This window comes from Flavobacterium aquatile LMG 4008 = ATCC 11947 (assembly GCF_000757385.1).
Classification (GTDB): Bacteria; Bacteroidota; Bacteroidia; order Flavobacteriales; family Flavobacteriaceae; genus Flavobacterium; species Flavobacterium aquatile.
Genome location: NZ_JRHH01000003.1, coordinates 173,015 through 288,357 on the forward strand (window position 1 = coordinate 173,015; position 115,343 = coordinate 288,357).

General features: G+C 32.4%; 116 protein-coding genes (2 of these 116 running past the window's edge). 91 read left to right on the forward strand and 25 right to left on the reverse strand.

What is annotated here, in order from left to right:
• The 10 genes from LG45_RS06635 to LG45_RS06680 form a co-directional block, all read left to right on the forward strand.
• Nucleotides 1-410, forward strand: partial view of a YHS domain-containing (seleno)protein gene (locus LG45_RS06635; RefSeq protein WP_035125598.1) — the 3' portion only. It extends 52 nt beyond the left edge of the window; the window shows 410 of its 462 coding nt (coding positions 53-462); its start codon lies beyond the left edge, outside the window; it ends in the stop codon at nucleotides 408-410.
• Nucleotides 411-414: 4 nt separating this feature from the next.
• A complete protein-coding gene (locus tag LG45_RS06640; protein WP_035125599.1) occupies nucleotides 415-804 on the forward strand; it encodes a DoxX family membrane protein in 390 nt (129 codons plus the stop codon).
• A gap of 47 nt (nucleotides 805-851) precedes the next feature.
• Nucleotides 852-1,340, forward strand: coding sequence for a DinB family protein (locus tag LG45_RS06645; protein ID WP_035125600.1), 489 nt, complete (start codon nucleotides 852-854; stop codon nucleotides 1,338-1,340).
• On the forward strand, nucleotides 1,328-2,038 hold the full coding sequence (locus tag LG45_RS06650; protein WP_035125601.1) for an NRDE family protein: 711 nt from the start codon (nucleotides 1,328-1,330) through the stop codon (nucleotides 2,036-2,038). Before LG45_RS06645 ends, LG45_RS06650 begins: the two co-directional genes overlap by 13 nt.
• 156 nt (nucleotides 2,039-2,194) lie before the next feature.
• Complete coding sequence (locus tag LG45_RS06655) at nucleotides 2,195-3,073, forward strand: ATP-grasp domain-containing protein (protein ID WP_307725780.1); 879 nt, start codon at nucleotides 2,195-2,197, stop codon at nucleotides 3,071-3,073.
• Nucleotides 3,073-3,711, forward strand: a complete 639-nt coding sequence (locus LG45_RS06660) for a hypothetical protein (protein ID WP_035125603.1) — start codon at nucleotides 3,073-3,075, stop codon at nucleotides 3,709-3,711. Before LG45_RS06655 ends, LG45_RS06660 begins: the two co-directional genes overlap by 1 nt.
• A gap of 104 nt (nucleotides 3,712-3,815) precedes the next feature.
• A complete protein-coding gene (locus LG45_RS06665; RefSeq protein WP_035125604.1) occupies nucleotides 3,816-4,499 on the forward strand; it encodes an SDR family NAD(P)-dependent oxidoreductase in 684 nt (227 codons plus the stop codon).
• Nucleotides 4,500-4,501: 2 nt separating this feature from the next.
• On the forward strand, nucleotides 4,502-5,104 hold the full coding sequence (locus LG45_RS06670) for a SprT-like domain-containing protein (protein ID WP_035125605.1): 603 nt from the start codon (nucleotides 4,502-4,504) through the stop codon (nucleotides 5,102-5,104).
• A 464-nt stretch (nucleotides 5,105-5,568) separates the two neighbouring features.
• Complete coding sequence (locus tag LG45_RS06675; RefSeq protein WP_035125606.1) at nucleotides 5,569-6,630, forward strand: mannose-1-phosphate guanylyltransferase; 1,062 nt, start codon at nucleotides 5,569-5,571, stop codon at nucleotides 6,628-6,630.
• A 75-nt stretch (nucleotides 6,631-6,705) separates the two neighbouring features.
• Nucleotides 6,706-10,215: a T9SS type B sorting domain-containing protein gene (locus tag LG45_RS06680; RefSeq protein ID WP_035125607.1), complete on the forward strand. Its 3,510-nt coding sequence runs from the start codon at nucleotides 6,706-6,708 to the stop codon at nucleotides 10,213-10,215.
• A gap of 1 nt (nucleotide 10,216) precedes the next feature.
• Here LG45_RS06680 and LG45_RS06685 read toward each other — a convergent pair whose 3' ends face one another.
• The 7 genes from LG45_RS06685 to gcvP form a co-directional block, all read right to left on the reverse strand.
• On the reverse strand, nucleotides 10,217-10,981 hold the full coding sequence (locus LG45_RS06685) for an ABC transporter ATP-binding protein (protein ID WP_035125608.1): 765 nt from the start codon (nucleotides 10,979-10,981) through the stop codon (nucleotides 10,217-10,219).
• Between the two features lie 3 nt (nucleotides 10,982-10,984).
• Entirely contained in the window at nucleotides 10,985-11,734 is a 750-nt protein-coding gene (locus tag LG45_RS06690; RefSeq protein ID WP_035125609.1) for an MlaE family ABC transporter permease, read from the reverse strand.
• A 182-nt stretch (nucleotides 11,735-11,916) separates the two neighbouring features.
• A complete protein-coding gene (locus LG45_RS06695; protein WP_035125610.1) occupies nucleotides 11,917-12,765 on the reverse strand; it encodes a glycosyltransferase family 2 protein in 849 nt (282 codons plus the stop codon).
• A gap of 9 nt (nucleotides 12,766-12,774) precedes the next feature.
• Nucleotides 12,775-13,296, reverse strand: coding sequence for a methyltransferase (locus tag LG45_RS06700; RefSeq protein ID WP_035125611.1), 522 nt, complete (start codon nucleotides 13,294-13,296; stop codon nucleotides 12,775-12,777).
• Nucleotides 13,297-13,364: 68 nt separating this feature from the next.
• Entirely contained in the window at nucleotides 13,365-14,423 is a 1,059-nt protein-coding gene (locus LG45_RS06705; RefSeq protein ID WP_035125612.1) for a 3-oxoacyl-ACP synthase III family protein, read from the reverse strand.
• A gap of 129 nt (nucleotides 14,424-14,552) precedes the next feature.
• Nucleotides 14,553-14,930, reverse strand: a complete 378-nt coding sequence (locus LG45_RS06710; protein ID WP_035125613.1) for a group III truncated hemoglobin — start codon at nucleotides 14,928-14,930, stop codon at nucleotides 14,553-14,555.
• A 138-nt stretch (nucleotides 14,931-15,068) separates the two neighbouring features.
• The gene (gcvP, locus tag LG45_RS06715; protein WP_035125614.1) at nucleotides 15,069-17,912 is read right to left on the reverse strand and encodes an aminomethyl-transferring glycine dehydrogenase; all 2,844 of its coding nucleotides are present in this window, start codon (nucleotides 17,910-17,912) and stop codon (nucleotides 15,069-15,071) included.
• A 170-nt stretch (nucleotides 17,913-18,082) separates the two neighbouring features.
• Between gcvP and LG45_RS06720 the strand changes: the two genes are divergently transcribed.
• Nucleotides 18,083-18,898, forward strand: a complete 816-nt coding sequence (locus LG45_RS06720) for a UbiA prenyltransferase family protein (RefSeq protein WP_035125615.1) — start codon at nucleotides 18,083-18,085, stop codon at nucleotides 18,896-18,898.
• On the opposite strand, the gene LG45_RS06725 is transcribed toward LG45_RS06720, so the two are convergent.
• The 8 genes from LG45_RS06725 to LG45_RS06760 all read right to left on the reverse strand — a co-directional run bounded on the left by LG45_RS06725 (nucleotide 18,881) and on the right by LG45_RS06760 (nucleotide 25,735).
• Nucleotides 18,881-19,333 carry an SRPBCC family protein gene (locus LG45_RS06725; RefSeq protein ID WP_035125616.1) on the reverse strand — a complete coding sequence of 151 codons (453 nt, stop codon included), beginning with the start codon at nucleotides 19,331-19,333 and terminating at the stop codon, nucleotides 18,881-18,883. The genes LG45_RS06720 and LG45_RS06725 overlap by 18 nt on opposite strands.
• A 62-nt stretch (nucleotides 19,334-19,395) precedes the next feature.
• Nucleotides 19,396-19,782, reverse strand: coding sequence for a hypothetical protein (locus LG45_RS06730; RefSeq protein WP_035125617.1), 387 nt, complete (start codon nucleotides 19,780-19,782; stop codon nucleotides 19,396-19,398).
• Nucleotides 19,783-19,794: 12 nt separating this feature from the next.
• Nucleotides 19,795-20,142: a hypothetical protein gene (locus LG45_RS16255; protein WP_081932048.1), complete on the reverse strand. Its 348-nt coding sequence runs from the start codon at nucleotides 20,140-20,142 to the stop codon at nucleotides 19,795-19,797.
• Nucleotides 20,143-20,625: 483 nt separating this feature from the next.
• Nucleotides 20,626-21,129: a GbsR/MarR family transcriptional regulator gene (locus tag LG45_RS06740; RefSeq protein ID WP_035125619.1), complete on the reverse strand. Its 504-nt coding sequence runs from the start codon at nucleotides 21,127-21,129 to the stop codon at nucleotides 20,626-20,628.
• Between the two features lie 139 nt (nucleotides 21,130-21,268).
• Nucleotides 21,269-23,293: a M3 family metallopeptidase gene (locus LG45_RS06745; RefSeq protein WP_035125620.1), complete on the reverse strand. Its 2,025-nt coding sequence runs from the start codon at nucleotides 23,291-23,293 to the stop codon at nucleotides 21,269-21,271.
• Between the two features lie 98 nt (nucleotides 23,294-23,391).
• On the reverse strand, nucleotides 23,392-23,877 hold the full coding sequence (gene purE, locus LG45_RS06750) for a 5-(carboxyamino)imidazole ribonucleotide mutase (protein ID WP_035125621.1): 486 nt from the start codon (nucleotides 23,875-23,877) through the stop codon (nucleotides 23,392-23,394).
• Between the two features lie 76 nt (nucleotides 23,878-23,953).
• Nucleotides 23,954-25,105: a 5-(carboxyamino)imidazole ribonucleotide synthase gene (locus LG45_RS06755; protein ID WP_035126675.1), complete on the reverse strand. Its 1,152-nt coding sequence runs from the start codon at nucleotides 25,103-25,105 to the stop codon at nucleotides 23,954-23,956.
• Nucleotides 25,106-25,195: 90 nt separating this feature from the next.
• Nucleotides 25,196-25,735 (reverse strand): hypothetical protein, encoded by a 540-nt coding sequence (locus LG45_RS06760; protein ID WP_035125622.1) that lies wholly within the window; start codon nucleotides 25,733-25,735, stop codon nucleotides 25,196-25,198.
• A 95-nt stretch (nucleotides 25,736-25,830) separates the two neighbouring features.
• On the opposite strand from LG45_RS06760, the gene hpt reads away from it, so the two are divergent.
• The 12 genes from hpt to LG45_RS06820 all read left to right on the forward strand — a co-directional run bounded on the left by hpt (nucleotide 25,831) and on the right by LG45_RS06820 (nucleotide 38,698).
• Complete coding sequence (gene hpt / locus LG45_RS06765; protein ID WP_035126676.1) at nucleotides 25,831-26,361, forward strand: hypoxanthine phosphoribosyltransferase; 531 nt, start codon at nucleotides 25,831-25,833, stop codon at nucleotides 26,359-26,361.
• Between the two features lie 53 nt (nucleotides 26,362-26,414).
• Nucleotides 26,415-26,987 (forward strand): adenylate kinase, encoded by a 573-nt coding sequence (locus LG45_RS06770; protein ID WP_035125623.1) that lies wholly within the window; start codon nucleotides 26,415-26,417, stop codon nucleotides 26,985-26,987.
• A gap of 120 nt (nucleotides 26,988-27,107) precedes the next feature.
• Nucleotides 27,108-28,385, forward strand: coding sequence for a hemolysin family protein (locus tag LG45_RS06775; protein ID WP_081932049.1), 1,278 nt, complete (start codon nucleotides 27,108-27,110; stop codon nucleotides 28,383-28,385).
• Nucleotides 28,386-28,563: 178 nt separating this feature from the next.
• Entirely contained in the window at nucleotides 28,564-29,598 is a 1,035-nt protein-coding gene (gene obgE / locus LG45_RS06780) for a GTPase ObgE (RefSeq protein WP_035125624.1), read from the forward strand.
• A gap of 504 nt (nucleotides 29,599-30,102) precedes the next feature.
• Nucleotides 30,103-32,253 carry a S46 family peptidase gene (locus LG45_RS06785; RefSeq protein WP_035125625.1) on the forward strand — a complete coding sequence of 717 codons (2,151 nt, stop codon included), beginning with the start codon at nucleotides 30,103-30,105 and terminating at the stop codon, nucleotides 32,251-32,253.
• Between the two features lie 798 nt (nucleotides 32,254-33,051).
• Complete coding sequence (locus tag LG45_RS06790) at nucleotides 33,052-34,008, forward strand: HNH endonuclease (RefSeq protein WP_052087514.1); 957 nt, start codon at nucleotides 33,052-33,054, stop codon at nucleotides 34,006-34,008.
• Nucleotides 34,009-34,186: 178 nt separating this feature from the next.
• A complete protein-coding gene (locus LG45_RS06795; protein WP_035125626.1) occupies nucleotides 34,187-34,972 on the forward strand; it encodes a hypothetical protein in 786 nt (261 codons plus the stop codon).
• A gap of 228 nt (nucleotides 34,973-35,200) precedes the next feature.
• Nucleotides 35,201-36,301 carry a histidinol-phosphate transaminase gene (hisC, locus tag LG45_RS06800; protein ID WP_035125627.1) on the forward strand — a complete coding sequence of 367 codons (1,101 nt, stop codon included), beginning with the start codon at nucleotides 35,201-35,203 and terminating at the stop codon, nucleotides 36,299-36,301.
• A gap of 265 nt (nucleotides 36,302-36,566) precedes the next feature.
• A complete protein-coding gene (locus tag LG45_RS06805; protein WP_035125628.1) occupies nucleotides 36,567-37,103 on the forward strand; it encodes a DUF2975 domain-containing protein in 537 nt (178 codons plus the stop codon).
• A gap of 3 nt (nucleotides 37,104-37,106) precedes the next feature.
• The gene (locus tag LG45_RS06810) at nucleotides 37,107-37,319 is read left to right on the forward strand and encodes a helix-turn-helix domain-containing protein (RefSeq protein ID WP_035125629.1); all 213 of its coding nucleotides are present in this window, start codon (nucleotides 37,107-37,109) and stop codon (nucleotides 37,317-37,319) included.
• A gap of 176 nt (nucleotides 37,320-37,495) precedes the next feature.
• The gene (locus tag LG45_RS06815; protein ID WP_035125630.1) at nucleotides 37,496-38,035 is read left to right on the forward strand and encodes a hypothetical protein; all 540 of its coding nucleotides are present in this window, start codon (nucleotides 37,496-37,498) and stop codon (nucleotides 38,033-38,035) included.
• Nucleotides 38,036-38,104: 69 nt separating this feature from the next.
• Nucleotides 38,105-38,698, forward strand: coding sequence for a hypothetical protein (locus LG45_RS06820; RefSeq protein WP_035125631.1), 594 nt, complete (start codon nucleotides 38,105-38,107; stop codon nucleotides 38,696-38,698).
• Nucleotides 38,699-38,842: 144 nt separating this feature from the next.
• On the opposite strand, the gene LG45_RS16060 is transcribed toward LG45_RS06820, so the two are convergent.
• The gene (locus LG45_RS16060) at nucleotides 38,843-45,334 is read right to left on the reverse strand and encodes an alpha-2-macroglobulin family protein (RefSeq protein ID WP_052087515.1); all 6,492 of its coding nucleotides are present in this window, start codon (nucleotides 45,332-45,334) and stop codon (nucleotides 38,843-38,845) included.
• Between the two features lie 142 nt (nucleotides 45,335-45,476).
• Between LG45_RS16060 and LG45_RS06830 the strand changes: the two genes are divergently transcribed.
• Together LG45_RS06830 and LG45_RS06835 are read left to right on the forward strand one after the other, a co-directional pair.
• Nucleotides 45,477-46,163, forward strand: coding sequence for a tetratricopeptide repeat protein (locus LG45_RS06830; protein WP_035125632.1), 687 nt, complete (start codon nucleotides 45,477-45,479; stop codon nucleotides 46,161-46,163).
• 62 nt (nucleotides 46,164-46,225) lie between these two features.
• The gene (locus LG45_RS06835; protein ID WP_035125633.1) at nucleotides 46,226-47,581 is read left to right on the forward strand and encodes a UDP-N-acetylmuramate--L-alanine ligase; all 1,356 of its coding nucleotides are present in this window, start codon (nucleotides 46,226-46,228) and stop codon (nucleotides 47,579-47,581) included.
• A gap of 473 nt (nucleotides 47,582-48,054) precedes the next feature.
• On the opposite strand, the gene LG45_RS06840 is transcribed toward LG45_RS06835, so the two are convergent.
• Nucleotides 48,055-48,693 (reverse strand): DUF1287 domain-containing protein, encoded by a 639-nt coding sequence (locus LG45_RS06840; protein WP_035125634.1) that lies wholly within the window; start codon nucleotides 48,691-48,693, stop codon nucleotides 48,055-48,057.
• Nucleotides 48,694-48,787: 94 nt separating this feature from the next.
• Here LG45_RS06840 and radC point away from each other — a divergent pair, with 94 nt between their 5' ends.
• From radC to LG45_RS06870, 6 genes are read left to right on the forward strand one after another with little or no spacing between them, the layout of a single operon-like run.
• The gene (gene radC / locus LG45_RS06845) at nucleotides 48,788-49,471 is read left to right on the forward strand and encodes a RadC family protein (RefSeq protein WP_035125635.1); all 684 of its coding nucleotides are present in this window, start codon (nucleotides 48,788-48,790) and stop codon (nucleotides 49,469-49,471) included.
• A gap of 59 nt (nucleotides 49,472-49,530) precedes the next feature.
• A complete protein-coding gene (locus LG45_RS06850) occupies nucleotides 49,531-50,160 on the forward strand; it encodes an ABC transporter ATP-binding protein (RefSeq protein ID WP_035125636.1) in 630 nt (209 codons plus the stop codon).
• 1 nt (nucleotide 50,161) lies between these two features.
• Nucleotides 50,162-51,418 (forward strand): ABC transporter permease, encoded by a 1,257-nt coding sequence (locus tag LG45_RS06855; RefSeq protein ID WP_035125637.1) that lies wholly within the window; start codon nucleotides 50,162-50,164, stop codon nucleotides 51,416-51,418.
• Entirely contained in the window at nucleotides 51,411-51,899 is a 489-nt protein-coding gene (locus LG45_RS06860) for a hypothetical protein (RefSeq protein WP_035125638.1), read from the forward strand. The genes LG45_RS06855 and LG45_RS06860 overlap by 8 nt, the downstream gene beginning before the upstream one ends.
• Complete coding sequence (locus LG45_RS06865; RefSeq protein WP_035125639.1) at nucleotides 51,900-52,589, forward strand: YjjG family noncanonical pyrimidine nucleotidase; 690 nt, start codon at nucleotides 51,900-51,902, stop codon at nucleotides 52,587-52,589.
• Nucleotides 52,590-53,360, forward strand: a complete 771-nt coding sequence (locus LG45_RS06870) for a hypothetical protein (protein ID WP_035125640.1) — start codon at nucleotides 52,590-52,592, stop codon at nucleotides 53,358-53,360.
• Nucleotides 53,361-53,382: 22 nt separating this feature from the next.
• Here the strand turns inward: LG45_RS06870 and LG45_RS06875 are convergent, their stop codons facing one another.
• The gene (locus LG45_RS06875) at nucleotides 53,383-54,660 is read right to left on the reverse strand and encodes a replication-associated recombination protein A (protein ID WP_035125641.1); all 1,278 of its coding nucleotides are present in this window, start codon (nucleotides 54,658-54,660) and stop codon (nucleotides 53,383-53,385) included.
• 225 nt (nucleotides 54,661-54,885) lie between these two features.
• Here LG45_RS06875 and LG45_RS06880 point away from each other — a divergent pair, with 225 nt between their 5' ends.
• Nucleotides 54,886-55,665 (forward strand): rhomboid family intramembrane serine protease, encoded by a 780-nt coding sequence (locus LG45_RS06880; protein WP_035125642.1) that lies wholly within the window; start codon nucleotides 54,886-54,888, stop codon nucleotides 55,663-55,665.
• A gap of 136 nt (nucleotides 55,666-55,801) precedes the next feature.
• Here LG45_RS06880 and rlmB read toward each other — a convergent pair whose 3' ends face one another.
• Together rlmB and LG45_RS06890 are read right to left on the reverse strand one after the other, a co-directional pair.
• Complete coding sequence (gene rlmB, locus LG45_RS06885; protein ID WP_035125643.1) at nucleotides 55,802-56,536, reverse strand: 23S rRNA (guanosine(2251)-2'-O)-methyltransferase RlmB; 735 nt, start codon at nucleotides 56,534-56,536, stop codon at nucleotides 55,802-55,804.
• Between the two features lie 53 nt (nucleotides 56,537-56,589).
• Entirely contained in the window at nucleotides 56,590-58,257 is a 1,668-nt protein-coding gene (locus tag LG45_RS06890) for a BamA/TamA family outer membrane protein (protein WP_035125644.1), read from the reverse strand.
• A 390-nt stretch (nucleotides 58,258-58,647) separates the two neighbouring features.
• On the opposite strand from LG45_RS06890, the gene rpsL reads away from it, so the two are divergent.
• The 40 genes from rpsL to ctlX all read left to right on the forward strand — a co-directional run bounded on the left by rpsL (nucleotide 58,648) and on the right by ctlX (nucleotide 88,702).
• The gene (gene rpsL, locus LG45_RS06895) at nucleotides 58,648-59,031 is read left to right on the forward strand and encodes a 30S ribosomal protein S12 (RefSeq protein ID WP_007136570.1); all 384 of its coding nucleotides are present in this window, start codon (nucleotides 58,648-58,650) and stop codon (nucleotides 59,029-59,031) included.
• Nucleotides 59,032-59,092: 61 nt separating this feature from the next.
• Complete coding sequence (gene rpsG, locus LG45_RS06900) at nucleotides 59,093-59,569, forward strand: 30S ribosomal protein S7 (protein ID WP_035125645.1); 477 nt, start codon at nucleotides 59,093-59,095, stop codon at nucleotides 59,567-59,569.
• Between the two features lie 10 nt (nucleotides 59,570-59,579).
• Nucleotides 59,580-61,736 (forward strand): elongation factor G, encoded by a 2,157-nt coding sequence (fusA, locus tag LG45_RS06905; protein WP_035125646.1) that lies wholly within the window; start codon nucleotides 59,580-59,582, stop codon nucleotides 61,734-61,736.
• An 11-nt stretch (nucleotides 61,737-61,747) separates the two neighbouring features.
• Entirely contained in the window at nucleotides 61,748-62,053 is a 306-nt protein-coding gene (gene rpsJ / locus LG45_RS06910; RefSeq protein ID WP_035125647.1) for a 30S ribosomal protein S10, read from the forward strand.
• A gap of 102 nt (nucleotides 62,054-62,155) precedes the next feature.
• Nucleotides 62,156-62,773 (forward strand): 50S ribosomal protein L3, encoded by a 618-nt coding sequence (gene rplC / locus LG45_RS06915; RefSeq protein WP_035125648.1) that lies wholly within the window; start codon nucleotides 62,156-62,158, stop codon nucleotides 62,771-62,773.
• Entirely contained in the window at nucleotides 62,773-63,402 is a 630-nt protein-coding gene (gene rplD, locus LG45_RS06920; protein ID WP_035125649.1) for a 50S ribosomal protein L4, read from the forward strand. Before rplC ends, rplD begins: the two co-directional genes overlap by 1 nt.
• 6 nt (nucleotides 63,403-63,408) lie before the next feature.
• On the forward strand, nucleotides 63,409-63,699 hold the full coding sequence (rplW, locus tag LG45_RS06925) for a 50S ribosomal protein L23 (RefSeq protein ID WP_035125650.1): 291 nt from the start codon (nucleotides 63,409-63,411) through the stop codon (nucleotides 63,697-63,699).
• Nucleotides 63,700-63,708: 9 nt separating this feature from the next.
• On the forward strand, nucleotides 63,709-64,533 hold the full coding sequence (gene rplB / locus LG45_RS06930; RefSeq protein ID WP_035125651.1) for a 50S ribosomal protein L2: 825 nt from the start codon (nucleotides 63,709-63,711) through the stop codon (nucleotides 64,531-64,533).
• 10 nt (nucleotides 64,534-64,543) lie between these two features.
• Entirely contained in the window at nucleotides 64,544-64,822 is a 279-nt protein-coding gene (gene rpsS, locus LG45_RS06935; protein ID WP_014085019.1) for a 30S ribosomal protein S19, read from the forward strand.
• 6 nt (nucleotides 64,823-64,828) lie between these two features.
• Nucleotides 64,829-65,239: a 50S ribosomal protein L22 gene (rplV, locus tag LG45_RS06940; RefSeq protein ID WP_035125652.1), complete on the forward strand. Its 411-nt coding sequence runs from the start codon at nucleotides 64,829-64,831 to the stop codon at nucleotides 65,237-65,239.
• A gap of 5 nt (nucleotides 65,240-65,244) precedes the next feature.
• Nucleotides 65,245-66,000: a 30S ribosomal protein S3 gene (gene rpsC / locus LG45_RS06945; protein WP_035125653.1), complete on the forward strand. Its 756-nt coding sequence runs from the start codon at nucleotides 65,245-65,247 to the stop codon at nucleotides 65,998-66,000.
• A 19-nt stretch (nucleotides 66,001-66,019) separates the two neighbouring features.
• Nucleotides 66,020-66,445: a 50S ribosomal protein L16 gene (gene rplP / locus LG45_RS06950; RefSeq protein ID WP_035125654.1), complete on the forward strand. Its 426-nt coding sequence runs from the start codon at nucleotides 66,020-66,022 to the stop codon at nucleotides 66,443-66,445.
• Nucleotides 66,446-66,458: 13 nt separating this feature from the next.
• Nucleotides 66,459-66,647 (forward strand): 50S ribosomal protein L29, encoded by a 189-nt coding sequence (rpmC, locus tag LG45_RS06955; protein WP_035125655.1) that lies wholly within the window; start codon nucleotides 66,459-66,461, stop codon nucleotides 66,645-66,647.
• A gap of 11 nt (nucleotides 66,648-66,658) precedes the next feature.
• Entirely contained in the window at nucleotides 66,659-66,919 is a 261-nt protein-coding gene (gene rpsQ, locus LG45_RS06960; RefSeq protein ID WP_035125656.1) for a 30S ribosomal protein S17, read from the forward strand.
• A 2-nt stretch (nucleotides 66,920-66,921) separates the two neighbouring features.
• Nucleotides 66,922-67,290, forward strand: a complete 369-nt coding sequence (gene rplN, locus LG45_RS06965) for a 50S ribosomal protein L14 (RefSeq protein ID WP_007803649.1) — start codon at nucleotides 66,922-66,924, stop codon at nucleotides 67,288-67,290.
• An 11-nt stretch (nucleotides 67,291-67,301) separates the two neighbouring features.
• A complete protein-coding gene (rplX, locus tag LG45_RS06970; protein ID WP_035125657.1) occupies nucleotides 67,302-67,616 on the forward strand; it encodes a 50S ribosomal protein L24 in 315 nt (104 codons plus the stop codon).
• Nucleotides 67,617-67,618: 2 nt separating this feature from the next.
• Nucleotides 67,619-68,170, forward strand: coding sequence for a 50S ribosomal protein L5 (gene rplE / locus LG45_RS06975; protein ID WP_035125658.1), 552 nt, complete (start codon nucleotides 67,619-67,621; stop codon nucleotides 68,168-68,170).
• Between the two features lie 3 nt (nucleotides 68,171-68,173).
• Complete coding sequence (gene rpsN, locus LG45_RS06980) at nucleotides 68,174-68,443, forward strand: 30S ribosomal protein S14 (protein ID WP_035125659.1); 270 nt, start codon at nucleotides 68,174-68,176, stop codon at nucleotides 68,441-68,443.
• Between the two features lie 140 nt (nucleotides 68,444-68,583).
• Nucleotides 68,584-68,982, forward strand: a complete 399-nt coding sequence (gene rpsH, locus LG45_RS06985) for a 30S ribosomal protein S8 (protein ID WP_035125660.1) — start codon at nucleotides 68,584-68,586, stop codon at nucleotides 68,980-68,982.
• Between the two features lie 14 nt (nucleotides 68,983-68,996).
• Nucleotides 68,997-69,539 (forward strand): 50S ribosomal protein L6, encoded by a 543-nt coding sequence (gene rplF, locus LG45_RS06990; protein ID WP_035125661.1) that lies wholly within the window; start codon nucleotides 68,997-68,999, stop codon nucleotides 69,537-69,539.
• An 11-nt stretch (nucleotides 69,540-69,550) separates the two neighbouring features.
• Nucleotides 69,551-69,904, forward strand: coding sequence for a 50S ribosomal protein L18 (gene rplR, locus LG45_RS06995; protein WP_035125662.1), 354 nt, complete (start codon nucleotides 69,551-69,553; stop codon nucleotides 69,902-69,904).
• A gap of 3 nt (nucleotides 69,905-69,907) precedes the next feature.
• Nucleotides 69,908-70,432 (forward strand): 30S ribosomal protein S5, encoded by a 525-nt coding sequence (rpsE, locus tag LG45_RS07000; protein WP_089046918.1) that lies wholly within the window; start codon nucleotides 69,908-69,910, stop codon nucleotides 70,430-70,432.
• A gap of 12 nt (nucleotides 70,433-70,444) precedes the next feature.
• Nucleotides 70,445-70,627 (forward strand): 50S ribosomal protein L30, encoded by a 183-nt coding sequence (gene rpmD, locus LG45_RS07005; protein ID WP_035125664.1) that lies wholly within the window; start codon nucleotides 70,445-70,447, stop codon nucleotides 70,625-70,627.
• Between the two features lie 12 nt (nucleotides 70,628-70,639).
• Complete coding sequence (rplO, locus tag LG45_RS07010; RefSeq protein ID WP_035125665.1) at nucleotides 70,640-71,092, forward strand: 50S ribosomal protein L15; 453 nt, start codon at nucleotides 70,640-70,642, stop codon at nucleotides 71,090-71,092.
• A gap of 12 nt (nucleotides 71,093-71,104) precedes the next feature.
• A complete protein-coding gene (secY, locus tag LG45_RS07015) occupies nucleotides 71,105-72,448 on the forward strand; it encodes a preprotein translocase subunit SecY (RefSeq protein ID WP_035125666.1) in 1,344 nt (447 codons plus the stop codon).
• A gap of 5 nt (nucleotides 72,449-72,453) precedes the next feature.
• On the forward strand, nucleotides 72,454-72,669 hold the full coding sequence (gene infA / locus LG45_RS07020) for a translation initiation factor IF-1 (protein ID WP_007136545.1): 216 nt from the start codon (nucleotides 72,454-72,456) through the stop codon (nucleotides 72,667-72,669).
• A gap of 12 nt (nucleotides 72,670-72,681) precedes the next feature.
• Nucleotides 72,682-72,798 (forward strand): type B 50S ribosomal protein L36, encoded by a 117-nt coding sequence (ykgO, locus tag LG45_RS16265; protein WP_081932050.1) that lies wholly within the window; start codon nucleotides 72,682-72,684, stop codon nucleotides 72,796-72,798.
• A gap of 2 nt (nucleotides 72,799-72,800) precedes the next feature.
• On the forward strand, nucleotides 72,801-73,175 hold the full coding sequence (gene rpsM / locus LG45_RS07025) for a 30S ribosomal protein S13 (RefSeq protein WP_035125667.1): 375 nt from the start codon (nucleotides 72,801-72,803) through the stop codon (nucleotides 73,173-73,175).
• A gap of 8 nt (nucleotides 73,176-73,183) precedes the next feature.
• Nucleotides 73,184-73,567 carry a 30S ribosomal protein S11 gene (gene rpsK, locus LG45_RS07030; RefSeq protein ID WP_035125668.1) on the forward strand — a complete coding sequence of 128 codons (384 nt, stop codon included), beginning with the start codon at nucleotides 73,184-73,186 and terminating at the stop codon, nucleotides 73,565-73,567.
• Nucleotides 73,568-73,687: 120 nt separating this feature from the next.
• On the forward strand, nucleotides 73,688-74,293 hold the full coding sequence (gene rpsD, locus LG45_RS07035; protein ID WP_035125669.1) for a 30S ribosomal protein S4: 606 nt from the start codon (nucleotides 73,688-73,690) through the stop codon (nucleotides 74,291-74,293).
• A gap of 21 nt (nucleotides 74,294-74,314) precedes the next feature.
• On the forward strand, nucleotides 74,315-75,307 hold the full coding sequence (locus LG45_RS07040; protein ID WP_035125671.1) for a DNA-directed RNA polymerase subunit alpha: 993 nt from the start codon (nucleotides 74,315-74,317) through the stop codon (nucleotides 75,305-75,307).
• Nucleotides 75,308-75,336: 29 nt separating this feature from the next.
• Entirely contained in the window at nucleotides 75,337-75,834 is a 498-nt protein-coding gene (rplQ, locus tag LG45_RS07045) for a 50S ribosomal protein L17 (protein WP_035125673.1), read from the forward strand.
• A gap of 370 nt (nucleotides 75,835-76,204) precedes the next feature.
• Nucleotides 76,205-77,323, forward strand: a complete 1,119-nt coding sequence (gene carA / locus LG45_RS07055; RefSeq protein ID WP_035125682.1) for a glutamine-hydrolyzing carbamoyl-phosphate synthase small subunit — start codon at nucleotides 76,205-76,207, stop codon at nucleotides 77,321-77,323.
• A 144-nt stretch (nucleotides 77,324-77,467) separates the two neighbouring features.
• A complete protein-coding gene (eno, locus tag LG45_RS07060) occupies nucleotides 77,468-78,760 on the forward strand; it encodes a phosphopyruvate hydratase (RefSeq protein ID WP_035125684.1) in 1,293 nt (430 codons plus the stop codon).
• Between the two features lie 261 nt (nucleotides 78,761-79,021).
• Nucleotides 79,022-80,908 carry a tetratricopeptide repeat-containing sensor histidine kinase gene (locus tag LG45_RS07065; protein ID WP_035125685.1) on the forward strand — a complete coding sequence of 629 codons (1,887 nt, stop codon included), beginning with the start codon at nucleotides 79,022-79,024 and terminating at the stop codon, nucleotides 80,906-80,908.
• A gap of 66 nt (nucleotides 80,909-80,974) precedes the next feature.
• Nucleotides 80,975-81,736 carry a LytR/AlgR family response regulator transcription factor gene (locus LG45_RS07070; RefSeq protein WP_035125687.1) on the forward strand — a complete coding sequence of 254 codons (762 nt, stop codon included), beginning with the start codon at nucleotides 80,975-80,977 and terminating at the stop codon, nucleotides 81,734-81,736.
• Nucleotides 81,737-81,820: 84 nt separating this feature from the next.
• Nucleotides 81,821-85,132, forward strand: a complete 3,312-nt coding sequence (locus tag LG45_RS07075; RefSeq protein ID WP_081932052.1) for a DUF7619 domain-containing protein — start codon at nucleotides 81,821-81,823, stop codon at nucleotides 85,130-85,132.
• Between the two features lie 205 nt (nucleotides 85,133-85,337).
• Nucleotides 85,338-86,621, forward strand: a complete 1,284-nt coding sequence (locus tag LG45_RS07080; RefSeq protein ID WP_035125694.1) for a citrate synthase — start codon at nucleotides 85,338-85,340, stop codon at nucleotides 86,619-86,621.
• A gap of 190 nt (nucleotides 86,622-86,811) precedes the next feature.
• Nucleotides 86,812-87,726 (forward strand): dimethylarginine dimethylaminohydrolase family protein, encoded by a 915-nt coding sequence (locus LG45_RS07085; protein WP_035125696.1) that lies wholly within the window; start codon nucleotides 86,812-86,814, stop codon nucleotides 87,724-87,726.
• Nucleotides 87,727-87,763: 37 nt separating this feature from the next.
• On the forward strand, nucleotides 87,764-88,702 hold the full coding sequence (gene ctlX / locus LG45_RS07090) for a citrulline utilization hydrolase CtlX (protein WP_035125698.1): 939 nt from the start codon (nucleotides 87,764-87,766) through the stop codon (nucleotides 88,700-88,702).
• A 94-nt stretch (nucleotides 88,703-88,796) separates the two neighbouring features.
• Here ctlX and LG45_RS07095 read toward each other — a convergent pair whose 3' ends face one another.
• Together LG45_RS07095 and LG45_RS07100 are read right to left on the reverse strand one after the other, a co-directional pair.
• On the reverse strand, nucleotides 88,797-90,233 hold the full coding sequence (locus LG45_RS07095; RefSeq protein WP_035125701.1) for an SDR family oxidoreductase: 1,437 nt from the start codon (nucleotides 90,231-90,233) through the stop codon (nucleotides 88,797-88,799).
• A gap of 47 nt (nucleotides 90,234-90,280) precedes the next feature.
• Nucleotides 90,281-90,916, reverse strand: a complete 636-nt coding sequence (locus tag LG45_RS07100) for a MarC family NAAT transporter (protein WP_052087516.1) — start codon at nucleotides 90,914-90,916, stop codon at nucleotides 90,281-90,283.
• A gap of 90 nt (nucleotides 90,917-91,006) precedes the next feature.
• Between LG45_RS07100 and LG45_RS07105 the strand changes: the two genes are divergently transcribed.
• Nucleotides 91,007-91,372, forward strand: a complete 366-nt coding sequence (locus tag LG45_RS07105; protein WP_035125702.1) for a CoA-binding protein — start codon at nucleotides 91,007-91,009, stop codon at nucleotides 91,370-91,372.
• Between the two features lie 274 nt (nucleotides 91,373-91,646).
• Here the strand turns inward: LG45_RS07105 and LG45_RS07110 are convergent, their stop codons facing one another.
• Nucleotides 91,647-92,039, reverse strand: a complete 393-nt coding sequence (locus LG45_RS07110; protein WP_035125704.1) for a hypothetical protein — start codon at nucleotides 92,037-92,039, stop codon at nucleotides 91,647-91,649.
• Nucleotides 92,040-92,054: 15 nt separating this feature from the next.
• Entirely contained in the window at nucleotides 92,055-93,551 is a 1,497-nt protein-coding gene (locus LG45_RS07115) for a sodium:solute symporter (RefSeq protein WP_035125706.1), read from the reverse strand.
• A gap of 134 nt (nucleotides 93,552-93,685) precedes the next feature.
• Here LG45_RS07115 and recR point away from each other — a divergent pair, with 134 nt between their 5' ends.
• The 5 genes from recR (at nucleotide 93,686) to rfbB (ending at nucleotide 100,263) form a co-directional block, all read left to right on the forward strand.
• Nucleotides 93,686-94,306 carry a recombination mediator RecR gene (recR, locus tag LG45_RS07120; protein WP_035125707.1) on the forward strand — a complete coding sequence of 207 codons (621 nt, stop codon included), beginning with the start codon at nucleotides 93,686-93,688 and terminating at the stop codon, nucleotides 94,304-94,306.
• 73 nt (nucleotides 94,307-94,379) lie between these two features.
• Nucleotides 94,380-95,156: a polysaccharide biosynthesis/export family protein gene (locus tag LG45_RS07125; RefSeq protein ID WP_035125709.1), complete on the forward strand. Its 777-nt coding sequence runs from the start codon at nucleotides 94,380-94,382 to the stop codon at nucleotides 95,154-95,156.
• Nucleotides 95,157-95,171: 15 nt separating this feature from the next.
• Nucleotides 95,172-97,637: a polysaccharide biosynthesis tyrosine autokinase gene (locus tag LG45_RS07130; RefSeq protein WP_035125710.1), complete on the forward strand. Its 2,466-nt coding sequence runs from the start codon at nucleotides 95,172-95,174 to the stop codon at nucleotides 97,635-97,637.
• A 125-nt stretch (nucleotides 97,638-97,762) separates the two neighbouring features.
• On the forward strand, nucleotides 97,763-99,154 hold the full coding sequence (locus LG45_RS07135; protein WP_035125712.1) for a UDP-glucose 6-dehydrogenase: 1,392 nt from the start codon (nucleotides 97,763-97,765) through the stop codon (nucleotides 99,152-99,154).
• Nucleotides 99,155-99,216: 62 nt separating this feature from the next.
• Nucleotides 99,217-100,263 carry a dTDP-glucose 4,6-dehydratase gene (rfbB, locus tag LG45_RS07140; protein ID WP_035125713.1) on the forward strand — a complete coding sequence of 349 codons (1,047 nt, stop codon included), beginning with the start codon at nucleotides 99,217-99,219 and terminating at the stop codon, nucleotides 100,261-100,263.
• Between the two features lie 324 nt (nucleotides 100,264-100,587).
• Here the strand turns inward: rfbB and LG45_RS07150 are convergent, their stop codons facing one another.
• On the reverse strand, nucleotides 100,588-101,343 hold the full coding sequence (locus LG45_RS07150) for a hypothetical protein (protein WP_035125714.1): 756 nt from the start codon (nucleotides 101,341-101,343) through the stop codon (nucleotides 100,588-100,590).
• 507 nt (nucleotides 101,344-101,850) lie between these two features.
• Between LG45_RS07150 and LG45_RS07155 the strand changes: the two genes are divergently transcribed.
• The 13 genes from LG45_RS07155 to wecB all read left to right on the forward strand — a co-directional run.
• Complete coding sequence (locus LG45_RS07155; protein WP_035125716.1) at nucleotides 101,851-102,816, forward strand: SDR family oxidoreductase; 966 nt, start codon at nucleotides 101,851-101,853, stop codon at nucleotides 102,814-102,816.
• A gap of 41 nt (nucleotides 102,817-102,857) precedes the next feature.
• Complete coding sequence (locus LG45_RS07160; protein WP_035125717.1) at nucleotides 102,858-104,135, forward strand: nucleotide sugar dehydrogenase; 1,278 nt, start codon at nucleotides 102,858-102,860, stop codon at nucleotides 104,133-104,135.
• 99 nt (nucleotides 104,136-104,234) lie between these two features.
• Nucleotides 104,235-105,641 (forward strand): lipopolysaccharide biosynthesis protein, encoded by a 1,407-nt coding sequence (locus LG45_RS07165; RefSeq protein WP_035125719.1) that lies wholly within the window; start codon nucleotides 104,235-104,237, stop codon nucleotides 105,639-105,641.
• A 41-nt stretch (nucleotides 105,642-105,682) separates the two neighbouring features.
• Complete coding sequence (locus tag LG45_RS07170; protein WP_035125724.1) at nucleotides 105,683-107,041, forward strand: hypothetical protein; 1,359 nt, start codon at nucleotides 105,683-105,685, stop codon at nucleotides 107,039-107,041.
• A 13-nt stretch (nucleotides 107,042-107,054) separates the two neighbouring features.
• A complete protein-coding gene (locus LG45_RS07175; RefSeq protein WP_081932053.1) occupies nucleotides 107,055-108,191 on the forward strand; it encodes a glycosyltransferase family 4 protein in 1,137 nt (378 codons plus the stop codon).
• A gap of 9 nt (nucleotides 108,192-108,200) precedes the next feature.
• Complete coding sequence (locus tag LG45_RS07180) at nucleotides 108,201-108,722, forward strand: acyltransferase (protein ID WP_035125728.1); 522 nt, start codon at nucleotides 108,201-108,203, stop codon at nucleotides 108,720-108,722.
• A 63-nt stretch (nucleotides 108,723-108,785) separates the two neighbouring features.
• The gene (locus tag LG45_RS07185; RefSeq protein ID WP_035125729.1) at nucleotides 108,786-109,865 is read left to right on the forward strand and encodes a glycosyltransferase; all 1,080 of its coding nucleotides are present in this window, start codon (nucleotides 108,786-108,788) and stop codon (nucleotides 109,863-109,865) included.
• Between the two features lie 90 nt (nucleotides 109,866-109,955).
• On the forward strand, nucleotides 109,956-111,092 hold the full coding sequence (locus tag LG45_RS07190) for a glycosyltransferase family 4 protein (RefSeq protein WP_035125730.1): 1,137 nt from the start codon (nucleotides 109,956-109,958) through the stop codon (nucleotides 111,090-111,092).
• Nucleotides 111,089-112,129 carry a polysaccharide biosynthesis protein gene (locus tag LG45_RS07195; RefSeq protein ID WP_035125732.1) on the forward strand — a complete coding sequence of 347 codons (1,041 nt, stop codon included), beginning with the start codon at nucleotides 111,089-111,091 and terminating at the stop codon, nucleotides 112,127-112,129. Before LG45_RS07190 ends, LG45_RS07195 begins: the two co-directional genes overlap by 4 nt.
• A gap of 191 nt (nucleotides 112,130-112,320) precedes the next feature.
• Nucleotides 112,321-112,743, forward strand: a complete 423-nt coding sequence (locus tag LG45_RS07200; RefSeq protein WP_035126683.1) for a WxcM-like domain-containing protein — start codon at nucleotides 112,321-112,323, stop codon at nucleotides 112,741-112,743.
• Between the two features lie 30 nt (nucleotides 112,744-112,773).
• Nucleotides 112,774-113,892: a polysaccharide biosynthesis C-terminal domain-containing protein gene (locus LG45_RS07205; RefSeq protein ID WP_035125733.1), complete on the forward strand. Its 1,119-nt coding sequence runs from the start codon at nucleotides 112,774-112,776 to the stop codon at nucleotides 113,890-113,892.
• A gap of 192 nt (nucleotides 113,893-114,084) precedes the next feature.
• Nucleotides 114,085-114,468: a GxxExxY protein gene (locus tag LG45_RS07210; protein ID WP_035125734.1), complete on the forward strand. Its 384-nt coding sequence runs from the start codon at nucleotides 114,085-114,087 to the stop codon at nucleotides 114,466-114,468.
• A 113-nt stretch (nucleotides 114,469-114,581) separates the two neighbouring features.
• Nucleotides 114,582-115,343 carry the 5' portion of a non-hydrolyzing UDP-N-acetylglucosamine 2-epimerase gene (wecB, locus tag LG45_RS07215; RefSeq protein WP_035125736.1) on the forward strand. The gene runs 378 nt beyond the window's last position, so only the first 762 of its 1,140 coding nucleotides appear in the window; its start codon is at nucleotides 114,582-114,584; its stop codon lies off the right edge, out of view.

Genomic DNA, 115,343 nt, shown 5'->3' on the forward strand with positions numbered 1-115,343 from the left:
TTGCTCAAAACGCAGCGAAAAGAAGTAAAGAATTCAATTTAGATAAAAAAGCGGCGATTCAAGGATATGATCCAGTTTCTTATTTTACACAGAAAAAAGCCGTGAAAGGGAAATCAAATTTTGTAACTACTCATGAAGGAGTAACTTATAACTTTTCATCGCAAGCAAACAAAGATGTATTTCTTAAAAATCCTGCTAGTTACGAACCGCAATATGGAGGTTGGTGTGCTTTTGCAATGGGTGATTATGGCGAAAAAGTAGAGATTAATCCAGAGACCTTTAAAATTGTAGACGGAAAATTGTATTTATTTTATAATGCGTACTTCAATAATACCTTAAAAAGTTGGAATAAAGATGAAACCAATTTGAAGAAAAAAGCAGATGCAAATTGGAAAAAACTCTTAAATTAATCCGATGAAAAAGTCAATAATTCTTTGGATAATTAGGCTCACAGCAGTTGTGATTTTGTTACAAACTTTATACTTCAAATTCAGTGGTGCCGAGGAATCGGTCTATATTTTTACCACTTTAGGAATTGAACCTTATGGCAGAATCGGCTCAGGAATTGTCGAATTAATTGCATCCATTTTAATACTAATTCCACGTGCTTCTTTTTTCGGCGCATTGCTTGGAATGAGCACAATGATAGGCGCTATTTTATCTCATTTATTTTTTTTAGGAATCGAAATAAAAAACGATGGTGGAACACTTTTTATTTTGGCAATAATTACGTTTCTTTGTTGCTTACTATTAGTTTACAATCAAAAAGATAGATTTTTAGATTTATTGAAATTTAAATTTTAATCTAAATTGTATTCTATAACGTAAATACTTAAAAAGATTCAAGAAATATGCTGATTCCATCTATTCAAAAAACATTAAGCGAGTTGAGTGATTTACTATCTCAATTATCTAAAGATGATTATACTTGTCCATGTTTTGGATTAAGTAATGCCACAATTGGTGAGCATACACGTCACATTATAGAAATGTTTCAATGTCTTGAAAATCAATATGAAGGTGGGATTGTGAATTATGATGACAGAAAGAGAGATTATCAAATTCAAACCGATACAGAATTTGCTAAGCAAACAATAGTTTCAGTAATCAATCAACTTGACCGACCTAATAAATCTTTAAAATTACAACAAATCGTCGATGGCGAAGAATTGCTAATTGATACCAATTACGACCGTGAGTTGTTATATAATCTTGAGCATTGCATTCATCATCAAGCACTTATAAAGGTTGCTGTTTTACAAAATGACGCTATAACTATTGATGCAAACTTTGGAGTTGCTCGTTCTACAATCGAATATAGAAAGCAATGTGCACAGTAAGTTTTGTTTTTTCTAACGGAAAAGCAATTTTAACACACAATCGTGATGAAAAGACTGCTCGTCCAAATGCAATTGAGCCCAAAAGTTATTTGGTGAATAATAAAAATATCATTTTTCCAAAAGATCCGAAAGCTGGAGGAACTTGGTATGCCATTACCGAAGATGCAACTGTTTTGGTTTTGTTAAATGGTGCCGATGAAAAACATCAGTTAAAACCATCATACAGAAAAAGTCGCGGATTAATTGTTTTGGATGTTATCAGTTCCGATTCGCCAATTGAAGCATGGAAATCTATTGATTTGTCAAATATTGAACCGTTTACCTTAGTGCTTTTTCAAGATTCCAAATTATACCAATTGCGATGGAATGAAATTGAAAAATCAACTATCAGTTTAGACGTTACTCAAAATCATATTTGGTCATCTTCAACTTTGTATCCAAAAGATGTTCGTGACAAAAGAGCCAATTGGTTTCATACATTTTTAGATACAAAACCGGAAGTTGATGCAACAGAAATGTTCAATTTTCATCGTTATACAGAAGGAGAAAATCTAGAAAATGGCTTAGTAATCAATAGAAATGACTTTATGAAAACCTTGAGCATTACCCAAACGGTTATCGAAAAAAATAAAGTCGTACTTTCGCATTACGATTTGCAGCAACAAAAAGATTTTACAAATACATTTATCACCATATAATTGAGATTATTTCTTCATAAACTTTTCAACTGGGAATATTGGCCGTTTCAAATTGTCTATATTCCTATTTATTTTTTGTGGGCATTTTATGCTCTTAAATCACGAACAATTTTCTTTTTTAATGCCAGCAATCCAACAATGAAAAATGGCGGATTTATGGCGGAAAGTAAAAAGGAAATTTATGATATTATTCCGCAAAAATATTATCCAAAAACTAATTTGGTTTTAGAAAAAAGCAACTTTGATGTTGTTCTTTCCGAAATTGAAAAGGCACAAATCAAACTTCCATTCATTGCAAAACCTGATATTGGGTTGCGTGGTTCAGCTGTTAAAAAAATTGAATCTGTTGAGGATTTAAAAGTCTATCACGACAAAGCCAATTTTGATTATTTAGTTCAAAATTTAATCCCTTTTCCAAACGAAGTTGGCATTTTCTATGTTCGATTTCCAAGTGAAAAGAAAGGAAGAATTACCGGAATTGTTTCTAAAGAATTTCTAATCGTAGAAGGCGATGGAATTTCCACAATGGAAGATTTGCTGATTAAAAATCCGAGATATGCTTTGCAGTTGCCAATTCTAAAAAAAGAATACGGACAACAATTAAAAACCGTTTTAGGTGTCGGCGAAAAACGAAATCTAGTTCCTTACGGAAATCATGCTCGTGGTGCAAAATTTATAGATTCAAGTCATTTGATTTCAGATAAACTAACGAAAGTTATTGACGATATGTGTCAAGAAATCCCAGAATTTTATTTCGGTCGATTAGACGTAATGTACGATTCTTGGGAAGACTTAGAAAATGGAGAAAGCTTTTCAATTGTTGAAATAAATGGTGCCGCAAGTGAACCGACGCATATTTATGACCCGAAACATTCTATCTTTTTTGCTTGGAAAGAATTGGCGCGACACATTACATACATGTACAAAATTAGTGTAGAAAACCATAAAAAAGGATTTCCTTATCTTGCTCACAAAGAAGGAATGAAAGAATATAAATTACATTTGGAGCAAAGTAGTAAGATTGTAAATTTTTAATGCAAAAACTCAAAAACATATTCGTTGGATTTTTAATAAGTTTTATAGGGTCAATTCCTTTAGGATATTTAAATGTTGTAGGATATGAAGTGTATAAAAGTTCAGGTATAAATGATACAATTTTCTATTTAATAGGTGTAATTTCAATTGAATTTATTGTAATTTATTGCACGTTACTTTTTGCAAATCAATTAATTGCAAATAAAAAACTGATTAAATTTATTGAAGCATTTTCTATTATTTTCATGTTTCTGTTAGCTTATGTTTTTTATTCAAGTGCATCAAAAGAAACCTCTAATCAATCTGTTTTAGATAAATACGTCAATTATTCTCCTTTTGTTGTTGGATTAATTTTAAGCTGTTTGAACTTTATTCAAATTCCGTTTTGGACCAGTTGGAATCTTTATTTGTTGAATGGGAACTATATAGAAATTTCAAAATCAAGAAAATATTTTTACGTTTTGGGAACCATTTTAGGTACTTTTTCGGGGATGTTGGTTTTAATTTTATCTCTTAATTACGTAACTAACGAAACCGATTTTCTGTCTAAATATTTAATGAAAATCATTATCCCAATGGTTTTTGCAGGTTTGGGAATTTTTCAAGCTTTTAAGTTTTATAAAAAATATTATAAGTAGATTTCATTTCTTATTTTTACAAAAAAAATAGATTTTGAAATCGGAGATTATTTCATCTATTCGCCTTTTAGGCTCGGGTCACGAACACAAAAAAACAATATAAAATTGTGAGTAAAAACATAATTATCACAGGAACTTCTCGCGGAATTGGATACGAATTGGCATTACAATTTGCCAATGCTGGGCATCAAGTTTTGGCAATTTCCAGAAAAACACCACATGAATTAATCGAAAATCCGAATATTACTTGCTTATCAATTGATATTTCTGTGGAAGAAGAAATGAATCAAGTAGAACAATTTCTATCTTCAACTTGGAAAAAGGTTGATGTAATTATCCACAATGCAGGAAGCTTAGTTTTAAAACCATTTGCTGAAACTACACAGTCGGATTTTGAAAAAGTGTATAAAGTCAATGTTTTTGGAGTTGCCAATTTAACTCGAATTTGTATTCCATTTCTTCAAAAAGGAAGTCATGTAGTTTCAATTAGTTCGATGGGTGGCATTCAAGGAAGTATGAAATTTGCTGGACTTTCTGCTTATTCTTCTAGTAAAGGTGCGATTATAACATTATCTGAATTATTAGCCGAAGAATATAAAGAACAAGGAATTGCGTTTAATGTTTTGGCTTTAGGTTCCGTCAATACACAAATGTTGCAAGAAGCATTTCCTGGTTATGAAGCGCCAATTTCTGCAACTGAAATGGCAAATTATATTTATGATTTTGCTCTCACAGGAAATAAATTTTACAACGGAAAAGTGTTGCAAGTTTCTTCTACAACTCCATAAGCTTGAGCGAAGTCTTATCAAAATATTTACCTGAACACGCGGTTCAAAGTTGTTTTGAGTTAATCAAAGCCAATTCGGTGCATTTAAAAATCGTTAACGAACGACAAACACGCCATGGTGATTATCGAAAAGGTCTTTCTGGAAAACACGAAATTACTGTAAATGCAAATCTCAATAAATACCGTTTTTTGATAACATTGGTTCACGAAATTGCGCATTTGGTTGCTTTTGAAAAATTTGGTAGAAAAATTTTGCCGCATGGAGTAGAGTGGAAGATGACGTTTCAACGATTGATGGTTCCATTTATTCGACCAGAGATTTTTCCGCATTCGGTGTTGCCGTTAGTGGCTAATCATTTTAGGAATCCGACGGCGAGTAGTGATACTGATGCTAAATTAGCATTTGCATTAAAACAATTTGATGAAAGAAAACCTGATATTCATTTTATTCATGAAGTGCCAAGTGGAAGTTTATTCAGAATAAAAAATGGAAGAATTTTTCAAAAAAAAGGGCTTCGAGTAAAAAGATATGAATGTGTTGAGGTACAAACAGGAAGAACTTTTTTGTTTAATGCAAACGCTGAGGTTGAAATAATTCCTGGATGATATGAAAAATTTAAATTAAAGAATCACTATTTACTATTGATTACCTCACTGATTCTATTATTTTTAGGCTTTTTATTTAATGAAGAAACATTCGATATAAATGTTCACGACACTTATTATATTATAAGTATCAATCATTTCTATTGGTTAATTTCAATTCTTCTCTTTTTCTTTTTCCTTATTTATTTATTGTTTGATAAAGCTGAAATTAATTTTGGACATAATTTTTCAAAAATTCATATTTTCGGAACTTTAATTTCAGTATTAGGTTTGCTATTTCCTTATTCATTAATTTTTAGCAAAGTTGAGTTTTCTTTAAACGAAAATTTACAATACATAAATTTATGTATGATAATTAGTATTTTAGCCTTTTTAATGATACAAATCCTAATTATTATAAATATATTTGTAATTCTTACAAAGCGATTCTTTAAGAAGATGCTTTATAAATAGAATGCTATCAAATGAATAAAAATTATTACGCAATTATAATGGCTGGTGGTGTAGGCTCAAGATTTTGGCCCGTTTCTACAACCGATTTTCCTAAGCAATTTCACGATATGCTGGGTTCTGGTGATACTTTAATTCAAAAAACTTTTAGTCGGTTAGCAAAATTAATTCCATCAGAAAATATTTTTATACTTACCAACGAAAGATACAATGACTTGGTTTTAGAGCAATTGCCGATGGTTGAACAAGATCAAATTTTGTTGGAACCAGCAATGCGAAATACTGCTCCATGTATTTTATATGCTTCGTTAAAAATAAAAAAGCAAAACCCAGAGGCACTAATGGTTGTTGCTCCTAGCGATCATTGGATTGAAGATGAAGTTGAATTTGGTGAAAATTTAAAACAATGTTTTGATTTTTGTGAGAATGAGGATGCTTTAGTAACTTTAGGAATACAACCAACTTTTCCAAACACTGGATTTGGTTACATTGAATTTGATAAATCAGATGAAAATTCTCTTAAAAAAGTAAATCAATTTCGAGAGAAACCTGATTATGAATCAGCAAAATCGTTTCTTGAAGCAGGAAACTTTCTTTGGAATGCTGGGATTTTCATTTGGAGTGTAAAATCGATTATTTCTTCTTTTGAAAAATTTCAACCTCAAATGATTGCTTTGTTCATGAATGGTTATAACGATTTGAATTCTGCATCTGAAAAAATTTTTATTGAGAAAAATTATGCTATTGCCGAAAATATTTCTATCGATTATGCAGTCATGGAAAAGGCAAATAATGTATATGTTCTTCCAGCAACATTCGATTGGAATGATCTTGGTACATGGGGTTCGCTTCATGAAAAATTGCCAAAAGACCAAAATAATAATGGTGTTATAAATGCTAAAGTTATTCTCGAAAATGCATCCAATAACATCATTCGATCTGATGCCGATAAAATAATTGTAATTCACGGCTTAAGTGATTACATTATTGTTGATAAAGAAGGAGTTTTAATGATATATCCAAAAAGCAAAGAGCAAGATATTAAAAGAATAACAGCATTGGCTAGCGATTTGTAAATTTATTGCAAATGCCAAGCTATTTTTTCAAGAATTTACATAGTAAGAATTAACCAAAATATAAATAAGAAAATTATGAAAAACAGTACTTTCAAAACTTTTAAATTTTTTTTTATAATTTTTTTATTTTTCCAACTTTCTTACAGTCAACTCTCGGCTTTTACATTTAATGTAACGCCAACAAATGAAACTTGTTTAGGAAACGGAGCATTAGCCTTTAGTGTTTCGGGAACATTGCCTGGTTCTACAATGGATTACTCTGTTTATTTGTTACCCAATACTACAACACCTTTGGTAGTTGTTACAACACCCACTTTAACTGGACTAAATGCGGGTAATTATTTAGTAATTGCAACGCAATCTTTGGGTGCAAATTCTGCACAAAAGCAACAAAATGTGACCATAGTAAACCAGATTGAAAATCTAACTTTTACAATAAATAGTATTAAAGTAAAATGTGGCAATGATGGTGTACTATCTGTAAATGTCACGAACGGAAATCCCGTTTCTTACCAAATATTAAGTGGTCCTATAACAACACCTTTACAATCATCTAATACTTTTCAAAACTTGCCAGTTGGTGTGTACCAAATTCGTGTGTATGACTCTTGTGGAGAAGCTGTTGTGCAGACATTCACGTTAACGCAAGCTTTGATTTCTTTAATAATTGACCCTGTAACGTTTCAGAATACTAATTTGCCTTCCTGTAATTCTATTTTAGTATCAAACTTTTTCGGAGTTTTATCTGGTGCTGAAATAGCTTTTCCATTAACTTTTCAATATACAGTTTATCCGCCAACAGGTGCGCCACTTACCTATTCTCAAGTTGTAACTAATGGTGCGACTGCCTCTTTAGTGATTCCTTTTTACCATAATCAGTCCTATTATTATAATTTAAAAGTTATTGATGCCTGCGGAAATAGTTACACTAGAAATAATAATGTAATAAATAAAAGATTTGATTTTACACCTTCTGTTTTAAAGTTGAGTTGTACTGAAGTAGCGTTAAAATTGGTTCCTGAGTATTATGTTAATCCTTATACAGTAAATTTTTTAACTTTTCCTGCAGGTTTTAATCCATCAACTTTTAATGCATCGCATCCAGGACCTTTCTCAGGTATTGATGTGATTTATGGCGGATTAGGAAATAGTTTTCCTATTGGAAGTTATACAATTCAAATGACTGATGCTTGTGGAAGAACTTCTACTAAAGCATTTACAGTGACCAATGATCTTCCAGTTCCTGTGGCAGTTGGTTCAAATAATGGTTGTGGTGATATAAATATTTTGATGAGTGCTGCTCAAATGGTTTCTGTAGTAATCATTAATGCACCGGCATCGTATACTGTTCCTTTGCCAAATAATGTATCGAGTTTGATAAGTCCAGATGGTTTTCAGTTTTTTATTACTGGATTACCGCAAGGAACTTATACTTTTAATGTAACGGATTCTTGTGGAATTGTTCATATTGTTGCAGCTACTGTTGCACCTTATTCTCCAGCACAATTGTCTGTTATTCAACGTCCAGGTTGTAGTCTTGGCTTTGGTTCAGTAATTGTAAATGATGCTAATGGAATTTCTGCTGCTACATTAATCGCTGCACCATCTTCTTATACAGCAACTTTGCCTCAAAATTTATCTGCAAATAGTGTAAATTCTACTTTTTATTTTGGTTCAGTTCCAGAAGGAAGTTATACTTTTCAATTTACCAGTAATTGTGGAGCTCTAAGAACGGCTACCATAAATGTGGTTGGATATCAGGTTACAAATAACGTTTTAAATGTTACAGAAAATTGTGGTTCTTTCAACTTGTTTTTGCAATATACAAGTAATGGAACTTTTATTGAAACTTACTGGTTACAAAAGTTTAATACTGTAAGTGGGCAATGGACGCATCCATCAACCGGATTTGTTTATAACGCTGGAGATCAATTAAGTGGATTGAATTCAGTGCCTTTGTTGAATAATTCTAATAATTTGAATTTAGCTTTCACAGGTCAGTTTAGAATTTTGAAAAGCTTTAGATATTTAGTAAATTCTGAATATACTAGTTGTGTTCAGATTATAAATAATTTTGATTTTTCTGGCGGACCAAAAATTATTAATGTTTATGCCTTTTTATGTTCAAGTACAACAAACGAAGTTATAGTAGAAGCAACAGGATTGCCACCATTAAATTACAGTATTACAACTAAAAACGGACTTCCATTTGTTGTTAATAATGGAACATCAAACTCCTTTACAAATTTAGATCCAGCGATTTATAATTTTCAGGTGCAAGATTTTTGTGGCAACATAGTAAATAGTATTTTTGATATAACAGAATTAGAGCCCTTTGAAATTCAGTCAACAGTAACTTGTAATGGATTTGACGGTTCGCTTTCTGTTCCGCTATTTTCATTTTTAACTTACGAATGGTATAAGGGAAATGAGACTGGAACTATTTTGAGCACTTCAAATGTTTTGAATTTTACACCTTATAATTCTGCAACAGATTCTGGAATCTACCATGTGCTTATAACCAATCCAAGTAATACCACTTCTTGCGTTGACACAATTTTAGATTTTACAATTCAACCAGATCCTACGCCTCCAAATGCAGGTTTGGATGGAACAGTTTCATTCTGTGGTGCTCAAACACAACTTAATTTGTCAAATTATATAGTTGGTGCTTTCGATACTACTGGTGTTTGGACAGAAGTAACCGCAAGTGGTGGCACTTTAACCGGTAATTTATGGGATGCAACTTCAGTAAATTTTGGAACCTATCAATTTAAATATACTGTTAACGGTTCATGTGCAACTTCTGATGAATCTTTTGTAGAAATCACCATTAATCCTATTCCACAAACGCCAGTTGCTTCTGTCGATTCTGTGGTTTGTGATGGTCAGAATTTACAACTATATGCAACAACTATTATAGGCTCAACATACCAATGGAATGGGCCAAACGGATTTACATCTTCAGATCAAAATCCAATAATTGAAAATGCAACTTCAATAAATAACGGAACTTACACCGTGAAAACGTTAGCTAATGATTGTGAATCGCCATTGGCTTCAATTGATGTGGAAATTTCTGCATTACCAGAGTTTGAAATTGTTTTTGAATGTATTGATAATGAAGCAACATTAACCGCAGTTTCATTAAACAATTCATTCGATGAAGGTACGGCAACTTATCAATGGAGTAATGCTGACGGTTATACAAGTTCAACAAACCCGACAATAATTACTGGTGAAGAAAAAGGAATCTACATGTTGACAATTACAAATAGTTTAGGTTGTTCAACCACAAATACCTTTGATGTTTTAAATACACTTTGTAAAATTCCAAAAGGTGTATCTCCAAATGCCGATGGAAATAATGATTCTTTCGATTTATCTGGATTTAGTAATGTAGAAAAAGTAAAGATTTTCAATCGCTACGGAATGGTAGTTTATGAGCTTGACAATTATGTAGATCAATGGAAAGGTCAAGATAAAAAAGGAAATCTCTTGCCATCAGCAACCTATTATTACTTAGTAAATTTTGCTGGAAGCGAAGCAAAAACTGGTTGGGTTTATTTGCTTAGAGAAGAATAATTTATAAATCTTTATTTTGTGCTTTTCTAATTTTTTTGAAAAGATTAGAGGAATAAACAAAATCAACAATTGCTTCATTGTCAGTCTTAAAGATGTCTTTTTTAGTTCCTTCCCAAGCTAGAATTCCGTTTTTTAAGAAGATGATTTTCTCGCCAATTTCCATCACCGAATTCATATCATGTGTATTGATTACCGTGGTGATGTTGTATTCTTGGGTAATTTCCATAATTAAATTATCAATCACAATAGCAGTTTTTGGATCAAGTCCAGAATTGGGCTCATCACAAAATAAATACTTTGGATTGTTTACAATAGCTCTTGCAATGGCAACACGTTTTTGCATTCCGCCCGATATTTCAGAGGGTTTTTTATGATTAGCATCTACTAAATTAACCCTTTGAATAACCACATTCACTCGATCTCTAATTTCTGCCGCCGATTTTGTAGTAAACATTTTCAACGGAAACCCTACATTTTCTTCAACTGTCATACTATCAAATAGAGCACTTCCTTGGAAAACCATTCCTATTTCTGTTCTCAATTCGCGTTTTTCATCGCTAGTTAAATCAGAATATATTCTTCCATCAAATGAAATTGTCCCTACATCTGGAGTGAAAATTCCTAACAATGATTTTAGCAAAACTGTTTTTCCAGAACCACTTTGTCCTATAATTAAATTGGTTTTTCCGGTCTCAAAAGTGGTAGTAATTCCTTTTAAAACTTTAGATTCACCAAACGATTTTTCTACATTTTTTACTTCTATCATCTGTTAATTGGTTAAAAGTAACTGCGTTAAAATATAATTCACCAAAATAATTATCACCGAAGTCCATACAAAGGCAACTGTACTTGCTTTCCCAACTTCGAGTGCGCCGCCTTTCATATAATAGCCATGAAATGATGGAATTGTTGCCAAAATTAAAGCAAACATTATTGTTTTTATAAATGCATAGGCGATATGAAACGGTATGAATTCGGTTTGAATTCCCTGTATAAATTCTACGCTCGACGTAAATCCGCCATAAACTCCAGCCATCCAACCGCCAAGAATACCAAGAAACATTGCGATTCCAATAACAAACGGATACAATAAAAGCGCAATTATTTTAGGGAAAACTAAATAATTTAAAGAATTTACACCCATAACTTCCAAAGCATCAATTTGCTCAGTAACACGCATAGTTCCAATGCTTGACGTTATAAACGATCCCATTTTTCCTGCCATAATTATTGAAATAAAGGTAGGAGCAAACTCTAAAATTACAGATTGTCTAGTTGCAAAACCAATTAAGTACTTAGGAATTAATGGATTGGTTAGGTTTAAAGCAGTTTGTATAGCCACAACACCACCAACGAAAAACGATATAAATGCAACAATTCCGAGAGAATCAATAACTAAATCATCAATTTCTTTAAAAATTAATCCTCGCATAACACTCCATTTTGTGGGTTTATTGAAGACTTCTTTTAGCATTAGAAAATATTTTCCTATTTGCGATAAATAGCGAACTAGCATCATAGTTTTTAAATATGTCCAAAAATAGTTATAAGTTGTGAGTTATGTGTTATCTATTAAGTTTTTTTTGGGCGTTTCCTTGCAGGTCGGGCTGTTCGCTTTATCTTTTATTCCGCTATCGCTCCACAAAAGGATGCCGCTTCCATCCCTAACGCAAACCGTAATAAATAAGAAACTAATTTTTTTTAAAACAACTTCTCTTTCATCTTTTGCAATCGATAACTACGTATAAATTTAGCTTGCTCAGTTGTAACCAAAAGTGGTTTTTTAGCAATTTTGGCTTTCCAAAAACCTTTTAAATAATCAATAAAAAGAAAAGGTTTTTTTTTCATCATCGCCAATTTAGCTGATGCAATTGCAGTTATAAAAAAGCCATATCCTAGTGTGTAGAACGCTTCTCCTTGCTTGTAACGAGCCGTTTTGTCATATCGTGCACCAGTTGGTTTTAAATGTTTTACATGCAAACTTGAATCGGTTACAATTTTCCAATTATAAAATTTACAAAGTAATTCATCAACTGTATCCCAACCCATTGCTGGTTTTAATCCGCCAATTTCTTTAAAAGTTGCTTTTCGATACGCTTTTAATGCACCACGAATATGATCTTTATCGGTCAGGTTTTCTAATATCCAGTCGCCATTTTTTTCAATGTAACAAAAACCACCAACCATTCCAATTCGTTCATCTGATTGGAAATGTTTTATAATTGTTTCAAAATAATTTGATGGAAAAATCAAGTCGGCATCGATTTTGACTAGAATATCATAGTTTTCATCAATGTGTTTCTCACCTTCATGAAACGCCTGTATAACTTTGCTTCCAGGTAAATGAACAGCATCTGAAATCTTATTTACTAACGAAATCCAAGGATATTGTTTGGCAAATTCTTCTATGATTGCTGCAGTTCCATCTGTAGAATTATCATTAACCACAACCACTTTTGAAGGTAAAACTGTCTGCTCAACCAACGATTGCAAGGTTAGCGAAATAAATTTTTCTTCGTTGTAAGTTGGAATTATTAGGTAATATTTCATGAGAAAAGTCTATTTTCTTTCGGCAAAAACAATATAATATCTCGGAGTAAAATATCTAAGCAAAGGACGAAATCCTATTTTTTTTACTGGATGTGTGAATTTTTCTCTAGCAGTGATTTTCCAACCAGTTTTTTCTAAAAGCCAATCCAGTTGCCAATCTTCAAATTCATGATAATGTCTGTCCCACATATCCGTTTTGCTTCTGTAGGCAGGAGAAAACCATAATCGTAACGGAATAGAAATAAGTAATTTATCGCATTTTACGTTTTGTAAAACAGTATAAGGATTTAATAAATGTTCGAAAATTTCAAACGCTGTAAAAACTGTATAAGTTTCAGTTTGCAAAGCCGTTTGATCATTGTCTAAATCTTCACCTTTTGTATTTTTTACAGTATAACCATTTTCCTCCATAATTCTAGAAAACGGATTTGGAACACCTAAATCAAATATAGTTTCTGATGTAGTAATGTGTTTTTGTAAAAATTCTAAAGTATGCTTAAAGCGTTTATTTGGAAATGTTTTTTCGTACATGAAAATGAAAATTTATAGTGCAAATTTACTTTTTTCTTCCGACTTCTAACTTCCAACTTCTAACTTTTTTACATTTTATAAACAATGGCATTTACATTCATTCCAGCGCCAACTGAAGCAAACATTATTACATCACCTTTGTTTAATTCTTGGTTTTCGATTTCACCTTTAACAAGTGAATCATATAACGTGGGAACGGTTGCAACACTAGAATTTCCTAATTTATGAATACTCATTGGCATAATTCCATCTGGCGGAGTTTGTCCGTAAAGCTTATAAAAACGCTGGATAATTGCTTCATCCATTTTTTCATTGGCTTGATGAATCAATATTTTTTTGAGATTTGAAATATCAATTCCGCAACTATCAAGACATTCTTTCATGGCTTTTGGAACATTGCTTAAAGCAAATTCGTAAATTTTTCTACCATGCATTTTTATGTAGCGAACATTAGGATCAAGATTTTTATTGAATGAACCACCAAAGAATAAATAATTGGCTTCGTCATAAGTAAAAGTCGCCGATTCATGTGCTAAAATTCCACCTTCATTTTCTGTAGCTTCAATAATTGTTGCTCCAGCACCATCAGAATAAATCATCGAATCTCTATCGTGTGGATCGGTGACTCTAGATAAAGTTTCGGCACCAATAACTAAACATTTTTTAGCCATTCCAGACTTGATAAAAGCAGTAGCTTGAATTACGCCTTCTACCCAACCAGGACAACCAAAAAGCATGTCATAAGCGACACATTTTGGGTTTTTTATACGTAGATTATATTTTACTTTAGAAGCTAAACTAGGCAACATATCACCTTGAATAGCACCTTTTTTTACATCGCCAAAATTGTGTGCAAAAATAATATAGTCTAATGTTTCAGGATCAATATTGGCATTTTCAATCGCTTTTTGGGAAGCAATAGTTGCAATATCAGAGGTTATTAAATCATCGGCTACATATCTGCGTTCTTCAATTCCAGTGATACCTTGAAATTTTTCGGTAATTATTTCGTTAGGTTGTGCAAACGGCGATCCATCTTCATTTAAAAATTCATGTTTAGAAAAGTCACTATTAGAAACTATCTTCGTTGGAATATAACTTCCAGAACCTGTTATTTTTATATTCATCCTGCTTTTAATGATATATTATAATGTAAATTTAGAGATAATAAATCAATTTGCAATGCAAATGATACTATGCATGCATATATTTATGAAATTATCAATTTTAGAGATTTATTTTATCAAATATATATATTATTGATTTTTTTGTGCAATTTTTATTTGCATAATTGTTGCAATACTTAGTGCTTGGGTCTTCATTTTTTCTGAATTATCACCTTTAAAATGTTCATCAATCGTTGTGTTGAAATGATTTAACCATATTTTGAATAATTCTGGAGATAAATATTCTTTATCATTTATGTCTAAATGTATCTGGGTAAGATTATTGCTGTATCCGCCAGTGCCTAAAATAGCTTGCGACCAAAAAGTAACTAAAATTGGTAAATGTTCTTCGAGATGAATTTTTACAACATCAGTAAAAATATAACTTATACTTTCATCAGACAAAAGTTTTTTATAAAATTCATCTACAATTAGATGCAAATCGTCTTGGTTTTGAATATCATTCATTTCTTAAAAATTTGTATGCAAAGTTACTCGATTCCATTCTCAATACTATGATTTATGTCATTTTATATAAAAGTAAAAAGGTTTCAAAAATTAATTTGAAACCTTTTTACTTCGTATTTCTGACTTCGTACTTACAAATTACATATATGCCTCAATTGGAGCACAGCTGCAAACTAAATTTCTATCACCGTAAGCTTCATCTACACGACGAACACTTGGCCAGAATTTATTTTCGGCAATATAATCCAATGCAAATGCAGCTTGTTCTCTTGTATATGGAAAAGTCCAAGTATCACTTGTAACCATTGCTAAAGTGTGTGGAGCATTTCTTAAAATATTATTTGCATCCTCTTTAGTAGAAACTTCAATTTCTTTTCTAATAGAAATCATGGCATCACAAAAACGATCTAATTCGGCTAAATCTTCACTTTCTGTTGGCTCAATCATTAAAGTTCCAGCTACAGGAAATGAAACTGTTGGCGCGTGAAAACCATAATCCATTAAACGCTTAGCGATATCAGTTACTTTAATTCCTTTTTCTTCAAATGATCTACAATCTAAAATCATTTCGTGTGCAGCTCTTCCCATTTCTCCAGAATATAAAATTGGGTAATGTTCTTCTAAGCGTGCTTTCATGTAATTAGCATTCAAAATAGCAAATTTTGTAGCATTTGTTACACCTTCAGCACCAAGCATTGTAATGTATCCGTAAGAAATTAAACATACTAAAGCAGAACCATAAGGTGCAGCAGAAATTGCTGTAATCGCTTGGTCTCCACCAGTAGGAATAATTGGATTTGTTGGTAAAAACGGCACTAATTTTTCGTTTACACAAATTGGTCCAACACCTGGTCCACCACCACCGTGAGGAATAGCGAAGGTTTTATGTAAATTTAAGTGACATACATCAGCGCCAATTGTTGCCGGATTTGTTAATCCAACTTGAGCGTTCATATTGGCACCATCCATGTAAACTAAACCACCATTTTCGTGAATAAGTTCAGTGATTTCGCAAATAGCACTTTCAAAAACTCCATGAGTTGATGGATAAGTTACCATTAAACAAGAAAGATTGTCTTTATGTTCTATTGCTTTCGCTCTTAAATCTTCTACATCAATGTTACCGTTTTCCATAGTTTTGGTAACGATAATTTGCATTCCTGCCATTGCTGCCGATGCTGGATTGGTTCCGTGAGCCGAAGCTGGAATCAAACATACATTTCTGTGTTGATCACCACGAGATAAATGATAAGCACGAATCGCCATCAAACCTGCATATTCTCCTTGCGCACCAGAATTTGGTTGCAAAGTTGTTCCTGCAAATCCAGTTATCACATTTAATTGATGCTCTAATTTTTTAAGCATTATCTGATAACCTTCTGCTTGTTCAACTGGTGCAAATGGGTGAATGCTGTTCCAGTTGGCCATTGATAATGGTAGCATCTCGGCTGCAGCGTTCAATTTCATTGTGCAAGAACCTAACGAAATCATCGAATGATTTAATGATAAATCTTTACGTTCTAATTTTTTGATATAACGCATCAACTGACTTTCAGAATGATGGTTGTTGAATACATCATGAGTTAAGAAAGTTGAAGTTCTTTCTAATGAAGTAGGTACATTATTTGTCGAACTTAATTCAGAAACTTTAAAACTTTCTTTCCCTGTTGCTTCTGCAAAAATTGAAATGATTTGATTAATATCTGAAACAGAACTAGTTTCGTTTAAAGAAATTGAAATCGTATCGGCATCAACGTAATAAAAATTCACTTCGTTTTTCTCTGCGATTGCTTTTACTTTTTGGGCATCAGCTTTTACTAAAATAGTATCAAAGAAAGAAGTATTTACATTGTAAACGCCTAATTTATTTAAAGAATCAGCCAAAGTAACTGCCGAAGCATGTACTTTATCAGCAATATATTTTAACCCTTTTGGTCCGTGATAAACCGCATACATTCCGGCCATAACTGCTAGTAAAACTTGAGCTGTACAAATATTAGAAGTAGCTTTTTCACGTTTGATATGTTGTTCGCGAGTTCCTAAAGCCATTCTTAAAGCACGATTTCCATTTACGTCAATAGAAACACCAATGATTCTTCCTGGCATGGAACGTTTAAATTCTTCTCTTGTAGCAAAATAAGCAGCATGTGGTCCGCCATAACCCATCGGAATACCGAAACGCTGTGACGTACCAACTACAACATCGGCACCAATTTCTCCTGGAGATTTTAGTTTTACCAATGATAAAATGTCAGCAGCTACAGCTACTTTAATTTCTTTGTCGTGTGCCTTTGCAATGAAACCTGCATAGTCATTTACTTGACCAAATTTTCCTGGATATTGTAAAATTGCACCAAAAAAGTCTGATGAAAAATCAAATGTTTCGTGGTTTCCAACAACCAATTCAACACCAATTGGAGTAGAACGCGTCTGTAAAACGGATAAAGTTTGAGGTAAAATTTCTTCAGAAACGAAGAATTTACAAATATTATTTTTCTTTTGGTCACGAGAACGAACATCATATAATAATGACATTGCTTCGGCAGCTGCAGTTCCTTCATCAAGAAGTGAAGCATTTGCAATTTCCATTCCAGTTAATTCTATAATAGTAGTTTGAAAATTCAAAATAGCTTCAAGACGACCTTGAGCAATTTCGGCTTGATATGGCGTGTAAGCCGTGTACCAACCTGGGTTTTCAAAAATATTTCTCTGAATTACCGCAGGAACAATCGCTGGATGATAGCCCAAACCTATATACGATTTGTAGACTTTGTTTTTATTTCCTAATTCTTGAATATGCGTTAGGTATTCGTATTCAGTCATTGGAGCGTCCAAATCTAAGTCTTTTGCTAGACGAATATTGTCTGGCACAGTTTCATAAATCAACTGATCCATATTTTCAACTCCAATAGTTTTAAACATATATTGTAGGTCGTTCTCACGCGGACCTATGTGGCGTAATGCAAAAGCGTCTGTTTTCATTTAATAAATAAATATAAAATTTGTGTGTTGTTTTTAGAATCTGAAAATATTCAAATTGAAGCCACAAAAGTAATTATTAAACTTTTATTTTTTAGTTAAACAAAGGGTAATATTTTGAGAAATTGTTAACTAAAAACAATGTTTATTAACATATTGATTAGTTTTGTAATATGCAATTTTTCAAGAAACTTCTCGACTTCTATATCAATGCAAGTATTCATGTGGCTTTGTCTGTTTATGCCTTAGTACAATTGACTCAAATTTTGTTTACCATTACTACTGATTTTACTACTCCTTACTTCGCTTTTTTTGGAACAATTGTAGGATATAATTTTGTAAAATACGATGCATTAGCAAGAGCTAAAAGATTGAAAATGACACTTCAACTAAAAGCTATTGCGTTCTTGAGTTTTTTATCTTTGATTGCAACGGGATATTATTTTTTGCAACTACAAAAATCCACACAAATTATTGGTTTTGTATTTCTTGCAATAACATTATTATATACTTTGCCGTTCTTTCCCAACAAAAAAAATGCTCGAAATTGGGCTGGAATTAAAATTTACATTGTGGCATTATGTTGGGTTGGAGTGACGCTGTTTCTACCAATAATTAATGCAGATTTACCTTTCTCAAGTTATGTTTTTTTGGTAGCAGCGCAACGATTTATTCTGATTTTTGTAATGGTATTAATTTTTGAAATTATCGATTTGAAGTGGGACGATCCGCATTTGAAAACAGTTCCTCAGCAAATTGGAGTTCAAAAAACGAAGCGAGTTGGAATTATATTAATGTTTTTATTTGTCCTATTAGAATTTTTATCGACTGATTTTAGAATCGAATTTTTAGCTTTAAAGTTAGCGTTGGCAATCACAACGATTGTGTTTTTATTGTTTTCAAATGAACATCGTTCAAGATATTATGCTTCATTTTGGGTTGAAAGTATTCCTATATTTTGGTGGTTATTTTTAGTGCTTTTCGGCTAATTCTTTTAAAATAGTATTGCGTTCCAAGATGAAATTAGTTAAATATTTTTTCAGAATAAGTACATCAAATAATTTTCCAAAAATGCCATATGGCGTTTGATATTGAATTTTATCAATCATCATTACAAATCCGTTTCCATCGATAAATGAATGTTCGTGTTTGAAGGATTTAAACTTACCTTCTACCATTTCATCCACAAAATAATCATAAAGGTTCATCGCTGAAATGATGCTTTTGTGCGTTAAATAAAATCCGAAATGTTTGCCACGCCAAGTAACAGTTTCGTTTTTATTTATCAAACCCGAAGTTACTCCGTCAATAGCAGTTTCGTTAGATTTTACTGTAGATAATTTGTGAATATCAATATTTCTTGATAAGTCGAATATTACTTGTTTGGATGCTTTAATTTTTGTGGAAAGGTTTATTGTTGTCATTTTATCTTTTTAATTTAAATTATAAACCTGACAGATTTTCAAAACCTGTCAGGTTTATTGGTTTATCCATTGATAACTATTCGTTCTTCTACTTTTGTTTCACTTGCTTTTCTTTTACCTCTGAAGAAGAAATATAAGTTAAAGAACAGCATAATTCCTAGATAGATTGAAAAACCACCAATTTTGTAGCTCAAGGCTTCGATTAGTGTTTGATAATCATTATTGTATTCGCTTATTTTAAGAATCATCAAGGCAAATCCAATGTTTAAAAGATAGAATCCTGTTTCAAATAATTTATTAGTCGCATTGGCAATTTCTTCACGACTTTTAAAAATATCCATCATATATACTTTACTGTTTTTAAAAAGAGTTCTTGAAACATAATAAGTTAAAAACAAAGCAATTGGTAAATAAACTGCATAACCGATTAAAATTTTTGTTGTGTCCATAATGTAAACTATTTAATGAATTAATTTTTGAATGTATTTAGTAAGAATAAAAATATTGAAATAATGTAAAATCGAAATACTACAAATAATGATAGCCGATTTTACCGATATGACTTCAATCAATTGATTGATGGAAAGGATTCTCTCCCAAGAAATCAAAGTCATAGCACAATAACCAATGTTTAAAAGATAATAGCCCACGAGCAGAATTTGATTCGTTTTCTGACACAAATCTTCGTGTTCAGGTATAAATTGAGCTACATAAATATTTCCATTTCTGTAGCAAATTTTGCCAACTTTTATTATGATGAATGTGGTTATCAATAAGTATATTGTGTAGCCAATGATGTTGAGGTTCATTTGTTTGGGATTTTATAAATCATACTTGATAAATATATTGCTAATATTGGAGGTATATAAATCAGTGTATAAGTGAAATAATAGATTTTGTTAATAATTGGATTCCAAATCCAAAGAGCAAAGAATATTATAACATTTGCAAAATATATTTTATAATGAATATTGTCTTTGAACTTGAAAAGAAGAATTATTGCTAATATGATTTGTATTAAACCAGTAAGTATTGTTGAAAAGAGAGCATATCCATAATAATTTCCTGAGGGGTCATTAATTATGTAACTAATTGTTGCCAATATTATTGGTATTCCAATTGCTATTGTATTTAAAAATTTTATCGTTTTCATAATCATCTATTATTTTAAACTTTCAGAAAAAAATGAAAGTTTTGATTAAATTTTTTTACTTAATTCGTTCTTTGTTGTTGTTTTTAATTGGTCTCATTGAATAGTTTTTTATAATATTATTTTTAAGATGTTTAAAAAACTATTTCATAATTTTCACGACCAATTTTGCCAACCAATTGTCTTTGTATTCCGTCATTTTGTCCAACATATTATCTGCTTTTAGAACAAAATCATACAACTTAGTAGTTTGATCTACAAAATGTTTTTCTTCGGCAGTATTGTCTGATGTAATAGATGAAACTTCTTTTAAAACTTTCAAAGCAGGCTTGATTTCGCGTTTGCTACGTTCTCTCGAAATTTTTACAGCTAATTCATCCAGATCTTTTTCTGCTGTAAAATATTCGCGTCGTTCGCCGGCTTTGTATTCTTTGTACACAATTCCCCAATCCATTAATGCTCTTAAATTCATTGAAGCATTTCCTCGAGAAATTTGCAATTCTTCCATAATGTCTTCCATCGAAACTGCTTCGTGCGAAACCATCAAAAGCGCATGAATTTGCGCCATAGTCTTGTTGATTCCCCATTGGCTACCTAATGCACCCCAAGTTTGAACGAATTTATTTTTGGCTTCTTTGAATTCCATTTTGATGGTTATTTCATTTTGATAGTACAAAGATATATAAAAGTTTTTAAAGTTTCAAAAAAAAATGAAAGTTTATTTTAAAAATGAAACCGAAGCATTAAACTTCGGTTGTTTTTTTTCGCACTTCGTAATTTGTACTTTAAATCAATCCAGCTCGTTTCAACAAAGCATCAGCTTTCGGTTCTTGACCGCGAAACTTTTTATACAATTCCATTGGTAATTCGGTACCGCCTTTTGAAAGTACATTTTCTTTAAATTTAGTTGCTACTTCTTTATTGAAAATTCCCTTTTCTTGGAAATAGGCAAACGCATCAGCATCTAAAACTTCGGCCCATTTATAACTATAATATCCAGAAGAATAGCCACCTTGAAAAATATGTGAAAATGAAGTACTCATACAATTATCTTCCACATCAGGATATAAACTTGTGCCAGCCATGGCTTGTTTTTCAAATGCTTTTACATCTTCAATAGTTTGCGATTTTCCGTGATAGGTCATGTCTAAAATTCCGAAACTCAATTGTCTTAAAGTTGCCATTCCTTCTAAGAAACTCGCACTTTCTTTAATTTTTTCTACATATATCTGCGGAATGATTTCTCCAGTTTCATAATGTTTAGCAAACAATGCCAATGCTTCCGGCTCGTAACACCAATTTTCCATAACTTGACTAGGTAATTCCACAAAATCCCAATAAACAGAAGTTCCAGACAAACTTTGATAAGTTGTATTGGCTAACATTCCGTGTAATGCGTGACCAAATTCGTGAAATAATGTGGTTACTTCATTGAAGGTTAAGAGTGAAGGTTTAGTTTCTGTTGGCGGAGTAAAATTACAAACGATAGAAACATGAGGTCGTTCGTTAATTCCGTCCTTTATATATTGTGGTTTGTAAGATGTCATCCAAGCACCATTTCGCTTTCCTTTTCTTGGGAAAAAATCAGAGTAGAAAATGGCAACCAATTTTCCTTCAAAGTCCAAAACTTCAAAAGTTTGAACATCTTCATGGTATTTGTCTATATCAAAAACTTCTTTAAAAGTAATTCCGAATAGTTTTTCAGCAACTGTAAATGCTCCATTTAAAACATTTTCCAATTTGAAATAAGGTTTTAAAATTTCATCATCAAAGTTGAATAGTTTTTGTTTTAATTTCTCAGAATAGTAAGCTCCATCCCATTTTTCTAATTGGTCAATTCCGTCTAGTTCTTTTGCGAACGCAGTTAATTGTGCAAATTCTTTTTGAGCGGCAGGTTTTGCTTTTTCCAACAAATCATTCAAAAACGATTGCACTTTTTCAGGATTTTGAGCCATTCGTTCTTCCAAAACAAAATCAGAATGTGATTTGTAACCTAATAAATTAGCACGTTTATGACGTAATTCTACAATTCGTTTTACGTTCTCTTTATTATCAAACTCGTTATCTTGAAATGATTTTTTTCCAGCAGCGATAGCAATTTCTTTACGTAATTCACGATTATCTACATATGTCACAAAAGGTAAATAACTTGGGAAATCCAATGTAAAAACCCAACCTTCCAAATTTTTAGATTTTGCCAAACTTGCTGCCATTTCTTTAGCACCATCAGGCAAACCTTTTAAATCTTCTTCGTTGGTTATCTGTAGTTGATAGTTGTTGGTTTCAGCCAAAACATTTTCACCATACGTCAGTTTTGTTTTTGCTAATTCGGTATCAATTTCGCGTAATTTTAATTTGTCTTCTTCATTAAGTAAAGCTCCATTTCTTGAAAATCCTTTGAATTTTTTATCTAATAAAGTGGCTTGTTCGGTAGTTAAAGTCAACGAATTTTTTTGATCATAAACTGCTTTTACTCGTTTGAATAAATTTTCATTTAATGAAATATCATTACTGAATTCGGTTAATAACGGAGAAACTTCTTGCGCTATTTTTTGCATTTCGTCACAAGTTTCTGCCGAATTCAAATTGAAGAAAATCGATGATAATCTATTTAAAGGTGCACCAGCAAAATCTAAAGCAACAATGGTATTTTCAAATGTTGGAGCATCAGAATTTGTAATTATGGCATCAATTTCGGCTTTTGCTTGCGCTATGTTTTCGATAAAAGCAGGTTTGTAATCATCTAATTTTATTTGCGAAAAAGGCGCAGTATCGTATTTTGTTTCGAATTTTTGAGTGAGTGTTTTCATTTTTTTTAGTTTCACAAAGTTTCGCAAATTAATTCACAAAGTATCACAAAGGTTTTGCGTATCTCTGTGCTAATACTTTGTGTGTCTTTGTGTAATTTTTACCTTTTTAAATTTTCTGAAGATTTATTTACAGCTTCTTTTAGACTTTCCTTGTAAGAAATAATTTTATCCAAAACATTTTTGTCTGATGAACCGATGATTTGAGCTGCTAGAATTCCGGCGTTTTTTGCTCCGTTAAGAGCAACAGTTGCGACAGGAACGCCACCAGGCATTTGCAAAATCGATAGAACCGAATCCCAACCATCGATAGAATTACTAGATTTTACTGGAACGCCAATTACAGGAAGTGGCGACATAGATGCAACCATTCCAGGTAAATGAGCAGCGCCACCAGCACCAGCAATAATTACCGAAATACCGCGAGTGTGCGCGTTTTTACTAAAATCAAATAATTTTTCAGGTGTTCTGTGTGCCGAAACAATATCTACTTCGGTTTCGATGTCAAATCCTTTTAAGATGTCGATGGCTTCTTGCATTACTGGCATATCTGAAATGCTTCCCATTATTATGGCTACTTTGCTCATGTTTTTATTTTGAATTTTGAATTATAAATTTTAAATTATTTTGATTTCATTCAAAATTTAAAATTCATAATAATTTCTAACTAATTACTCTAATACTATTCTTAACTTCCTCTGCAACCTTTCTCGCTTCATCCATATTCTCATTTACAATCGTAACATGCCCCATTTTTCGGAAAGGTCGCGTTTCTCTTTTGCCGTAAATGTGTGGCGTTACTCCATCAATTGCCATTATTTTTTCGATGTTTTCGTAAATTACCTGTCCCGAAAAGCCTTCTTCACCTACCAAATTTACCATAATTCCGGCAACTTTACTGTCGCAATTTCCTAACGGAAGATTTAAAATGGCGCGTAAATGATTTTCAAATTGTGATGTATAACTTGCTTCAATGGTGTGATGTCCAGAATTGTGTGGTCTTGGAGCAACTTCGTTTACCAATATTTCATCGGTAACTGTTTGAAACATTTCTACGGCCAATAAGCCAACGTGATTGAATTTTTCAGAAACTTTTAAAGCAACTTCCTGTGCTTTTTGTGCAACTTTATTATCAATTCTTGCTGGACAAATTACATATTCTACCTGATTAGCTTCGGGATGAAATTCCATTTCTACCACAGGATAGGTTTTTATTTCGCCAGAAACATTTCTAACAACAATTACTGCCAATTCATTTTTAAACGGAATAATTTCTTCAGCAATGCATTCAACATCAGGAAGATTTTCGATGTCTGTTGCTGAACGAACGATTTTTACACCGTTTCCATCATATCCGAATTCGGTACACTTCCATACGAATGGTAGCGGAAGTTTGGTTTCTATAAACTCGATAAGTAATTCTTTTTTACTGGCAAATTTTTTAAAATTCGCAGTTGGAATTCCATTTGCTTCGTAAAATTCTTTCTGAATTCCTTTATTCTGAATTAATTTCAACGTTTTTGGTGATGGAAAAACTTTTACGCCTTCATTTTCTAATTTTTCAAGTGCATCAAGATTTACCAATTCGATTTCGAAAGTCAAAACATCCACTTGTTTTCCAAAGTTGTAAACGGTTTCAAAATCCATTAAACTTCCTTGGAAAAATTTATTGCAGGCAATTTTGCATGGTGCTTCATCACTCGGGTCAAGAACGTAAGTTTGAATATCGAATTTTCTAGTTTCGGAAAGTAGCATTTTGCCTAATTGTCCGCCGCCGAGAATTCCTAATTTAAAATTGGAAGAAAAATAATTCATTTCGTCGTAGTTATTTTTGTTATTGGTCTCATGCAGTCGCTTCGCTCGTGTCATTGTGTTGTTGTAGTTGTTTGTGCAAAGATAAAGTATTCAATTTATTTTCTTCAAAATTTTCTTTGCAATCGATTTGTATCCTGGAGTGTTTTCAATTGAGTCTTTTACAAGAATTAATTGCAATTCGGGATAAATCCAATCTTGTGTTTTTCCTAGTTCGTATAGGGTTAAAATGGCATGGTATTTTCCAGCCGTTTTAGTATCTGAAATTAACCAGTCAAAACAAGCTTCTGTAATTTTTTCTATCTGATAATCAGATAAATAATTTTTTTTAGAATGTTTTTGAACCAATAACATAATAGTACGAGACATAGATCTAATTGCGCTGTCATTTTTTAATTTATATAAATTTCTGCAAATAAAATCTAAGAAATTAAAGGATAAATCTAGTTGTAAATCAAAAACTTTTTCGAGAATACAACAAGCTCTAATGTGAAGTTTGTCATCAGTTTTAAAAGAAAAATGTATTAATTCTTCTAATAAATTTAAATTCTGAATAATGAAATTTCCATTCTCAATTCGGTTTTGAGTGTGTGCCGTGCTTTTCTCTATTCGATGTAATAATTCTAAATTCATTTGGTAAATATATCAAATTTGCAAAAAAGTAGAAATACTTGCAACGTAATAGTTTTTACTTCTTTAAATTTGCAACACAACCTAAACCAAAAAAAATGATACACCTTCACGACAAAACTTTCGAGCCATTTATATCTTCAGAAGAAATAGATTTTGCAATTAAAAATATGGCGAAGCAAATGGACGATGATTTCTTTGATGAAGTTCCGGTTTTTATTGGCGTTTTGAACGGTTCGTTTATGGTGATGGGCGATTTAATGAAACAATACCGAGGTATGTGTGAAGTTAGTTTCGTAAAAATGTCATCTTATGACGGAACAGAATCTACAAACTATGTAAAACAACTTATTGGTCTTAATGAAAACCTTGAAGGTAGAACGGTTATTATTGTTGAAGATATTGTAGATACTGGAAATACTGTTGAAGTATTAAAAGAGGTTTTTAAAGGAAAAGGAGTAAAGCATTTAAAAATTGCAACATTATTTTTCAAACCAGAAGCTTACAAGAAAGATATAAAAATTGATTACATCGGAATTAGAATTCCAAATAAATTCATCGTTGGATACGGTTTAGACTACGATGGATTAGGAAGAAATTTACCAGACGTATATCAACTAGCACAATAATAAAATGTGGGTTTGCCACTAAACTTTTAAACAACATTTAACTAAATAATAAAATGATTAATATCGTTCTTTTCGGAAAACCTGGCGCAGGTAAAGGCACACAAGCTGAATTTTTAAAAGAAAAATACAATTTAACCCATCTTTCTACAGGAGATATTTTTAGATTTAACATTAAAAATGACACCGATTTAGGCAGACTTGCAAAAACTTTCATGGACAAAGGCGATTTGGTACCAGACGAAGTAACTATCCAAATGTTGCAAAGTGAAGTAGATAAAAACCCGCATTCGGCAGGATTTTTATTCGATGGTTTTCCTAGAACTTTAGCGCAGGCTGAAGCTTTAGATGCATTTTTAGAATCAAAAGAGCAATCGATTACTGCAACAGTTGCATTAGAAGCAGACGATAATATCTTGGTAGCACGACTTCTAGAAAGAGGAAAAACATCGGGTAGACCAGACGATCAAGACGAAGAAAAAATTAGAAATCGTTACGACGAATACAACCAGAAGACCGCACCACTAATGGATTATTACAAATCTCAAGGTAAATTTCATGCGGTAAATGGTATAGGAACAATTCTTGAAGTTAACGAACGATTGAATCAAATTTTCGACAAATTATAATCTAATGAATTGGTCTCGAGATAAATTTCGAGCATTCAATTTTTTTTCAGATATTTGCAAACAGAAAAGGAGCTATTTCCGATATTATGGATTTAAGCTCTTTTTTTGTAATTTTAAATTATGGAAATTTTAATAATTCTTTTTCTGATAATCCTAAACGGAGTTTTCTCAATGTCGGAAATCGCATTGATTTCAGCTCGTAAAAGCCGATTGGAAACTGCTGCCAAAAAAGGAAATACCAATGCTAAAGCAGCTTTAGATTTGGCAAACTCACCAAACGAATTTTTATCAACTGTACAAATCGGTATCACTCTTATAGGTATTCTGACGGGTATTTACTCAGGAGATAAAATAACGACAGATGTCAAATTATTCATAGAAAGTTTTGAGTCTTTAAAACCTTACGCACAAAGTATTGCTGTTGGTATTGTGGTAGTTACATTAACATTTTTCTCTTTAGTTTTAGGAGAATTATTACCAAAAAGAATCGGACTAAATTATCCCGAAGCTATTGCTAAAGCTGTTGCTCTTCCAATGAAAGTGGTTTCTAAAGTTACCATGCCATTCATTTGGTTACTTACAACTTCAACAGATTTTTTATTGAGAGTTTTTCAAATTAAACCAACTGCCGACGGAAAAGTAACTGAAGAAGAAATTAAAGCAATCATCAAGGAAGGAACAGAAGGTGGAGAAATTCAAGAAATTGAACATGATATCGTAGAGCGCGTTTTTCACATTGGTGATAGAAAAGTAAACTCGTTGATGACGCATAGAAACTCAATTGTTTATCTGTCTCACGAAGATTCTGTTCAAGAAATAAAAAATAAAGTTCTAGACGAGTTACACTCTGTTTATCCAGTTTGTGATGATAATCTAGACGATGTAAACGGAGTAGTTTTATTAAAAGATTTATTCGCAAGTTTTGAAAAAGGTGATTTCAATTTGAAGCAAATAACCAAAGATCCAGTTTATTTCATAGAACACTCTTCGGCCTATAAAGCGCTAGAAAACTTTAAATTGACTAAAGTTCATTATGCTCTAGTAACCGATGAACATGGAGTTTTTCAAGGAATCATTACCTTAAACGACATCTTAGAAGCGCTAGTTGGTGATGCTGCCGATTTCTACGAAGACGAATTTAAAATCGTCGCTCGTGAAGACGGAAGTTGGTTGGTTGACGGTCATTATTCGTTACATGACTTTCTAACGTATTTCGATATGGACGATTTGATTGGCGATTACGAAGTGACAACCGTAAGCGGATTAATAGTAACCGAACTAGGAATCATCCCAAAACAAGGACAAAAATTGATCTGGAACAAACTAGAATTCGAAGTTCTAGACATGGACGGCGTAAAAATTGACAAAATTCTAGTAAAAAATATTAAAATTAATTAGGAGCGAATGGCTCGGGCATTTTAGCAAACCATATTCCTGCTTTTCGTTACAATCTTTTTTTTACAAAAAAGATTTTCTCTTCAATCAGGGCTAGATAGCCAACCATTTACATAAAATAATAGTTTTAGAAAAGGATTTATCTGAAATCTGAAATCTGAAATCTGAAATCTAAAAAACAATGACAGAAGGAAATTTTGTAGACTACGTAAAAATATATGTTACTTCCGGTAAAGGAGGAAAAGGTTCTACGCATTTACACAGAGAAAAATTTATTGAAAAAGGCGGTCCAGATGGTGGTGATGGTGGTCGTGGTGGACACGTTTACATAAAAGGAAATAAAAATCTTTGGACATTATTTCACCTAAAATTTGTAAAACACATGCGTGCCGGTCACGGTGGCGATGGTGGAAGTTCAAGAAGTACAGGTCACGATGGCGACGATAAATATGTAGAAGTTCCACTTGGAACCGTGGTAAAAGATATTGAAACAGGAGAAATTCTTTTCGAAATTACAGAACACGGTGAAGAACGAATTTTAGCTCAAGGAGGAAAAGGTGGTTTAGGAAACTGGCATTTTAGAAGTTCAACTAATCAAACGCCACGTTACTCACAACCTGGAATGCCATCAACAGAGTTGGATGTTATTCTAGAATTAAAAGTTCTAGCAGATGTAGGTTTAGTAGGTTTTCCAAATGCAGGAAAGTCAACTCTATTGTCTGTTCTAACTTCAGCAAAGCCAAAAATTGCAGATTATCCGTTTACAACATTAAAACCCAATTTAGGAATTGTTTCTTACAGAGAGTTTCAATCGTTTGTAATTGCAGATATTCCTGGAATTATAGAAGGTGCAGCCGAAGGTAAAGGTTTAGGACATTATTTCTTGCGTCATATAGAACGAAATTCAACCTTATTGTTTTTAGTTCCTGCTGATGCCGATGATATTAAAAAAGAATATGAAATTCTTTTAGACGAATTACGTCGTTACAATCCAGAAATGCTAGATAAAGACAGACTTCTAGTAATTTCCAAATGTGATATGCTTGATGATGAACTTAAAGCCGAAATGAAACAACTTTTGGATAAATCAAAACTCGGAATACCGTATCTGTTTATTTCGTCTGTTGCACAACAAGGTTTAACAGAGTTAAAAGACAAACTTTGGGAGATGCTTAATGTAGAAGACGACAAGCCAGAAAATAGTCACGGTTTATAAAATAGAAAAAGGGTTTCAATTAAGAGACCCTTTTTCATTACCAATCATCATTTACCAAATTAATAATTAGTGTAAGTGTGTAATCCTAGGTAGTAAACCTGGAGATATATTTTTATATAATCTGTTTTTTTACTTGAAATATTAAATTAAATAGTATAAGTATAATAACCTTTCTAATAGGGAATAATCATCCTATGTTGTCTAATTGTAAATTTTCGGCAAAGTAAATAATATATTTGAAACAATAGGTTTAAATTGTGTAGAAAGATATCTACATATACGTAGAATTTGTACGACAGGATTAGTTTCGTAAAACACTTTTTTCCTAATTAAAAGTTAAAATGAAATAGTTCAGATTAGTTTTAAGCTTCTATTTTTTATTAAATCCTCAAAATTTAGTATTTTCGCACCACTAAAATTTCGCAATATTCAATTTAAACTGTAACATATTACATTTTAAGTAGACTATTAGCTAACAACAATTAACCTTTTTATATTTTCATTATGAAAAAAATTATTTTCTCCTTAATTGCTGCAATTATGCTTGTTCCAACAAGTGTAAAAGCTGACGAAGGAATGTGGTTTTTAATGTTCATCGAACGTTTAAATCACCGCGATATGCAAAAACTAGGCTTGCAATTAACAGCCGAAGAAATTTACAGCATCAACAACCACAGTTTGAAAGATGCTATTGTTCAATTCAATGGTGGATGTACTGCCGAAATCATTTCTAAAGACGGACTAGTATTAACAAACCACCACTGTGGTTATGATGCTATTGCCGAATTATCATCTGCAGAGAAAAACTATCTTAAAGATGGTTACTGGGCTAAAGATAGAAAATCAGAAATGAAACCTTCTAGCTTATACGTTCGTTTCTTTGTTCGTATGGACGATTGTACAAAACGTATTTTAGCCGTTGTAAATCCTTCAATGAGCGAAGCAGATAGAGAAAAAGCAATCAATCAAGAAATTGCTAAAATCGAAAAAGAAAACAACGATGGCGGAAAATATACTGTTTCTGTTCGTCCATTTTTCCAAGGAAATGAGTACTACTATTTTGTGTACCAAGATTACAAAGACGTTCGTTTAGTAGGAACTCCTCCAGAAAGTTTAGGAAAATTTGGTGGTGATACAGACAACTGGGAATGGCCACGTCACACTGCCGATTTCTCTATGTTTAGAGTGTATGCAAATGCAGATGGTTCTCCAGCAGAATATTCTGAGAACAACGTTCCATTAAAACCAAAACATTACTTACCAGTAAATTTAAGTGGTGTAAAAGAAAACGACTTTGCTATGATTCTTGGATATCCAGGAAGAACCAACCGTTGGATGCCAGCTGGTGGAATTGAGCAAAACGTAAAATTTGCTTATCCTGCTTGGGTTGAAGGTGCTAAAACTGGTATGGACGGAATGAAGAAATACATGAACCAAAGCGATGCTTTAAATTTAGTGTATGCTTCTAAATTCGCTTCAACTGCCAACTACTGGAAAAACCGTCAAGGTATGATTGATGCGTTAACTAAATTTGGAACAGCCAAATCTAAAGCAGCACAAGAAGCTAAATTCAATACATGGGCTAACAAACCAGCAAACAAAGCTAAATACGGAAACGTAGTTTCTAACATCAATAAATTCTACGCTTTAACTAACGAGAAATCACGTCACGATAATTACCTACAACAATTATTTAGAACGACTTCTTTTGGAACAATCGGTAGAACTCTAGGTCGTCAATTAGACATGTATGTAAAAGCCGATGCTGCTAAACGTACTACAATGGCGCCACAAATTGTTGAAATGGCAACAGAAATGTTCAAAGAATTACACATTCCTGCAGAGAAAGAAATTTTAGCGGCACAATTAAAAGTATATGCTACTAAATCTACTGGATATGCAATTGCACCAATGGTTAAGAAAATCGGAGACGAAAACAACAACGACTTCACTAAATATGTAAATGCTGCTTTCGATTTAAGTATCCTTACTTCAGTTGATAGAATCAAAGCATTCTTAGATTTACCAAGCGAAGCAATGCTTACAAACGATCCTTTGTATGCAATTTCTAACGACATGGTTGCGCATTTTGGTGCAAAATCTGACGAAATTACTAAAGCTCAAAACGATTATGCTTCTTCTTTCCGTCTATTGGTAGAAGGTTTAAGAGAATCTAAAATTGGAGCTATTAAATATCCAGATGCAAACTCAACGTTGCGTTTAACTTACGGAAAAGTACGTTCATTGCCAGCAGACAAACGTAATGATGCAGCAGTAAACAACTACACAACACTTGCAGGTCAAGTTAAGAAATACAAAAAAGGAGATCAAGAATTTGATTTGCCAACACGTATTATCGAAATGAATAAAAACAAAGATTTCGGCCGTTATGCAGACAAAGACGGTTCACTTCACGTGAATTTCTTAACAGATAATGATATCACAGGAGGGAACTCAGGTTCGCCAGTTCTTAACGGAAAAGGAGAATTAATCGGTCTAGCTTTCGACGGAAACATCGAAGCTATGGCAGGTGACGTAATCTTCGACAACAAATTACAAAGAACCATCAACGTAGATATTCGTTACGTTCTTTGGGTAATCGAAAACTACTCTGGTGCTAAACACATCGTAGACGAAATGACTTTGGTGAAATAAACCCATTTTGTCATTCCGTAGGAATCCCAACTCCGACTTAAGCAATTAAGTCGGAGTTTTTTTATGCATTATTTTGTCATTCCGTAGGAATCTCAACTCCGACTTAAGCAATTAGGTCGGAGTTTTTTTATACATCATTTTGTCATTCCGTAGGAATCTCAACTCCGACTTAAGCAATTAGGTCGGAGTTTTTTTATACACCATTTTGTCATTCCGCAGGAATCTCATCCTATTATTTTGGAGCGAACGGTTCGCGAATTCTTGGTTTTCCTATTCCTGCTTTTCGCACTGCACGGCAGTTGCTACAATCAGGGCTAGATAGTATTTGTATTGAAGCGATGTCAGATAAGTCGGAGTTTTTTTATGCATTATTTTGTCATTCCGTCGGAATCCCAACTCCGACTTAAGCAATTAAGTCGGAGTTTTTTATACACCATTTTGTCATTCCGCAGGAATCCCAACTCCGACTTAAGCAATTAAGTCGGAGTTTTTTTATACACCATTTTGTCATTCCGCAGGAATCTCATCCAATTATTTTGGAGCGAATGGTTCGGGAATTCTTGGTTTCCCTATTCCTGCTTTCCGCACTGCACGGCAGTTGCTGCAATCAGGGCTAGATAGTATTTGTATTGAATAGATGTCAGTGTTCCTTAAAACATTTGATGAAAGAAATGCTTTTATTTAATATATTTGGAAATAAATTGGCTAATAAGTAGCGCTTATCACACCAAAATTGGGTGTATAGGCGCTGTGACGTAGCGACTATATACAAGTTAGTGGCAATTAAACAAAGAACATATGACGCCTGAAGAAAGATTCTTAAAAATAGATAATAATTATTCTCTGTACAAATCAATACAACTAAACATTGACAAAAATATTTATCTTGGAGATAAGGAAAATAAACAATGTAGATTTTGTAAAAAACAACAACCTGAAGTTACATTTAATACAATTGCTCACGCGATACCTGAATTCGTAAATAATCATAGGTTAATTAGCTATTACGAATGTGATTCATGTAATTCTAAATTTGCAAGAACAATTGAAACCCACATGGGTGATTACATGAATGTTTATCATACTCTATCACAAGTTAAAGGGAAGAGAGGTGTTCCATCTTTTAGTCGAGGAGGAGAAAAATCTCGTGTTGACCATACTTCTGAAGGATTAAAAATTGACTCATTTGAAGGAGAAAGAGAAAATTTTGTTATAAATGAAGAAAATAATACTGTTACATTTAAAGCGATTCGAGCAACTTATATACCAATAGCAATCTATAAATGCTTGACAAAAATGGCCTTATCAATAATGGGCGATGAAGAATTGGTGAACTTTGAAAATGCTTTAAAATGGATAAATGAAGAGAAACACGATGAAAGTGAATTCAATATTGCCAGTTTAAGATGTATTTTTTCAATTACTCCAGGTCCATTACCTCATGATTTTACTACTTGCATGTTATTTAGAAGAAAAGATAATAACGTAGATAATGTACCATATATGCAATTTTTGTTGGCTTATGGAAATTATACATTCCAGATTTTTTTGGTAATGTCTAATAAAGATTCAAACTCAGGCACATCTATTATGACACCGATACCTACTCCATTTGATATTGAAAATAAATATGGGAAACCAGACTACAAAATACTGGATTTTTATTCGAAAGAAAAATGTAAAGATGATGAAGTAAGTTTGACAATGAGTTATGAAAGAATGGTAAAAAAGGATGTTGATAATGAAGATGAATAAATTAACAGCCACTAACAAATGCTAAAACTCATGGCTAGGTTTTCGGTAAATTGTTCGTTTCTTTTTCCTAAATTCGTTCTCTATTAGTGGAGAAAACTCGGTCGCTTAGTCGCCACGAGCTCTAGCATCGACCGTTAAGCGCAAATTTTCAGAACGCATAATCCAGAAAATACATCTTATGGAGATTGACATTAAACTAAAAAATCTTCGAGTTAAATTGAGACAGAATTCCAAAGAAATTATGGATGATGTTTTGAAAAGGCATGTGCCAAGAATTAGTTCAAAAGACAAATCAAAAAAAGAGATTTGTGTATTTTGTGCAAGTAAAGATAATTTAACAAAAGAACATGTTTTACCGAAATGGACATTCGAAAATTGTACCAAGAAATTCTTTGTTACAGACATAAATGGTAGCGAACAGACATATAACAAAACTACGATCCCAGTTTGTGCAAATTGTAATAATAATTTATTAGGAAGTGTTGAAAGCTATATCATTTCTATTTTTAATGATACTGATTTATCAAACTCATTTTTTAGTAATGATCAATTACACAACATAATTCGTTGGTTAGAAATTATTGAATATAAATTTCAATTATTAGAGATTCGGAGAAAATTTATAAAATCAAAATCTTCTCAATATATTGAATACTTAAGAGATATTCCTGTTTCGATAATGAGAGCGAATATTGATTATTCACCGAGTAAAGCAGTAACTCAAATTAGAACTGCACAGAAAAGAGTAACTGAAAAATCTAAAGTTAGTAATGGAAACTCTTTAGTAATATTTAAAACTAAAAATGAAAGCTTCTACTTTTTTCATCATTTAAATGAGTTCATATTTTTAGAACTACCAAAGTTTGGAATAGCATTGTTTTACTTTTATTCCCAGAAATTTGAGAAAGCGGAGGTTGCCAAAGATGAAGCATTGAAAGTCATAAAGGAAGTTTACAATAGCTAAAGAAATCTGTACTCATAGTCATTGATGTAATAGTTTGTTTGCTTTTTAAGAAAGTATTCTGAACTTAAGATTTCTCATTACATTTTGCTTTAGATTTCTCCAACCTCGACAAGCTAGGGAATTCAAGTTGCAAACTATTCCAATCAACCAAAACCCAAAACCCAAAACTGTAACAAATTCCAAAACAACAGACCAATTAAGTTATCGTAAAACTTTAAAAAATGTACTATGAGCAATAGAAGAAATTGGTTAAAGCAAACAAGTTTGGGTATTGTAGGTTTAGGCATTATTCCTTTAGAGGGTTTTACAATTCCTACGAAAGACAATAGCATTGAAGAAGAGGAGGTAAACCCAATTCGGTTAAGGTCAAACGAAAATCCTTATGGACCATCTGCATCAGCAAGAAATGCAATGAGTACTAGTATAAACGCCAGCAATCGCTATAACTGGGAATTGCTAGACGAACTAATTGGAAAAATTGCACAAAAACATAATGTAACGTACCAAAACATACTATTAGGTGCAGGTTCATCAGAAATTTTAAATTTAGTGGCTTTATATTGTTCCAAAAAGCCAGGAAATCTAATTATTGCCGAAACTACGTTTGATTATTGGACAATAACTGCGGAAAATGCAGGCCTCAAAAAAAATGCAATCCCATTAACAACAGATAAAAAGCATGATTTAGCAACAATGTTAAACGCAATTGATGCTGATACCAAATTGGTTTATATATGCAATCCCAATAACCCAACAGGAACAATTTGTGATAATGAAGCACTTCTAAATTTCATAAAAGAAGCCACAAAAAGAACCAAAGTTTTAGTCGATGAGGCTTACTTAGATTTTACAAATCAACCATCACTTGCAAATCTTGTAACAGAAAATAAAAACCTAATTATTGCCAAAACTTTTTCAAAAATATACGGTTTAGCAGGTGCACGTATCGGATATGCACTAGCGCATCCAGAAATCATAAACGAGATGAGCCAATTGCAATTTGCTACAAATGGAAGCGTAAGTACAACAGCTGCTTCCGGAGCTTTAGCATCGCTCAATGACAATAAATTTGTAGCAGAAACCATTTTACTCAATGCAGAAGCAAGAAAATATACTATGGAACAATTGGAGAATTTAAAAATTCCGTGTATTCCATCGCATACAAACTTTATCTATTTTTCTTTAGAAAATTATAAAAAGGACTTTTTTGCACAATTAGAAAAGAACAATATTCTGGGAACAAAGATTTACGAAGAAAAAGGAAAATGGTCAAGAATTACAATTGGTACAATGAAAGAAATGAAGCAATTCATTAAAGCATTGAAGTAAATTTAAAGCTGCAAACATTAGCCGTTTGGTTTAATGGCTGGTTTTATTTTTCTATACCAAAATTACTCAAATGAGATTTACATTTCTTTAATTCATATTGCTTAATTACCACAACTTCGCCAAACTAAAAAAAACCTTACCAACCATTGTAAATTAATAATTAGCTAAATTCTAGTTTGTTACTATTTATTGTTAAAAAATCTATTTTTATTGTTTATCAATAAATATTTATTATATTTGTGACATAATTTTAAACTTAATAATTATGTCAAAAACAAACAACTTCGTTTTTTGGGGCTTATACGTTATAGCCTGGATCATTTTTGTAGGCTTGTCTATTGAAGCTGGCGGCCTAATAGTAAACTTCTTTTTCAGTCTTTACAATCCAGAGTTTGTTCAAAATTTATATCAAAAGTTAGACTTAATTCAAATGTATAAAGAAAGTAAACTAGCTTTTTTTGGTGTGTATAGCTTTATTTTAATCATTTCAATTTTAAAAGCATGCCTATTTTATGCTGTGATCAGTCTAATGCACAAAATGGATTTGTCCAAACCGTTCCACACTTTTGTAGCCAAAAAAATTACACAAGTTAGCTACTTTACGCTTTCCATCGGATTCTTAAGTTACATTGCCAAGGAGTTAGTGACTGACTTAAAGCATTACGGCTTTGTTCCCGATAACCTAAACCAATTTTGGGCAGACAGTCAAGCCTTTATTTTAATGGGTGCTGTAATCTACATTATTGCGATTATCTTTAAAAAAGGAGTAGATATTCAAAACGAAAATGATTTAACCGTTTAAACCATGGCAATAATTGTAAACTTAGACGTGATGATGGCAAAGCGAAAAATGTCGCTAAACGAACTTTCTGAAAAAGTAGATTTGACGTTGTCCAACCTTTCCATACTTAAGACAGGAAAGGCAAAAGCAATTCGCTTCAGTACTTTAGATTCAATTTGCAAAGCATTAGACTGTCAGCCAGGAGATATTTTAGAATATTCTAATGATGAAAAATAGTTTTTTCTCAATCATTTAGTAAGTGAAAATACTAAAATAGTATGGTGATAAAAATCTCCATTATATAAGTGTGGAAAATTATAAAATTTGTCACTCAATAATAGTCAAGGATTGTTGAGTTAAACCTTTGTAGAACGAAAATTATAGAAAAGAGAATTTAGCATCCGCAAGTAGAAATGTACCATCAGCATAAAGATTTGAAGCATGTCAATTTAGATTTGGAGCATGTCAATTTAGATTTGGAGCATGTCAATTTAGATTTGGAGCAAGTCAATTTAGATTTGAAGCATATCAATTTAGATTTGGAGCATATCAATTTAGATTTGGAGCATGTCAATTTAGATTTGGAGCATGTCAATTTAGATTTGGAGCAAGTCAATTTAGATTTGGAGCATATCAATTTAGATTTGAAGCATGTCAATTTAGATTTGGAGTATATCTATTTAGATTTGGAGCATGTCAATTTAGATTTGGAGTATGTCAATTTAGATTTGGAGCATGTCAATTTAGATTTGGAGTATGTCAATTTAGATTTGGAGCATGTCAATTTAGATTTGGAGCACATCAATTTAGATTTGGAGTATGTCAATTTAGATTTGGAGCAAGTCAATTTAGATTTGGAGCAAGTCAATTTAGATTTGGAGCAAGTCAATTTAGATTTGGAGCAAGTCAATTTAGATTTTTTGCAGGAAGATTCTTTACTATTGGTACTATAATGTACTATCTCTCAAAGAAATTTTGTAGGTTTGTTTTATTCAGTTTACAGCAATAAATTACATTTTTAAATGAAAAAAATAATTGTTCTTTTATTAATAAATTTTTCAGTGACCGTTTTCAGTCAAGAAAGAGAAGCTACTATTCTCTTTAACGACAGCACGTCTGTAAAAGGTTTGGGTGAAATTAAAAAAGAAAAAATATATTTCAGAGTAAGCTCCTCTGATGAAGTGTCTGTATGGAATTATGATATGGCTTATGGCTTAATTTTCTCTGGATATGGATTCTCCGAAAAATACGTTTACGTAAAACCCAATAAATACTCCAAACCAAAATTAATGGAGGTAATTGAAGAAGGAAAAGTGAATCTATATAAAGAATCTAGTTTTGGTGCACAAGTTGGTATCGGTGTTAGTGTAAGTAATTCAAACGTCGGAGCTGGACCAAACTTATATCATGATTATTCGACTGTTTATTACGTTAAAAGAAAAACGGAAGAATATGCTACCGATATTTCCTTCAGTTTTAAAAGCAATTCATCAAGATACTTTTCAGATTGTGATATGCTACTTCAAAAGATAAAGAAAAAAGAATTTAGAAAAAAAGATATCATTGAAATCGTTTATTTCTACAATGATTATTGCGGTGATGAGGAAGAGGATTAAATGCAATTAGAAACCAATGTAAAGTAGGTAGGTTAGATAAGTTATGGTTCAATTTTGGATTCAAAGCGCATTGATTTAGACATTTTGAATGTAATTTTAATAATAAAAACTGCAAGACATATGACCTTGCAGTTTTTTATTAAACTATTCTTTAGTTTCGACTCTAATTCCTTTGGTATGACTAGTAAATTCTGGTGCGTACATACTTTGTATTGTGGTAATTCCGTTAGAAAAATTGCCGCTATTATTTACTCTTATGTCGTATTCTATAACATAAGTTCCTTTATCTATTTTTTCAAAAAAGAAATGTGTTGCAGCATCTTTTGTACTCATATAATAACTCAAACCATCGTCCCATTTGTACTCTGACAAAACATTTATTGGTTCGAAACACGAAGCTCTCATGTCTTTTAAATGAACATATTCCATGTCTTCTTTGGCAGTAACAATTATTCTTACGGTTACCAAATCTCCTATTTTTAACGGATTTTTAGAGTTAATTCTAACCAATTCATCACCTTTTCCGTAGTTCTTTTTTATATACAATTCTTTGGCTGTTGACAATACAGCTCCAGCGTTGCTTTTAATCTTATCCAAGTCTTCAAAATACTGCCAATAAATACCTCCATAACCCGGAACTTTAGATTTATTTTCTACTATAATTGTAGCCATTTCTTTTTTCACTTCATCTGCTTTCCAAGTCATTTTGATGTAACCTGTTTCGGCTTCTTTTTCACTTTCAGTTAGTTTTTTGGTCATTATTTTTTCATCGCCAATTTTGATAATCGTGTTGTCTTTTACAGTCAACAAATTGGAACCTTGCATCAATAAAGCATAAATAGCTTCGGTTGTAGCTTTTGTAGTTGACCAGTTTTTGGTTTGCTTATTTTTAAGTAACCAAACCTTCATAGCATCAACAGATTTTGTGTCATTTGTAATTTCTGAAAAGGCCTCAATAAGTAAAGCTTGCGTCTCAATTGGCGCTTGATACCAATACCAACCTGCTTTATTTTCTAGCCAATACATTCCCCAATCTTCGTTGGTAGAAGCTGTTTCTTTTAAGCTTTCGATAATTGTTTTTGCACTTTCCTTTTTATCAAATCGATGCAATATTAACGACGCTAATCCTTTGTTATAAAGCGAGTATTGCTTCCAATTGGAGTTTATATTTTCTAGTTGTCGGTTGATAATTGCTTTGGTTTTATCAGAAATAGGGTAGTTGTTTAAGTAAAAACTTCTTGCATAAAGATAGTGTAAGTCAGAATATAGATTAATCGTTTTTGCTTTTTCAAACTCTTTATTGTTATCAATAAATTTGCTATCCAAATAGGGAATTGCTGTTTTGGTAATTTCATCAAACGAATCGATTAATTCTTCATTTACTTTAAGTTTTTCTAAATGTCCGAGTCCAGCAACTATGTGTCTAGTGATGTATTCGCTTTCATTTCCACCGTCAAACCAAGGAAATCCACCCGATGATTTTTGCTTTTCTTTTAATTTTTTGAAAGTAAGGTCTAGAGAGTTTTTCATGTTTTCTAAATCGAAAAGCAATGCTAAATTCTTCCTTTTTTCTTCTTCGCTTTGTGCATCTTTCAACCATGGTGTTTCGGCTAAAATTAATGATTTCAATTCTTCGTTTTGCTCTAATTTAGAAATTGGGTTACCCAATTTTTTCCAGTTTTCAAATACATTTGCAATAGTTGGATTTTTATTAATTATTTTGGTCGCCAACACATTTGCATAATATCTAGAAAAGGTTTGCTCGGCACATTCGTGTTCATATTCCATTAGATAAGGCAATGACTGTATAGCAAGCCAAGTAGGATTGGAAGTGTATTCAAATATAAATTGATGATTTTTTAAAGTTGATGAAGTGGTGTTTTTCAAATTTTCAAAAGCGTATTCTTTTTTAGTATTTTCTCTTACCCAAACAGGAATGCTTTCGGTAACCAATATACTATTTGTTAAAACTGGCAAAATACTTTCTTCTCCATCAGAATGATTACCAGCTTTTGCAATTACTTTGTATTGAACACCTTGTAAGCCGCTAGGGATTGTGATGTTCCATTTTACAACAGTGTTTCCCGATGGATTAATTGTAAAGTTTTTTACAGCGTTTTCATTATTCATTTTTACATCAATACTCTCCATGGAAGAAGCATCAAATAGTTGTAAAACCGCCATTCCGTTTTTAGCACTAGTAGTTAAGTTACTCACTTTTGCTACTAATGAAATGGTGTCGTTTTCTCTTAAAAAACGAGGCATATTAGGCACTATCATCAAATCTTTTTGAGTTACAACCGATTTTTCATCGAATGCATATTCTAAAGTTTTAGTATGTCCGAGAAGTCTTAATTTCCATTGTGTTAATTCTTCGGGAGAAGTAAATTGGAAATTGATTTTACCTTCTTTATCTGTTTTTAATTGCGGAAAAAAGAAGGCAGTTTCGTTTTTATTAGTTCTAGTTTTTACTTTTGTCAGTTCTTCGAGTCCTTTCTTAGTTGAAATAATAATAACTCCATTTTTAGAGTCTGAACCATACAATGCAGCACCTTGCGCGCCTTTCATAACATTGATGTTACTAATGTTTTCAGGTAGTAGATTTAGTAAATCAGAAGATCTAGAGATTACTCCGTCGATAACAATTAAAGCTTCAGTATCAATATTAGATTTAGGACCTCTAATTATAATTTTTGAAGTTGGATTAACACCATTATTATCAGTCACTATCTGTAAACCCGATACTTTTCCTAGTAATGATTGAATAGTAATTGGATTTGAGGCTTGAGATAATTCTTTTGCGCTTATTACTTGATTACTTGAAGTCACTGATCCGCTCTTTTTCTTAATTCCTAAAGCAGTAACGACGATTTCATCAAGTGCATTGGGACCATCTTTTAAAACAGGATTTATTTCGTTTTCATTTATTTCAATTTTTACTTCTTCATCCGAAAAACCAACAAAGGAGTAAACTAACTTTTCGCCTGGCGCAGCATCAATTTCATAATAACCATCAACGTCAGTAACTACACCTCTTGTAGTTCCTTTAACTACAACATTTGCACCAGGTAATGAACCACCAGAATCAGCTACAATCCCATAAATTAGTTTAGCGTTTTTTGGTTTTTTAGACTTTTTGGTTACTTGTTTTTTATACAAGCGATCAATTTGATAGTTTTTAGAATTATTAAAATCAAAGCCAAACCATATTAGCGTGTTTTTTTCATTATTCAATTCTAATAGATGATTTTTTTCATTTTTTTTCTGAAGGAATAAGGTTTTAATTTCGTGTTGATTAGCATTTTTGTAATAAAAATGATTGTTGTAATTTTTGTAAGAGTTAATCGTCTCCCAACGTTCAATATGAAATACATCTAAAGAACTATCGTACATTGAGGCAAGAACTTCAAATTCGGAGCTTCTTTTATCTTGTTTGATTTTGAAACTCCAACTTTCATTGCTTCCTGGTTCTAACTTATTTCTGAAACTTTCAATTTCAAATATGGTATTGCTTTCAACTGTAGGTTTAAATTGTATTTTCATTTCTTCTGAAAAGTATCTGTTTTCAAACACAGTTTCAACTCTAACATTAAAGGAATCAAATATAAGTGTGTTGATAGGAATTTTTAAAACGGTTTTAAATTGGTTTACATTTATTATTTCATTGTAAAAATAGTTCCCATCAAATACTGCTTCTGCATTTAAAAACAAATTGGGCACAGCACATTTTACTTCAACTAATGCATAACCATCTTTTTTTGGATCTTCATTAATTTGATGCAATGTAACTATTTCGTTTTCACCAGCTTTTTCGTCATTAGCTGAGGTTAAATTAAAGTTTTCGATAGTTTCTATTTCATTTTGAAGTTCGTCTTTAGTTGTAAAAACAACTTTGTACTTTCCTGATTTATAGTTTTTAATAAAATCCAAAGTCAGAAACTTATCTTTTATAGTGTTTATTTTTTTTGTGTAAACTAATTTGTTTTGTAAGTTATCATCTAAATAGGAGTTATATATTTCATAAGGAAAAAGTTTTTCAAATTCTTCTTTTGAAATTAAAGGCAGTTCAGCTACACTGAATTCTCTTGGCATAAATTTATTAGAAAACGGATTTAAGAAGTAAATTTTAATTTCCCCATTTACAGGTTTGAACTCTCCGTTTAAGTTAGTACTTGAAAAAGTAAGAAGATTATTTTTATCCGTTCTAATCTTTTTATCAATTTTAAGATATAAAATAGTACTTTGATTTCCAACTTTTACGCTTGTTGATGCAGATTGCGTTTCACCACTTATGTCCGTAACATCTGCAACAACATTGTATTGATAAATTATTTTATCTGATGTTGTGTAGTTTTTATCAATTATAGCTTTAAAATCAATAGTAAAATGTCCTTTATCATCAGTTTTTGTTGATGAAATAATTTGTTCTGTTTCTTCATTTGAATACTTATTTTTAAATCTAGAATAATCAATTCTATTAATAGTGTAATTTACAACAGCATTAGAAACAATAGCACCATTAAAAGATTTTGCTTTTCCTATAATTGAAACCATTTCATTTAATGCAAACGATTTGTTTATTTTATCAAACGAAACTTCAAATTTTGGTCGTTTATATTCTTCAACTTTGAAAGTGAAATAGTCGTTTTCTAAACCTTCTTCGTCCCAAATAGCATGCACATTCTCAACTACGTCATAGTAGGAATCATTTTCATAATTGTCTGGTTCGTCAATTTCAATACTATAATCACCAGTTGAACCACTTTTAGGTAAGTTGAATTCTCCTGAGATAGATCCAAATTCATTAGTCTTTAGTTCAATAGTTTTTATGGCATTATCATTTGAATCATTGACAATAACTTTTACCACTAAATTTGGTAAAACTTTTAACTCTCTTTGCTTACTTTGTGCTAAAACCACTTTAAAATATACAGTTTGACCTGGTCTATAAATGGCTCTATCTAGATAAATTTTATACCTATTCTCAATGTTTTCATTGAGTTCATTTGTGTAATATGAATTTGCGTAGTTGTTGTAAACGCGCAATGTATCTGATTGATGAATTAAAGTTAAAGTCGTTCCAACACGTATTTCTGAATCTTTTTCATGTTTAAAACTTGCCACTCCGTTTTCATTTGTAAGTAATTTAAAATCATTACTTATAACTTCGCAATTAACCAATGGTTTACCTGTTTTTCTATGAAAAACTTCATAAATTGTAGTGTCATCTTTTTTAAAGGAATGCATTTTGATATTCGTTACATTTAGGAGCTCATAATTCAATAAAGTATTTTTAGTAGCTAAATTCAGATTTTCTGCAATAATGATATAATAGCCAATTTCTAGTTTTGGCAATAGCACTTCAGTGGAATAATTAAAATAATTCTTTTTGTTTTCTAAAATATATTTTTGAGTTGTATATGCTTTTGTGTTCTTGATAATGGAGGTAATCAAACTGTCATTGAGTTTTCTGTTCAGTTGTTTATCTGTTTTAAAAATAGAAATCTTTAATGAATCTAAATTTTTGTAATCAATGTGAGCTCTAGTCTCTTGATTTTCGTAAATAAGTGATTCAAGAGTTACATTTAATTCTGGTTCTTCAAGGACTTTCTTTTGATAAGCGGCAGTCTTATATGCATTAGTTTTTTTATTAAAGTTTGTGATAGTGTCCAATAAAATTTTATATTCAATTAAACCATTCGCATTTACAGTTTTGTTCGCATTTGAACGTTTTAAAGAAGCTTTTTCAATAAGAATGTTTTGAATTAAAACAGAATCTTTTGCTCTTTTCTGTAGCGAGTTTAAGCTATTTTCATATTTTAATTTGTTATTATAAAAAGAGCTATTGCAATATTTTAATCGATCTAGCTCAATATCGGTGGGAACTTGTTTTGTTTCTAATTTTTGATATAGTCCAAGTATTTTACGAGTATTTGGATTTTTTACCGAATCAAATTTGGCTCCCTGAAAATCGTTGCTTGTACCAAAAAGTTGTTTCAATAATGGTTGATGATGTATTTCTAACCAAGGATTATATTTTGTTTTTAAGTGTTCAATATATTCAATTGTCAAACAATCATAAACAGTTGATTCGTTCAGTCTTTCTTTGCTTAAATAATCAATTATAGGTTCATAATGGCTTAATGGTGTTGATTTTAAAATAAATTCGTTTTCAATAGTTTTTTCATACAACGAATTAATTTTGTTTTCAAAATCTTTATTAGTCCAGGTTAAAAATGTTCCAATAGATAAGGAGTCAAGTTGGGTTCTTTTTGATAATTTACTGTAATTACTTTGATGAAATGAGTTTAAGCATTTTGCGTAAACAAAATTCAGAATTGCTTTTGATGGAATAGAAACATAATTAATTTCACGTTGAAGATTAGTTATTATCTTATATTGAGAATTTTCCTCAAGTGTTTGTATATATTTTGAATTATAGAAAAAGCATTTTATAATCTGTGCTTCATTTTTATTAGAACGTGCTTTTTTATAAATTTTTTCAACTTCTTTATTGGCAGATTTTATCTTGTTTGTATTTTCAAATTCTATAACTTTTGCCCATGATTTTTCATAATCTTGAGCATTGAGACTAAAAGAAATTACAATTAAAACGAAGAGTATAATTTTTTTCATAAAAAGTTGTTTTTATATATAGAGTATAATTTTTTTTAAATGGTTGGGATGAAAAAAAATATTTTTCAATTTATTAATTTTTTCCCTAAAAACAACCATTCTACAAACCTTTTCTTATTTTTGAACATTCAATAACTAAATTATGAAATTCATACCGTTTATCATTCTCCTAATTTCCTTCAATATGATGGCAGAAACCGATTTCGACAAAGCGGAAAAATTGTATAATCAAGAGAAATTTGATCAGGCTAAAGTACTTTTTGAGAGTTATTTGAAAACCAACCCAAGTAGTTACAAAACCGTGGAATATCTTGGAGATATTGCAGGCCATCAAAAAAAATGGGACGAAGCCATTAAACATTATAAAGTTCTTAAAATACATTTCCCAAAAAGTGCCAATTACTTTTACAAATTTGGTGGCGCAATGGGTATGAAAGCCAAATCGGTCAATAAATTCAAAGCACTCGGAATGATAGACGAGATAGAAAGTTCTTTCCTAACGGCTGCCAAATTAGACCCAAAACACCTAGAATCACGCTGGGCTTTAGTAATGCTTTACATAGAATTACCCGGAATTGTAGGAGGAAGCGAGAAAAAAGCCATCAAATATTCGGATGAATTAATGGAACTATCCAAAGTAGATGGCTATCTGGCAAAAGGGTATATCGACGAGTATTTTAAAAGATATAAAAAAGCAGAAGTAAATTATATAAACGCACACGAAATTGGTAACTCAAAAACTACATTTCAAAAGCTCTATAATTTATATTTGAACAAATTAAAAGACAAAACAAAAGCTACTAAGCTAAAACAACAATTCGAAAAATAGATTAAAGTATTTGTTGGGTTTTTATCTTCCAACTTCTAACTCCCATCTTCTAACTATAAAAAATGAGAACACATTTCATAGCAATCGGCGGAGCAGCCATGCACAATCTTGCAATAGCATTACACAATAAAGGATATCAAGTTACAGGAAGCGACGACGCTATATTTGAGCCATCAAAATCACGTTTAGAAAAGAAAGGTTTGCTACCAATTGAAATGGGCTGGTTTCCCGAAAAAATTACTTCAGATATTGAAGCAATCATTTTAGGAATGCACGCCAAAGCAGACAATCCAGAGTTGTTGAAAGCCGAAGAATTAGGTTTAAAAATCTATTCGTATCCCGAATTTTTATACGAACAATCTAAAAATAAAACCCGAGTGGTTATTGGAGGTTCACACGGAAAAACAACCATAACTTCAATGATTTTGCACGTAATGCATTATCATAATATTGAAGTCGATTATATGGTTGGCGCGCAATTAGAAGGTTTTGATACGATGGTTCATCTTACAGAAACCAACGACTTTATTGTTCTGGAAGGCGATGAATATTTATCATCTCCAATAGACAGACGACCGAAATTTCATTTGTATCAACCCAATATTGCATTACTTTCTGGAATTGCTTGGGATCATATTAACGTGTTTCCAACCTTTGAAAACTATGTAGAACAATTTGAAATTTTCGTAAATCAAATTACTAAAGGTGGAATTCTTGTGTATAATGAAGAAGACGAAACCGTTAAAAAAGTAGCCGAAGAAACTACAAATACCATAAGACGTTTACCGTATGCAACACCAAACTATTCAGTTGAAGACGGAACAACATTGTTAGAAACTCCAGAAGGACCAATGCCAATAGAAGTTTTTGGCGCTCACAACTTAAACAATCTTGCTGGTGCAAAATGGATTTGCCAAAATATGGGCGTTGACGAAGCCGATTTCTACGAAGCCATTGCCAGTTTTAAAGGCGCAAGTAAACGTCTAGAAAAAATTGCCGAAGGAAAAGGAAAAGTAGCTTACAAAGATTTTGCACATTCACCAAGCAAAGTATCGGCAACTACCAAAGCGGTTAAAAATCAATATCCAAATAGAACATTAATTGCGTGTTTAGAACTACACACTTACAGTAGTTTGAACGCCGAATTTCTAAAAGAATATCAAAACGCACTTGACGCAGCCGATGTTGCAGTAGTTTTCTATTCACCAGATGCAGTAAAAATTAAGCAACTAGAAGAAGTAACTTACGACCAAATTGCACAATCGTTTCAAAGAGAAGATTTAATTATTTACACCAATCCAGCCGATTTTAAGAATTTCTTATTCAGTCAAAATTTCGATAATTCAGCATTACTATTAATGAGTTCAGGAAATTATGGCGGATTGAATTTTGATGAGGTTAAGGAATTGATGAGGTAAGATTGGTTTTGTCATTTCGAAGGAATCTCACTAGTTTTTACACAAAAGATTTCACGCACAGTTTGTCATTCCGTAGGAATCTCATTTTAAGTACGTAATTATGATTGAATACACAGAAGGAATTTATACATTTTATGTTTACATTTTGACTAATAAAAACAAAACGGTTTTATATACTGGTGTACTAATAATATAAAATTACGTTTGCATCAACATGAGAGTAAATTTAATCCAAATAGTTTTACAGCGAGATATAATGCTCATTTTTTAATTTATTACTAAAAGTTTGGATGGATTCAATTAGCAATTGAAAGGGAAAAGGAAATAAAGAATCTTTCAAGAGAAAAGAAATTGAATTTGATAAAGGAAATTAATCCAAGTTTAGAATTTTGGAATGAGCATTTTAAATAAAAGATTCCTACGGAATGACAAGATTGCGCATAGTTTGTCATTTCATAGGAATCTCAATACTTTTACTTTCCATAGCTAAAATGCCCAACAATTTCATAACTAAATAAACAATCTTCAAGAACTTGTCCGCCACCAACATTGTGAACTAAAAGCGGTCGTTTTCCATCTGCTGATTTTTTATGAGTTACAATTCCGATATGAGGTAATTTTCCGTTAATCATCCAAGTTACAATTTCGCCAGTTTTATAATCGTTTGCATTATTTGAAACTTCCAATTTTTTACCTTTTCGAGTAAAGAAAACTTCAAGATTGGGAACTCTTCTGTGATCAATATTGGTGTCGGGTTTTTTCAAACCCCATTTTTTTAAATTTGGATATAACGAAAAATTGGCTTTCAAATCTTCGTGGACTTCCTTTTGCAAATCAATCCCAAGTTTTCTGTAAGCGCGAATAACCACATCGGTACAAACACCTTTATTTTTAGGAACATCACCATTTGGATATTTTATGCCAATATAACTTGGATCGTATTGAATCGTTTCATCAATTATAGAAATGGCTGCATTGGACAATTTCTCCTGAAAAGTAATCGGATTTTCAATTACCATTGAACTTGATTCAGTAGTATTCGATGCTAATTTATCAGATTCTTTGCATCCAAAAGAGAAGCCAATTAAGAGTAAAAAGGGAAGTAGTTTCATTGATGTTTTTTATTCAAACGAAAATTGTATTCATTTTATTTTGAACTGATTAAAAAATTAATTTAATTTGTATTATAATAAAAGCCAAATAGTTATGTACACACCAATAAATCAATGGGCTGAAGACGATCGCCCAAGAGAAAAATTTCTGCTAAAAGGAAAATCTTCCTTATCCGATTCCGAATTACTTGCAATATTAATTGGTTCAGGCTCACGAAATGAAAGCGCGGTTCAGTTATGTCAACGTATTTTAGCTTCCGCAAACAATAATTTGAATCAACTAGGAAAACTTTCCATTGCGCAACTTACCGAATTTAAAGGAATAGGTGAGGCAAAAGCCATTGCAATCGCAGCAGCTTTAGAATTAGGACGAAGACGTAGATCGGAAGATGCAGAAGAACTGAAAAAAATAAGTTCAAGTAAAGCAGTTTTCGAAATCATGCAACCCATAATTGGGGAATTACCACACGAAGAATTTTGGATTTTATACCTCAATAATTCCAATAAAGTAATTCACAAAGCGCAACTTTCTAAAGGTGGAATTACAGGAACAGTTGTAGATAGTAGAATTGTTTTTAAAACAGCTTTCGAACAAAACGCCACTTCAATAATTCTCACTCACAATCATCCATCAGGAAAATTAGCGGCTAGCCAAGCTGATATTGAAATTACAAAAAGGCTGAAACTTGCAGGAGAACAATTAGAAATTTTGATTCTAGATCATATTATTATCACCGAAAGTGGTTATTATAGTTTTCAAGACAACGGAATATTTTAAGAAAATAGTAAGAAAATAAACGATTTTGTTTGAGTAACTTGCGGCATAATTTTTTATTCATGCTTCAAACAAAAAACGTAACTTTTTTTTACAATAAAGAAACACAATTTACCTTTCCCGAGTTAAAATGTAATGCTTCTGACGTACTTTTAATTACGGGAAATTCAGGAAAAGGAAAGACTACTTTGCTGCATCTTTTAGCAGGTTTGTTACGTCCAAAAAACGGCGAAATTTCAATTGAAAACACTAATATTAGTTCGCTTTCAGAGAAAAAATTAGATCAATTTAGAGGAAAAAATATCGGCTTGATATTACAACAATCACATTTCATTGCGTCAATGTCAGTTCTTGAAAATGTTGTCTTAGCTTCGTGGTTAGCAACAGGAAAAAAAGCAATTCTAAAAGCTGAAAAACTGTTAGCCGAATTGGATTTAGAAAATCAAAAACACAAATTACCTTCACAATTAAGTATCGGTCAGCAACAACGTGTTTCCATTGCAAGAGCATTAATAAACGAACCAAAATTACTTTTGGCAGATGAGCCAACATCAAGTTTAGATGATGAAAATGCCTTTAAAGTTGCCGATTTATTAGAAAAATTATCTAAAGAATACAAAGCGGCATTGGTAATTGTAACCCACGATTCTAGATTGAAAAATAAATTTACTAACCAAATAAATCTCAACTAAGATGATAGCAAAACTAGCTTGGAGAAACATTTGGTTCAAACCGTTAAATACACTTTTAAGTATTATTTTATTATCCTCAAGTGTAGCGATAATTACAGTTTTAATTTTGTTGCAAAAACAATTTGAAGAGAAATTCTCAAGTAATATTGACGGTGTTGATTTGGTTCTTGGTGCTCAAGGTAGTCCGATGCAATTGATACTTTCATCGGTGTATCATATTGATAATCCAACAGGAAATATCAGTTATGATTCCGCTAAAGTGTGGATGAATCATCCGTTTATTGAGAAGGCAATTCCGTTGGCATTTGGTGATAATTACCGCGGATTTAAAATCGTTGGAACCAATTCGGATTATTTAGATAAGTACAAAGCCAAAATTTCGAAAGGTAAATTATTTGATAAAAATTTTGAAGTCGTTGTAGGAAGTGAAGTGGCTCAAAAATTGAAGTTAAAAATTGGCGACACGTTTCACGGAACTCATGGTGATGCAAAAGAAGGAGAAGTTCACGAACATATTGATTATAAAATTACAGGAATTGCGTCTCCAACAGGAAGCGTAATTGACAATCTAATTCTTTCAAACATTCCTAGTGTTTGGCAAATGCATGGAAATCATGAAGACGAAAATCCGGCTCATGGAGAAGAAGGTCACGTTCATAAAGAAGACGAGCACGAACATCACGAGGATGACATAACTTTGAACGAACCCAATATGGAAATTACCGCCGTTTTATTAAAGTTTAGAAATAAAATGGGTATTGTAATGTGGCCAAGAATTATTGCTCAAAACACTAAAATGCAAGCAGCATCGCCAGCAATTGAAGTAAATAGAATTTTTAGTTTGTTTGGAATAGGTTTGAAAGCGTTGGAATATTTGGCTTATGCTATTATGTTGATTTCTGGAATATCCATTTTTATCGCGCTTTACAATCGATTGAAAGAACGAAAATATGAGTTTGCCTTAATGCGAATTAACGGCGCAAGTAGATTTCAACTTTTATCATTAATTCTGATAGAAAGTCTTATTTTATGCTTCGTTGGATTTTTATTTGGAACAATTTTTGGTAGGTTTGCATTAGGATTTATTTCTAATTCTGCCGAAGACGATTTTAAAATGGCATTCAATCCAATGGAAATTGTTTGGGAAAAAGAATCCATTTTATTAATTGCAACATTAGTAGTAGGAATCATCGCTGCGTTAATTCCGGCAATAAAAGCATATCAATTAAATATATCAAAAACATTAGCAAATGCATAACAAGATTAAATTAGTCATCGTTTTATTTTCAGCTTTATTATTTTTTAGTTTTTCTGATAAAGAAAAGTCTATTTTGGATTCAACAGCAATTTCAAAAGTTGTTGCTGGAGATACAATCACTTGGAAATTATTAGGAGAAATTAAATTCAATTTGAAGAAACATCCTAAATATGGTGAAGTTCAGTTTCCGGTTGTCAATGATAAAGTAAAATTGAGAGGAAAAAAGAAAGTTTACATTTCGGGTTTCATTGTTCCTATTGATAATAAAAGTTACGCGTTAAGTAAAAACGTATTTGCATCTTGCTTTTTCTGCGGAAAATCGGGTCCAGAATCTATCGTTGGTTTGCATTTTAAAAACGGAACTCCTAAACTAAAAACCGATCAATATGTAACCATAGAAGGAACTTTTAGATACAACGAAGACGATGTTGACGATTGGATTTATAACTTGGATAATGCCGTAATTGTAAAAGGAGATTAAATGTTTCAAGATAAAATTACCGATGTTTTTTTTGATTTAGATCATACACTGTGGGATTTTGATAAAAATTCGGAGTTGGCTTTTGATAAAATTTTTAAAGAAAATTATCATCCAATTGATACCAAATCTTTTGTTGAAATTTATGCTCCAATCAATCAAGCATGTTGGAAATTGTATCAATTTGATAAGATTACTCACGAAGAATTACGCTACAGGCGATTGAAAGATTCATTCGACAGTTTGAATTATTCAATTTCTGATGAACAAATTAATCAAATTTCCATAGACTATATAACGTTTCTTCCTGAAAATAATATTTTATTTGAAGGAGCAAAAGAAGTTTTAGAGTATTTAAATGCAAAATACAATCTGCATATTATAACCAATGGTTTTGCCGAAGTACAATATAAAAAAATCAATAACTCTGGAATTTCACATTATTTCGAAACCATTACCAACTCTGAAATGGCCGGCGTAAAAAAACCAAATCCCAAAATTTATGAGCATGCTTTAAATTTGGCAAAAGCCGAAAAACAAAACGCTATAATGATTGGCGATTGCATCGATGCCGATGTAAAAGGCGCATTAGATTTTGGAATTTCTGCCATTTTTTTCAATCCCGAAAAAAAAGAAGTACCTTTAACCGTTCCATCCGTTACTCATTTAACAGAACTTAAAAATTTATTATAGATGAAAAAAATACTTTCAATTATCGTGCTTTTTGTGATTACTTTCAACAGTTTTGCTCAAGATTTAAACAATTATAAGTATGCTTTAGTTCCTGCAAAATTTAGTTTTTTAAAAACAGCCGATTTGTATCGAATGAATACGTTGACTAAAATGTTCATGGAAAAATATGGTTTTGAAACTTATTTAGATTCTGAAATTCTTCCAACAGAGTTTGCAATGGATAATTGCAATAAAGTTTATGTTGATATTGTTGCAAATAATACAATGATGTCAACAAAATTAAAAATTGTTTTGAAAGATTGTAAGAATAACATTTTATATACGTCAGAAGAAGGTAAAAGCCGTGAAAAAGAATATAAAGTTGCTTATAATCAAGCGCTTAGAATGGCATTCGATAATTTTGAAGTTTTGAAATCACATGTTTATCAACCTTCGCAAAAAAGTTTAGAAATGATTGGCGAACCAGCTCAAGCTTCAATTAAAGAAGAAAAAGCAGTTGTTGTTGAAGAGAAAGCAGCTCAAGGAGTTGCTGCAACTGCACCAAAAGTTTCAGTGTCAACTTTATACGCACAGCCAATTGCAAATGGATTTCAACTTATTGACACTGAGCCTAAAGTGATTTACAAAATATACAAAACATCTGTTAAAGATTATTTTACTGCTGTGAAAGGAAACCTTAACGGAGTTTTAATTTCAAAAAACAACGAATGGTTTTTTGAATATTATCAAAACGATAAATTAGTTTCAGAAAAAGTAGAGGTAAAATTCTAAACTGAACACTGAGCATTGAACACTAATAATTATACTTATCTTTCCAACGATTTTTTAAAAATTCTCTCGTTCCATTTTCTCTAGAATTACTTCCTGGATCGTAGAACTTAGTTTCCCTAATTGCATCAGGTAAATATTCTTGTTCGCTAAAATTATTGGCATAATTATGAGAATATTGGTATTCGTCTCCATAACCCAATTCTTTCATTAATTTAGTCGGCGCATTTCGTAAATGAATTGGAACTGGTAAATCGCCAGTTTGTTTCACAACAGCTTGTGCTTCGCCAATTGCCATATAACTGGCATTACTTTTTGGAGAAGTTGCTAAATAAACCGCACATTGACTCAAAATAATTCTACTCTCTGGATAACCAATTGTTGCAACTGCTTGAAACGTATTATTTGCCATGATAAAAGCCGTCGGATTGGCATTTCCAATATCTTCACTCGATAAAATCAACATTCTTCTGGCTATAAATTTCACATCTTCGCCACCTTCAATCATTCGAGCCAACCAATAAACTGCTCCATTTGGATCACTTCCACGAATTGATTTTATAAAAGCCGAAACAATATCATAATGTTGCTCACCAGTTTTGTCATACAATACTGTATTTTGTTGCACCAATTCCAAAACTTTTTCATTGGTAATCAAAATTTGACCTTCAGGGCTTGCGTTTACAACAAGTTCAAAAATATTTAATAGTTTGCGTCCATCGCCACCAGAAAGTCGCAATAAAGCCTCCGATTCTTTGATTTTTATTTTTTTAGACGAAATTATAGTGTCTAATTTCATCGCTCGTTCCAAAAGTGCCATCAAATCTTCCTTAGAAAACGGATTTAAAACATAAACCTGACAACGTGACAATAACGCCGGAATAACCTCAAAACTCGGATTTTCAGTCGTAGCTCCAATCAATGTAACCCAACCTTTTTCAACCGCTGCCAAAAGCGAATCTTGCTGCGATTTACTAAAACGATGAATCTCATCAATAAACAAAATTGGGTTTTTAGCGGTGAACAATCCGCCACTTTGTTTCGCCTTTTCAATCACGTCGCGAATGTCTTTTACGCCACTATTTATCGCACTCAATTCATAAAACGGACGATTACTTTGCTTAGCAATAATCTGTGCCAAAGTCGTTTTTCCAGTTCCAGGCGAACCCCAAAAAATCATTGACGGAATAACACCACGAGCAATCTGTTGGGTCAACGAACCGCTCGGTCCAACCAAGTGCAACTGACTAATGTAATCTTCTAATTTCTGCGGACGAATGCGTTCGGCTAAAGGTGCTTCCATGTGGTAAAATTACGGATTTAATTTTTTTTTGGAGCGAATGGTTCGGTCTTTTTTTGCAATCCGTTTTCCTGCTTTCCGTTCTACTTCGTGCCACTGCAATCAGGGCTAAATAGTTTTCCATTTTTGCATAAATCAATTTTCAAAACAACATTTCGTAAAATAGAAATTCTGACAAAATAGCATTAAATAATTATTGGTTGTATTTTTGATAACCACAATGTCACTATGAGACACACTAACGAACTTAATCATTTTAAATTTTCACCAGCAACATGGATAATTCCATCGTTTTTCTTGGTTGTAATTTGGTTTGTTTTTTACGTAGACAATTCGTTTAATCTTCATTTAAACACACACGGAATTCTACCAAGAACTTTATCTGGTTTGCAAGGCGTGGTTTTTAGTCCGTTTTTGCATGGCGATTTGAGCCATATTGCCAATAATTCCTTGCCACTTTTTATTTTAACAACCGCTTTGATTTATTTTTACAGAGAAGTTTCGCTAAAAGTGTTGGTATATGGAATATTTTTTTCAGGAATTATCACTTGGATTATTGGTCGAGAATCTTATCATATTGGCGCAAGCGGATTAATTTATGTTTTAGTTTCCTTCATTTTCTTTAAAGGAATGATGACACAATATTACAGATTAATGGCTTTGTCGCTTGCCGTTGTAGTTTTATACGGCGGAATGATTTGGTATGTTTTTCCCGATGTAGATCACAAAATTTCGTGGGAAGGACATCTTGCGGGATTACTAACCGGATTTGTTTTTGCAGTAAAATTTAAAACTCCAGACTACAAAAAAGATATACAATATGAATGGGAAAAACCCGATTTCAATCCAGAAGAAGATGCTTTTATGAAACGATTTGATGAAAACGGCAACTTCGTAAATCCACCAAAACCTGAAGAGATTTTAGAAGTTGAAGAAGAACAAACACGTCTCGAACCTGTGAAGTATGTTTATGTTTTTAGGGAAGCGACTGACGATAACAAACATTAAAAAGATTAGCTAACTAGCCCTGATTGTAGAGAAAATAAAAAACCTTTCTGGGTTTCAGAAAGGTTTTTTATTGCAGCGAAAAGCAGGAACATGGATTACAAGAATGCACAAGCCATTCGCTCCTAATTTATCTTGTTTATTGACGTTGTCTAACTGCTTCATACAAAAAAGCTCCGCAAGCCACAGAAACATTCAGCGAACCGATAGTTCCAAACATTGGTAACTTAGCTTTAGCATCAACAATTTTCAAAACCGATGGATTGATTCCGCGGTCTTCGCTTCCCATAATGATGGCAATTGGTTCGTTTAGAGCAATGTCATAAATGTTATCTTCGGTTTTTTCGGTTGCCGCAACGGTTTTTATTCCGCTTCCTTGAAGGTAAAAAATCGCGTCTTTAATATGGTCTACTTTACAAATTGGCACATTAAAAACCGCACCAGCTGATGTTTTAACAGTATCACCATTTACTGGTGCCGAACCTGTTTTTTGAACTATAATTCCATCAACTCCAGTACATTCTGCAGTTCTAATTATGGCACCAAAATTTCTAGCATCGCTCAATTGGTCAAGGATTAAAAACAACGGCATTTTTCCGCTTTCTACAACGCTGTCAACCAAAGTTTCAAGTTTTACAAAAGAAATAGGAGCAATGGTTGCCACCGCGCCTTGATGATTATTAGGAGTTAATCGGTTTAATTTTTCTACCGGAACGTACGAGAAATTGATGCTGTTTTTTTTCATCGCTTTCATCAATTCCTGCATCAATTCGCTTTGCGCATCGCTTTGAACAAACACTTTATCGATTTCTTTTCCTGCGTTGATCGCTTCAATAATCGCTCTAATTCCGAAGATTTGGTTTTCTTTTTCCATGGCGCAAAGGTAAACTTTTTTGGGAAGGTTTAAAAGTTTAAATGGTTAAGAGTTTAAAATGTTGCTTTCAAACTAATATGTACAATAGAATTGGATAGTTTTATGGCTTGATCTTTCGTGCTTCCATTGGCGTAAACTAAGTTGAAAAGTCCGTTTTTGGTAAGCAATCCAAAGCCAAAACCAAGTCCGAGCAAATTGTCCTTTATATTAGTAGTTTTATCTTGATAATAGGCGTAATCAATTATAGAATGCACATAAATATTGGACGAAAGTATATAGCGATATTCGGTCAAAATAGAGGAGAAGACATTGCCTTGCAAACTATTTTCATTGAATCCACGAATAGAATTTATTCCTCCAAATCGATACAATTCGTTAATAATATATTCTTCACTTTGCAAATAAAAATTCTGACTTTTAATATTGACAACGTTTTTATTGTTGAGATAAAAATTGTGTTTTAAATTCAAACTTCCAAAAAACTGATTGTTACTTTGAAACTGCGATTCACGTTTTCCGGTTCCAAGTTTAATGACATAATTACTTTTTTCGGGAAATAAAAAATCGTCTGGTTTAAAATTAACAAACTCAAAAGTTGATGTTATAAATTGGTTTTCAAAATCACTTAAAGTTGAAGTATTCACATTATTAATATCACTCGATTCTGCCGATTGATAACCCAAATACAATCGCGTATTGTAATTAAAGTAGTAACCCAAATCTATCGAGGTTTGCGTATTTTGAAACGTGCTGTCTTGTTTGAAAATATTCAATTGCGCTTTCAACCCAATAGGACTTTTGAAAATATATGGAAGTTCTACGCCAAGATTAAACGTCTTTTGATCTTCGCCATTGCTTTTCCAGTACAATGCCAACTTTTCGCCAGAGTTCAAAATGTTGTTCAAAGTCAAGTCTAAATATCCGTTAAAAATTACTTTCGAATTTTCGTCGTTAGAAAATCCAATAAAACCATCAAACGTATTTGCTTTAGCCTTTTCCAAATAAACATACACTTTCGTAGAATCTTTGGTAAATAAAATCTCAGGATATTTCGTCTGTTTTACAAATCGATATTGCTCAATGTCTTTATAAAGTTTCTCCAAATTCTGCTGATTAAAAACCTTATTGCGGTACATTCGTTTTAAATTCTTCTTGTGACCTTCTGGGAATTTGTCGTAACCATTAATTACAATATCGTTCAGTTGCCGTTTTTGTTCAGTAGCAATATTCAAATCGGCAGTAACAAAACCATTTTTGTTTTTCACATTAACCAATTTCACCTTTGCCATCGAAAAACCTTTCACTTCAAGTTTCTTGACAATAGCATTTAAAAACGATTCACTCTCTTGAAAAGGAAGTTTCAAAGTATCACTTTTCGTATCAAAAAGATTTTCAATTTCACCAGATTTTTTTTCACCTATATATATATGTATAAAATTAGTTTTCTTACCAATATCATATTTGTATAAAAAAGTGCTATCATTTTGTTTGTCGCTTTCAAGAATTTGCTGTTCTAAAAAACCTAATTTCAACAGTTTATCCGAAAATAAAATAGTTTCATCAGCCACGCCTTTTGCATTACTAAACGATTTAGAATAAGTAATCGAATCAATAACCTTATTTTGTTTATCATTCGCGCCAATAATTTTCAAATGCATATTCTTTTGCCCAAAACTAGTAAGGCAAATTAAAAGCATGAAAGTTAAAGTAAATCTATTCATAATTAGGAGCGAATGGCTTGGGCTTTATCAGTAATCCATATTCCTGCTGCCTTTCCAAAGTCCCGATAAAAAATCGGGAGCTTTTCCCTTGCATCAGGGCTAGATAGTAAATTATTTTAATTTTTGTTAACGTTGTAAAAATAACGCAAAAAACCAGTATTTCATATAAAATAAATTCTGTTAAAGAATTGTGTTGAAATAGCCCTAAAACTGAAGATTAAATTTAAAACAGAAATTTAATAGCGGCTATTCTTTATTGCATTAAAAAACAAATAATTAGTTCGTAAAAAAATTAATTAATTATGATTTTTTTATTAGAAAATAATTACTACATTTGCAACCCCTAAAAAGTGGGGATTTAATAAATAAAAGAAAAATTAGTATTTAATTATGCCAACAATTCAACAATTAGTAAGAACAGGAAGAACTCAAATCACTAAGAAGAGTAAATCGGTTGCTTTAGATTCTTGTCCTCAAAGAAGAGGTGTTTGTACGCGTGTTTACACTACTACTCCAAAAAAACCAAACTCTGCAATGCGTAAAGTTGCGCGTGTACGTTTGACTAATGGAAATGAAGTGAATGCTTACATCCCAGGAGAAGGACACAATCTACAAGAGCACTCGATAGTATTAGTGCGAGGCGGAAGAGTAAAAGATTTACCAGGAGTTAGATACCACATTGTTCGTGGTGCGCTAGATACATCTGGTGTAGCAGGAAGAACACAACGTAGATCTAAATACGGTGCAAAACGTCCAAAAGAAGCAAAAAAGTAAATCTAAACTAGTTATTAGTTTTTAATGTAAAAATTAAAATCAGTAACAAAAAAACGAAGAAATGAGAAAAAGAGCGGCAAAGAAAAGACCACTTTTACCAGATCCAAAATTTAACGATCAATTAGTTACACGTTTCGTGAACAACTTGATGTGGGATGGTAAAAAATCTACAGCGTTTAAAGTGTTTTACGATGCAATGGATATCGTAGAAGCAAAAAAGAATAATGACGAGAAATCATCATTAGAAGTATGGAAAGATGCGTTAACTAACGTTATGCCTCACGTAGAAGTACGTAGTCGTAGAGTTGGTGGAGCTACATTCCAAATTCCAATGCAAATTCGTCCAGACAGAAAAATCTCTATGGCAATGAAGTGGATGCTTCTTTATGCTCGTAGAAGAAATGAAAAATCTATGGCTCAAAAACTATCAGGCGAAATCTTAGCTGCGGCTAAAGAAGAAGGTGCTGCAGTTAAAAAGAGAATGGATACTCATAAAATGGCTGAAGCAAATAAAGCATTCTCACATTTTAGATTTTAATTCATAAGAAATGGCTAGAGATTTAAAATTAACTAGAAATATTGGTATTGCAGCTCACATTGATGCTGGAAAAACTACCACTACAGAACGTATTTTGTTCTACACAGGAAAATCACACAAAATTGGTGAAGTACACGATGGTGCTGCAACAATGGACTGGATGGCGCAAGAGCAAGAAAGAGGTATCACAATTACTTCTGCTGCTACAACTTGTGAATGGAGTTTTCCAACAGAACAAGGTAAACCATTACCAAATTCGGTAGATTACCATTTTAATATTATTGATACTCCTGGACACGTTGACTTTACCGTAGAGGTAAACCGTTCATTACGTGTACTTGATGGTTTAGTTTTCTTGTTTAGTGCTGTTGATGGTGTTGAGCCACAATCTGAAACTAACTGGAGACTTGCTGATCAATACAGAGTTCCTCGTATGGGATTCGTAAACAAAATGGACCGTCAAGGTTCTAACTTCTTAATGGTTTGTCAACAAGTTAGAGACATGTTAAAGTCTAACGCTGTTGCGATTACTTTGCCAATTGGTGAGGAAAATGACTTTAGAGGAGTTGTTGACTTAGTGAAAAATCAAGCTATTGTATGGCATGATGAAACTCAAGGAGCAACTTTTGATATTGTTGAGATTCCTGCTGATATGGTTGCAGAAGTTAAAGAATACAGAGATATCCTTATTGAAGCAGTTGCTGATTATGATGAAAATCTTCTTGATAAATACATGGAAGATCCAGACTCTATCACAGAAGATGAGATCAATAACGCTTTAAGAGCAGCTACAATTGACATGGCTATCATTCCTATGATTGCAGGTTCTTCTTTCAAAAATAAAGGAGTTCAATTCATGTTAGATGCAGTTTGTAAATATTTACCATCTCCATTAGATAAAGAAGGTATCGAAGGAATTCACCCTGATGATGCTGAATTATTAGAAGAAGATCAAAAGAAAATCTTACGTCGTCCTGATGTAAAAGAGCCGTTCGCAGCTTTAGCATTTAAAATTGCTACTGACCCTTATGTTGGTCGTTTAGCTTTCTTCCGTGCATACTCAGGTCGTTTAGATGCTGGTTCATATATCTTGAACACACGTTCAGGTAACAAAGAAAGAATTTCTCGTATCTACCAAATGCACGCTAACAAACAAAATCCAATCGATTATATCGAAGCTGGAGATATTGGAGCAGCAGTTGGATTTAAAGATATCAAGACTGGAGATACAATGTGTGATGAAAAACACCCAATTATTCTTGAGTCAATGAAATTCCCTGCACCAGTAATTGGTATCGCTATTGAGCCAAAAACTAAAGCAGACGTTGATAAAATGGGTATGGCTTTAGCAAAATTAGCTGAAGAAGATCCAACATTTACAGTTAGAACTGATGAAGCTTCAGGTCAAACTATCATTTCAGGAATGGGTGAGTTACACTTAGACATCCTTGTAGATAGAATGAAACGTGAATTCAAAGTTGAAGTAAACCAAGGTGAGCCTCAAGTAGAATACAAAGAAGCTTTCACAAAAACTGCAACACATAGAGAAACTTACAAAAAACAATCTGGAGGTCGTGGTAAATTCGGTGATATCGTATTTACACTTGAGCCAGCAGATGCAGTTGATGGTAAAGTTCCTGTAGGATTGCAATTTATAAATGCTGTGAAAGGTGGTAACGTTCCTAAAGAATATATTCCATCTGTTGAAAAAGGTTTCCGTGAAGCAATGAAAACTGGTCCTTTAGCAGGATACCAAGTAGATAGCTTGAAAGTAACTTTAACTGACGGATCTTTCCACCCAGTCGATTCAGATGCTCTTTCTTTCGAATTAGCAGCTAGAATGGGTTATAGAGAAGTAGCAAAAGCGGCAGGAGCAATTATTCTTGAGCCGATTATGAAAATGGAAGTTATTACACCTGAAGAAAACATGGGAGATATCGTTGGTGATATCAACCGTCGAAGAGGTCAAGTAAATGACATGGGAGATAGAAATGGAGCTAAAACTATTAAAGCTGACGTTCCATTATCAGAAATGTTTGGTTATGTTACTACATTAAGAACACTTTCATCAGGTAGAGCAACATCTACTATGGAATTTTCTCACTATGCAGAAACACCTTCAAATATATCTGAAGCAGTTATCAAAAAAGCAAAAGGAAACGCATAATATTTATCAAGATGAGTCAAAAAATTAGAATAAAATTAAAATCTTACGATCACATGTTGGTAGATAAATCTGCTGAAAAGATTGTAAAAACTGTAAAAAGTACAGGTGCTGTTGTAACCGGTCCTATTCCGTTACCAACTCACAAAAAAATATTTACTGTATTACGTTCTCCTCACGTTAACAAAAAATCGAGAGAACAATTTGAAGTTATGTCTTACAAAAGACTAATCGATATTTACAGTTCATCTTCAAAAACTATTGACGCTTTAATGAAATTAGAGTTGCCAAGTGGTGTAGAAGTAGAAATCAAAGTTTAAGTACTTTAAAAAATAATAGTCTTAAGTATTAGAGTATTAATTATTCTAATACTTAATTCTTTATGAATAAAAATCAATTTATTAATTAATAATTAGTTTACTATGTCTGGGTTAATTGGAAGAAAAATCGGCATGACTAGCATTTTCGACGAGAACGGGAAGAACATTCCTTGTACAGTAATCGAAGCTGGACCTTGTGTCGTTACCCAAGTCAGAACCAATGAGGTTGACGGGTATGAAGCCTTACAACTTGGTTTCGATGACAAAACAGAAAAACACGCCACTAAAGCTGACTTAGGTCACTTTAAAAAAGCTGGTACTTCTGCAAAAAAGAAAGTCGTTGAATTCCAAAGTTTTGAAGGAGAGTTTAAACTTGGTGATAGCATCACTGTTGATGTTTTCAGCGAAGGAGAATTTGTTGATGTACAAGGTGTATCAAAAGGTAAAGGTTTTCAAGGTGTTGTTAAACGTCACGGTTTTGGTGGTGTTGGACAAGCAACACACGGTCAACACAACCGTTTAAGAGCACCAGGTTCAGTTGGAGCATCTTCTTATCCATCACGTGTATTCAAAGGAATGCGTATGGCTGGAAGAATGGGTGGTGATAATGTTAAAGTTCAAAATCTTAGAGTTTTGAAAGTAGTTGCTGAAAAGAATCTACTTGTTGTTAAAGGAGCTATTCCTGGATGCAAAAACTCTTATGTAATCATTCACAAGTAATGGAAGTAAAAGTTTTAGATATCAAAGGAAAAGATACTGGGAGAAAAGTTCAACTTTCTGATTCAGTATTCGGTATAGAGCCAAATAAACATGCGGTATATCTTGATGTTAAGCAATATCTTGCTAATCAAAGACAAGGAACTCATAAAGCTAAAGAAAGAGCTGAAGTTGCTGGAAGTACTCGTAAAATTAAGAAGCAAAAAGGTACAGGTACTGCTCGTGCTGGTAGTGCAAAAAATCCATTGTTCAAAGGTGGAGGTACAGTTTTCGGTCCAAGACCAAGAAGCTATTCTTTCAAATTGAACAAAAGCTTAAAGCGTTTAGCAAGAAAATCTGCTTTCTCTTTAAAAGCGAAAGAATCAAATATAGTAGTAGTAGAAGATTTTACTTTTGACGCTCCAAACACTAAAAACTTTTTATCAGTTTTAAGTGCTTTAGGGTTAGAAAATAAAAAATCTCTATTTGTGTTGGGTGATTCAAATAAAAATGTATATTTGTCGTCACGCAATTTAAAAGCTTCTAACGTAGTAACTAACTCAGAATTAAGCACTTACGCAATATTAAACGCGAATAATTTAGTGCTTTTAGAAGGTTCTTTAGAAGGAATTGAAGAAAATTTAAGTAAATAACAAGCCATGAGTATCATAGTTAAGCCTATTATTACAGAAAAAATCACCAAAGATGGTGAGATTTTCAATCGTTTTGGTTTCGTTGTAGATAAAAAAGCTAACAAAGTACAAATTAAGAAAGCTGTTGAAGCAACTTATGGAGTATCAGTCGTTAGTGTTAATACAATGAATGTTAGACCAGATAGAACTACTAAATACACTAAAAGTGGTTTAATAAGTGGAAAGTCAAATGCTTACAAAAAAGCAATTGTACAAGTACAAGAAGGAGAAACAATAGATTTTTACAACAATATCTAATAAATTAAGATGTCAGTAAGAAAATTAAAACCTATTACCCCGGGTCAGCGTTTTAGAGTTGTTAATGGTTTTGACGCCATTACAACTGATAAGCCGGAGCGTTCATTGATCGCACCGATAAAAAACTCAGGAGGTAGAAATAGTCAAGGAAAAATGACCATGCGTTACACAGGCGGTGGTCACAAACAAAGATATCGTATCATTGATTTTAAAAGAACTAAAGTTGGTGTTCCAGCTAAAGTGAAATCAATTGAGTACGATCCGAACAGAACTGCTTTTATCGCATTATTATGGTATGCTGATGGAGAGAAAACGTATATCGTTGCTCAAAATGGTTTACAAGTTGGACAAACTGTAGTGTCTGGCGAAGAAGCTTCTCCAGAAATTGGAAATACTTTACCATTAAGTAAAATTCCATTAGGAACTGTAATTTCATGTATTGAATTACGTCCAGGACAAGGAGCTACTATTGCTAGAAGTGCAGGTACTTTTGCTCAATTAATGGCAAGAGATGGAAAGTATGCTACAATTAAAATGCCATCAGGAGAAACAAGATTAATCTTGTTGACTTGTTCAGCTACAATTGGAGCAGTATCTAATTCTGATCATCAATTAATTGTATCTGGTAAAGCAGGTAGAACTAGATGGTTAGGAAGAAGACCAAGAACAAGACCAGTAGCCATGAACCCTGTCGATCACCCAATGGGTGGTGGTGAAGGTCGTTCATCTGGAGGTCATCCACGTTCTAGAAAAGGTCTTCCTGCTAAAGGTTATAGAACTCGTTCTAAAGTTAACCCGAGTAATAAGTATATTGTTGAACGCAGAAAGAAATAATTAGATAGACATGGCACGTTCATTAAAAAAAGGACCTTTTGTACACTACAAATTAGATAAGAAAGTTCAAGAAAATATTGAAAAAGGAAACAAAGGTGTTGTTAAGACTTGGTCTAGAGCATCTATGATTACTCCTGATTTCGTAGGACAAACTATCGCAGTACACAATGGTCGTCAATTTGTTCCAGTTTATGTAACTGAGAACATGGTAGGACACAAATTAGGAGAATTTTCACCAACAAGATCATTTAGAGGTCACGCTGGAGCAAAAAACAAAGGTAAAAAATAAGAAGCAATGGGAGTTCGTAAAAGAGAAACAGCAGACGCAAGAAAAGAGGCTAACAAGTCTATAGCTTTTGCAAAATTGAATAACTGCCCTACTTCACCTAGAAAAATGCGCTTAGTAGCAGACTTGGTAAGAGGTCAGAAAGTGGAAAGAGCTTTAAATATATTAAGATTTAGCTCAAAAGAAGCTTCAAGAAAATTAGAGAAATTAGTATTATCTGCAATCAACAATTGGGAGCAGAAAAATGCTGAAGGAAATGTTTCAGAAGCAGGCTTGTTTATAAAAGAAATCCGTGTTGATGGTGGAATGATGTTAAAAAGACTTCGTCCAGCTCCACAAGGAAGAGCACACAGAATAAGAAAACGTTCAAACCACGTAACAATCGTGTTAGGAGCTAATGATAACACACAAAGCAATTAATTAAGATGGGACAAAAGACAAATCCAATAGGAAACAGACTTGGTATCATCAGAGGATGGGATTCAAACTGGTATGGTGGAAATGATTACGGTGATAAAATCGCTGAAGATTATAAAATCAGAAAGTATATTCATGCTCGTTTATCAAAAGCTAGTGTATCAAAAATAATTATCGAGAGAACTTTAAAACTTGTAACCGTTACTATCACTACTGCAAGACCTGGTATTATTATCGGAAAAGGTGGACAAGAGGTAGACAAGTTGAAAGAAGAACTTAAGAAAATTACAGACAAAGAAGTTCAAATCAACATCTTTGAAATTAAAAGACCTGAGTTAGACGCTTATTTAGTTGCAACAAGTATCGCTCGTCAAATCGAAAGCCGTATTTCATACAGAAGAGCTATTAAAATGGCTATCGCAGCAGCAATGCGTATGAATGCAGAAGGTATTAAAGTTTTGATTTCTGGTCGTTTGAATGGTGCTGAAATGGCACGTTCAGAAGGTTTTAAAGAGGGAAGAATTCCTTTGTCAACTTTCAGAGCTGATATTGATTACGCACTTGGAGAAGCTCATACTACTTATGGTAGAATGGGAATCAAAGTATGGATCATGAAAGGTGAGGTTTACGGAAAACGTGATTTATCTCCACTAGTTGGAATGGATAAAAAACAAGCTTCTGGTGGAAAAGGTGGAGACTCTCCAAGAGGAGATAGAAAACCTTACAACAAAGGTGGTAAACCAGATGCACGTAAAAGAAAGTAATTTTTTAAATTAAAGAAAAATGTTACAGCCTAAAAGAACAAAATACCGTAAGGTACAAAAAGGTAGAATGAAAGGTGTTTCTCAAAGAGGACACATGCTTTCAAGTGGAATGTTTGGAATTAAATCTGTACATGAAAATGGTATGTTTTTAACTTCACGTCAAATTGAAGCTGCACGTATTGCTGCAACTCGTTTCATGAAAAGAGAAGGACAACTATGGATTAATGTATTTCCAGACAAACCTATAACAAAGAAACCTCTTGAGGTACGTATGGGTAAAGGTAAAGGTGCCGTTGAATATTGGGCTGCCGTTGTTAAACCCGGAAAAATTATGTTTGAAGTTGGAGGAGTTCCTTTGTCAGTTGCAAAAGAGGCATTACGTCTTGCGGCTCAAAAGCTTCCAGTAAAAACTAAGTTTGTTGTCGCTAGAGATTTCGAAGCATAATATACATAAAATTATGAAACAATCAGAAATTATTAGTCTGTCTACAGCTGAGTTACAAGTTAGACTTAGTGAAGTAAAGAAAACATACGCTGAATTAAAAACCGCTCACGCTATTTCACCAATTCAAAACCCTCTTCAAATTAGAACAATGAGAAGAGCGGTAGCAAGATTGGCAACTGAATTAAGCAAAAGAGAATTGTAATCTGCTGAAAGATGGAAGATAAAAGAAATTTAAGAAAAGAAAGAATTGGTGTAGTTACTAGCAACAAAATGGAGAAATCTATTGTTGTTTCTGAAACAAGAAGAGTAAAGCATCCAATGTATGGTAAGTTCGTGTTAAAAACTAAGAAATATGTTGCACACGACGAAACAAACGACTGTAACATTGGTGATACAGTAAAGATCATGGAAACAAGACCTTTATCTAAGTTGAAATGTTGGAGATTAGTTGAAATCATTGAAAGAGCTAAGTAATTATGGTACAACAAGAATCAAGATTAAAAGTAGCAGATAACACAGGAGCAAAAGAGGTTTTGACTATCCGTGTTTTAGGAGGAACGAAACGTCGTTATGCCTCTGTTGGAGATAAAATTGTAGTGTCAATTAAAGATGCAACACCAAACGGAAACGTGAAAAAAGGTGCTGTTTCTACTGCAGTTGTTGTACGTACCAAAAAAGAAGTGAGAAGAGCTGATGGATCTTATATCAGATTTGACGATAACGCTTGCGTATTGTTGAATGCTGCTGGAGAAATGAGAGGAACTCGTGTTTTTGGTCCGGTTGCCAGAGAACTTCGTGAAAAACAATTCATGAAAATTGTATCATTAGCACCAGAAGTGCTTTAATTCGATTAATGATGACAAAGTTAAAAATTAAATCAGGCGATGTAGTAAGAGTTATTGCTGGAGACCACAAAGGTACAGAAGGTAAAGTTCTTAGAGTTGACCGTGAGAAAAATAAAGCGATCGTTGAAGGTGCTAACATGGTTTCAAAACATACGAAACCAAGTGCTAAAAACCCTCAAGGTGGAATCGTTAAGAAAGAAGCTCCTATTCATATTTCTAATTTAGCTTTAATAGATCCAAAATCTAAAGAAGCTACAAAAACTGGAATTAGAGTAGAAGGAGATAAGAAAGTGAGATTTTCTAAAAAATCAAATCAAGTATTATAGTTATGGCATATATCCCTAGACTAAAAGAGGAATACAAGAGCAGAGTTATCGCTGCTCTTAAAGAAGAGTTCGGTTACAAAAACGTAATGCAAGTTCCTAAACTTGAAAAAATCGTTATTAGCCGTGGAGTTGGTGCAGCTGTATCAGATAAAAAATTAGTTGACTACGCAGTAGATGAATTAACTAAAATTACTGGTCAAAAAGCTTTAGCTACAATTTCCAAAAAAGACGTAGCGTCATTCAAACTAAGAAAAGGAATGCCGATTGGAGCAAAAGTTACTTTACGTGGAGAAAGAATGTATGAGTTTTTAGATAGACTTATTACTTCAGCTTTACCTCGTGTAAGAGACTTTAGCGGAATCAAAGCTACTGGATTTGATGGAAGAGGAAATTACAACTTAGGAGTTTTGGAGCAAATCATTTTCCCAGAAATTGATATTGATAAAGTAAACAAAATTTCAGGTATGGATATTACTTTTGTAACTTCAGCAAGCACTGATAAAGAAGCAAAATCATTATTAGCAGAATTAGGTTTACCTTTTAAAAAGAATTAAGACATGGCTAAAGAATCAATGAAAGCCCGCGAGGTTAAGAGAGAAAAAACGGTAGCTAAGTATGCTGAAAAGAGAAAAGCTTTATTAGAAGCTGGAGACTATGAAGGTTTACAGAAATTACCTAAAAATGCTTCACCAGTTCGTTTACACAATCGTTGTAAATTGACAGGTAGACCAAGAGGTTATATGCGTCAATTCGGTCTTTCACGTGTAACATTCCGTGAAATGGCTAACCAAGGATTAATTCCAGGAGTAAAAAAAGCTAGCTGGTAGTTAGTTTATTTGAGCAGATAATTGTACATTTGCCAGCTTTTAGCCGGTAACGTACAATTATCTGCTTTAAAAAATGAGTTTAATGGCTTCAGGTTCAGCGGAATAGTTCTTCTGAAAACCGTCGCCAAAATTTTATAAATATGTATACAGATCCAATTGCAGATTATCTTACGAGAGTTAGAAATGCAGTGAGAGCTAACCACAAAGTGGTTGAGATTCCAGCATCTAATCTTAAAAAAGAAATCACAAAGATTTTATTCGATCAAGGATATATCTTAAGTTACAAATTTGAAGACAACACCGTTCAGGGTTCAATCAAAATTGCTTTAAAGTATGATAAAGATACTAAAGAGCCAGTAATTAAAGATATCCAAAGAATTAGTAAACCAGGTTTACGTAAGTACGCAGGTGCTTCTAAATTACCAAGAATCTTAAATGGTTTAGGTATTGCTATTGTTTCTACATCAAAAGGATTGATGACTGGAAAACAAGCTAAGCAATTAAATGTTGGTGGAGAAGTAATTTGTTACGTATACTAATTAAAAGCTAAACGATGTCAAGAATAGGTAAAAATCCAGTTGCAATCCCTGCCGGAGTTACTGTTGAAGTAGCAGAAGGAGTGGTTACAGTTAAAGGAAAATTAGGTCAACTTACACAGGAGTTTTCGGACGTAACTGTTAAAATTGAAGAAGGTCAAGTAATTGTTGAGAGATCATCAGATCACAAAGACCAAAGAGCTAAACATGGTTTATACAGATCATTAATCAATAACATGATTATTGGTGTATCTACTGGTTTCACTAAAGAATTAGAGCTTGTGGGTGTGGGATACAGAGCTTCAAATCAAGGTCAAAAACTTGATTTAGCTTTAGGATTTTCTCATAATATCGTTTTAGAAGTTGCGCCAGAGGTTACTTTGGAAACAATTTCAGAAAAAGGTAAGAACCCTATCGTAAAACTTACATCTTATGATAAACAACTTTTAGGTGCTATCACTGCGAAAATTAGAAATTTCCGTAGACCAGAACCATATAAAGGAAAAGGTATCAAGTTTGTAGGTGAAGTATTAAGAAGAAAAGCAGGTAAATCAGCTTAAAAATATAGATTATGTCATTAACAAAATCTGAAAGAAGACAGAGAATCCAGTATAGAATAAGAAAGATTGTAAGCGGTACTGCTGCAAGACCAAGACTTTCTGTATTCAGAAGTAACAAAGAAATCTATGCTCAGCTCATAGACGATGTCAATGGTGTTACTCTATTAGCTACTTCATCTAGAGATAAAGGAGTAGATTCTAAAGGAACAAACGTAGAAGTTGCTACACTAGTTGGAAAATTAGTTGCAGAAAAAGCGTTACAAGCCGGTATCGATACAGTAACTTTCGATAGAGGAGGTTATTTATATCACGGTCGTATTAAATCATTAGCAGAAGGCGCAAGAGCGGCTGGACTTAAATTCTAATATATTATGTCTAAATATAAAAATGTAGAATTAGTAAAACCTAGTGGTCTTGAATTAAAAGATCGTTTGGTTAGTGTAAATCGTGTTACCAAAGTAACAAAAGGTGGTAGAGCTTTTGGCTTTTCTGCAATTGTTGTTGTAGGTGATGAAAATGGAGTAGTTGGTCACGGATTAGGAAAATCTAAAGACGTTTCTGAAGCAATTGCGAAAGCAGTAGAAGATGCTAAGAAAAATCTAGTAAGAATTCCTTTAAGTGGACAATCTGTTCCTCACGAACAAAAAGGTAAATTTGGTGGAGCTCGTGTATTCTTAATGCCTGCATCTCATGGTACAGGAGTTATTGCTGGTGGTGCTGTTCGTTCAGTATTAGAATCAGTAGGTATTCACGACGTATTATCAAAATCTCAAGGGTCTTCTAATCCACACAACGTGGTGAAAGCAACTTTTGATGCATTACTACAAATGAGAAGCGCTTACACTGTTGCAAAACAAAGAGGTGTTTCTTTAGAGAAAGTTTTTAAAGGTTAATTCAAGGAAATTATGGCTAAATTATTAGTAAAACAAGTTAGAAGTAAAATCAACTGTCCTCTTACACAAAAAAGAGGTTTAGAGGCTTTGGGTTTAAAAAAAATGAATCAAGTTGTAGAACATGATTCAAACCCAACTATCCTTGGAATGATCAATAAAGTTAAACACTTAGTTTCCGTAACGGAAGTTAAATAACAATTTATAGTTATGAATTTAAGTAACTTACAACCTGCTGAAGGTTCTACGCACAATCAAAACAAAAGATTAGGTAGAGGAGAAGGTTCTGGTAAAGGTGGTACTTCTGCAAGAGGTCACAAAGGAGCAAAATCTCGTTCTGGTTATTCTAAGAAAATTGGTTTTGAAGGAGGGCAAATGCCACTTCAAAGACGTGTACCTAAGTTTGGTTTCACAAATGTTAATAGAATTGAGCATCAAGGTGTAAATCTTGATACGCTACAAGCTTTAGTTGATAACGGAATTGTAACCGATACTGTAGATTTCTCAGTATTAGTTGAAAACCGTTTAGCTACCAAATCTGAATTAGTGAAGATTTTGGGTAGAGGAGAATTAAAAGCAAAATTAAAAGTAACTGCTCACAAATTTACTGCTACTGCAAAAGCTGCAATTGAAGCAGCGGGTGGAGAAGCAGTAACATTATAATATTCTGACTTTATGAAGAATTTTATTGAATCGTTTAGAAATGTTTGGAAAATTGAGGAGTTAAAGAATAGAATTCTTTGGACTCTTGGTTTATTAGTTATTTATCGCTTTGGCGCTCACGTAACTTTACCTGGAATCGATGCTACTCAATTGGCTGGGCTTGAAGGACAAACAAAAGAAGGAATAGGATCTATTCTTGATATGTTTACTGGAGGTTCATTCTCTAAAGCATCTGTTTTCGCATTAGGTATCATGCCTTACATTTCTGCTTCAATTGTAGTTCAGTTAATGGGAATAGCAATTCCTTACTTGCAAAAATTACAAAAGGATGGTGAAAGTGGAAGAAAGAAAATTAACCAAATAACACGTTGGTTAACAATCGGAATTACACTTCTTCAAGGTCCAGGTTATATCTATAACTTGTACAGAACTATCCCTAATAGTGCATTTTTGTTAGGTTTTGATTCGTTTTCATTCTTATTTTCATCAGTTTTAATTTTAACCACAGGTACAATTTTTGCAATGTGGTTGGGAGAAAAGATAACTGATAAAGGGATTGGAAATGGTATTTCATTATTGATTATGGTTGGAATTCTTGCAAGATTGCCTGAAGCATTTTTACAAGAGGTTACTTCAAGAATGGAAGGAGCTAACGGAGGTTTGATGCTAATTGCTATTGAAATTATTGTTTGGATGCTTGTTATTATAGCTTGCGTACTTTTAGTAATGGCAATTAGAAAAATTCCAGTGCAATATGCAAGAAGAACGAATGCAGGTGATTTCGAACAAGATATGTTAGGTGGAAACAGACAATGGATTCCATTAAAACTTAATTCAGCAGGTGTTATGCCGATCATTTTTGCGCAAGCAATTATGTTTATCCCTGCAGCTTTAGCTGGTTTATCTCAGTCAGAAACATCGCAATCAATTGCAGGTGCGTTTAGTAATATGTTCGGATTTTGGTATAATTTAGTATTTGCTTTATTAATCCTTATCTTTACATTCTTTTATACAGCAATTACAGTTCCTACAAATAAAATGGCAGATGATTTAAAGAGAAGTGGTGGATTCATTCCAGGTATTAAGCCAGGTGTTGAAACTTCAGATTTTTTAGATAAAATCATGTCATTAATAACATTTCCAGGCGCATTATTCCTTGCATTAATTGCTGTGTTCCCAGCTTTAGTAGTAAGTATTGGTGTTCAACAATCTTGGGCTATGTTCTATGGCGGAACTTCTTTGATTATTATGGTAGGAGTTGCAATCGACACTATTCAACAAATAAACACTTATTTATTGAATAAGCATTATGATGGTTTAATGAAAAGTGGTAAAAATAGAAAAGCAGTAGCTTAATTTTTATGGCAAAACAATCAGCAATAGAACAAGACGGATCAATAATTGAAGCATTATCAAATGCTATGTTCCGTGTAGAATTAGAAAACGGACATATCGTTATCGCACACATCTCTGGAAAAATGCGTATGCATTACATTAAATTGTTACCTGGTGACAAAGTAAAACTAGAAATGAGTCCTTATGATTTGTCTAAAGCAAGAATCACTTACAGATACTAAAGTTATTTAAAAATGAAAGTAAGAACATCAGTAAAGAAAAGAAGCGCAGAATGTAAGATTGTGCGTAGAAAAGGAAGATTATACGTTATTAACAAAAAGAATCCTAGATTTAAACAAAGACAAGGATAATTATGGCAAGAATAGCAGGGGTAGATATACCTAAAAACAAAAGAGGTGTTATAGCACTTACCTATATCTTCGGAGTAGGAAAAAGTAGAGCTATTGAGGTTTTAGAAAAAGCTCAAGTAAGCCAAGATATTAAAGTTCAAGATTGGAATGATGACCAAATCGGAGCAATTCGTGAGGCAATTTCTTTTTACAAAATTGAAGGAGAACTACGTTCAGAAACTTCATTAAACATCAAACGTTTAATGGATATCGGTTGTTACAGAGGAATTCGTCATAGATCTGGTCTTCCATTAAGAGGACAAAGAACTAAAAACAATTCTAGAACAAGAAAAGGTAAAAGAAAAACTGTTGCTAACAAGAAAAAAGCAACTAAATAGTAAGTAATATGGCTAAAGCAAGTACAAAAAAACGTAAGGTTATTATTGAATCTTCAGGCGAAGCTCATATTAGTGCTACCTTTAACAACATCATCATCTCGTTAACAAACAAGAAAGGTGAAGTAATTTCTTGGTCTTCTGCCGGTAAAATGGGTTTCAGAGGTTCAAAAAAGAATACTCCTTATGCAGCTCAAATGGCTGCCGAAGATTGTGGTAAAGTAGCATTAGAAGCTGGATTGAAGAAAGTTAAAGTTTATGTAAAAGGTCCAGGTAATGGAAGAGAATCTGCTATCAGATCATTACATAACAGTGGAATTGAAGTAACAGAAATCATTGACGTTACTCCAATGCCTCACAACGGATGTCGTCCTCCAAAAAGACGTAGAGTATAATTTTTACTGTTTTTTCAGTAAATAATACAACTATAATTAAGTATAACAAGAGAAAGAACAAAGATTATCGAAGGATTTATTGACCTGAATTCATAATCTCTATCTCAAAACAATTTTAAAATGGCAAGATATACTGGTCCAAGTACTAAAATCGCTCGTAAATTTGGCGAAGCAATTTTCGGAGCTGATAAAGCATTCGAAAAAAGAAATTATCCTCCTGGACAACACGGGATGGCTAAAAAAAGAGGTAAAAAATCTGAATATGCTGTCCAGTTGATGGAAAAGCAAAAAGCTAAATATTCTTATGGAATTTTAGAAAAACAATTCAGAAACTTATTCGAAAAAGCAGCAGCTTCTAAAGGTGTAACTGGTGAAATCCTTTTACAATTATGTGAAGCACGTTTAGATAACGTTGTTTTTAGAATGGGAATCGCTTCTACAAGAAGAGCAGCAAGACAAATCGTTTCTCACCGTCACATTACTGTAAATGGTGAATTAGTAAACATCCCATCATACCACTTAAAACCTGGTGATGTAGTTGCAGTTCGTGAAAAATCAAAATCTTTAGAGTCAATTGAACGTTCTTTATCAAACTCTAGTCATGTTTATGAATGGATTACTTGGAATAATGATACTAAATCTGGTACGTTCGTAACTGTTCCTGCTAGACTTCAAATTCCAGAAAACATTAAAGAACAATTAATCGTAGAGTTGTACAACAAATAATAATTGACACTAGTCTAAATTATGGCAATATTTAATTTTCAAAAGCCCGATAAAGTTATCATGATCGATTCAACCGATTTTGAAGGTAAGTTTGAGTTCAGACCTTTAGAACCTGGTTACGGATTGACAGTTGGTAATGCACTTAGAAGAGTTTTACTTTCTGCACTAGAAGGTTATGCTATCACATCTACAAGAATTGAAGGTGTTGAGCATGAGTTTTCTACTATTTCAGGAGTTGTTGAAGATGTTACAGAAATTATCCTTAATCTTAAACAAGTACGTTTCAAACGTCAAATTGAAGATATCGATAACGAATCAGTAACTATATCTATAACTGGTAAAGAGCAAATTACTGCTGGCGATTTTCAAAAGTTTATCTCTGGTTTTCAAGTTTTAAACCCAGATTTAATCATCTGTAATCTAGATTCAAAAGTTAATTTCAACATGGAATTAACAATTGAAAAAGGTAGAGGATACGTTCCTGCAGAAGAAAATAAAAAGCAAAATGCTGCTATCGGTACAATCTTTACAGATTCTATCTTTACACCAGTGAAGAACGTGAAATATGCTATTGAAAATTTCCGTGTTGAGCAAAAAACAGATTATGAAAAATTAGTTTTCGAAATTAAAACTGATGGTTCAATCAATCCAAAAGACGCTCTTACTGAAGCTGCAAAAGTATTAATTCACCACTTCATGTTATTCTCAGATGAGCGAATCACTCTTGAGGCAGACGAAATCGCTCAAACAGATTCATACGATGAGGAATCATTACATATGAGACAATTGCTTAAAACTAAGCTTGTCGATATGGATTTATCTGTAAGAGCATTAAATTGCTTAAAAGCAGCTGAAGTTGATACATTAGGAGACCTTGTCTCTTTTAACAAACACGACTTAATGAAGTTCCGTAACTTCGGTAAAAAATCGTTAACAGAACTAGATGAACTTGTAGCTGTTAAAAATTTAACCTTCGGAATGGATTTGTCAAAATATAAATTAGATAAAGACTAGTTTCTTTATCAAGTTAAATAGCATTTAAAATGAGACACGGAAAAAAATTCAATCACTTAAGCAGACAGACTGGACATAGAAAATCTATGTTAGCTAATATGGCTTGTTCATTAATTGAACACAAACGTATTAACACAACTGTTGCTAAAGCAAAAGCGCTTAAACAATTCGTTGAGCCTTTAATCACTAAATCAAAAGAAGATACTACTCACAATCGTCGTATAGTATTCGCTTACCTTCGCAACAAATACGGAGTTACTGAACTTTTTAGAGAAGTAGCTGCTAAAGTTGGTGATCGTCCAGGTGGATACACTCGTATCATCAAAGTTGGAAACCGTTTAGGTGATAACGCTGATATGGCAATGATCGAACTTGTAGATTTCAACGAACTTTACAATGGTGGTAAAAAAGAAGAGAAAAAAGCTAAAAGCCGTCGTGGTGGAAAAGCTAAAAAAGCTGAAGCAACTGTTGCAGAAACAGAAGCTCCAGAAACTACTTCAGAAGAAACTACTGATAAAGCAGAATAATGAATTCAATTTCATAAATATAAAGGATAAGCTAGTACTAGTTTATCCTTTTTTTTATGTTCCAATTGTAAATAAATATTCTGTAAAATTAAGGAGCGAATGGCTCGGGCTTTATCAGTAATCCATGTTCCTGCTTTCCGCAGTATCTTTATTATTTTAAAGAAAAATAATAAAGGATACTTGCTCCAATCAGGGCTAAAGAAGAAACTAAAGGAATGTTTATAAACTTTTACAAAACAACACTCAAATAATTGCAAGATTTGAGTTAATAAAATAACTTTGCAAAACACAATACAACACTACTAAACTACAAATAATGACTCGAGCAGAGCGACTGCGTTTGACCATTAAAAACAAATAACTACAACAAATGAAGTACACGACAAGACCACAAGCCATACTTTTACTTGCAGACGGAACCATATTCTACGGCAAATCAATCGGAATCTCAGGAACAACTTTTGGTGAAGTATGCTTTAATACCGGAATGACAGGTTACCAAGAAATTTTCACCGATCCATCGTATTTCGGACAAATAATGGTAGCCACAAATCCGCACATAGGAAATTACGGCGTAAATGAAAACGAAGTAGAATCAGAAAAAATAATGATTTCTGGATTAGTTTGTAAAAATTTCAGCTTCAACCACTCACGTCCAGATTCAGAAAGTAACTTATACGATTATTTCGAAAAACAAAATCTAGTGTGCATCTCAGATGTAGATACAAGAGCGTTAGTTGGATACATAAGAGACAACGGAGCACAAAATGCCGTAATCTCAACAGACGGAACTTCAATCGAAGAACTAAAAAAACAACTAGAAAATGTTCCAAATATGGTTGGTTTAGAACTAGCTTCTAAAGTTTCAACCAAAGAACCCTATTTCTTCGGAAACGAAAATGCAACTTTCAAAATCTCAGCTTTAGATCTTGGTATCAAAAGAAACATCCTAAGAAATCTAGCAAAAAGAGATTGCTACATAAAAGTTTTTCCATACAATACTTCTTTCGAAGAGTTAAAGTCTTTCAATCCAGACGGATATTTTCTGTCAAATGGTCCTGGTGATCCTGAGCCTTTAGAAGGTGTTATAAATGTTGCTAAACAAATTATCAATACCGACAAACCAGTTTTCGGAATTTGTCTTGGTCACCAAATCATCGGGTTAGCCAACGGAATTTCTACCTATAAAATGTTCAATGGTCACCGCGGAATCAATCATCCTGTAATGAATGTTTTAACTGGTAAAGGTGAAATTACATCTCAAAATCACGGTTTTGCTGTAAACAGAGAAGAATTAGAAAAAAATCAAGATTTAGAAATTACACATTTCCACATAAATGATAACACTGTGGCTGGGATGCGAATGAAAAATAAAGATTGTTTCTCTGTACAATATCACCCAGAAGCAAGTCCTGGTCCACACGATTCAAGTTATTTATTCGATGAATTTATAACAAACATCAAAAACAACAAAAGCGTTTTAGCCTAATTCAAGTTGTTTGCTAAAATTATAAATCACTAAAACGATTGCGTTTATAAGTTTTTTTTAATTAACGAATTTACATTTTAACTTTCTGTAAATTTGTAGTATTAACAAAAACGGCAACCATAAATTAACAAATAATCATAAACAATGAGTATTATTATCAAAATTCACGCAAGACAAATTCTTGACTCAAGAGGAAATCCTACAATAGAAGTAGATGTTGTTACAGAAAACGGTGTTTTAGGTCGTGCTGCTGTTCCATCTGGAGCATCAACAGGCGAACATGAAGCAGTAGAACTTCGCGATGGTGGAAAAGCATTCATGGGTAAAGGAGTTTTAAAAGCGGTTGAAAATGTAAATACAACAATTGCTTCTGAATTACTTGGAACATCAGTATTCGAACAAAATCATATCGATCAAGTAATGATTGATTTAGATGGAACTCACAATAAATCGGTTCTTGGTGCTAACGCAATTTTAGGAGTTTCTTTGGCCGTTGCAAAAGCTGCTGCCAATGAATTAGGATTGCCTTTATACCGTTATATCGGTGGTGTTTCTGCCAACACATTACCAGTTCCAATGATGAACATCATCAACGGTGGTTCACATTCGGACGCGCCAATTGCGTTTCAAGAATTCATGATTATGCCAGTAAAAGCAACTTCTTTTACACACGCAATGCAAATGGGAACTGAAATTTTCCATAATCTTAAGAAAGTACTACACGATAGAAATCTTTCTACAGCTGTTGGCGACGAAGGTGGTTTTGCACCAAATCTTGCTGGCGGAACAGAAGATGCTTTAGATACAATTAAAAAAGCGGTTGAAAACGCTGGTTATAAATTTGGAGACGAAATTATGATTGCTCTTGATTGCGCTGCTTCAGAATTTTATGTGGACGGAAAATACGATTACACAAAATTTGAAGGTGCAACTGGAAAAATTAGAACATCAAAAGAACAAGCAGAATATTTAGCTTCTCTTGCTGCCAATTATCCAATTATTTCTATTGAAGACGGAATGTATGAAGACGATTGGGAAGGTTGGAAATATTTAACAGAATTAATTGGAGATAAAACACAATTAGTTGGTGACGATTTATTTGTAACTAATGTACAACGTTTAGCAACCGGAATTGAAAAAGGAATTGCCAATTCAATTTTAGTAAAAGTAAACCAAATCGGAACTTTAACAGAAACAATAGCTGCTGTAAATATGGCTCATAATGCAGGTTATACATCAGTAATGTCTCACCGTTCTGGAGAAACTGAAGATAATACTATTGCTGATTTGGCCGTAGCTTTAAATTGTGGTCAAATTAAAACAGGTTCAGCTTCTCGTTCAGACCGTATGGCAAAATATAACCAACTTCTTCGTATTGAAGAAGAACTTGGTGCAACTGCTTACTTTCCAGGAGTAAAAGCTTTTAAGCAAAAATAATTTTCAAAATTTGTTCCTTTAAAGAAGGATAAATCTCAATATTTTAACCCTGTATGAATTTTAACTCATGCAGGGTTTTTTATTTCAAATTCTAACCCAAAGTCATCGAATTCTAATTTGTCGTTCTCCATATTAAAGTAAAGACTATTTTTGTTACTCAATTTAGAATTTCGGTATATGCAGATTATAAAATATTTAGTGGTTCTTTGTCTTTGCTTTTCTTCTTCGATTTCTTTTTCGCAGAATAAAAGGATAGATAGTTTGACTTTAGTATTAAATCGAGTTAAAAATGATATCGACAAAGCGCAAACATTAAATGCAATTGCCGACGAATACAAAACTTCAAATCCAAAATTGATGGTTGAATTTGCTACCAAAGCATTGCAATTATCAAAAAAAATCAAATTTAAATTAGCCGAGGGAAATGCCTATTTGAATCTAGGAAACTCCAATATCATATCTGGTAATTATCCAATTGCAATTCAAAATTTTACCTTAGCTCAAGAATTATTCGAAAACGAAATCAATGCCAATTCCAAAAATAATTTAGACATTAAAAAAGGCTTAGCAAAAGCTTATGGCAGCATCGGAATCGTTTTTTCAGAGCAAAGTAATTATGCAAAAGCTCTAAAATATTATCTAAAGTCGGTAAAAATTTATGAAGAGATAAATGATTTTGAAAAATGTGCTAAGTTGTACAACAACATCGGAATTGTGTATAAATCGCAATCTTCCAATTTTAAAGCACTCGAATATTTTACAAAAGCACAGCTAATTCAGGATGAGTTAAAGGATCCCAATGTTGGAATAACGCTCACGAATATTGCTAATTGTTATCTACATGAAAAGAATTTTGATAAAGCTCTTGAATATTATGCTAATGCCAAAATTAGTTTAGATAAAAATCCAAATCCGAGAGCTCTTGGTGAATGGTACAATAATTTTGGGTTATTTTTTAAAGCTACAAACAATCCTGCAAAAGCAATTGAAAACTGGAATTTGGCAATTGCGACTTTCTCAAGTATTGAAGATAAATTTGGTGTTGCAGATACTTATATTTATCTGGGACAATTGTATTTAGACCAAAATAAACTGTCTGAAGCATTGAATTCTGCCAATAAATCACTTCAGTTGGCAAAGGAAATTAACGTTTTAGAACAAATAGTAATTTCAGAAAAATTGTTGAGTGATATTTATTCTAAACAAGGAAATTCTGATCAAGCATTACTTCATTACAAGTTATTTAGCAAAGCAAATGATAGTTTGGTTAACGAAACCAATATTAGAAAAAGTGTTGAAGAAGAAATGAATTTTGAGTTCGAAAAACGTGAAGTTTTACAAAAGAAAGAACTTGAAAAAAAAGAAATCCTACTAAAGGAACAATCGAAAAGAAATAAATTACAAATCTTTTTTGCCGTTTTATTAGCGTTATTATTGTTCGGAATTATCTTTTTAATTTACAACAGAATGCAACTTAAAAAGACGTTAACGCTTCAAAAAGAATTGGCAGAATACGAACAGAAAGCGTTGCATTTACAGATGAATCCACATTTTGTATTCAACTGTTTGGGTTCTATTTCTAGTTTTATTGTTCAAAACGGAACCGATTCTGCTGTGAAATATTTATCGAAGTTTTCTAAACTAATGCGATTAACATTAGAATATTCTAAAGAGGCTTTAATTCCGATTGACAAAGAAATTGAAAGTTTACAAAATTATTTAGAATTGGAACAATTGCGATTCAATCAGAAATTTGATTTTGTGATTAATAAAAGTAGAGCGATTGAAGATGATACCGCTTTGCCACCATTATTGTTACAACCATTTGTGGAAAACGCTATAATTCACGGATTAATTCCAAAAGCTGAGAAAGGATTGATTACTGTCAGTTTTTCAATCGATGGAGAAAGTTTAATTTGTAGTATTGAAGACAACGGAATCGGATTTGATAAATCAAAAGAAATTAAGGAAACATTGGTTTCGGTTCATAAATCAATGGCTTTAGATATTACCAAAAAAAGATTGGAAATGATGGAAGCCTCAACAGCTCAAAAAGCCAACGTAGAAATTAAAGAAATAAAAAGCGAACAAGGTGAAATTCTTGGCACAAAAGTGATTCTGAATTTGCCATTACAATACATTAAGTGATTAGTAAATAGCTTTTGAAGTTTGCTAATCACTAATTACTAATTACTCTTTACTAAAAGAAGATATATGATTACAGCAGTTTTAATAGACGACGACCAAAATTTAAGAAGCGGAATGAAGCAACTGCTCTCAAGATATGCACCAGAAATTGTCATTATTGGTGAAGCCGATAGCGTAAAAAGTGGCGTAGAAGCAATGGATAATTTGCAACCACAAGTTGTTTTTTTAGACATTCAAATGACTGATGGAACAGGGTTTGACGTATTGGAACAAATTGCACAGCGCAAAGGGAAATCAACGTCACATATTGTTTTTATTACAGCTCACGAACAATATGCTATAAAAGCATTCCGATTTAGTGCATTAGATTTTCTATTAAAACCGGTTGATCCAGACGAATTAGAAAAGGTAATTGCAAAGATTAAAAACGTCTTGGTCAAAAATGACGATTACTCGCACATCGATTTATTGTTGGAAAACATTCGAAAAAAAGTAGATAATTTTAAACGAATTGCACTTTCTAACTCCGATGGAATTCATCTTTTTGAAGTGAGTGATATCATTCGATGTGAAAGCGAAGACAATTACACCAAGTTTTTTATTAAAAATTCGAAGCCAATTTTAATTTCAAAAACATTAAAAGAATACGAAGATTTATTGACCGAACATGGATTTGAACGCATTCATCAATCACATTTAATCAATATTGCTTATTTAAAATCATATATAAAAAAAGATGGAGGATATGTTGTCATGGCCGACGACAGTAATCTTCCAATTTCACAACGAAAAAGAGAACGCTTGCAAGAATTATTAAAAACATTATAGCGAATTCTAATTTAAAATCATCGAATTCTAAATTACCAAAATAAAACCAAAAAACTGATATAACTTTATCATAAATTAATCAATATGAAAAAATATTTATACTTAATCTTGCTAATGTCTGGCTTTGTAAATGCGCAGATAGGAATCAACAATCCAACGCCTTACAGTGTTTGTGAGGTTCAGCCAAACAGCAACGTTGCATTGTTCTACTTACCGTTCAAAAATTACGAAATTTTTGGTGCTCTAAATCCAAACAATTATACAATAGAGTATTATTCAGATTCGGATATGACAATGCCAATTAGTACACCTTATTCATCATCGAATACAACTATTTACATCAAAGTAATTGATAATTCTAATCCTTCAATTTCTCAAAATACAAGTTTGGATTTAATTGTAAAATCCAAACCTCAAGTTTCTGTTACGGTTACTCAACCAACATGTAATAGTGAAAGTAGTGTCTTTTTTTCAGGGTTGCCTTCAGGCAATTGGTTTTTGAGAATTAATGGTTCTAATAGTTTACTATCTTATAATACGCCGACACATCTTATTTCTAATGTTGCTCCAGGAGATTATACTTATGAAATAATTTCTTCTGGCTTTTGTTATAGTGATCCTTATTCGGTTACGATTACAGCGCCAGTTGGTGTTCCTATTGTGAGTTTGCCACCAGAATTACATCACTATGAAAATCCGTTTGATGGTATAATGTCTTTTAATTTAACATCACATCAAAATAACATCATTGGAAATCAAACTGGAATTAATTTAATTTATTATACAAGTAATACAGATGCTCAAAATGATACAAACGCTATAGCAAATCCAACTGCCTATCAAAACTTAACTAATCCACAAACTATTTGGGTTAGAGCAGTTAATACGTCTACAAATTGCTACCAAATAACAGATTTTAAAATTAAAGCTTTTGATTCAAGTACTATTGTAAATATACCAGATTCAAATTTTAAAGCACGTTTATTATCAGCTAATTATACTAATCACATTGCTTTTGTACAAATTGGCGGAAATGGTAGTTATGGACAGATTGATATTAATTTGGATGGTGAAATTCAAAACACAGAAGCTTTAAATGTGAATGAATTAAATGTTAATTCGGCACTTACTACTCAGAAAATAAGTAGTTTAGCTGGAATAGAAGCTTTTACAAATATTTCTAATTTAAATTGTTCATCAAATTTGCTAACCGATCTTAATATTACAAATTTGATTAATAACTACTTATGGAGTCTAGATTGTTCCTATAATAATTTACCTACTTTTAATTATAATAGTTTAGGAAATAACCTAAGTGTATTAAATTGTTCAGGAAACAATATATCCAATCTAAATATTAGTAATTTGTTAGGTTTAACCGATCTTAATTGTTCTAATAATCAATTGTCAGCTTTAGAAATTGCGCCATTTCATTTACAAAAGCTTAATTGTAGCATTAATCAAATTTCGACATTAAATTTTGGATATCCTCAAGAAATGATAAATTTAGATGTATCTCAAAATCTTCTAACAAATCTTAATTTAGCTTCTTTTTCGTCAAGTTTAACTTATTTAAGATGTGATGGTAATACTATTTCAAATTTAGATTTTTCTAATGTTAACCCAACGCAAGTTTCATGCGGCCCAGTTTCAACACCAATTCAAATAGAGAACTGTACAAATCTTCAATATTTTAGATTAATTGATACACAACAAGGTAGTATAAATTTCAATAACTTAGTTAATTTGAATGATGTTTATTTTTGGAACACAAATATTGAAGAAATTGATTTATCAAATGCAACAAATTTAAATGACTTTAGTGTTGTCAATGCACAAGATTTAACATACATTAATCTTAAAAATGGGCAAACTTGGAGCGGAACTATAGGGAATTTTTACTCTTATCCTATTCAGGTTTCTAATTGTCCAAGTTTATTATTTATTTGTGCAGATGAAAATAATATTTCTAATTTGAATACAGTTCTAAATTACTATTCAGTTCAAAATGTTCAGATAAACTCTTACTGCTCATTCACGCCTGGTGGAGATTACAATACCATTACAGGTGCAATGATTTTTGATGCAAATACAAACGGTTGCGATGCATTAGATTTACCACAACCAAATATTAAAATAAACATCAACGATGGAACAGCGCAAGGTTCGACCTTTACAAATAATTCTGGAAATTATAATTTTTATACCGAAACAGGAAGTTTTGTGGTAACTCCATCAGTTGAGAATGCTTCTTATTTTACTTTTTCCCCAACAACAGCAACAGTTCCTTTTGCAAATGATAATAACAATATTGTAACTCAAAATTTCTGCATTACTGCAAATGGCGTTCACCCTGATTTAGAAATTGTAATTGCTCCAATTGTTCCAGCTCGACCGGGATTTGATGCTGTGTATCAAATAGTGTATAAGAATAAAGGAAACCAAACCTTGTCGCAATTATACGGAGTTAATTTCTTCTTCAATCAAAATTTAATGGATTTCGTATCCGCAACAACAACACCTTCTACAGTTGGTCCAGGTTCATTGTCTTGGAGTTATACCAATTTGCTTCCATTTGAAAGTAGAAGTATTTACGTAACGGTTAACATTAATACACCAACAGATACAACCAATCCAGTTAATATTGGCGATATTTTACAGTTTACAACTTCAATTTTACCAATGGCTGGCGACGAAAGTACAGTTGATAATACTTTTTTATTCAATCAAACGGTTGTAGGTTCCTTTGATCCAAATAATATAATCTGTATGGAAGGAACAGTGGTTTCACCATCAGAAATAGGTGATTATCTTCATTATGTTATCAATTTTGAAAATACAGGAACTTCTGAAGCTGAGAATATTGTTGTACAAACCGACGTCAACGTAAATGATTTTGACATCAGTTCACTTCAAATGTTAGCTACATCGCATAACGCTTACATAAAAGTGGTAAATAATCAAGTCGAATTTATTTTCCAAAATATCATGTTGGAAACTGGTGGACATGGAAATGTTTTATTAAAAATACGTTCTAAATCGAACCTTGTAACTGGTGATGTTGTTTCTAAAAAAGCCGATATTTTCTTCGATTATAATTTCCCAATTGATACCGGAATGGCAAATACAACGTTTCAAGCATTGAGTACTGGTGAATTTGTGAGTGATAATTCGATAAATGTTTATCCAAATCCTGCAGCGAATTTTGTGACTATTAATTCTGATAGTACTATCAATTCAATTCAACTTTACGACGTTCAAGGAAGATTATTACAAACTAAAATCGAAAATAACGCAGAAGTAACCTTTGATATTTCTAATCAATCAAACGGAATTTATTTCTTCAAAATACAATCTGATAATGGAGTTAAAGTAGTTAAGTTAATAAAAGAATAGTTTAATTAGGTTATTAGAAGATGAAAGCGTGCTTAGGTGCGCTTTTTTCGTTTTTGATTCTATTTCAAAATTATTCAACTATACTAATCTTGCATCTTTTATAATAAAATTAACGAAATCGTTATATTATTTGTTTTTTAATTCATTTGGAATTCCATAAATTTGTTAAATTATAATTTATCAGACTTAATTTCCAATTTATATCATGTCAAAAACTGCAATATTAGAATACGATGGCAAAAAATATGAGTTTCCTGTAATTGTAGGAAGCGAAAATGAACCAGCTATCGATATTGAAAAACTACGTGCTTTAACAGGCGCTATAACTTTAGATCCAGGTTATAAAAATTCAGGATCATGTAAAAGCGATATCACTTTTCTAGATGGTGAAGAAGGAATTCTTCGTTACAGAGGATATTCTATTGAAGATTTGGCCGAAAAAGCCGATTTTCTTGAAGTTGCTTATTTAGTAATTTTTGGAGAATTACCTACAAAAAAGCAGTTGTCTCAATTTGAAACCGATATCAGAAAGTACACTTTGGTAAACGAAGAGATGAAAAACATCATTGATGGTTTCCCAAAGACGGCGCATCCAATGGGAGTTTTATCTTCATTAACTTCGGCATTAACTGCTTTTAATCCAAAAGTTGTCAATGTAGAAAATGAAACCGAAATGTATGAAGCGGTTTGTAAAACAATGGGTAAATTTTTAGTAATTGCCACTTGGACTTATAGAAAAATGATGGGTTACCCATTAAATTATTACGATAATACACAAGGTTATGTTGAAAATTTTATGCAGTTAATGTTTAAACTTCCAACTTCACCATATTCTGCAAATGCATCTGTTGTTGCAGCTTTAGACAAATTATTTATTCTTCATGCCGATCACGAACAAAACTGTTCTACATCAACAGTTAGAATTGTAGGTTCATCTCACGCTGGATTGTTTGCTTCAATTTCTGCTGGAGTTTCTGCACTTTGGGGTCCACTTCATGGTGGTGCAAATCAAGCTGTTCTTGAAATGTTAGAAGATATTCAAAAAGATGGTGGTGACGCCGATAAATATTTGGCGAAAGCTAAAGACAAAGATGATCCATTCCGTTTAATGGGATTTGGTCATAGAGTTTACAAAAACTTTGATCCAAGAGCAAAAATCATTAAGAAAGCTGCAGATGAAGTTCTTGCAACATTAGGTGTTGACGATCCAATTCTTCAAATTGCTAAAAAATTAGAAGAATCTGCTTTAGTTGATGAGTACTTTGTATCAAGAAAATTATATCCAAACGTAGATTTCTATTCTGGTATTATTTACCGTGCATTAGGAATTCCTACAGATATGTTTACCGTTCTTTTCGCAATTGGACGTTTGCCAGGTTGGATTGCTCAATGGAAAGAAATGCGTGTTAACAAAGAACCAATTGGAAGACCAAGACAAGTTTACACTGGTCATCCTTTAAGAGACTTTGTTGCAATGGATAAAAGATAATTCATTCTTTATAAAATAAATAAAAAGCTTCACTCAATGTGAGGCTTTTTTTATGATAATAACTTTAAAATTATTTAATTGATAATTTAACTACTTAATTAATAACAAAACTTCATTAATCAATCCGCTTTTTTTATATTTGTGAACACTTACACTAGTAAATCAGCTAAGTAATGTTAAACGCTATTTTATGCTACAATTAAATGTAAAAAACGAAACCTCACGATTAAGGGCTGTGGTGTTAGGATCTGCATTAAATAACGGACCAACACCAACAAAAGAAGAAGCTTACGACCCAAAATCATTAGAACACATCATTGCAGGAACGTATCCAATTGAAAAAGATATGGTTCAAGAAATGGAAGCTTTTAATAAAGTTTTTCAAAGATACGATGTGAAAGTTTTCCGACCAGAAATGATCGAAAACTACAACCAAATTTTTACACGCGACATCGGATTTGTAATTGATGATGTTTTTGTAAAAGCTAATATCTTGCCAGATAGAAATAGAGAATTAGACGCTATTCAATATGTTTTAGATCAAATAAATCCATCAAAGATTGTTCGTCCACCAGAGGAAGTTCATATAGAAGGTGGCGATGTAATGTTATGGAACGATTACATTTTTATAGGAACTTACAAAGGTTCAGACTATAAAGATTACATTACAGCTCGAACCAATATGCAAGGAGTTCAATACATAAAAGAGTTATTCCCAAATAAAATTGTAAAAGAATTTGATTTAGTAAAATCAAAATTAGAAGCTCGTGACAACGCACTTCATCTTGATTGTTGCTTTCAACCTGTAGGAAAAGACAAAGGAATCATCTATAAAAGTGGTTTTCGCGAAGAATCAGACTATGTTTATTTAGTGAATTTATTTGGTAAAGAAAATCTGTTTCACATTACTCGTGACGAAATGTATAATATGAATTCCAATGTATTTTCAATTGATACCAACGTAGTAGTTTCTGAAAAGAATTTTACCAGATTAAACAATTGGTTACGTGAGCAAGGATTTACAGTTGAAGAAATTCCATATGCCGAAATTGCAAAACAAGAAGGTCTTTTAAGATGTTCTACTTTGCCTTTGATAAGAGATTAATTTACTAAAAAGACAAACAAACTTAAAAAGCAATAAAATGAACCAAACAACAAACTCAATTTTAATGATTCGTCCAGTTGCTTTCCGAATGAATGAGCAAACTGCTGTTAACAATTATTATCAAAAAGTCCTTGACGGATTAACTCCAGCAAATGTCAATGAAAAAGCACAACAAGAATTTGATGCTTTTGTAAACAAATTAAGAATGGTTGGTGTTGATGTGACTGTGGTTGACGACACACTAAATCCAGACACACCAGATAGTATTTTCCCGAACAATTGGATTTCTTTTCACGAAAATGGTGATGTAGTTTTGTATCCAATGTTTGCCGAAAATCGTCGTGCAGAAAGACGAGAAGATATTCTAGATATTCTTGAAGATAACGGATTCCAAATTAACGACGGAATTATGGATTACACCCAAGCCGAAGAAGATGGTTTTTATCTTGAAGGAACTGGAAGTGTAGTTTTAGATCGTGAAAATGGTAAAGCATATTGCGCACTTTCACCGCGTGCCGATGAAGAATTATTCATAGAATTTTGCGAAGATTTCGATTTGAATCCGATAATTTTTGAAGCCTATCAAACGGTTAATGGCGAACGAAAATTAATTTATCATACTAACGTAATGATGTGTATTGGTGATACTTTTGCGGTAATTTGTGCCGATTGTATTGATGATAAAAAAGAACGCAAAATGGTTCTAGACAGCTTAAAATCGGATGAAAAAGAAATTATTTTAATTTCTGAAGATCAAATGAACAACTTTGCAGGAAACATGTTAGAAGTTTTAGGATCAGATGAAAGAAGATATTTGATTATGAGTTCATCAGCTTACAATGCCTTAACCAAAAAGCAAATTGCACAATTAGAAGAACACATCACCATTTTACATTCAAGTTTAGATACCATCGAAGCTTGTGGCGGCGGAAGCGCACGTTGTATGATGGCAGAAGTTTTCTTGCCTAAAAACTAAATAGAAAAACAACAAATTATAAATCCCAAATTCCAATCTGATTAAATTGGAATTTGGGATTTTTGTTTGAACTTCAAATTATTACCTCGTACTTTTATTTCAAAGGTTCCGACTTTATAATGTTATCAATCATTCCGCCGAAAATAAAAAAATGAAAAGGAACTAAAGAATACCAATACAACCTACCAAAAATTCCTCTAGGTCTAAAAGTTGCAATTTGATGCAATGTATTTTCTTCATCAATTCTAAATTCGAGCCAAGCTTCGCCAGGTAATTTCATTTCTGCAAAAAGCAACAATCTCTTTTCCTCTTTATTGGCTAAAAGTACACGCCAAAAATCTAAAGCATCACCAGTATCTAAATGTCTTGGATGGGTTCGACCACGACGTGTTCCAACGCCACCAACAATTTTATCAAGAAATCCACGTGTTTGCCACATCCAATTTCCATAATACCATCCGCGTTCTCCGCCAATGGTCCAAATATTATCCAATGCTTTTTCAATATCGACCACTTTCCTCTTTTGATGATCTTTCAAACATCCGTATTTCGGAATCTGAATAAATTCTGATAAATTATGTTCAAATCTTCCACTAACTAAACTGTCTTTCCAACTCGAAATAACTAAATTCTGTTCAATTTTTATGAAAGCCAAATTGATGGCTTCAACGTATGTTATAGGTTTAATTTTTAAAATTCTCTGAAGTCGATTGTCTTTACAAACCACTTCCATTTTCATGCTATTGACTAAGTTTATTGCCAATTTATACGAAGTTGAAGTCACAAAATACAACCAATAAGAAGATAATTTTGGTGTCATGAAGGGTAATGTAATCACAGCCAATTTTATCTTTCTCGTTTTGGCATACAACAACATCATTTCCTTGTAAGTAATTACATTTGGTCCACCGATATCAAACGAATCGTTGTAGCAATCTTCTCGCAATAAAACACCAATTAAATACTGAATTACATCTCTAATAGCAATAGGTTGACACTTGGTTAAAACCCATTTTGGAGTAATCATAATCGGCAATTTTTCACATAAATCCCGAATGATTTCAAAGGATGAACTTCCAGAACCTACAATAATTCCTGCTCGTAAAACCGTAGTTTTGAAATTACCTTCGAATAAAATATCTTCTACGTTTTTTCGTGATTGTAAATGTTTAGAAAGAACTTCGGTGTTAACAATTCCACTTAAATAAACTACTTGCTTTACACCAATTTCGTTCATGTAAAGATTGAAATTATTAGCAGCTTTCGATTCGAGCGTATCAAAATCGGTTGTTGATGAAGTCATCGAATGAATCAAATAATACGCAACATCAATATCTTTTGGAAGATTAGAAAAATCTACTTCATCTAGAAAATCTACTTCCCAAATATTAATGGCATCAAGCGTTGCTTTGTCAAGACCTAATCTTGTTTTGTCGCGAACACAACATACTACTTCATGACCTTCTGTAAGTAATTCGGGCAAAAGTCGCCTTCCTACATAACCATTTGCGCCAGTTAAAAGAATTTTCATAAGTTCAATTTTGTATAAAGTTAATCAAAATCGAACTTAAACAGTAGTTAAATTCCTCGGATAATTGTTAATACCGAACTGATAATATATTGAATTCCAATTGCCACCGTCAAGAAACCTACAATTCTAGAAATAGCAACAATTCCAGAAGCTCCAAGATATTTAGCTAAGTAATTGGCACTTCGTAAAATGATAAAAATAAGTAAAGAAACCGTAAAAATTGCAGCTACAGAAGCAGATATTTCGGCAGTATTATTATGATCTTGGTAATACGCAATCAATAAAGATATTGAACCCGGACCAGCAAGCATAGGCATTGCCAAAGGTGTAAGTGCAATTGAATTTCTGTTTTGAGAATCTTCTTCGACTTCTTTGCTAATTCCTTTTTGCTTCTTCGGATTAGCATTTAGCAATCCAAATCCAGAACTGGCAATCAAAATTCCACCAGCAATTCGAAGTGCCGAAATCGTAATTCCGAAAAATCGCAGCACATATTCACCAATAAAAAACGAGATAATTAGAATAATACAAACATTAATTGCGGTCCATAAAGAAACCCGAGAACGCTCGGCTTTTTCATAATCCTGTGTCAATCCAACAAATATCGGAATCGCACCAAACGGATTTAAAACCGAAAATAAAGCACCAATCAAGACAAAAAATGTATTAAAAAAAATCTCCATTTATTCAACTTTAAATTATCTACTAGCAAAGATAAACAAAGAATATCTTCTAAAGTTAAAATAAAAAACAATAATCATTACTTTTGTAAGATGAAAAACAAGAAAACACTCGTGCTTGGCGCATCAACTAAGCCAGAAAGATATGCCTTCAAAGCCATTACAATGCTTGTAGATAAAGGTCATTCGGTGCTTGCAATTGGTCAAAATCAAGGAGAAGTTGCCGGAGTTTCCATCCGAACTAAAAATATTCCGCTTTCTAATATCGATACCGTAACGTTATATTTAAATCCCGTTCGCCAACGAGAATACTACAATTACATTATCGAAACCAAACCAAAACGAGTAATTTTCAATCCAGGAACCGAAAATCCCGAGTTTTATCAATTGCTTAAAGCCAATTCGATCAAAGTAGAAGAAGCTTGCACCTTGGTTTTATTGACCACAAATCAATATTAATTTAAACTTGTTGTCATGCTGAACTTGTTTCAGCACCTTGAGCGAATGGCTTGGTCTTTATCAGTGATGGTAATTCCTGCTTTTCGTTGCAATAAAAAATGTCCCGAAAACAATCGGGACATTTTTTATTTCCACTGCAAATGAAATTCATCGAACTCCTATGAAAATATTATCAAAGTGAGATAATCAGGGCTAATTAGGTTTCCATTTTAATTTTTGATCAAGTTTCTATAGAAATCTAAATTTGAAAATATACGTTTTCAAATTCATTCAATTATGTTTGAAATTCGATGCTTTCTGTTGGAGAAATTTCTATTGAAAATTTTCCGTTTTCTAAATTTTTCCCTTTCCAAATGTTCCAAGAAGAATTATTTCTGTTAATTTCAGTTGCAGTTAAGTTTATTAAATCAAGATAAATTAACGTTGATATTGGCCATGAATCTTTGTTGTCAAACTTTCTTAGAAAAACTCCTCTTTCAGTAGAATAAATAAAATCTCCAAAAAAATGTCCATCTAACTTTTGGTTAATATTTTCAATATTAGTTTTTAAACTATAGATTTTTACAATTCCATCAAATGCTGTTTCATTTTCAAGCTTTCTTTCAAAATAAACAGAATTAATTTCTGAAAAAAAATGATAGTTCTCTGACGAATATTTTTGTTTCATAAAATGGCTTTTAACCTAAAACTTAGTCTGACTAGTCGCAGGTTTACTGATCATCAGTAATCCAATAAAAGTAATCAATCCGTTTACAATAATTAGTTCATTGTCAATTACATAATTCGCAAAAAGCGCCGCCGAATTTTTAGCAATTAAAAAACAAACCAAAGGCGAAATCACACAAATAATCGGAACCAATTTATCATGAACGGTTTTCGATTTCATAAACAATCCAAAGGCGTACAATCCTAAAAGCGGTCCATAAGTATAACTCGCTACTTTAAAAATCATAGTCACAACCGATTTGTCATTCAAGGAATTAAATATAATTATCACAAGAAACATCAACAACGAAAACCCAACGTGAACCAAATGTCTTGTTCTTACAACGTTTGGCTTATTTTGGTTTTCAGCTTTATCCATTCCAAGAAAATCTACACAAAAAGAAGTTGTTAAAGCCGTCAAAGCCGAATCGGTTGTGGCAAAAGTTGCAGCTGTCAATCCTAATAAAAATACAACTGCCGGAATAATATTTAAATGATTAAAAGCAATTTCTGGAAACAATAAATCAGTGCGTTTCACACCATCAACCATTGGAACTGAAATTCCGTTTTTCTCAGCATACAAGTAAAGTAATGCACCAACACTTAAAAAGAAAATATTAATCACCACAAAAATTCCGGTGAAGGTGAACATGTTTTTTTGCGCTTCACCAATGTTTTTACAACTCAAATTCTTCTGCATTAAATCTTGGTCTAATCCAACCATGGCAATAGTTACAAAAATTCCACCCAAAATTTGTTTCACAACATAATTGCCTTTTAAGTAATCTTCATAAAAGAAAACTTTAGAATAATTACTGTTTTTTACAGCTTCAAATGCTTCCATAAAACTATAATCCAAACTATTACAAATAAAAATAATCGTCAAGAAAACCGATGAAACTAGGAAGAAGGTTTGCAAAGTATCGGTAATAATAATCGTTTTCAATCCGCCACGATACGTGTAAGCAAATATTAACGCCAAAGAAATTAAAACAGTCACAGCAAACGGAATATTATAAGCATCAAATACAAATCGTTGCAATACAATTACAACCAAGTAAAGCCGAAAAGCAGAACCAATTGTGCGACTTATTAAGAAAATTGTTGCTGCCGTTTTATAACTCACTACACCAAGTCGTTGTTCAATATAACTATAAATTGATGTAAGATTCATTCGATAATAAAGTGGAAGCAAGACTGTTGCAATGATGATAAAACCAATGGCATTTCCCAATACAAATTGAAAATATTTAAATTGCAAATCGGGATTTCCAACTTCGCCTGGAACAGAAATAAATGTAACACCAGAAAGCGCCGTTCCAATCATACCAAACGCTACCAAATACCATTTCGAATTTTTATTGGCCTTAAAAAAAGCGTCATTACTGCTGTCTTTTTTACTAACTAAATTTGAAATTAGAATCAGAATACCGAAATAAATAATGATAATGGCTAAGATTGTTCCTGAAGACATAAAGTGGATTTTTGTTTGTGCTAAAATAGGAAAAAAGATGGAAGTTAGAAGATGGAAGTTGGAAGAAAGTTTCTATCTCTAATTTTGGTAAACTTCAAACTTCCATCTTCCAACTTTTTCTTTACTTTTGCTAAATGGAATTTTCATCTAAATTATTAGAAAAAGCGGTTAACGAAATGGCGCAATTACCTGGAATTGGTAAACGAACAGCCTTGCGATTGGTGTTGCATTTGTTAAAACAACCATCAGAGCAAACGCACTATTTGTCGCAAGCTTTAACTACAATGCGTGACGATGTAAAATTTTGCAAAAACTGTCACAATATTTCTGATGTTGAAGTGTGTGAAATTTGTTCGAATACTTCTAGAAATCATAAAATTATATGTGTTGTCGAAGATATTCGTGATGTAATGGCCATAGAAAACACCAATCAATTTAAAGGAATTTATCATGTTCTTGGCGGAAAAATTTCACCAATTGATGGCGTTGGTCCAAGTCAATTGAATATCAGTACGTTAGTTAGTAAGGTGAAAATGGGAGTTATAGACGAAATAATATTTGCTTTAAGCTCCACAATGGAAGGCGATACCACCAACTTTTACGTTTATAAACAACTAAAAGAATTCAATGTAAAAACATCTACAATAGCAAGAGGAATAGCTGTTGGCGACGAATTAGAATATGCCGATGAGGTGACTTTGGGTAGAAGTATTGTGCAACGTGTTCCATTTGAAATTTCATTAAAAAATAATTAGATAATATTCTATTCTAAGTTTTTTATTTTTAGATTTGAAAAATCTATCTTTGTTTGCTAAATTATTTTTATAAATGAATAATCGAATTGTTTGCCTACTTTTATTAATTGGACTATTTTTTACTTCATGTGTTCCAACGAAAGATTTAATTTATTTACAAGATAAAGGAAACTCCAAAGAGGAAGTTGTAAATCAATCTAATTTAAAACCCTACCGACTTCAAACAAATGATATCTTAAGCATCAATATAAAAGCATTAGATGCGCGTCTAGTTGAAATGTTTAATGCTGGTGCAAATGGTCAAAATCAGGAAAGTTTATATTTTACAGGTTATAGTGTTGATGATCATGGAAATATTAGAATTCCAGTTTTAGGCGAGATGAATGTTCTCGGTTATACAATTGAAGAAGTCAGAAAAAAAATTGAAGAACGATTGTTGGCGGAGCATTTTAAAACAGAAGCACAACTTTTTGTTAATGTTAAGTTGGCAGGATTACGATATACTATTAATGGAGAAATTGGTTTGCCTGGAACAAAAGTATTGTATCAAGATAAGGTAAATATTCTTGAAGCTGTTGCCAATGCTGGAGATATAGCAATCACTGGAGATAGAAAAGACGTCAAGGTTATAAGACAATTTCCTCAAGGCGCACAAACTTTTAGTATAGATTTAACCGATGCTGTTGCTGCAAAATCTAATGTTTATTATTTGCAACCTAATGATTATATTTACATAAAACCACTTAAGCAAAAAACTTGGGGAACAGGAAAAACAGGGATAGAATCACTCGGAACAATAATTACCCTTTTGTCACTAGCAACAACAACTTTTTTATTACTTAGAAATTAAAACCTACAATTACGAATGTTAGACATAAAAGATTTTTCTTTTTTTGAAAACCAAAACAGTTTTGATTTTAAAGGATTTTTAATCAAAACGGCGAGTTATTGGAAATGGTTTGTTTTGGGGTTAATTATTTGCTTAACGATTGCACATCAAATAAATATTAGAAAGCAACCGATTTATTCTCTTGAAGCGACAATGGCAATTTCTGAACAAAAGAATCCGCTTTTTACTGCAAATACAAGTTTGGTTTTTAATTGGGGTGGAACTTCAGATCAAGTTCAAACGATAGCTTCAACATTAAAATCGCGTTCTCACAACGAAATAGTTGTAAGTAAATTAGATTACTTTGTTGAATATTTGCAAGAGCAAAAATATTATACACAAGATGTTTATGGATTAACTCCTTTTGTGGTAAAACTCGATAAATCTAAAAGTCATATTTACCAGCGACCAATTCGAATTAAATTTATCTCACAATCGGAATATGAAATCGAGTTAGATTTTGCGAATAGTTCTTCGATTACCGTTATCAATTACAGCACAAATACTACCGATAATGTAACTGTAGCCAATGGAGTTTATAGAAAAAGATTCAAAGTTGGTCAACCTATAAATCTTCCTTTTTTAAATTGGACTTTAGAAATAAAAGGTACACCCGAAAATTATGTAGGAAGCGAATACATTGTGAGTTTAAATTCGTTTGATGGAGCAGTTTCAAGATATAGAAATGTAAAAGTTGTAATTGATGACAAAGCTGGATCAATTCTCAAATTGTCGATGGAGGGAACTAATAAACCTAGAATGGTTGATTACCTAAATGAGACAATTTCTACATTAATGAAACGTCAACTAGACAGTAAAAATTTATTTGCAGAAAACACTATAAAATATATAGATACTACTTTAACCTTAATGGAAGGTGAAGTTAGAGTTGCTAATGATGAATTAAAAGATTTTAGTAGAAATAGAAATATTATTGAAATTGAAAGTAAAGGACAAGCTTTTCAGGATAAGATATCAGAATTAGATGTAACTAACGATGATATCAACAGAAAACTAAATTACTATAATAATCTAACTAATTATTTAAAAAATAGTACTGATTATTCTAAACTTCCAGCGCCATCAGTTGCAGGAATTGATGATCCTAACATTGGTAGAAATGTTTCTAGCTTAATTGCTTTATCAGTTAGAAGGTCAGAAATGGCTTATTCTGTGAAAAGTGAAGCTATGTTTAGTACAATTGACAATGAAATAACGGCACTTAAAAAAGTTTTATTAGAAAATATAATTACTGCAAAAGGTGCAATTCAATATGAATCATCACAAATAAAAAGTAAAATAAGTCAAGCAGAAAGCAAAATTATGCAACTGCCAGAAGATAGTCAGGCGTATTTGAAAATTATGCGAAAATACAATTTGAGTAATAGTGTTATTGATGCTTTTCTTCAAAAAAGGCATGAGGCACAAATTGTGAAAGCTGCCAATTTATCGGATATTCAATTTATAGATCCGGCCAAAGATATTGGTGGTGGTTTAATTGGTCCAAGAACTGGCGTAAATTATGTAATTGCAATTTTCCTCGGATTAATTATTCCCTTGTCAATCGTATTTTTGATTTTCTTTATAAATAATTCAATTCAAAACACTGATGATGTCTCTAATTTAACTTCAATTCCACTTATTGGCGTTGTTGGAGTAAAGCAATCGTTTAATAATCTAGCAGTTTTTGATAAACCTAAATCGGCATTGTCAGAATCTTTTCGTGCCATTCGATCCTCGTTGCAGTTTTTGTATAAAAAGCAAAAGCTCGACGGATCTAAAACCCTAATGTTAACGTCATCTGTGAGTGGTGAAGGAAAAACATTTTGTTCTATAAACATCGCTACAGTATTTGCTTTAAGCGAAAAGAAAACAGTTATTGTAGGATTAGATTTAAGAAAGCCAAAAATATTTGAAGACTTTAATTTGAAAAACGAAATTGGAGTTGTCAATTATTTGATTGGACAAAATACCTTGGAAGAAATTACAAGTCACACTAAAGTTCCTTATTTGGATGTTATTACTTCGGGACCAATTCCTCCAAATCCATCAGAATTAATCATGGGTGAAGCTTTACAAGAATTGTTAGAAAGATTAAAAGAGAAATACGATTATATAATTCTTGATACACCACCAGTTGGCTTAGTTACCGATGCTGTAGAATTATCTCAATATTCAGATGTGACTTTGTATGTAATGCGACAAAATTTCACCAAAAAAGAAATGGTTAATTTGCTTAATAACAGAGTGAAACGAGGTGAATTAAGTAATGTGAGTATAATTCTAAATGGATTTGAAAATAAAGCAAAATACGGAGCTGGTTATGGTTATGGCTACGGTTATGGTTACGGTGCCTACTCAAATGGATACCATGATGATGATGAGCCTAAAAACATTATTGTAAAGTATTACAATAGGCTTTTTAAGAAATCAAGAGGCTAAATAAGCAACAAAACTCATGAATAGTCAAGGTTTTATAGGTCGTAATTTATAGAAGCATTAAAAGGAAATTAAAATTGTATTTTGTTAATTATAAAAGTACAATTATCAATAAAATAATAATAAAAATGAAAATTACTAATATTTGTTGTATCGGAGCAGGATATGTTGGTGGACCAACAATGGCAGTTATTGCTCAAAAATGTCCGCATATTAAAGTTACTGTTGTCGATTTAAATACTGATAGAATTGAAAAATGGAATGATGAAAATGTAGATAATATTCCGGTATATGAACCAGGGTTGGGCGAAATTGTAAAACATTCTCGTGGGAAAAATTTATTTTTTTCAACCGAAGTTGATAAAGCAATTGATGAAGCGCAACTTATTTTTATATCTGTAAATACTCCAACTAAAACCTATGGATCCGGAAAAGGTATGGCGGCCGATTTAAAATATATTGAACTTTGTGCCAGACAAATTGCTAGAGTTTCTAAAGACGATAAAATTGTTGTAGAAAAATCTACATTGCCTGTAAGAACAGCCGAAGCAATAAAAAATATTCTTGATCATACAGGAAATGGTGTGCAATTTCAAATACTTTCTAACCCAGAATTCCTTGCAGAAGGTACTGCTGTAGAAGATTTATTAGCTCCAGATAGAGTTTTAATTGGTGGCGATACTACTCCAGAAGGGCAAAAAGCAATTCAAGCTCTTGTAGATGTTTATGCCAATTGGGTTCCAAAAGATAGAATACTTACTACTAATGTTTGGTCGTCTGAGCTTTCTAAACTTACGGCAAATGCTTTTCTAGCGCAACGCGTTTCGTCTATAAACGCCATGTCTGAATTGTGTGAAAAAACTGGTGCGGATGTCACTGAAGTGGCAAGAGCAATTGGTATGGATAGCAGGATTGGTTCTAAATTCTTAAAATCGTCTGTTGGATTTGGAGGTTCTTGCTTTCAAAAAGACATTCTAAATTTAGTTTACATTTCCAAGTCTTTCGGATTACATGAAGTTGCCGATTATTGGGAGCAAGTAATCATCATGAACGACCACCAAAAAAGACGATTTTCTAAAAAAATAGTTTCTACATTATATAATACGGTTGCCGATAAAAAAATCACTTTTCTAGGTTGGGCTTTCAAAAAAGACACTAACGATACTAGAGAATCTGCTGCAATTTATGTAGCCGATGATTTAATAAACGAACAAGCCAATATTGCTGTTTTTGATCCAAAAGTTGCATACAATCAGGTGATTGCCGATTTGAATTATTTAGAAAGTAGAGCACCGCATAAAAACGAAGCTTTAGTTAAATCATTTTCTGATCCTTACGAAGCTTGCAAAGACTCACATGCTATTGCAATTCTTACCGAATGGGATGAATTTAAAGACTATGATTGGAAGAAAATTTATGATAATATGCTAAAACCAGCTTTCGTTTTTGACGGAAGAAATCTTCTTGATAGAGAAAAATTAACTTCTATCGGTTTCCATTATCAAGCAATTGGGAGTTAGTTTTTGGGAAGAAGTAAATGATATTAGGAGATTGGAGTAGATTTATTTTATAACTTTTTGAAATGAAAAAAATAGTAATCACTGGAGGTGCTGGATTTATTGGTTCGCACGTAGTAAGACGCTTTGTAAATAAGTATCCTAATTATCAAATTTATAATTTGGATGCACTTACTTATGCAGGGAATTTAGAGAATATTAAAGATATTGAAGATGCACCTAATTATACTTTTGTAAAAGGTGATATAGTAGATGCCGATTTTATAAATGAGTTATTTCAGAAACATCAATTTGATGGAGTTTTACATCTTGCGGCTGAGTCGCATGTGGATCGTTCGATAACTGATCCGTTGAGTTTTGTGAAAACTAATGTTATCGGAACTATGAACCTTTTGAATGCTGCCAAAACTATTTGGAAAGACAATTTTGAAGGCAAACGTTTCTATCATATTTCTACTGATGAGGTTTACGGTTCACTTGGTGCCGAAGGTTTATTTACTGAAACTACACCTTACGATCCTAATTCGCCTTATTCAGCGTCCAAAGCAAGTTCTGATCATTTTGTGCGCGCTTATGGCGAAACTTATGGTTTACCGTATGTGATTACTAATTGTTCTAACAATTATGGGACGTATCATTTTCCTGAGAAATTAATTCCGCTTTTTATTAATAATATCATTAACAACAAACCACTTCCAGTTTATGGTGATGGAAAATATACACGCGATTGGTTGTTTGTAGAAGATCATGCTGTGGCTATTGATTTGGTTTTTCATGAGGGTAAAAATCACGATACTTATAATATTGGTGGCTTTAACGAATGGCAAAATATTGATTTAGTAAAACTTTTGTGTAAGCAAATGGATTCTAAATTGGGAAGAGCAGTTGGCACTTCTGAGCAATTGATAACCTACGTAAAAGACCGACCAGGACATGATTTACGTTATGCTATCGATGCTTCTAAAATCAATAAAGAATTGGGTTGGAAGCCTTCTGTGACTTTTGAGGAAGGTCTTGAACGAACTATTGATTGGTATTTATCTAATGAAGAATGGCTTAGGAATGTGACATCTGGTGATTATCAGAAGTATTATGATAAGCAGTATTTGTAAGCTGGAAGATGGAAGATGGAAGATGGAAGATTGAAGATGGAAGATTGAAGATGGAAGATTGAAGATGGAAGATTGAAGATGGAAGATGGGAGATGGGAGATGGAAGATGGAAGATGGAAGATGGAAGATGGAAGATGGAAGATGGAAGATGGAAGATGGAAGATGGAAGATGGGAGCTGGGAGAGGTTTCTCGATTAGCTACGCTCAGTTCGGCAAAAGCCTCGGGTCAATTTTTCTCCATTTCATTGCGTAAAATCACTTGAAGTGACGATTGTGGGTTAAATTTAAGGCATCTCGACTGCGCTCGATGTGACAATGGGCTTATTATTTACTCCAGATGATTGATACTGTGTTGTTAATTCTTGGTAGTTCTTTTACTTTTTTTCTTTCTTGAATTGAAAACCCTATGAAGAGAAATACTAATTTTAAATCGTTTCCTTCGGGTTGTTTTGTTTCTAATAGAATGTTGGTTGGTTTTTCCTCTTTATTTAAAATAATTTCTTCACTGTATTCTGTTGTGAATTTATTTTCTAAAAAATTCCAGTTTGCAGAAGCTATAGCAACATGAATATTATCACATTCGGTTTCTGGCCAGATGATGTGCTTTTTTGGATTGAATTTGTTTATTGTTAGTTGGTTGAGTTGGTCGTTCCAGATCCATTTGGTTTTTAAAACTTTTGGTAATGTTCTCGTTTTGTTTCCTTCAAATCCTATGAAATAAGTTCTTGCTTCCTCTGATTTCAGTCCTTCTTCAACTGTTCTATATCCATGCTCATTGATCGTGTCTTCATTCATTATTTCCAACATCAATTTGTTCGCACGTCCTGCATAGCTGCCGTCTTTGGCTCTCTTGTTGTATCGAAATGCTATTGCTCTAAAGTTTTGACTTTTTTTAGAGCATTTACCAAATTCTTTTCCATGATTTTTTGCTTTCGTAAAAATTGGATTTTCATGAAACTGCTTACTTGTAATTCCCGATTTGCCTTTTGTTTTAACTAAATTATTTTTTTCTTGATCTAGATAAAATGTGAGATTATCAAGGGTTCCAACTATTTTAAAAGGAGCGATTACTTTGGCCATTTTTTATAGCTAAAATACCATTTTTTTTACTAAAGAAATTACTTAAAAAGCATTTTTTTTATCCGTTTTTTTCATCGTTGAGTAGTAAATTATAGTCTATAAACTACATGCTTCTACTTAAAAAACGTTTTTTGTAGTATTTTGTTAAGGGTGTTTTGAAGCAAATTATTTGGATTATTTTGTCTGTTTCCTTTGTTTACTCGGAATTATAACCTTTAAATTTTGTTAAACTGTAAATAAGGCAAATATTCTTGTTTTTTTAGTTTAGTTTTGCAACTTAATTTATCGATTTTGGAGAATTGCTTTATTTTGTATCGCTAATTTCATTTTATGTCATAATTTTTGAACATTATTATGCTCCTTTTTTGAATAGTATTTACTCTTTACAATTGCATTTTTGATGTATTATATTAAGAGCAATTAGACCGATAGAAAAGCCTAGAATTCCATTTTAGAATGGATTTCGCGATTATAAACGATAAAAGTTAGATATAAATTAAGTTAAAAATGAGAATATTAATTACAGGAGGTGCGGGTTTTATTGGTTCCAATTTATGTGAGTATTTTATTGGTCAAGATAGTGAGGTTGTTTGTTTGGACAATTTTGCAACTGGACATTTACGTAATTTGGATGCTATAATTAACCATCCTAACTTTACCTTGATTGAAGGTGATATTCGTGATTTGAATACTTGTCATGAAGCTTGTCAAGGTGTTGATTATGTTTTGCATCAAGCAGCTTTAGGTTCGGTTCCTCGTTCTCTAAACGATCCGATTACTTCTAATGATGTTAATGTGTCTGGTTTTTTAAATATGTTGGTTGCGGCTCGTGATGCTAAAGTAAAACGCTTTGTATACGCCGCTAGTTCTTCAACTTACGGCGATTCAGAAAACTTGCCTAAAGTGGAACATATAATTGGAAAGCCATTGTCTCCTTATGCGATAACAAAATATGTTAACGAATTGTACGCTGAAATATTTTCAAAAAGTTATGGTTTAGAAACAATTGGTCTGCGTTATTTCAATGTTTTTGGAAGAAAGCAAGATCCAAATGGTGCTTATGCTGCTGTAATTCCGAAATTTGTGATGCAGTTTATGAACTATGAAAGTCCTATAATAAATGGCGACGGAAACTTTTCACGGGATTTTACCTATGTAGATAACGTAATTCAGATGAATGCATTAGCTATTAAGAGTACCAACCCAGAAGCCTTAAATACTGTTTATAATACTGCTTTTGGGGATAGAACCACTTTAACACAATTGGTTGGTTATTTAAAAGAATATCTTTCCGAGTTTGATCCAAAAATTGCTACAGTTCCACTTATTCATGGACCAAATCGAGCAGGTGATATCCCTCATTCATTGGCAAGTATTGACAAAGCAAAACTGCTGTTAGGTTACGAGCCTGAATTTTCAATACAACGCGGATTAAAAGAAGCTGTGGCTTGGTATTTTTCTAATTTGAAATAGAACCGTCATCACTGCATTAAATAATTTTTTTACATTAGATTATGAATAAAATAGCCATTATAGGTCTTGGATATGTAGGACTACCTTTAGCACGATTATTTGCTACAAAATATCAGGTAGTAGGATTTGATATTAACCAAAAGCGAATCGCTAGTCTGAATTCTGGTACTGACACTACTTTGGAAGTTTCTGATGAAGTCTTGCAAGATGTTTTGGTTGCTGATTTTGATAGCAAATCTAATGGATTATTATGTTCTTATACCTTAAGTGATATTGCAGATTGCAACTATTATATTGTCACAGTTCCTACTCCAGTTGACAAAAATAACCGCCCCGATTTGACACCTCTTTATAAATCAAGTGAGACGGTAGGTAAAGTTTTGAAAAAAGGTGATATTGTAGTATATGAATCCACGGTTTATCCCGGCGTTACAGAAGAAGAATGTATTCCGGTTTTAGAGCGTGTTAGCGGTTTGAAATTCAATGAAGATTTTTTTGCAGGTTATTCGCCTGAGCGAATTAATCCAGGAGATAAAGAACATACTGTAGAAAAGATTTTAAAAGTAACTTCTGGTTCTACGCCAGAAATTGGTTTAAGAGTTGATTCTTTATATAAAAGTGTTATTACCGCTGGTACCCATTTGGCACCAACTATCAAAGTTGCAGAAGCGGCAAAAGTGATTGAAAATTCGCAACGTGATATTAATATTGCTTTTGTTAATGAACTGGCCAAAATATTTAATTTATTAGATATCAATACTCAAGATGTTTTGGATGCTGCTGGAACAAAATGGAATTTTTTACCTTTTAAACCAGGTTTAGTCGGAGGCCATTGTATTGGTGTTGACCCATATTATTTAGCACAAAAAGCTCAAGAGAAAGGCTATCATCCCGAAATTATATTGGCTGGAAGACGATTGAACGATAGCATGGGCGAATATGTAGCTTCACAAGTTGTGAAGTTAATGATTAAAAAGGGAATTGCTATAAATGGTGCTACCTTGTTAATGTTGGGAATTACCTTCAAGGAAAACTGCCCAGATGTTCGTAATACTAAAATTGTGGATGTGATTGCCGCTTTAGTAGATTATGGAATTTCAGTTAGTATTTATGACCCTTGGGCAAATCCAGCTGAGGTTAAGCATGAATACGGTTTAGAGATTACTACTAAGTTACCCGTAGATAAATTTGATGCATTAGTTTTAGGAGTTGCTCACAAAGAGTTTTTAAGTTTGGATTTAGAACAATATAAAAAATCTGCTTCTATTCTATATGATGTAAAAGGAGTTTTTGGTGAAAAATCAGATGGAAGATTGTAGGTCCTTCTTTTAATTTATTGGTAGTGATAAATTATTGGCAAATAATTAAATTAATCAGTAAATTATAAATTAAAATTAGTTTTAGAAACAAAAATAATAATGAAATATATTTCACATTTTTTTAATCTTAATAAACTTTATAAACTAATTGAACCAATTGATCTTTCAACAGTTGACGGAAGATCCAAAGAGCGAAAAAGAAGAATAAAACTTACTGCCTTAAGTTCTGCTACATTAAAAATATTGTCAATGGCTGTTCCATTGCTTACTTTGGGAATGACCTACAGTTACTTAAATCCTGAGGTATATGGTCTTTGGAGTGCCGTTACAACTTTTTTTGCATTGTTTGCTTTTAGTGATTTAGGTTTAGGTAATGGACTTCAAACTAAGCTTAGTCAAGCACAAGGTAGAGATGATTTAGAGCTTTGTAATAAAATTATTTCGAACACTTTTTTTATACTGTTGGCTATAACGTTATTATTATTACTTATTTTTCTATCTATTTTTTGGTTTTGTGATTGGGCTGCATTAATGAATTCTCAAAATAGTGAAACCATGGTAATTGCCGCATCCGTTGTGTTTGTTATTGTAGTGCCAAAATTACTTTCGATACCTGTAGCAATTATACAAAGAACTCAATTAGCTTTACAAGAAGGTTACCGAAGCGATATGTGGGGCATTGTTGGTTATGTAATTAACTTAATTTCAATTATAATTATTGTTAAGTTTGAATTTGGCAAATTAACATTACTTGCATTTACCTCTTTCTTACCTTTTGTAGTATCTGCTGTGAATATGTTTGTTTATTTTAATTTTCAAAGAAAAGAATTGAAAATCAAATATAAATTATTCAATTTTCAGATGTCGAAGTCGTTATTATCATTAGGAATATTTTTCAGTATTCTATCAATTTTAACTACTATTGGAATTTCAATGGATACTTTTATAGTTGCTAAAACATGTAATTTGAAAGAAGCTGGATCTTTTTCAATCATTTATAAAGTTGCTACCATTTTTTCTGCAATTGTAACCATCTTATCAGCTCCTTTGTGGGGTGCCAATGGTGAAGCTCTTGCGAGAGGAGATGTCGACTGGGTGAAGAGTAATACCAAAAAGACCTCAATGATTATGGGGATGACCTCTATTGCAATCGTTATTGTTTTCCTGTCATTAAACAAGTTTATTTTTAACTTGTGGCTTGGGGAAGAGTTTGAGTTTTCTTTTGGAACATTATTTTGGTTGTCGATTATGCAAGTTTTACTGGCTTTTATTTCTCCCTATTTTATGATACTTAATGCATTAGGTGAAATTAAAATTCAAATACTTCTATTTGCCTTATACACTCCTATTACTATTGCATTAAAATATTATTTGTCATTGATCTATGGAATCACAGTAATACCGATGATTGGTTCAATTACTTATCTCTTTTTTATTGTACTATGGGTATACTATTTTGCGAACAAAAAAATTAATAAATATAAATTTGAAAGTACATTAACATAAATTCATTTCGTTTTATTACAAATTAACAAATTACAATTTTCGTGAATTCATACATCGCATTAATAACACTTACAATTTTAATAATAACCCTTCTTTATCAAATTAAGATTTGGAAAGCTAGGGTGCTATTATCTCCTGCTTTTTATTTTTCAATAATTTGGATTTTGGGGATTTTAGGTTTGCTGTTATTTAAATCTGTAGATATTTTAATTGAAACCTATCCAGAATATATAGATGAGTTAAATATATTGGTTGGTCAAACGGGACTGTGCTTTATTGCCGTAACGAAAATAGGTCTAAAGAAGGTAAATACACAAATTATTAGCATAAATTATTTTGTTACCTTCCGACTTTTTGCACTACTATCCATTTGTTATTTTTTACTTTCACTTTATGTTTTTTTCGTTGAGGGAAGAGGTTTTGACTTTGTAGCTGCTCGTGATAATATGCATGAAACTATTGAGAACCGCAGTTTCATTGTTGGTTATTTCCGTTTGTTATCCATTCCTTTATCGATTTTTGCTGGTAGTAAAATCATTAAGATGTTACTTAATTTAGAACAAGCAAATTTTAAAAAAATCGCCATTATTATTTTACCTTTTGTCTCTGATACACTGTTTTCACTAACTGAAGGAGGTCGAGTTGCAATGGTTTATGGTATGATGCTTTATCTAATAGGAGCAATATTAACCGTGCCTGCAAATTTTAAAGTAAAAGCAAGAAAAAAGATTATCTTTTATGGTTTGTTGTTGGCTTTCTTTATAAATAGTATGATATCATGGATTGGAGAAGTAAGAAGTTCAAAAGATGATACATATGAATCTACTCAACTAATTAAAGAAAAACTAGGGGTGTATTCCTTTATGTATGGAGCAATGGAGTATGTTAACAGCTCTTATGTAGGATATCAGTATCGCAGAGTAGATGCTGTTGATAAGAACTTAGGTTATGGTCAATATACTTTTAATGGTTTTATAAATTGGCAAATTCCCTTTGCTTCAAGATTTGGTATCGAAAATGCATCCATTGCAAATGCTTTAGGTATCTATTATTTCAATCAAGAAACCTATGATTTTTCAAGAGATTATTTTTACGTTACTCACTCTGCTTATCTCCCAATTATAAAGGATTTTGGCTTTTTAGGATCTTTTTTTGCCATTTTCTTTATTGTTTATTTGTCGCATTACTTTTTTATTAGAATCCAACAGAGGAGAAATATAAATCGGTCTATAAATTTTTTCTTTTATTATTTGTTTCTTATTTATTGGGCAAAATCAAATTTCTATGGTACACTATCCGATTCAGTTTTGGTGCCTTTATTTGGGTTTTTAATTGTAGATTTTCTTAATAAGATTGCCACTTCAAAAGAGAATGCTAATCAACCTTTTACCCGTAATTAATTTGTTATACTAAATGAAAAATATATATATAATTAGAGATTGTTATATTCCTAATATTGCTTCCATAAATAGATGTTTGGCTCTAGCTAAAGGTATGGGAGAATTAGGGGTTACAGTTAAAATTGTCTTTATATATCCAAATACGACGAGAGATAAAGTCAAAAATTCTTATGAAAATGTTGATTTCATTTATCTATGGGACGCTTTTTCTCCAAAAAATAAATATTTAAAACATTTGGTTAGCAGATTCTTTTTGCTTTTTTACATTGTACGACTTAAAAAAAACGAAACGGTTCTGGTTTATGGAACAATTAATCCTTGGTTTGCGTTCCTTTTTAATCCAGCTTTAAAAGTATTTAATGAGATTACAGAGCATCCTTCGGTACATATTCACAATAATAAAGTTATAGGTAAATTACAATATTATTTTTTCAAGAAATTTTGTTTAAAAATTAATGGAATCATCACCATTACACCCTCGCTTAGTCAATTTTTTATTAGTGAATTTGGAATAAAAAAAGAAAAAGTTACTACTATCAATATGATTGTTGATTCATTTCGTTTTGAAAATATTGTAGTTGAGGAGAGAAAAAATACCATTACCTATTGCGGTACCATTTCTGAATCTAAAGATGGAATAAGTTATTTGTTGAACGCCTTTAAAACCGTCTTAAGTCATCATCCAGAAATGACATTAACTTTAATTGGTGGCTTTGAAAGTGCGCAAACAAAGGATAACGTATATAAGCTAATACATACTTTATCTATTGAAGATAAAGTAATCATTACTGGAGAAATTTCGTCAGATGAGATGCCACTTTTACTTGCAGAATCTAAACTTTTGGTGCTGTCTCGTCCAAACAGTATACAGGCTCAGTATGGATTTCCAACCAAGTTAGGTGAATACTTAATGACTAAGAATCCAATTGTAATAACAGATGTGGGTGACTTTAAAATGTATTTGAAAGACAAGCATGATATCATTTATACTATTCCTGATGATGCGGAAGATTTTGCCGCTAAAATAAATTGGGTTTTAAATAATTATTCAATTGCCCTACAAATAGGTGCTAATGGAAAAAATGTAGCGATGCAAAGCTTTAATTATAAAATTGAAGCACAAAAACTTTTAGATTTTACAAATATTTAAAACTAAATTATGAAACTTATTAATTTAATATTTAGATTATATAGACTAAATTTTTGGAGTTGCGAAAAACATGCAAGATATCTTGGTGTAAAAATTGGTAAGGGATGTGATATTCAAACCTTAAATTTTAGTTCTGAACCATATCTGATTGAAATTGGTGATAATGTGCAAATAACAAGTGATGTAAAATTTTTCTGTCATGGTGCAGCATGGGTTTTTAGAAAAAAATATCCGAAAATGGATTATTTTGGAAAAATTAAGGTAGGAAATAATGTTTATATTGGCAATAATGCATTGATTATGCCAGGTGTAATAATAGAAGATAATGTCATTATTGCGGCAGGTGCTGTGGTAACAAAAAGCGTAAAAAGCGGAACAATTGTTGGAGGTAATCCTGCCAAAATAATTGGTGATTTAGATTCGTTAAATGAAAAAATGTTAAAATACAATGTCAATACTAAGGGCTTGAAGCCTGAAGAGAAGAAAAAAACTCTTTTAAAACTTGATGAAAGTAAGTTTATATCGAAATAAAAACTTATTTGATTTAAGATTATTGTTGAATCATTTAAAGAGAAGTAATCGATTTTTAGAAGTATGAAAAAAATTGCATTTTTAATACCTACAATGAGTTCTGGCGGAATGGAGCGAGTAATGAGTGAACTAGTTGTTTATTTCTCTGCAAAACCTGATATTCAGTGTCATTTAATAATCTATGGTAAACCTTTAGATGATTTTTATACTATTCCTAGTAATGTTGTAGTTCACCGACCTGCATTTAAGTTTAATGATGCAATGCGTCTATTATCTACAGTGAAAACAATTTTTTTTGTAAGAAAGACGATTGCGAATATTAAGCCAGATTCCATTCTGAGTTTTGGAGAAATATGGAACAATTTAATTATCATATCACTTTTCGGATTAAAGTTTCCATTATATGTTTCCGATAGGAATAGTCCGTTGGAATCCTTAGGAAAGGTTCATGATTTTTTAAGAAAGGTTTTATATCCTTATGCTACTGGTGTAATTGTTCAAACATCTAAAGCTTCGGAATTATTTAAAAGAAAATTTAAAAATAGTAATGTTAAAGTTATAGGTAATCCAATAAGAGTAATTGAATCGGGTAAAGAAATTAAAAAAGAAAATAGTATTATTACTGTAGGTCGATTAATTTCCTCTAAGAACATTAATAGAATAATAGATATCTTTGCCAAAGTTCAAACTTCCGATTGGAAATTAGTTATAGTTGGAGGTGACTCCAATAAACAGAATAATAGAACTAAATTTCAAGCGCAGATTAATAGTCTAGGAATGGAGAAAAACATTTTTTTAGCTGGAGTGCAGGATCAAGTAGACGATTTTTTACTTCGCTCTAAAATATTTGTGTTTACTTCTAGTAGTGAGGGATTCCCAAATGTAATTGGAGAGGCAATGAGTTCGGGGTTGCCTGTAATTTCATATGACTGTGTTGCAGGACCTTCGGAAATGATTGCTGATGGAGAAAATGGTTATTTAATACCTCTGTATGACGATTTATTATTTGAACAAAAATTACGCTATTTGATGGGCAATGAAAATCATAGAATACAAATGGGTGATGCCGCCAAAGCAAGTATTAAAAAATTTTCTGTCGAGAATATTGCGTCCCAATATTATGATTTTATAGTAAGCAATTAAAATAATTATTTTAATAAAGTAAGTTATTAAGAGACGAATAAATAAAATAGTTATTAGTGTTATGCTTCATAATAAATTTAAAAGTAAAAAATGGTTTTAGGTATAGATGCAACAAATATCAGATCAGGTGGCGGTTTGACACATTTAAAAGAAATTTTAAATAATGCGGACAGTGGCTCTATTTGTTTTGAGAAAGTAATAGTTTGGTCTAATAGTGTTACGTTAAGTAATTTGCCTTCTAACGATTGGTTGGAGAAGCGTACTCATAACTGGTTAAATAAATCATTTGTTTTTTCTTTTATTTTTCAAATTTTCCTACTCTCAAGAGAAGCAAAAAAATCAAATTGTACATTATTGTTTGTTCCTGGAGGTACATTCTTAGGTTCATTTAAGAATTTTGTCGCTATGAGTCAAAATATGTTGCCATTTGAATTTGAAGAACAAAAACGTTACAAAAGTTGGAAATCAAGATTGCGTTTTAAAATTTTATTTATTACTCAAGGTCTAACTTTTAAACGTGCGAAGGCAGTTGTGTTTTTAACAAATTATGCCCAACAATTTATCACAAAAAAAATTAATTTGAAAAGACAAAATCAGATTATCCCACACGGAATTAGTTTAGAATTTCTTCAGACACCAAAAGAGCAAAAAAATATAGCTGATTATTCTTTTTCTAACCCATTCCAATTATTATATGTTTCACTTATAACCGTTTATAAGCATCAATGGAATGTTGTCGAAGCTGTGCTTGCCTTACGTTCAATGGGATATCCCATTAGTTTAACGCTCGTTGGTGGTACTGATTCGGAATCATTCTCTAGATTCAATACCTCTCTTCAACATGATACTAATAAAATAATAAATTACAGAGGTCAAATCCAGCACAAAGAATTGGCGGAGATTTATAAAAGCGCCGATGCTTTTGTGTTTGCGTCTTCGTGTGAAAATATGCCCATAATTTTGATTGAAGCCATGACTTCAGGTTTACCGATTGCTTCCTCAAACAAAGGACCAATGCCAGAAATTTTAGGAGACGCTGGTTTTTATTTTGATCCGACTAATGTTGATAGCATTAATATGGCTATAAAAACGATGTTGGATTCTACCCAGCTTAGGAATATTTATTCTCACGATTCTTTTTCAAAATCCATAAAATATACATGGAAAGAATGTTCAAATAAAACTTTTAATTATCTTTATTCAACTGCAAAGAATATTATCACATGAAAATACAAAACAAAACTTTATTAATTACAGGTGGGACAGGTTCCTTTGGAAACGCCGTCTTAAACCGATTTTTACAAACGGATCATTTTAGTGAAATCAGAATTTTTTCTCGAGATGAGAAAAAACAAGACGATATGCGTAACCAATTAAAGAGTGATAAACTCAAGTTTTACATTGGAGATGTGCGCGATTATGCAAGTATAGAACGTGCTATGCGTGGTGTTGACTATGTTTTTCATGCGGCGGCTTTGAAGCAAGTGCCTTCTTGTGAGTTTTTCCCAATGGAAGCTGTAAAGACTAATGTTATGGGAACGCAAAACGCTATTGATGCTGCTGTTGCTAATAAGGTTTCTAAAATAATTTGTTTAAGTACAGATAAGGCAGCTTATCCTATAAATGCTATGGGAATTTCCAAAGCAATGATGGAAAAGGTGGCTGTGGCTGCTTCAAGAACAATTCCTAACAACGATACAACGGTGTGTTTAACCCGTTATGGAAACGTAATGGCCTCAAGAGGTTCGGTGATTCCTTTGTTTTTAAATCAAATTAAAACTGGGCAAACGCTAACCATTACCGATCCCAATATGACTCGTTTTTTAATGTCATTGGATGAAGCAGTAGAACTGGTTTTGTTTGCTTTTGAGCACGGAAATCAAGGTGATTTGTTTGTTAATAAAGCGCCTGCAGGAACTATTGGCGATTTAGCGCAAGCATTAAAAGAGCTAAGTAATGCCACCAACGAAATTAAAGTAATTGGAACAAGACATGGTGAAAAATTATATGAAACACTTTGCACCCGTGAAGAAATGATTAAAGCCGAAGATATGGGCGAATTCTATAGAGTTCCAGCCGATAATCGCGACTTGAATTATGCTCAATATTTCTCAGAAGGTGAGCAAGATATATCCAAAATTGAAGATTACCATTCTCATAATACTGAGCAATTAGGAGTAGAAGGAATGAAGCAATTGTTATCAAAATTGCCTTTAATTAGAAAAGAAATTTTTGGTGAAGATGTGGCGCAAATGCCTGGATGATTTAGTGATTAGTAATTAGTGATTAGTAATTAGTAATTAGTGATTAGTATTTGGTGATTAGTGATTTGTGATTAGTAATTAGTGATTAGTGATTAGTAATTAGTAATTAGTGATTAGTATTTGGTGATTAGTGATTTGTGATTAGTATTTGGTGGTTAGTTAACTAATAAATGGTTTTAAATAGCAATGTTATGAAAGTGCTTCCGCAAATAATTAAAGGTAATAGTCATGCCGATGACAGAGGTGTTTTACAATTTAATAATGATTTTAATGCTTTAGAAGTAAAAAGAATTTATACAATTGAAAATAGAAATACTGTATTTGTTCGTGGTTGGCAAGGTCATAAAATAGAGCAACGTTGGTTTTCTGCCATTCAAGGTTCATTCAAAATTGTGCTGATTGCCATTGATGATTGGGTTACACCATCATCAGATTTAGAGCAACATCACTTTGTTTTAGATTCGCTTAAAATGGATATTTTACACGTTCCACAAGGGTATGTTTCCAGCATTCAAGCATTGGAGGAGTCATCCAAACTGTTGCTTATGTCTGATTATTTACTAGGTGAAATAGTGGATGAATATCGATATGATATTAATTATTTTAAAAAATAAAAAGGGTTTCCCTTAAACTAGAATAAAATTATGCTAAAAATAGGAATTACAGGACAAGCTGGGTTTGTAGGCAAACATTTGTATACTACTTTGGCTCTTTTTCAAGAAGAGTTTGAAAGAGTTGATTTTCAAAAAGAGTTTTTTGAGGATGCTACAAAACTGAACGATTTTGTCTCGAAATGTGATGTTATTGTGCATCTTGCTGCTATGAATAGACACAATGATCCACAAGTTATCTATGACACCAATGTAGGTTTAGCAACTAAATTGGTTCACGCACTTGAAGCAACCAACAGCAAAGCTCATGTGATTTTTTCATCTTCAACGCAAGAAGAAAGAGACAATCTATATGGTAAGTCTAAAAAAGAAGCCAGAGAATTATTAGCCAATTGGGCAAAAAAATCGCAAGGGAACTTCACAGGATTGATTATTCCGAATGTTTTTGGGCCTTTTGGTCATCCCAACTATAATTCTGTTGTAGCTACTTTTAGTCATAAAATTGCTAGAAATGAAACGCCAACTATTGATGTTGACGGTGATTTGAAACTTATTTACGTTGGCGAATTGGTGGATGAAATTCTAAAAGAAATTAGAATTGGTGATAGTAAAGAGGAAGTTTTAGTACCACATACCTCAGAATCTAAAGTTTCTAGAATTCTTTTTTTATTAGAAAAGTATAAAGAACAATATCAAAATAACGGAATTATCCCTGAGTTAAATAGCCGATTTGAAGTGAATTTATTCAACACTTTTCGTTGCTATATGGATATTGCCAATCATTTTCCTGTAAAATTTACACAACATACCGATCCGAGAGGCGCATTCGTTGAAGTAATTCGATTGAATGTAGGCGGACAAGTTTCATTTTCTACCACGGTTCCTGGAATTACTAGAGGAAACCATTTTCATACTAGAAAAATTGAACGTTTTGCTGTTATAAAAGGGAAAGCATTAATTCAACTTAGGCAAATAGGCACTCAAGAAACTCATGATTTTTATTTAAGTGGAGATGAACCAGCTTATGTAGACATGCCAGTTTGGTACACCCACAATATAAAAAATGTTGGTGATGAGGAGTTATACACCATTTTTTGGATTAATGAATTTTATGATCCAAATGATCCGGATACTTATTTTGAGAATGTGTGATTGTTTCACGCAGATTTAAATGATTGAAAGGATTTTTAATAGATGTTGAATATTAGATTTATTGTAATCCAATATGATTAGGATATTTATTATAGAATGTGTGATTGTTTCACGCAGATTTAAAAGATTGAAAGGATTTTTTATAGATTAGTTTTTGAGTTTAATATTTATAAATATTAGTAACTGATTGAAATGGAAGAGGAAGATTTAACATATCAAATTAGAGGATGTATTTTTAATGTTTACAATAATCTAGGTCCAGGATTGTTTGAATCAGTTTACGAGTCTGCATTGTGCTATGAATTGGATAAAGTAGGGTTAGCATATAAAAGACAGTTGGAATTGCCTGTTCATTACGAAAATATAATTTTGGATGTTGCTTTTAGAATTGATATTTTAGTAGAAAATAAAGTTATTATAGAAATAAAATCTGTTGAAGAATTGTCTAAAGTACACTTTAAGCAAATTATAACATATCTAAAGCTAACTTCAATTCCATTAGGTTTGTTGGTCAATTTCAATACAGATTCCGTAAAAGATAATATTAAAAGAATTGTAAATAACTATAGGAATTAATTTTTAGATTAGGTAATAATCGCGATCTAATTATCAGAAAAAAATCCTTCTAATCTTTTAAATCTGCGTGATATTACAAAGTGCTAAAAAGATTAAAAAAAAATATAAAGAATATGAAAGCAAGATTAAAAGTGATGACCGTTGTGGGTACACGACCAGAAATAATTCGATTATCAAGAGTAATGGCTGCATTAGACCATTCCGACGCTATTGAGCATATTATAGTTCATACAGGGCAAAACTATGATTACGAATTGAATCAAATCTTTTTTGATGATTTAGGAATTCGTAAACCCGATTTTTTCTTGAATGCTGCTGGTGCCACTGCAACCGAAACCGTAGGTCAGATATTAATAAAAATTGATCCCTTACTTGAAACCGAAAAACCAGATGCCTTTTTGGTTTTAGGCGATACCAATAGTTGTCTTTGTGCGATACCAGCTAAAAAACGACATATTCCTATTTTCCACATGGAAGCAGGAAACCGTTGTTTCGATCAACGTGTTCCAGAAGAAACCAATCGTAAAATAGTTGATCACGTGTCCGATATCAATTTAACCTACAGCGATATTGCAAGAGAATATTTGCTTCGTGAAGGTTTGCCTGCTGATAGAATTATTAAAACCGGTTCGCCAATGTTTGAAGTTTTAAATCACTATTTACCATCAATTGAAGCATCTGATGTATTGGAGCGCTTGCAACTTGAAGAAGGTAAATTTTTTGTAGTTTCCTCTCATAGAGAAGAAAACATCAATAGCGAAAAAAACTTTAGAGGTTTAATGGACAGTCTTAATTTGATTGCTGAGAAATACAATTATCCAATTATTGTGAGTACGCATCCAAGAACGCGCAATATGATTGATAAAAAGAACATT

Excerpts from the sequence above, each read along its gene's own strand:
- gcvP (WP_035125614.1), bottom strand. The coding sequence starts at position 17,912 with ATGAAAACAGACGCTTTTGCATTACGCCACATAGGTCCGCGTGAGAAC.
- LG45_RS06875 (WP_035125641.1), bottom strand. The coding sequence starts at position 54,660 with ATGGAAGCACCTTTAGCCGAACGCATTCGTCCGCAGAAATTAGAAGAT.
- LG45_RS06705 (WP_035125612.1), bottom strand. The coding sequence starts at position 14,423 with ATGAATATAAAAATAACAGGTTCTGGAAGTTATATTCCAACGAAGATA.
- rplR (WP_035125662.1), top strand. The coding sequence starts at position 69,551 with ATGTCATTAACAAAATCTGAAAGAAGACAGAGAATCCAGTATAGAATA.
- LG45_RS06695 (WP_035125610.1), bottom strand. The coding sequence starts at position 12,765 with ATGAAATATTACCTAATAATTCCAACTTACAACGAAGAAAAATTTATT.
- LG45_RS06890 (WP_035125644.1), bottom strand. The coding sequence starts at position 58,257 with ATGAATAGATTTACTTTAACTTTCATGCTTTTAATTTGCCTTACTAGT.
- LG45_RS07115 (WP_035125706.1), bottom strand. The coding sequence starts at position 93,551 with ATGTCTTCAGGAACAATCTTAGCCATTATCATTATTTATTTCGGTATT.
- rplB (WP_035125651.1), top strand. The coding sequence starts at position 63,709 with ATGTCAGTAAGAAAATTAAAACCTATTACCCCGGGTCAGCGTTTTAGA.
- LG45_RS07180 (WP_035125728.1), top strand. The coding sequence starts at position 108,201 with ATGAAACTTATTAATTTAATATTTAGATTATATAGACTAAATTTTTGG.
- LG45_RS07095 (WP_035125701.1), bottom strand. The coding sequence starts at position 90,233 with ATGAAAATTCTTTTAACTGGCGCAAATGGTTATGTAGGAAGGCGACTT.
- LG45_RS06865 (WP_035125639.1), top strand. The coding sequence starts at position 51,900 with ATGTTTCAAGATAAAATTACCGATGTTTTTTTTGATTTAGATCATACA.
- radC (WP_035125635.1), top strand. The coding sequence starts at position 48,788 with ATGTACACACCAATAAATCAATGGGCTGAAGACGATCGCCCAAGAGAA.
- LG45_RS06790 (WP_052087514.1), top strand. The coding sequence starts at position 33,052 with ATGACGCCTGAAGAAAGATTCTTAAAAATAGATAATAATTATTCTCTG.
- LG45_RS06860 (WP_035125638.1), top strand. The coding sequence starts at position 51,411 with ATGCATAACAAGATTAAATTAGTCATCGTTTTATTTTCAGCTTTATTA.
- LG45_RS06720 (WP_035125615.1), top strand. The coding sequence starts at position 18,083 with ATGCAATTTTTCAAGAAACTTCTCGACTTCTATATCAATGCAAGTATT.
- infA (WP_007136545.1), top strand. The coding sequence starts at position 72,454 with ATGGCAAAACAATCAGCAATAGAACAAGACGGATCAATAATTGAAGCA.
- LG45_RS07080 (WP_035125694.1), top strand. The coding sequence starts at position 85,338 with ATGTCAAAAACTGCAATATTAGAATACGATGGCAAAAAATATGAGTTT.
- LG45_RS06810 (WP_035125629.1), top strand. The coding sequence starts at position 37,107 with ATGGCAATAATTGTAAACTTAGACGTGATGATGGCAAAGCGAAAAATG.
- LG45_RS06840 (WP_035125634.1), bottom strand. The coding sequence starts at position 48,693 with ATGAAACTACTTCCCTTTTTACTCTTAATTGGCTTCTCTTTTGGATGC.
- LG45_RS07125 (WP_035125709.1), top strand. The coding sequence starts at position 94,380 with ATGAATAATCGAATTGTTTGCCTACTTTTATTAATTGGACTATTTTTT.
- rpsD (WP_035125669.1), top strand. The coding sequence starts at position 73,688 with ATGGCAAGATATACTGGTCCAAGTACTAAAATCGCTCGTAAATTTGGC.
- LG45_RS07155 (WP_035125716.1), top strand. The coding sequence starts at position 101,851 with ATGAGAATATTAATTACAGGAGGTGCGGGTTTTATTGGTTCCAATTTA.
- LG45_RS06640 (WP_035125599.1), top strand. The coding sequence starts at position 415 with ATGAAAAAGTCAATAATTCTTTGGATAATTAGGCTCACAGCAGTTGTG.
- LG45_RS07210 (WP_035125734.1), top strand. The coding sequence starts at position 114,085 with ATGGAAGAGGAAGATTTAACATATCAAATTAGAGGATGTATTTTTAAT.
- rplO (WP_035125665.1), top strand. The coding sequence starts at position 70,640 with ATGAATTTAAGTAACTTACAACCTGCTGAAGGTTCTACGCACAATCAA.
- LG45_RS06870 (WP_035125640.1), top strand. The coding sequence starts at position 52,590 with ATGAAAAAAATACTTTCAATTATCGTGCTTTTTGTGATTACTTTCAAC.
- LG45_RS07190 (WP_035125730.1), top strand. The coding sequence starts at position 109,956 with ATGGTTTTAGGTATAGATGCAACAAATATCAGATCAGGTGGCGGTTTG.
- LG45_RS07135 (WP_035125712.1), top strand. The coding sequence starts at position 97,763 with ATGAAAATTACTAATATTTGTTGTATCGGAGCAGGATATGTTGGTGGA.
- hisC (WP_035125627.1), top strand. The coding sequence starts at position 35,201 with ATGAGCAATAGAAGAAATTGGTTAAAGCAAACAAGTTTGGGTATTGTA.
- rplP (WP_035125654.1), top strand. The coding sequence starts at position 66,020 with ATGTTACAGCCTAAAAGAACAAAATACCGTAAGGTACAAAAAGGTAGA.
- LG45_RS07175 (WP_081932053.1), top strand. The coding sequence starts at position 107,055 with ATGAAAAATATATATATAATTAGAGATTGTTATATTCCTAATATTGCT.
- obgE (WP_035125624.1), top strand. The coding sequence starts at position 28,564 with ATGACAGAAGGAAATTTTGTAGACTACGTAAAAATATATGTTACTTCC.
- LG45_RS06650 (WP_035125601.1), top strand. The coding sequence starts at position 1,328 with ATGTGCACAGTAAGTTTTGTTTTTTCTAACGGAAAAGCAATTTTAACA.
- recR (WP_035125707.1), top strand. The coding sequence starts at position 93,686 with ATGGAATTTTCATCTAAATTATTAGAAAAAGCGGTTAACGAAATGGCG.
- rplF (WP_035125661.1), top strand. The coding sequence starts at position 68,997 with ATGTCAAGAATAGGTAAAAATCCAGTTGCAATCCCTGCCGGAGTTACT.
- LG45_RS06770 (WP_035125623.1), top strand. The coding sequence starts at position 26,415 with ATGATTAATATCGTTCTTTTCGGAAAACCTGGCGCAGGTAAAGGCACA.
- LG45_RS06830 (WP_035125632.1), top strand. The coding sequence starts at position 45,477 with ATGAAATTCATACCGTTTATCATTCTCCTAATTTCCTTCAATATGATG.
- LG45_RS06815 (WP_035125630.1), top strand. The coding sequence starts at position 37,496 with ATGTACCATCAGCATAAAGATTTGAAGCATGTCAATTTAGATTTGGAG.
- LG45_RS07110 (WP_035125704.1), bottom strand. The coding sequence starts at position 92,039 with ATGAAACAAAAATATTCGTCAGAGAACTATCATTTTTTTTCAGAAATT.
- rpsH (WP_035125660.1), top strand. The coding sequence starts at position 68,584 with ATGTATACAGATCCAATTGCAGATTATCTTACGAGAGTTAGAAATGCA.
- LG45_RS06855 (WP_035125637.1), top strand. The coding sequence starts at position 50,162 with ATGATAGCAAAACTAGCTTGGAGAAACATTTGGTTCAAACCGTTAAAT.
- rplV (WP_035125652.1), top strand. The coding sequence starts at position 64,829 with ATGGGAGTTCGTAAAAGAGAAACAGCAGACGCAAGAAAAGAGGCTAAC.
- LG45_RS16060 (WP_052087515.1), bottom strand. The coding sequence starts at position 45,334 with ATGAAAAAAATTATACTCTTCGTTTTAATTGTAATTTCTTTTAGTCTC.
- rpmC (WP_035125655.1), top strand. The coding sequence starts at position 66,459 with ATGAAACAATCAGAAATTATTAGTCTGTCTACAGCTGAGTTACAAGTT.
- LG45_RS07075 (WP_081932052.1), top strand. The coding sequence starts at position 81,821 with ATGAAAAAATATTTATACTTAATCTTGCTAATGTCTGGCTTTGTAAAT.
- rpsN (WP_035125659.1), top strand. The coding sequence starts at position 68,174 with ATGGCTAAAGAATCAATGAAAGCCCGCGAGGTTAAGAGAGAAAAAACG.
- LG45_RS06680 (WP_035125607.1), top strand. The coding sequence starts at position 6,706 with ATGAAAAACAGTACTTTCAAAACTTTTAAATTTTTTTTTATAATTTTT.
- rpsM (WP_035125667.1), top strand. The coding sequence starts at position 72,801 with ATGGCAAGAATAGCAGGGGTAGATATACCTAAAAACAAAAGAGGTGTT.
- rpsS (WP_014085019.1), top strand. The coding sequence starts at position 64,544 with ATGGCACGTTCATTAAAAAAAGGACCTTTTGTACACTACAAATTAGAT.
- rfbB (WP_035125713.1), top strand. The coding sequence starts at position 99,217 with ATGAAAAAAATAGTAATCACTGGAGGTGCTGGATTTATTGGTTCGCAC.
- rlmB (WP_035125643.1), bottom strand. The coding sequence starts at position 56,536 with ATGGAAAAAGAAAACCAAATCTTCGGAATTAGAGCGATTATTGAAGCG.
- LG45_RS06690 (WP_035125609.1), bottom strand. The coding sequence starts at position 11,734 with ATGATGCTAGTTCGCTATTTATCGCAAATAGGAAAATATTTTCTAATG.
- rplC (WP_035125648.1), top strand. The coding sequence starts at position 62,156 with ATGTCTGGGTTAATTGGAAGAAAAATCGGCATGACTAGCATTTTCGAC.
- LG45_RS06725 (WP_035125616.1), bottom strand. The coding sequence starts at position 19,333 with ATGACAACAATAAACCTTTCCACAAAAATTAAAGCATCCAAACAAGTA.
- LG45_RS07165 (WP_035125719.1), top strand. The coding sequence starts at position 104,235 with ATGAAATATATTTCACATTTTTTTAATCTTAATAAACTTTATAAACTA.
- LG45_RS07040 (WP_035125671.1), top strand. The coding sequence starts at position 74,315 with ATGGCAATATTTAATTTTCAAAAGCCCGATAAAGTTATCATGATCGAT.
- LG45_RS06835 (WP_035125633.1), top strand. The coding sequence starts at position 46,226 with ATGAGAACACATTTCATAGCAATCGGCGGAGCAGCCATGCACAATCTT.
- rpsJ (WP_035125647.1), top strand. The coding sequence starts at position 61,748 with ATGAGTCAAAAAATTAGAATAAAATTAAAATCTTACGATCACATGTTG.
- carA (WP_035125682.1), top strand. The coding sequence starts at position 76,205 with ATGAAGTACACGACAAGACCACAAGCCATACTTTTACTTGCAGACGGA.
- LG45_RS06805 (WP_035125628.1), top strand. The coding sequence starts at position 36,567 with ATGTCAAAAACAAACAACTTCGTTTTTTGGGGCTTATACGTTATAGCC.
- LG45_RS06820 (WP_035125631.1), top strand. The coding sequence starts at position 38,105 with ATGAAAAAAATAATTGTTCTTTTATTAATAAATTTTTCAGTGACCGTT.
- LG45_RS06745 (WP_035125620.1), bottom strand. The coding sequence starts at position 23,293 with ATGAAAACACTCACTCAAAAATTCGAAACAAAATACGATACTGCGCCT.
- rpsK (WP_035125668.1), top strand. The coding sequence starts at position 73,184 with ATGGCTAAAGCAAGTACAAAAAAACGTAAGGTTATTATTGAATCTTCA.
- LG45_RS06730 (WP_035125617.1), bottom strand. The coding sequence starts at position 19,782 with ATGGACACAACAAAAATTTTAATCGGTTATGCAGTTTATTTACCAATT.
- rpsQ (WP_035125656.1), top strand. The coding sequence starts at position 66,659 with ATGGAAGATAAAAGAAATTTAAGAAAAGAAAGAATTGGTGTAGTTACT.
- rplE (WP_035125658.1), top strand. The coding sequence starts at position 67,619 with ATGGCATATATCCCTAGACTAAAAGAGGAATACAAGAGCAGAGTTATC.
- rpsL (WP_007136570.1), top strand. The coding sequence starts at position 58,648 with ATGCCAACAATTCAACAATTAGTAAGAACAGGAAGAACTCAAATCACT.
- LG45_RS06775 (WP_081932049.1), top strand. The coding sequence starts at position 27,108 with ATGGAAATTTTAATAATTCTTTTTCTGATAATCCTAAACGGAGTTTTC.
- LG45_RS06785 (WP_035125625.1), top strand. The coding sequence starts at position 30,103 with ATGAAAAAAATTATTTTCTCCTTAATTGCTGCAATTATGCTTGTTCCA.
- LG45_RS06655 (WP_307725780.1), top strand. The coding sequence starts at position 2,195 with ATGGCGGAAAGTAAAAAGGAAATTTATGATATTATTCCGCAAAAATAT.
- LG45_RS07070 (WP_035125687.1), top strand. The coding sequence starts at position 80,975 with ATGATTACAGCAGTTTTAATAGACGACGACCAAAATTTAAGAAGCGGA.
- eno (WP_035125684.1), top strand. The coding sequence starts at position 77,468 with ATGAGTATTATTATCAAAATTCACGCAAGACAAATTCTTGACTCAAGA.
- LG45_RS06675 (WP_035125606.1), top strand. The coding sequence starts at position 5,569 with ATGAATAAAAATTATTACGCAATTATAATGGCTGGTGGTGTAGGCTCA.
- rplN (WP_007803649.1), top strand. The coding sequence starts at position 66,922 with ATGGTACAACAAGAATCAAGATTAAAAGTAGCAGATAACACAGGAGCA.
- LG45_RS07100 (WP_052087516.1), bottom strand. The coding sequence starts at position 90,916 with ATGGAGATTTTTTTTAATACATTTTTTGTCTTGATTGGTGCTTTATTT.
- LG45_RS16255 (WP_081932048.1), bottom strand. The coding sequence starts at position 20,142 with ATGAACCTCAACATCATTGGCTACACAATATACTTATTGATAACCACA.
- LG45_RS07205 (WP_035125733.1), top strand. The coding sequence starts at position 112,774 with ATGCTAAAAATAGGAATTACAGGACAAGCTGGGTTTGTAGGCAAACAT.
- rpmD (WP_035125664.1), top strand. The coding sequence starts at position 70,445 with ATGGCTAAATTATTAGTAAAACAAGTTAGAAGTAAAATCAACTGTCCT.
- LG45_RS07200 (WP_035126683.1), top strand. The coding sequence starts at position 112,321 with ATGAAAGTGCTTCCGCAAATAATTAAAGGTAATAGTCATGCCGATGAC.
- LG45_RS07105 (WP_035125702.1), top strand. The coding sequence starts at position 91,007 with ATGAAAAACAAGAAAACACTCGTGCTTGGCGCATCAACTAAGCCAGAA.
- LG45_RS07085 (WP_035125696.1), top strand. The coding sequence starts at position 86,812 with ATGCTACAATTAAATGTAAAAAACGAAACCTCACGATTAAGGGCTGTG.
- LG45_RS07195 (WP_035125732.1), top strand. The coding sequence starts at position 111,089 with ATGAAAATACAAAACAAAACTTTATTAATTACAGGTGGGACAGGTTCC.
- LG45_RS06760 (WP_035125622.1), bottom strand. The coding sequence starts at position 25,735 with ATGAATTTAGAATTATTACATCGAATAGAGAAAAGCACGGCACACACT.
- LG45_RS07130 (WP_035125710.1), top strand. The coding sequence starts at position 95,172 with ATGTTAGACATAAAAGATTTTTCTTTTTTTGAAAACCAAAACAGTTTT.
- secY (WP_035125666.1), top strand. The coding sequence starts at position 71,105 with ATGAAGAATTTTATTGAATCGTTTAGAAATGTTTGGAAAATTGAGGAG.
- LG45_RS06740 (WP_035125619.1), bottom strand. The coding sequence starts at position 21,129 with ATGGAATTCAAAGAAGCCAAAAATAAATTCGTTCAAACTTGGGGTGCA.
- LG45_RS06795 (WP_035125626.1), top strand. The coding sequence starts at position 34,187 with ATGGAGATTGACATTAAACTAAAAAATCTTCGAGTTAAATTGAGACAG.
- LG45_RS06710 (WP_035125613.1), bottom strand. The coding sequence starts at position 14,930 with ATGAATGATATTCAAAACCAAGACGATTTGCATCTAATTGTAGATGAA.
- LG45_RS06645 (WP_035125600.1), top strand. The coding sequence starts at position 852 with ATGCTGATTCCATCTATTCAAAAAACATTAAGCGAGTTGAGTGATTTA.
- rpsG (WP_035125645.1), top strand. The coding sequence starts at position 59,093 with ATGAGAAAAAGAGCGGCAAAGAAAAGACCACTTTTACCAGATCCAAAA.
- ykgO (WP_081932050.1), top strand. The coding sequence starts at position 72,682 with ATGAAAGTAAGAACATCAGTAAAGAAAAGAAGCGCAGAATGTAAGATT.
- rplW (WP_035125650.1), top strand. The coding sequence starts at position 63,409 with ATGAGTATCATAGTTAAGCCTATTATTACAGAAAAAATCACCAAAGAT.
- LG45_RS07160 (WP_035125717.1), top strand. The coding sequence starts at position 102,858 with ATGAATAAAATAGCCATTATAGGTCTTGGATATGTAGGACTACCTTTA.
- fusA (WP_035125646.1), top strand. The coding sequence starts at position 59,580 with ATGGCTAGAGATTTAAAATTAACTAGAAATATTGGTATTGCAGCTCAC.
- LG45_RS06685 (WP_035125608.1), bottom strand. The coding sequence starts at position 10,981 with ATGATAGAAGTAAAAAATGTAGAAAAATCGTTTGGTGAATCTAAAGTT.
- LG45_RS06660 (WP_035125603.1), top strand. The coding sequence starts at position 3,073 with ATGCAAAAACTCAAAAACATATTCGTTGGATTTTTAATAAGTTTTATA.
- LG45_RS06700 (WP_035125611.1), bottom strand. The coding sequence starts at position 13,296 with ATGTACGAAAAAACATTTCCAAATAAACGCTTTAAGCATACTTTAGAA.
- rplQ (WP_035125673.1), top strand. The coding sequence starts at position 75,337 with ATGAGACACGGAAAAAAATTCAATCACTTAAGCAGACAGACTGGACAT.
- rplD (WP_035125649.1), top strand. The coding sequence starts at position 62,773 with ATGGAAGTAAAAGTTTTAGATATCAAAGGAAAAGATACTGGGAGAAAA.
- rplX (WP_035125657.1), top strand. The coding sequence starts at position 67,302 with ATGACAAAGTTAAAAATTAAATCAGGCGATGTAGTAAGAGTTATTGCT.
- LG45_RS07150 (WP_035125714.1), bottom strand. The coding sequence starts at position 101,343 with ATGGCCAAAGTAATCGCTCCTTTTAAAATAGTTGGAACCCTTGATAAT.
- ctlX (WP_035125698.1), top strand. The coding sequence starts at position 87,764 with ATGAACCAAACAACAAACTCAATTTTAATGATTCGTCCAGTTGCTTTC.
- purE (WP_035125621.1), bottom strand. The coding sequence starts at position 23,877 with ATGAGCAAAGTAGCCATAATAATGGGAAGCATTTCAGATATGCCAGTA.
- hpt (WP_035126676.1), top strand. The coding sequence starts at position 25,831 with ATGATACACCTTCACGACAAAACTTTCGAGCCATTTATATCTTCAGAA.
- LG45_RS06850 (WP_035125636.1), top strand. The coding sequence starts at position 49,531 with ATGCTTCAAACAAAAAACGTAACTTTTTTTTACAATAAAGAAACACAA.
- LG45_RS07185 (WP_035125729.1), top strand. The coding sequence starts at position 108,786 with ATGAAAAAAATTGCATTTTTAATACCTACAATGAGTTCTGGCGGAATG.
- LG45_RS06755 (WP_035126675.1), bottom strand. The coding sequence starts at position 25,105 with ATGAATTATTTTTCTTCCAATTTTAAATTAGGAATTCTCGGCGGCGGA.
- LG45_RS06880 (WP_035125642.1), top strand. The coding sequence starts at position 54,886 with ATGAGACACACTAACGAACTTAATCATTTTAAATTTTCACCAGCAACA.
- rpsC (WP_035125653.1), top strand. The coding sequence starts at position 65,245 with ATGGGACAAAAGACAAATCCAATAGGAAACAGACTTGGTATCATCAGA.